The following is a 113,886-nucleotide window of genomic DNA, read 5'->3' as shown; positions in this document are numbered from 1 at the left end:
CTTGGCTGGTATCTGGATCGTCACGCTGGAGAGTGTTCGACCTCAGCAGACAAGGCGGAAGTGATGACGCTGACCGATCCCGCAAAGGTGGTGGAAGTGCTGCGCCGGATTTTCGCGGCGCGGACGACGGATGCGCCAGAGTTGAAATCGGCGTTCAGAAAGGTCGCCTGATGCGCGAAAGAGATGAAAAGGGTAGCATCCCGTCGGTCATACTGGATGCGATCAGCCAGCCGGTCATTATGGTTGGGCCTGACAATCACATCGTTTATGCCAATCTGGACGGCGAGCAGTTCTTCCGCTCGGGTTCGTCCATATTGGCGCGCAACCGGCTGGAAAGTTTTCTGCCGTTTGGCAGCCCGCTTCTGGCGCTTATCGATCAGGTTCGCGCTAGCCAGATGCCGGTCAATGAATATCGCGTCGATATTTCTTCGCCGCGTCTTGGTGCGGAACGCATTGTCGATCTCTATGTCGCGCCCGTTGTTGAAATGCAGGGTGCCGTGGTCATTCTTTTCAAGGAAAAGACCATGGCGGAAAAGATCGACCGCCAGATGACCCATCGCGGCGCTGCGCGTTCAGTGACCGGGTTGGCCTCGATGCTGGCGCATGAAATCAAGAACCCGCTATCGGGCATTCGCGGTGCGGCGCAGTTGCTTGAACAGGTGGTGGGCGACGAGGATCGCGCGCTGGCGCGACTCATTACCGATGAAACCGACCGTATCGTATCGCTCGTGGACCGGATGGAGGTTTTCTCTGACGAACGCCCCATCGAGCGCACAGCTGTGAATATTCACGCGGTTCTGGACCATGTAAAGGCCGTGGCCCGCAACGGGTTTGCGCGGCATATTCGCTTCTCGGAAGATTACGATCCCTCACTGCCGCCGGTTTTCGCCAATCGCGACCAGCTTGTGCAGGTGTTTCTCAATCTGGTGAAGAACGCCTCTGAGGCCATTGGCGACCGCGACCACGGAGAAATCCTTCTCTCGACGGCGTACCGTCCCGGTATCCGGCTTCAGGTGCCGGGCGCACGCGACCGCGTTGCGCTGCCGCTGGAATTCTGCGTGCACGACAATGGGCCCGGAGTGCCGCAGGATATGCTGCCGCATCTCTTCGATCCGTTTGTGACGACCAAAACCAACGGGTCCGGCCTTGGACTGGCACTAGTGGCGAAAATCATCGGCGATCACGGCGGCATTATCGAATGCGACAGCCATCCCTCGCGCACCACTTTCCGCATTCTCATGCCTGCCTGGAAAAGCTCGGATATTGCTTCGCCAGCGCGCAAACTCACGACTGATTATACCGGAGACGACGCATGATAGCAGGACGCCCGACGGGAACCGTATTGGTGGCGGATGACGATGCGGCGATCCGCACTGTGCTCAATCAGGCGCTTTCCCGGGCCGGTTACGATGTGCGGGTCACTTCGAACGCCGCTTCGCTTTGGCGTTGGGTGGCGGCAGGCGACGGCGATCTGGTGATTACCGATGTCATGATGCCGGACGAAAACGCCTTCGACCTTCTGCCGCGCATCAAGAAGATGCGGCCGGAATTGCCGATTGTGGTGATGAGCGCCCAGAACACCTTCATGACGGCCATTCGCGCCTCGGAAGCGGGCGCTTATGAATATCTGCCAAAACCGTTCGACCTGACGGAACTGATCAATATTGTCGGACGCGCGCTGTCTGAACCAAAACATAAGCCGGCTTCGGTGATGCACGACGAGCCGGGCGAGAACATGCCTCTTGTCGGCCGTTCGCCCGCCATGCAAGAAATCTACCGCGTTCTGGCGCGTATGATGCAGACGGACCTCACCATGATGGTCACGGGCGAATCCGGCACCGGCAAGGAGCTGGTCGCAAGCGCCTTGCATGAATATGGCCGTCGCCGCAAAGGACCATTCGTTGCTATCAATATGGCGGCGATCCCGCGTGATCTGATCGAGTCCGAACTGTTCGGCCACGAGAAGGGCGCTTTCACCGGCGCGCAGAATCGGTCCAGTGGTCGCTTCGAGCAGGCCAATGGCGGTACGCTTTTTCTTGATGAAATTGGCGATATGCCGATGGAAGCCCAAACGCGTCTGCTTCGCGTGTTGCAGCAGGGCGAATACATGACCGTCGGCGGGCGTACGCCGATCAAGACCGATGTGCGCATCGTGGCAGCGACCAACAAGGATTTGCGCCAGCTGATCGCGCAGGGTCTTTTCCGCGAGGATCTTTATTACCGGCTTAATGTGGTGCCGCTGCGGCTGCCGCCGTTGCGTGAGCGCAGCGAGGACGTGCCTGATCTTGTGCGCCATTTCTTCAAGCGCGCCGCCGAAGAGGGCTTGCCTGAAAAGCGCATTACCAATGCCGGTCTCGACATGATGCGACGCTATCCATGGCCGGGCAATGTGCGCGAACTGGAAAATCTGGTGCGCAGGCTAGCCGCGCTCTATCCGCAGGAAGAGATTTCGCCGGAAATCATCGAAACCGAGCTGAAGGCGGAAATGTCGAAGCCCGACAGCATTCCGGCAGTGGCAGGTGATGCGGAAAACATCACGATTTCGCAAGCCGTCGAGCAAAACATGCAGCGTTATTTCGCTTCGTTCGGTGCCGATCTGCCGCCGCCGGGGCTTTATCACCGTGTGCTGGCCGAACTCGAATATCCCCTGATTCTGGCTTGCCTGACGGCAACGCGCGGCAACCAAATCAAGGCGGCGGACCTGCTCGGTCTCAACCGCAATACGCTGCGCAAGAAAATCCGCGAACTCGGCGTAAATATCTATCGCGGCGGGAAGGGAAACTGAGCCCGTCCGCCTGATCTTCGAGCCGCTATCTCTTTGTAACGGTAGCGGTCTCAGAGCCAAATCTTACCAATCGGGATGAAGATCGATAAGATTTGGCCGTGAAATAGATTTAAAACGCGAATTTCTGTTTGGTTTTAATGCCGTGTTGGCTTTTTGATGGGCTTCTTTACCGGCTTTTTCACATGCCTTTTGGGGGATGGCTTTTTCGCTTTCGCCTTTTTCTCCGCTTTGACTTGATGAACCAAGCCCGAGGAGATGTGGCTTGGAGCAGCAAATGCAGCCGGCGCGGAAATAAAGGAAAGCGCGATTGCCGCAGCAAAGATTTTTCTCATAATCAGTATCCTCAATGTTTTCAGTAATTCAAATATATATCTATAGATTGTCCTGTTTACGGCTGATTTGTAAACGAACGTTGCTGATATGAATTTTTATGAATATTCTGATCGGTGATAAATAAACTATTTATTGCTTTGAAAAAGTGGCAAGCGTCTCAATCGTCTGATTGAGATGACATTAGAGATATCAGTCTGCGGCGGTTCTGAATTTTGAGGAAAGTGTAATCTTGTCATTGTGAACGGCGAGCGTTTTGCTCCAACCGTGAAAATATTGGTGCCCCCAGAGAGACTCGAACTCCCGACCCCCTGATTACAAATCAGGTGCTCTACCAACTGAGCTATAAGGGCACTTCACAATACAGTGTTGTATCGAACCGGTTTTGGTCGCAAATCGCTTCCGCATCGCGGTTAGCGCTCGATTAGCACAAATGACGCGTCTGTAAAACGAAAATTCATCGCATTGAGGTCATGGCAACAGGGTTTTTCATGTGCTAGCCAGTAGACCGCGATGAGGACATGGCAAACTTATCAGGGTTGAACTGGGGAGCGAGACGGTAGACATGACAGACAAATCACTCGCGCTTCATTTTCTGTCGTCCGGGAGTGAAGAATCACTCGCGGCGCAGAAAGAACTCGTGAAACGCTATGGCCACGTGGCAGGCGAAGACGCCGATATCATCGTTGCGCTCGGCGGCGATGGCACCATGCTGCAGGCGCTGCGTGATTTCATGAATACCGGTACGCCGATCTATGGGATGAATCGCGGGTCCGTCGGCTTCCTGATGAATGAGTTTAGCGTCGATAATCTGTGCGAGCGCATTCTCGCCGCACAGATGGAAACGATCCGCCCGCTGGTCATGATCGCGGAGACCGAAAATTCAGCGCCGGTCGAAGCGCTTGCAATCAACGAAGTTTCGCTGTTTCGCCAATCCTATCAGGCAGCCAAGGTTCGCATATCGATCGATGGCAAGGTGCGGCTGGAAGAGCTGGTCTGTGACGGTGTGATGGTTGCAACGCCTGCCGGTTCGACCGCCTATAATCTGTCGGCGCAGGGGCCAATCCTCCCTCTGGAAGCACCGCTTCTTGCGCTGACGCCGGTGAGTCCGTTCCGGCCACGTCGCTGGGGGGGCGCATTGCTGCCAAAGCATGTAACGGTGCGCATGGATCTGCTTGAAACGGAAAAGCGCCCGGTTAATGCGGTGGCTGACAATAACGAAGTCAAATCGGTAACGTCGGTTACGGTGCGCGAGGCGCCGAACAGCCAGGTAGCCATTTTGTTCGATAAGAACCATTCCTGGGACGAGCGGATTTTGACGGAACAGTTCCGGCATTGATCTGAAAAGTCTATAGATTTCGGGTAAGATTATGCGCAAGCAAAGATGAAAAACTTCCGTGTGTGACAATCCTCTAATGTCATCAATTTGATTTAATTCGATTAGAAACGGCGTTGATTGGCGTCGATTATCGTTTTGTGCAGAACTATCAAAGCAATTTGATATCGTATGATGGTATTTTGGTTGACTTTTGCACGCTGCGGACGTAGGCGATGCTGCAAGAAAACGCTAGATGCGTTGCAGACGCCTTTTCTGCTTTGGTCCTGCGCCCGATGACGCGGCTGCAATGACAGGATGGGCGGAACACGTTTCCGAACCAGAGAGCTGCGCCTCCATTGACGACATTTGCCGAACTCGGTCTTTCCCCGAAAGTGCTTGCTGCTGTAGAAGCGGCAGGATACACCGCGCCTACACCCATTCAGGCTGGCGCCATTCCGCCCGCGTTAGAGCGCAAGGATGTGCTTGGTATCGCCCAGACGGGGACGGGCAAGACGGCTTCTTTCGTTCTGCCGATGCTGACGCTCCTGGAAAAAGGCCGCGCTCGCGCACGTATGCCGCGCACGCTCATTCTGGAGCCGACGCGTGAACTCGCAGCGCAGGTTGAAGAAAACTTCGTCAAATATGGCGTCAATCATCGCCTGAACGTCGCCCTGCTGATCGGCGGCGTTTCGTTCGACGAACAGGAGCGCAAGCTGGAGCGCGGCGCGGACGTGCTGATTGCAACGCCGGGCCGTCTTCTCGATCATTTCGAACGCGGCAAGCTTTTGCTGACCGGCGTTGAAATTCTGGTCATCGATGAAGCAGACCGTATGCTCGACATGGGCTTCATCCCGGACATCGAACGCATCTGCAAGCTGATCCCGTTCACGCGCCAGACGCTGTTCTTCTCCGCGACCATGCCGCCGGAAATCACCAAGCTCACCGAGCAGTTCCTGCATTCGCCATCCCGGATCGAAGTGGCCAAGGCTTCGTCCACGGCCAAGACCGTGACGCAGCGTCTGGTCAAGTCCAGCAAGAAGGATTGGGACAAGCGCGCCGCATTGCGCGATCTTATCCGCGCCGAAGGCGACACGCTCAAGAATGCGATCATCTTCTGCAACCGCAAGAAGGATGTGTCGGAGCTGTTCCGTTCGCTGGTGCGTCACGAGTTCAACGCCGGTGCCTTGCATGGCGATATGGACCAGCGCGCCCGCATGACGATGCTGTCCAACTTCAAGGACGGCAAGCTGCAGCTGCTGGTCGCTTCCGATGTGGCCGCACGTGGTCTCGACATTCCTGACGTCAGCCACGTTTTCAACTTCGATGTGCCGATTCACTCGGAAGACTATGTCCACCGCATTGGCCGTACAGGCCGCGCTGGTCGCTCCGGCAAGGCGTTCACCATCGTGACGCCGTCGGACACGAAATACCTTGCCGCGATTGAAAACATGATTGGCGAGAAGATTGAATGGGTCGATGGCGATCTGTCCACGCTTGCGCCGTCCGACGAGGCTGATGATCAGCCGCGCAAGGGCCGGAATGCGCGTGGCAAGGGCAAGGACTCGCAGCGCGACAGCAAGGGCAAAGACAAGGGGCGGGACAAGAGCATGGATAAACCGAAGGAAAAGGTCGCTTCGATTGAAGCGCTCGATCCGGCGGAACAGCCGCAGCCCATTATCGAATCCCACGACCGCCGCGACGCGATCCGCGCTTCCAACGACGAACGTCGTGGCAGGCCGCAGCATGACCAGCATAAGCAGCGCCGTCGTGATCGCGATGATGATGGTCCGTCGCCGGTTGGTTTCGGCAACGATATCCCTGCTTTCATGCTCATTCCGACGGGCATGTAAGCAGACTGCAGTTTTGAGATTGTTATTCGGCCGTGAAGGAACGCTTCGCGGCCGATTTCTTTTGGGGTTTTGATTGACCGCTGCGCAGGGCGGCTTCATAGGCGAGGCGCGCCCACTCAGTCATGATTTCAGGGTCATCGAAGGCTTCGCCCGGCACGCTCCAATAAGGCATGCCGACCGGATCGCCGCCTTTGCGCCCTTCATAGGTCCACTGCACCGATCCGGCATCGATGAAACGCGGACTGGTCAATGCGTCGGCTTTGAAAAGGAGTTCGTCGCGAACCACAAGCGCGAAGATCAACCCCTGATGATAAATGCCCTTGCCGCCGAACATGCGGCGGATGCTGATCGGGCCGAAATCCTGCAGCAGATCGCGGAGGGTTTCGTCATCCATTGGGGAGATTCCTTCGGAAGACCAGCCGCTTAAATCAGATCAGGCGGCGCCTTGCATCTGGCGGAGGCTTTCTGCCGAGGCGGGCGTCAGCTCAACCGATTCACCGCAGCCGCAGGCAGAGGTCTGGTTCGGGTTGTTGAACACGAAACCGGTGCGCAGCGTCGTCACTTCAAAATCCATCTGGGTTCCGAGCAGGAAAAGCACGGCTTCCGGGGCGATAAAGACCTTGGCGCCATCTTTCTCGGCAACATCGTCACCGGCTTTCGCTTCATTGGCGACATCGATGGTATATTCCATGCCTGCGCAGCCACCTTTTTTCACACCGACACGAATACCCAGCGCGCCTTCACGCGACTCAACAATCTCGCGAACGCGATTTGCTGCGGCTTCGGTTAGCGTCATGACTGCGAAACGGCCCATGGTTCATCTCTTCCGGTGTTATGCAGTGGCTTCGAAAGTGTGGCTTCATGCGCGAGAATCAACCAATCTCGTATGAAACCCGCGAGTTTCAAACCTCGCTGCCACGTTTTCACTATAGTTAGTGTTGTAACATCATTACCGCAAGACACCAAATCGAGAGCGCAGGCCGGTTGCCCGGCTGGCGGGCTTTGGGAAAGAGGAGATGTGAATGTCGATCGATCGGATGAAATCTCTGAGACTGGCTGTTCTCGCGAGCGCGCTCGGCTTGTCTGTTGCTCTCCCGCAGGCCTATGCGCAGGAAGCGCCGAAACCTGCCGCGAAGGAAGCACAGAAGCCTGCGGCGAAGGAAAACGCCGAGCCGACAGCGCAGAAGAAGCCAGAGGCTGCGGAAACAAAGGCGCCCGTGGAAGAGACCAAGCCATCCGAACAGACGCAGGATGCCGCCAATGGCGTTACGGTCCCGGAATATCGCGACGACCGGTCTTCGCCGCAGGCGCTAATCGAATCTTACTATAATGCGATCAACCGCAAGGAATATACGCGGGCTTATGGGTATTACTCGGAAGAGGGGCGGGAGCCCGACTTCAAGACCTTTGTGAAGGGCTACGAGAACACCAAAAGCGTCAAGGTCGCTTTGCGCAAGACCGAGCCCGATCCGGGTGCAGGCCAGATCTATTGGAGCCAGCCGCTGGCCATCGAAGCCGAGAGCAATGATGGCAAGAAGGAAGTCTTCGGCGGCTGCTACACAATTCATCTTACCAATCCCGCCATGCAGGAAGAGCCGCCCTTCAAGCCGATTGAAATCATGACCGGCTCGCTGAGCAAATCGGAACTGGAGCTTGAAAAAAGCGTGCCGGAAGCCTGTGAAGCCCCATAATTCTTTGATCCCGGCAACGGAATAGAAAGGTGAAATAAGCCCCGATCGCTGATGACGTTTTCACGCTTGACCTTACCACGATGGCAAGGTGCATAAGGTATGCATAACAAGTGTGGAGCGTTACCCGTGATGAAATTGACTATTCCCAAGATGAAATGTGGCGGCTGTGCCGATAGCGTGACTGCCGCCCTGCGCAAGCTCGATGCTACGGCGCCGATTGAAATCGATCTCGAAACCAAAGAAGTCGAGTATGGCGGCGATGCGTCCAGAGATGCCGTGGTTTCCGCGCTGGCCGCAGCGGGTTATCCGGCTGCAAACGCTCAATAATGTGATTTTGCCAGCGCTTGCGCCGGGACAAGACAGGATGTAGGTGCCGGGAAGCCTCGCTTTCCGGCATTTTCTTTCCGCAAGGAAAGTGGGGCTGAAAAGGTTCGTTATGGTGAGTTCAAGTGCCGCAAATGCGGGTGTTTCGCAGCTGTTTCATTGACTGCACCAGCGATTTTTGCCACATCAACGGCAAATCTCGTTTATGGTGCACTCGCAGCGGGGTTTGAACCAACGCTGCGGAGTGCTTTGTGATATGAAACATCGCGTTAGGCGATAATGAAGGGTTGAGGGCTATGGCAGCCGATTTCCAGGATCTTCGCACAAAGATGGTCGACAATCAGATCCGTACGACGGACGTAACCGATCTGGCGGTTATCGATGCATTCCTGGCGGTACCGCGGGAAGCTTTCGTACCGACTGTGCGTCAGGCTGTTGCCTATATTGACGAAGACCAGCGGCTTGAGACCGAAGGTTCTGCACCACGCTATCTGATGGAGCCGTCGCCTTTCGCCAAGCTCGTTCAGCTCGCCGACGTGAACAAGAACGATGTCGTGCTGGATATCGGATGTGGCACTGGTTATTCCTCGGCGATCCTGTCGCATCTGGCCGGTTCGGTTATCGGACTGGAGAGTGATTCTGCACTTTCTGCGGCTGCGACCGCGCGTCTTGCCGAACTCGGCTATGACAATGTTGTGATTGTGTCGGGCGACCTGCATGCCGGCTATCCTTCGGAAGCACCTTACGATGTGATCATGATCGAGGGCGGCGTGGATTTCGTTCCGGACGCCTTGTTCCAGCAGCTTAAGGAAGGCGGACGCCTCGTCGCCGTCGAAGGCCGCGGAAATGCCTCGGTTGCCCGGATTTACGTTAAAGAAAATGGTGTTGCATCGGGACGCATTGCGTTCAACACTGCGGTGCGCCCACTTCCGGGATTCGAGCGGATTCCACAGTTCGAATTTTAATTTCGGGGATTGGTACAATTCTGCAACGCTGCGGAATTTCTTTGTGCATGCTCTGGGCAGGGCGATGGAAATAACCGATTTTAAAGGTTATTTAAGGTTGCCCGAACTGATTGGTTCGATTTACTGAAATTGGCTGTTCTTAAGATGAGGTACCCGGTGTTTAAAACATACAAAGGACTGGTCGCAGCGGCAGCATTGTTGGCCGGCACCGTTTTATCGGGGCAGTCCGCCTTATCTGAAACCCTGCCTGGTGCACTGGTCAAGGCTTATAAGAATAACGCCACGCTCAACTCGTCCCGCGCAGGTGTGCGCATTCAGGACGAGAACGTGGCGATCGCCAAGTCCAATTATCGCCCGCAGATTACCGGTACTTATGATGCAAGCCGCAGTCGTTCGCCGACGAGCGGTTACCGCACCAGTGGCACGGTCGGCATTCAGCTGAACCAGATGCTGTTCGACGGTTTCCAGACCAAGAATAATGTCGCCGCAGCAGAAACGCAGGTTTTTGCCCAGCGCGAAAATATGCGCAATGACGAGCAGAACACGCTCTATAGCGCTGTCGTCGCCTATATGGACGTTTATCAGAATCGCCAGATCGCCGTGCTTCGCGAGAAGAATCTGGCTGCGATGAACGAACAGGTGCGTGCAGCTCGCGCACGTCTGGATGTTGGTGAAGGCACGCGCACGGACGTTGCGCAGGCTGAAGCCAGCCGTTCGACAGCAGTTGCCGAACTGAATAGTGCCCGCGCCAATATCAAGTCGGCTGAAGCAACCTATATCCGTATCGTTGGTGCGCAGCCGGGCAAGCTGTCTGCTGCTGCGGCAGCGAAGAACCTGCCCAAGTCGCCGAGCGAGGCTTTCGCAATCGCGCAGGCAGGCCATCCCGGCATTCTTGCAACGCAATATGCGGTGAATGCCGCTGGCTACAACGTGAAGGCCAAGGAAGGCGCAATGCTGCCAACCGTTGGTCTGTCGGCTGGCGCCAGCCGTCTCGATACTTATGCCGGTTCGACGGTGGGTGACGGCAATTCCGCTTCGGTCGGTATTGGCGTGACCATTCCAATTTATACGGGTGGCCGCACCTCGGCGCAGATTCGCCAGTCCAAGGAACAGCTTGGTCAGGCGCGCATCGAAGTTGACGTTGTGCGCGATCAGGTTCGTGAAGCCATTGGTTCGGCATGGTCGCAGCTAGAAGCTGCCCGCGCTTCGGTCAAGGCAAATCGCGATGGTATCGCCGCCGCCCAGCTCGCGCTGGACGGTGTGGTCGAAGAACGCAAGGTTGGTCAGCGCACCACGCTCGACGTGTTGAACGCGCAGAACGATTTGACTGCTGCCGAAATCAGCCTGGTCCAGTCGGAGCATGATGTGGTTGTCGCCAGCTATGCGCTTCTCAACGCGACCGGCCGCATGACCTCGAAGCAGATGGGCCTTCAGGTGGCTGAATATAAGCCGGAAGAACATTACGAGGCCGTCAAGGACAAGTGGTTCGGCCTGCGCACGCCGGACGGTCGCTGATCAGCGAGAATTCAGATCAAACGGCGCCTTCGGGCGCCGTTTTTGTTTGATGATGATTCGCGAGCGGCGGCGATCAATTCTTAACAAAATGATAAAGCTGTGGGTTCAATTGGCTGGCTCTCTTGCGGGGATTCTCAAATCGTCGAACGTCCGGTACCCTTAATTCATTGATTCTCTGTCCTTTGCAGGACGCGGCTTGCGAAGCTGCGGAACGGTTTTCCGCGCCGGAACGGCTGCTCCAAACAGAGAAGGAGAACCTTGCGTCGCTCACACGCGCGCATTGCTCTATTCTGAAATAGGGAAGATGGACAGCTATGGCACAGACATCCAGCGCATCACGCGAACCGTCCATGGAAGAGATTCTCGCTTCCATCCGGCGCATTATTGAAGACAGCGATGTGAGCCGCCACCCTGTGTCCACCACGGCGAATTTTCCGTTGCGCGGCGAGGTGGCAGAGTTCCGTCGCCCAGTGCCTGCGCAGGAACAGCCCGCTGCAGAACCTCCGGTTTCCAGAGCGGCAGAAAAGCCGGTCATGATGCGCGATATTCTAAAAGATGAGCCGGTGTTGCGCGGCTCGATTGATGCGCCGGTCAAAGCCGCGCCCGCACCGGAACCGGAAATCGAAGAGGAAGAAGAGGACATTGTTCTCGACGCCCAGAACGATGACCGGCGCGCCGCCGAACTGTCCCCGAACGCGCCTGCCGCAACTGCTCCGGAAGCTGCAAAAGAGGATGTTTCGATAGAGGCGCTTGATCGCTCATTGGAAGATGGCATCGCCGAAGCCATCGACGAACTGCTTGAACCTGACCTTGAAGAGCCTGTCGAGGCAAGCGCTGCGCCCGTCGAGGAACCAGTTTCAGAAACGCCGGTTGCTACCGCTGCTACGACCGCACCCGAACCACTGGCAAAGGCGGCTACGGCTTCCCATATTCTGTCACAAGTGGCAGAACGTCAGGTGGCCGCCGCCTTCCAGGATTTGAGCCACGTCGTGCGGTCGGAACCGCGTCGTTCGTTTGATGATATCGCTGCAGAGATTCTTCGTCCGATGTTGCAGGATTGGCTGGACAACAATCTGCCCACCCTTGTGGAGCGGCTTGTTCGTGAAGAAATCGAACGGGTGGTGCGCGGCGACCGATAATCGACGTGTTGCCTGTCTAAAACGGCCTTTGAGTTCAAAAGCCCGTCTGTCTCGCAGGCGGGTTTTCACTTTTAAAGTGATTTATCACCCGTTTGTTGTTATTGAGCGCTCAATCCTTTCATTGCGCAAAAAGACCGGATAATTCCATGCTTGAGAAGACTTATGACGCCGCGGCCATAGAGCCGAAAATTGCCGAACGCTGGGAAGAAGCTGGGGCATTTAAAGCGGGAGCAGGAGCGAAGCCAGGAGCCGATCCTTTTGCCGTGGTCATTCCTCCGCCGAATGTCACCGGATCGCTGCATATGGGCCACGCGCTCAACAACACGATTCAGGACATTCTGGTTCGTTTTGAGCGCATGCGCGGCAAGAACGTGCTGTGGCAGCCGGGCATGGATCATGCCGGTATCGCCACCCAGATGGTTGTCGAGCGTCAGCTGGCCGAGAGGCAGGAGCCGAACCGCCATGTCATGGGCCGCGAGAAGTTCATCGAGCGTATCTGGCAGTGGAAATCAGAATCCGGCGGCATGATCTCCAATCAGCTGCGTCGGCTTGGCGCGTCGTGCGACTGGTCGCGCGAGCGCTTCACCATGGATGAGGGCCTGTCGCGCGCTGTTCTGGAAGTCTTCGTCACGCTTCACAAGCAGGGCTTGATCTATCGTGACAAGCGACTGGTCAATTGGGACCCGAAGCTGCTGACGGCGATTTCCGACATTGAAGTCGAATCCCGTGAGACGAAAGGGCATCTCTGGCACTTCCGCTATCCGCTGGAAAATGTGCCGTTCGATTCAGAAAATCCGCATACTTACATTGTTGTCGCGACGACCCGTCCGGAAACCATGCTGGGCGATACCGGCGTTGCGGTCAATCCGAAGGATGAGCGCTATCACGCTCTGGTCGGCAATGATGTCGTTCTGCCGCTCGTTGGCCGTCATATTCCGATTGTCGCTGATGATTACGCTGATCCGGAAGCTGGTTCCGGCGCGGTCAAGATCACGCCTGCGCATGATTTCAACGACTTCGAAGTCGGCAAGCGCAATGATCTGCGCGCGATCAATATTCTGACGCCGGCAGCGGCTGTCACGCTGAAAGACAATAACGACTTCCTCGAAGGCCTGCAGCTCACGCCGGAACTGAAGGCGCTGATCGCCGAGCTGGACGGACAGGATCGCTTTGCGGTGCGCAAGCGTATCGTTGAGTTGATGGACGAGCGCGGCTATTTGGAAAAGGTTGAGGATCACACCCATGCCGTTCCGCATGGTGATCGCGGCGGCGTGCCGATCGAGCCTTATCTGACCGACCAGTGGTATGTGAACGCAGCCGAAATGGCCAAGCCTGCCATGGCCGCTGTTCGCGACGGTCGCACCCAGATCGTGCCTAAAAACTGGGAAAAGACCTATTTCGACTGGATGGAGAACATTCAGCCGTGGTGCGTTTCGCGTCAGCTATGGTGGGGACACCAGATTCCGGCGTGGTATGGCCCGGATGGCGCCTGTTTCGTTGAAAAGAGCGAAGCCGAAGCCAAAGCGGCTGCGAAGGCGCATTATGGCGAAGACGTTGCTCTGGAACGCGACACCGACGTTCTGGACACCTGGTTCTCATCGGGCTTGTGGCCTTTTTCGACGCTGGGCTGGCCCGACAAGACGCCGGAACTCGCGACCTATTACCCGACCAGCGTTCTGGTGACCGGCTTCGACATTCTGTTCTTCTGGGTTGCCCGCATGATGATGATGGGCCTCCATTTCATGGAGGAAATCCCGTTCCATACGGTCTATCTGCACGCGCTCGTTCGTGACAAGCACGGCGCGAAGATGTCGAAATCCAAGGGCAATGTCATCGACCCGCTGGAATTGATGGACGAATATGGCGCCGATGCACTGCGTTTCACGCTGGCCATCATGGCCGCGCAGGGCCGCGACGTTAAGCTCGATCCGGCGCGTATCGCGGGCTACCGCAATTTCGGCACCAAGCTCTGGAATGCGACGCGTTTTGCGCAGATGAATGGCGTTGAGCTCAACGCGGATTTCCATCCGGAAAACGCAAGGCTTGCGGTCAATCGCTGGATTCTGACCGAACTGACAAAGGCCACGCGTTCCGTGACCGAGGGCATTGCCAATTACCGTTTCAATGAAGCGGCTGGTGCGGCCTATCGCTTTGTCTGGAACCAGTTCTGCGACTGGTATCTGGAATTGCTCAAGCCGATCTTCATGGGCGACGATGAAGTGGCAAAGGCCGAAGCGCAGGCTACGGCTGCTTACTGTCTGGATCAGATCTATAAGTTGCTGCATCCGTTCATGCCGTTCATGACGGAAGAACTGTGGACGCTGACGGCTGGTGAAGGCAAGAAGCGCGATACGGTTCTGGCACTGGCCGACTGGCCGGAGCTTTCCTTCGCGGATGAAGACGCGGCTGCCGATATCAACTGGCTGGTCGATCTCGTCACCGGTATCCGCTCGGTGCGCGCGGAAATGAACGTCCCGGCAGGTGCTGTGGCACCAGTCGTCGTTCTTGACGCCAACGCAACGTCGACGGAACGTTTTGAACGTCACGACGCTGCGATCAAGCGTCTGGCCCGTGTTGAAAGCGTGACCTTCGAAGCGCAGGCTCCGAAGGGGGCAGCGCAGATGCTGCTCGGTGAAGCGACGATCTGCATTCCGCTCGGCAAGCTGATCGATCTCAAGGCTGAAGCTGCACGTCTGGCCAAGGAAGCAGGCAAGATTGCCGCTGATATCGACCGGATCGAGAAGAAGTTGTCGAACGAGAAGTTCGTGGCCAATGCCAAGGAAGAGGTCGTTGAAGCCGAACGCGAGCGTTTGGTCGAGCTGAAGGAAGCCGCGGAGCGGGTTGCGACAGCTGAGTCACGTATCCGTGACGCAGGTTGATTTGACGCGTTCCGCAACGTAAGACTTTCACGAATCAACACCCGGCAGCGAAAACTGCCGGGTGTTTTTTGTGCGGTATGTCGCGGAAAAGTTGCGTTTCAAGGGGCTTTGGACCGCATCGAACCGGCGTTTCGATTGTTTTTTGAAAATGTTGCCCTTTCGCAACAAGGCCGAAATATGGCCGAAAAAGGGGCAATTTGGGCGAATTTCTGGTCTACATTTGTCGGAATGTTTCCACCAAATGGAGAAACGCCCCGTATTTTAAGCGTTTTGAAAGAAGCGACTTCGAAGCCGCTCATAGCCCGCGAATGATTGGATATTGCAGGTCGAATCCTTCCTGTTTTACGTTTGCGTCAACGTTAATGCCGGTTGCTATCTGGGAGGACATAATGAGCGGACGCGGCTTAAAAATTGGGGGAATTGCAGCGGTACTGCTTGGGAGTGCGGTTGTCGCTCATGCAGGTGGTTTTGAACGCAGCTCGCAGGATTTTGATATCCTGTTTGAGCAGGGAAACGCCGTTGATGCGTCGGGAACTTTCGTAGCCCCGCAACGCAAGCTCAAGAATATTCGTGGTTCTGCAATCAGCACGATGAGCGGTGGCGTCAATCCATTGACGGGCCGAGCCTTCGAAACGGAAGTTGACGAGGCGGAGAGCTACTGGGTGCCGAAGTTTTCGGCCAAGTTCGACCTGACGAGCGATCTGGCCTGTGCGGCGCAATATCGTCAGCCCTGGGGTATCAGCACCGATGTCGGCATCGATACGGTCCGTGCTTATACGGCGATAGAACAGAAAATTTCGTCGCATGACTACGGCGTCAACTGCTCCTACCGCTTTACTGCGGGTGAAAAGGGCTATTTCCGCATTCTCGGTGGTGTGAGCTATCAGGAACTCCGCGGCGAACAGACAAAAGCCATTCCGGGTATGCCGCGAGGAAACCCATATAACATCCCCGCCGGCCCAACCCGTATCGGATCGCTGGATGTTGACGATCAGGCTGTAGGCTGGCGTCTCGGTGCAGCTTATGAAATTCCAGAATATGCGGTGCGGGCAAGTGTCGTTTACCAGTCCAAGGTCAAATACGACCTTGAAGGTACGGTCGATAATCTGGTTCTCAATCCGATCACCGGAAGAGGCATGTCCCTAAATGTGGACAGCGAAGTTTCCACGCCGCAGTCGCTCGAGTTCAAATTCCAGACCGGCATCGCGCCCGACTGGCTTGCATTTGGTTCTGTGAAGTGGACCGATTGGTCGTCGCTCACATCGGTCGATTTTGCCACATCTGACAGCAAGGTTCTGCCGAGCGGTACTAAGGTCACCAGCCTGAACCTTTATTATCAGGACGGCTGGACCGTGAGCGGCGGTGTCGGTCACAAGTTCAATGACCAGTGGTCGGTTGCAGGAACGGTGACATGGGATCGCGGCACCAGCACGGGTCTCACATCGCAGACCGATATCTGGCTGTTCGGTCTCGGCACCAATTACAAGCCGAACGACCAGTTCGAAGTTCGTCTCGCCGGTGCTGCTGGCTGGCTGTCTTCGGGTGAAGTTGATGACACGGTCGTCAATGGCACGCGGAACCTGCTGGGTTCCAAGGGTGAATTCGGCAACGACTTCGTCGGCGGTCTCTCGCTGACGGCGAAGGTCAAGTTCTGATCCATCGGATCAAATATAACTCAAGGGCCGGAGCATCCTAACAATGTTCCGGCCCTTTATGTATCAGCCCGGCAGTTCCCGCTGCCGGGCTTTTTGCGTGATCGGTCCGGGGAAATTTTAATTCCAGAAGCGTCTAAAGTAATCGAACCGGCGGTTCGGTTTCGCAAGCACGCCATTGCGCATTCGCAGCAGGCGGAAACAGGCCAAAAACGGCGGTTTTAGCGGAATTTGATTTGGGATTTGTTGGAACTCTGTCGCTGAGCCAATTTGCTCGGGGGGCGCTTTGGCCGCACAATTAACTCGCTATTGGTTGGATATTGCAGCTCCGTTTCTTCCCGTTTTACGTTTGCGTCCTCGTTAATGCCACAGCTTCTTGGGGGGAGATTTATGGGCGGACGCGGCTTTCAAATCAGTTGTATCGCGGCAGTGCTGTTTGGGAGAGCGGTCGTCGCTCACGCCGGAGCTTTCGAGACGAGTTCGCAGGATTTCGATATTCTGTTCGAACAGGGAAACGCGGTCGATACGTCGGCGATTTATGTGGCTCCCCAGCGTCGATTGACGAAAATCGGTGGCTCGGTCGCCAGCGACACGAATGGCGGTATCAACCCGGCGACAGGCCGCCCGTTCGAAAAAGGTATCGAAGAGGCGAAGGGCCTTTGGGTGCCGAAGATTTCGGCCAAGTTCGATCTGACCAGCGATATTGCCTGTGCTGCGCAATACCGTCAGCCTTGGGGCATCGACACCGATGCGGGCATTGAAACGGTTCACTCTTACACCTCGATCGAACAGAAGATCACGTCGAACGATTACGGTGTGAACTGTGCCTATCGTTTTGATGCGGGCGCGATGGGCTATTTCCGTATTTTGGGTGGCGTCAGCTATCAGGAACTGCGCGGCCAGCAGACCAGAATGATCCCGCATTTTTCCCGCAATCCTGACGGCATTCCCGGAAGCCCGTTTCGCGCCGCTTCTCTGGATGCAGATGACCAGTCGTTTGGCTGGCGAATTGGCGCTGCCTATGAAATTCCTGAATATGCGATCCGTGCGAGCATCGTTTATCAATCTGCGGTCAAGTACGGCCTTGAAGGCACTGTTGATAATCTGATTTTGAACCCAATCACCGGGCGCGGCGAACCGATTGATGTGAGCAGTGACGTTGCAACACCTCAATCCGTCGAATTCAAATTTCAGACGGGTATAACGCCCGGTTGGCTGGCTTTTGGCTCGGTAGAATGGATGGACTGGTCAAGCGTGACGTCGGTTGATTTTGTTGCGGCTGACAGTGCGGTTCTCCCTATCGGCACCAGAGTTACCAGCCTGAACCTCTATTATCAGGATGGCTGGACTTTGAGGGGTGGTGTTGCTCACACGTTCGACAACCACTGGTCTCTCGACGGGACTTTGACCTGGGATCGCGGCACCAGCACGGGCCTCACCACGCAGACGGACCTCTGGTTGTTCAGCCTTGGCGCCGGTTACAAGCCAAGTGACCAAGTCGAGTTTCGTCTGGCGGGCGCTGCGGGTTGGCTGGTCTCAGGAAAGGTTGACACGACGCTTGCCGACGGTGAGCGCAGTCTGCTGGGTTCCGAGGGCGTACTCGACGATGATTTTGTCAGCGGGCTGTCGCTCACGGCGATGGTCAAATTCTGATTGAACGCGGCTAATATAAAAAAGCCCGGCGGGAATGCCGGGCTTTTCTCCTGAACTGAACTCAGTTGATGTTCACTTCTGCTCCAGACGCGCCAGCAGAGAAGACGTATCCCAGCGATTTCCGCCGATCTTCTGCACTTCTTTGTAGAATTGATCGACAAGCGCAGTGACGGGCAGAAGCGCGCCATTGCGGTCTGCTTCGTCAAGGCAGATGCCCAAATCCTTCCGCATCCAGTCGACGGCAAAGCCGAAATCATATTTGCCCTGGTTCATCGTGGCGGAGCGGTTTTCCATCTGCCACGAACCGGCAGCGCCCTTGGAAATCACCGCGATGAGCTTTTCGATATCGAGACCGGCCTTCTTGCCAAAATGAATGCCCTCGGCCAGTCCCTGAACGAGACCGGCGATGCAAATCTGGTTCACCATCTTGGCCAACTGTCCCGAACCGACAGGACCCATGAGACCGACAGACCGGGCATAGGCGTCGATGATTGGCTTGGCGCGCTCGAAAACCGGCTCGCTGGAACCGACCATCACGGTCAACACGCCGTTTTCCGCGCCAGCCTGACCGCCGGAAACCGGCGCATCGATGAAATGAACGCCAAGCTTCTGCGCTTCTTCCGAAAGCTCGCGTGCGACTTCGGCAGAGGCAGTCGTGTTGTCGATGAAAATCGCGTCTTTCTTCATTGTCGAGAAAGCGCCGTCCGGGCCGATTGTTACCGAACGCAGATCGTCATCATTGCCGACGCAGGCGAATACATAATCGGCATCGCGCACGGCTTCTGCGGGCGTGGCGGCGAAACTGCCGCCGAATTCCTTCGCCCATTTTTCCGCTTTTGCCGTCGTACGGTTATAAACCGTAACGTCGTGGCCACCCTTGTTCCTGAGGTGTCCTGCCATTGGATAGCCCATCACGCCCAGCCCGAGAAAGGCTACTTTTGCAGTCGTCGTCATTCGTTCATTCCTCTGGATAGTTTGTGGACCGTTTGATCAGGTGAGGGGTGTCATCACAGCCGAACGGTAGGCAGGGCGCTCTTTCAGGCGCTCATACCAGCTTTCGAGCTGCGGAAGCGAGGGGCGTTCGATGGGGAACTCGAACCATGCATAGGCATAGCAGCCAATCGGAATGTCGCCGATGCCAAACGCGTCTCCGGAGAACCACGGCGCTTGGCCGAGACCGTCATTGGCAATCTTCATGGAACGGGCAAGGCCGTCGAGACCGCGTTGCAGGATTGCCGGATCGCGCTTGTCTTCCGGCAGGCGGATCATATGCTTCATCACATTGCTGAAATCGCTGTAGAGCGTGTTGGACGCCCAATCCATCCATTTTTCCGCTTGCGCCCGCTTGGCCGGGTTTTCGATCCACAGGCTGTTTTTGCCATAGGTTGCAGCCAGATAACGCGTGATGACATTCGATTCCCAGAGCACGGTTTCTCCGTCTTCGACAAGCGGAATGAGGCCATTGGGATTGCGCGCGAGGAAGGCCGGGTCGTCCAGGCCGCCAAACTGGCCGCCCACGTCGATCTGTTCGTAATCAAGGCCAAGCTCCTGCGCGATCCAGAGCGCTTTCTTGACATTGGTGGAATTGGTGCGACCCCAGATTTTCAGCATGATATTGCCCATTGCTATGCTTGAGAAATTGTCTGTGCGCTGCGTGGCAGCGAAGACATATTGTTGATTAAACAGATAGCCCCCGGAAGCTGCAAGGCTGCCGAGGGCTAAATTTAAGGTCTATCTGGTAAATCAACGAACAAGATGCCGTGTCAGCTTCCGTTCGAGATAATCCAAGATGTGGCGCAGCGCTTCGACGATCAGCAGATAGATCACGGCTGCCCAGAGATAGGTCTGGAAATCGAAAGTGCGGGAATAGGCGCGGCGCGTTTCACCCATCAGGTCGAGAACCGTAATGATGGCCACAATGGCCGAGCCCTTGATCATCAGGATGATTTCATTGCCGTATGGACGCAGCGCAACGATCAGCGCCTGTGGAAGAATGACCTTCCAGAACGTCACGCGCTTGGAAATGCCCAGCGCCGCGGCACCTTCCCACTGGCCCATGGCAACGCTCTGGATCGCGCCGCGCAGGATTTCAGCCTGATAGGCAGCCGTATTGAGCGAGAAGGCCAGAATGGCGCAATTCCATGCATCACGGAAAAACACCCACAGACCGATGCTTTCTAGGAAAGGCCGGAAAGTGCCGAAGCCGTAATAGATCAGGAAGGTTTGCGCCAGAAGCGGCGTGCCGCGGAAGAAATACACATAGCCGAAGGCGATGGCTTTCAGCCAGCGATTGTTCGACATGCGTGCGGCTGCGATCGGGATCGACAATGCAGCGCCGACAAGGATCGACACCACGACCAGTTTCAGGGTGATCAGCAGGCCGGACCAGTAGCGCGGTCCATAAGTTTCGAAGAGATCGATGCGCCAGACATTGTAGAGATAGATGGCGAGCCCAGCGAAGAGCAAAGCCCATATGCCGACGAAGATGTGGCCTGCAATGCGAGCGCGGGTCCATTCGCGGACGACGGGCGGCGGCGCCATGACGGCAGCACTGGTTTGAGTGACGGCTTCGCTCATGATCATGCACCCCGCGAACGATTGCTGCCCGCATCAGCCCATTGGGCAATGCGGTTGATGAAATAGGACGAGATGATCGCGAGAGCGAGATAGAGCAGGCAGGCGACGCCGAAGAACAGAAACGGCTCCTTGGTCACGCGCGCTGCGATGGATGTCTGACGCATGATGTCGGACAATGTGATCACGGACACCAGCGACGTGTCCTTCAGCAGCACCAGCCACAGATTGGCAAGGCCGGGCAGGGCGATGCGGATCAATTGCGGCAGGATGACCTTGCGCATGGTTTGCCAGTGCGACAGGCCGACAGCGTAACCGCCTTCATATTGGCCACGCGGAATGGCACGGAAAGCGGACAGGAAGACTTCACTCGAATAGGACGAGAAGACGAAACCGAGCGCCACCATACCGGCGGCAAAGGCGTTGATCTCGACATTCGCATTGATGCCGAAGAGCGCCAGCAGTTTCTGTAGGCCGAGCGAAGCGCCGAAATACACCAGAAACAGGGTCAGCAGTTCTGGAAGGCCGCGGAAAATGGTCGTGTAGATATTCGAGGCCAGTCGGATCGATGGTTCGCTCGATTGCTTCCCCAAAGCAACCAGAAATCCGAGAACGAGGCCAACGGGCAGAGTGGCGATTGCCAGAGTGACAGTGACCAATAGCCCCCAGGCGATGCTCCTCGACCAACCTTCGGGGCCGAAACTCAATAAAGTGGCGTAATGTTCCATCGCCTTTTTTCTTTTTTCTGGGCGGATACCAAATCCGGCGGTCTCTGTTTCGAGCGCTTCTACCGAATGGTCTGCCATAAATGATGTGCGCCGGTTTGTGTGACACAAACCGGCGCAAACTTCTTCAAAGCAACTTAGTTTTCGGCGCCGTAGGCGTCAAACTCAAAGTACTTATCGTTGATTTCCTTGTACTTTCCGTTGGCGCGGATCGCCTTGATGGCCGCGTTGAACTTTTCAATCAGTTCCGGGCGGCCTTTCTTGAAGGCAACGCCCGCACCGGGACCGTGAATTTCAACAACCGGCGGGAAGGTGCCGACCATCTTGCAGCAGGCGCCATCCGGCGTCTTCAGCCATTCGCCCAGCGTTACGCTGTCGTCATTGGCGGCGTCGAGACGGCCATTGGCCAGATCGAGGCGGTATTCCTCGGCAGTCGGGTAGGCCTTGATCGTGCTGTCGGTAAAGGTCTTTTCCGAGTAGTTGGCATGGGTGGTGGAAACCTGAACGCCGATCGTCTTGCCAGCGAGATCTTCCTTGGTCACGCCCTTGATGTCGCTATCTTTCGGAGCGACGATGCCCGGAGGCGTGTTGTAATATTTGTTCGAGAAATCGACCTGCTTCTTGCGCTCGTCGGTGATCGACATGGAAGCGATGAAAGCGTCGAACTTGCCAGCCTGAAGGGCCGGAATTGCGCCATCCCATTCCTGAGTGACGAACGTGCACTGAGCCTTCATCTCATCGCAAAGTGCTTTCGCGATATCGACGTCAAATCCCGAAAGGGTGCCGTCCGGCTTGATGAAATTGAAGGGGGGGTAGGCGCCTTCGGTGGCGATGGTGAGCTTCAAGGGCTCTTGGGCATTTGCGGCGCCAATGGCCAATCCGCCTGCCATGGTTGCAATGGTTGCAACCGAAGCTGCTGCTACGATACGCTTCAATACGCGCATATTTAGTCCTCTCGTTTACTCAGGCTGGTTCCCTGATTATTGTTCTGGTTCAGCCATCTGTAGTGCAATTGCAATTTAAAATTGAGGATTACCGATTGATAGTCATTCCTCCTGTGGCTACCAATAGATGGTTCAACGGAGGCTGCGCAATATTTTTTCGCATCTTCGCCGCCGCCCTCCAATCTGAGCACGATATTCCCACCACTTTTCACCCGAAGGCAAGATGGGTTGCGTAATAATTTTGCGTATAATTATTGTGGAATTCACAGGCTATTCCGCCGAAAGACGTGGCAAAATAGTGAATGCTGACGTTTTGGCGGAAAGCGATAGGGAATTGCTCAAAGTGCCATTTCATTTTGGATGAAATCGGCGATTTCATCGACCATATTGATATCGAAGACCGGCAGGCTCAAGCCCGACTGTGGATGATCGGTTGCAATGGCGACGATGCTTGGATCGTTTTCGGCGAGCGGCGGGCCATCATGGCTGCCCGTTCGGCGAAGCTCGATTTTCTTGTGCGGCTCGCGCTTATAGCCCTCGACGAGAATCAAATCGCACGGCGCAAGCTTGTCCGCGATGTCTTGCAGGGCGATTTCCGGACCGTCGAGATTTTCATGCATGATGGCGAAGCGGCGCTCCGAAACGATGGCCACTTCTGCGGCACCTGCTTGACGATGCCGCCAGGAATCGGTGCCTTCGTGATCGATGTCGAAATTATGATGCGCGTGCTTGATCGTGGCGATGCGATAGCCACGTTCGGTCAGGCAGCGCACGAGCTTTTCGGTCAGTGTGGTCTTGCCGGAATTCTTCCAGCCCGTAATGCCGAAAAGCTTATGTGTCATTCCGTATCTCCGTTCAGTCTATGCAATCGCCGGGCTTCGACAAGGTCGTCGGGCCGGTTGATATTGAAGAAGGGATCATAGTTCTCCGCGCCATCCTTGGTCGCCAAGAGCGGAAAGTCCACCGTTTCAAATTCAACATCGCGTGCGAAAGCGAGAACACTGGCTTTCTCTGCGGTTGAAAGCCAGTCTTTCAGACGATCCGCCAGCTGCGTGCGCCACAGGCCAAAGATCGGGTGAATATGCCCGGCGGAGCTTGCAAGAACGATGTCCTTGCCGGTCGCTCGTTGACGTTCGAAAAGCCGCTCTCCCAGATCGGCAGGCAGAAACGGCGTGTCCGCCGCTGCGGTCAGCAGCCATGTCGAATTTTTTGCGTGGATGAGCGCCGTGAGGATGCCGGGCAGCGGACCGCCATGTGATGCGGAAATGTCCGCTACAACCGGTAGGCCGAGGCTGAACAGTCGGGAGGCGTCGCCATTGGCATTGATGAAAAGCGCGCTCACCTGCGGTTTCAGCCGTGCGGCGACTTCACCAATGACGGAACCGGCACCCAAAACCTGCAGGAATTTGTCACCGTCTATTCCGCCTTCGCGCATACGGCTCGATAATCCGCCCGCGATGATCGCACCGGCTACATCCTTGATGGTCATCATTTTGGTCCGAGGCCGGTTGGAATAGACGCCAGAGTGCTTTTGTTCTTCTCACGCTTCTTGAGCGCGTTTTCGCGATAGACCATGTAAATGCCGCTTCCGACGACCAGAACAGATCCAGCAATTGTATACGCATCCGGCGCTTCACCAAAGATTGCAATGCTCAAGCCTATCGCCCAGAGCAGGCTGGAATAGCGGAACGGGGACACGAAGGACACTTCGCCCTCACGCATGGCGAGAATGATAAAGTGATATCCGATCAGCAAAAGCACGGCTGCGCCCAGCAAGGTCGCGATGGAAAGAAGGCCGACAGGCTGCCAACCGCCCATGGGGACGGTCAATACGCCGCCGGTAACCGCAATCGCACCGGCGGTAAGCGTGGAAAGGTAGAATGTCGGCACATGGGCGGGCACACGGCGCGTTGCAATATCGCGCATGGCCGCGCAAGCGACACTCGCCAGCAAAATGCCAACGGCACCGAGGCTTGCCGCACCGGCTGAACCGGGGCGAATGATGATGATTACACCGACGAAGCCCACCAGAATGGAGACCCAGCGCCGCCAGCCAACTTTTTCCTTGAGAAAGATTGCAGCGCCCAGCGTGACGACCAAAGGTGTGGCCTGAAACACGGCGGAACAGAACGCCTGGGAAAGATGACCCAGCGAGACAATGTAAGTGATTGTCGCAACGACTTCGCCCAGCACGCGCAGGACCGTCATCCACTCCAGAGAAAGATTGCGCAGCGCGCCATGACGCCAGGCCAAAAAACCAATCATCGAAGTGGCAAAAAAACCGCGGATCAGCATGTACTGCCCGCTGTTCATTTCCGTGAGAAGGAATTTGGTTATGCTGTCCCCGATGGTGAAGGTGCCCATGGCGAGAAGCATATAAATACTTGCGCGGAAATTATCTGACTGCAGCACGGTATAGAATCCAGTTTAGAATCCAATACCTTGTTAAAGTTTATTGCGCGACAATTATTTGTGATTATTTTCGCCTAAAAGTATAGCGCGGGGATTAACCACCCGTCAGGCTCATGTGGCGCGCCACAGCTGGGCGGTTATGATCGCGATCAATGATGAAATCATGGCCCTTGGGTTTGCGCGAGATTGCCTCATCGATAGCCCGGCTCAAAAACGTATCGCTGTCGTTTTCCCGCAGCACCTTGCGCAGATCGGCATCGTCATTCTGGCCGAGGCACATATAAAGCATGCCTGTGCAGGTGAGGCGGACGCGGTTGCAGCTTTCGCAGAAATTATGCGTCAGAGGTGTGATGAAGCCGAGGCGACCGCCAGTTTCCTCGATCGTGACATAGCGGGCAGGGCCGCCCGTCCGGTACGGAATATCGGTCAGCGTGAACTGACGTGACAGATCATTACGCACCTGCGACAGCGGCAGATACTGATCGGTGCGGTCGAATTCGATTTCGCCCATCGGCATGGTTTCGATGAGCGTCAGGTCCATATCGCGACCATGAGCCCAGCGGATCAGCTCGGGGATTTCGAGCTCGTTGAAATCTTTGAGCGCCACGGCATTGATCTTCACACGAATACCGGCCTTCTGGGCGGCATCGATGCCTTCTAGCACACGTGCGAGATCACCCCAGCGGGTTATTTCGTGAAACTTGTCAGGGTTCAGCGTATCGAGCGAGACATTGATGCGCTTCATGCCGCAATCGGCCAGTTCATGGGCAAAGCGCGCAAGCTGCGAGCCGTTGGTGGTCAGCGTCAGTTCATCCAGCGCTCCGGATGCCAGATGGCGCGAAAGCCCGCGGATCAGATGCATGATGTTCTTGCGCACCAGCGGTTCGCCGCCGGTGAGCCGCAGCTTGCGCACGCCCTTGTCGATGAACACGGTGCAAAGCCGTTCCAGCTCTTCAAGCGTCAGCAGATCCTTCTTGGGAAGAAAGGTCATATGTTCCGCCATGCAATAGGTGCAGCGGAAGTCGCAACGATCCGTCACCGAAACACGCAGATAGCTGACCATCCGCCCGAAAGGATCGATCATCGGTCCGGTTGGAGAAACAAGGGGCTGTGCCTGCAAGGTTTTCATCTGTGAAGCCATTGTTTCCATGAGGTGCGACGCAGTATCGACCCGTTCTTATGAGATAAGGCTTCCGCCACGCATTGTCCAGTTTTGCGCGGCTGAAGCAGTTTCAATACCCTTGCGGTAATTTGACATGCGGCCTATCACAAGCAAGCTTCGACGATGACGGAGCAAGCTCAATATGGAGAAAAGTGATGAGCGACGTTTGGCCGACCGAACTGCGCGTTTCCAGCGACCGCAAATTGCTGACGGTGGCTTTCGACAACGGAGAGCGATTTGAACTAACAGCCGAGCTGTTGCGCGTGCTTTCTCCGTCGGCAGAAGTGCAGGGCCATTCTCCCGAACAACGCATTACGGTTGGCGGCAAGCGCAACGTCGAAATCATCAAGGTCGAGCCGGTCGGCAATTATGCGGTGCGCATAACCTTTGACGACATGCACGACACCGGCCTGTTTTCCTGGACCTATCTGCATAAGCTCGGCACCGATAAGGAGACGCTGTGGCAGACTTATCTCGACGAGCTGGCCGAAAAAGGGCTCAAGCGCGACCGCTAAGCGAGCTTAATCCTTTTCCAGCATATCCGCGATACGCCGCATCATGTTGCCCATCGCATTGCATTGCGCTGCGGTCGATTGCGCCATGACGCGGTCGATCAGATCGGTATAGACTAAAAGCGCTTCACCGAGCAGCTTTTCGCCGTCCGGCGTGAGAGTAAGGCGAATGATGCGTTTGTCTACCGGATCGCCGGTGCGCATTAGCAATCCCCGATTCTCCAGTTTCGGCAGCAACATCGTGATGTTCGAGCGTCCGACCAAAATCCGGCGCGCGAGATCGTGCTGCGATTCGCCGGGGTGGCGATAAATATTCATCAGCACATCGAGGTCGGCGATCTTGAGATCGAAGGGTGCCAGTCCCTGCGCCAGCGCGCGTTCAACCGCTTTGCCGGCTCTCGCAACCGCAATCCAGTTTTTAAAGCGCGGATTATCCCACGGCAGCTTTTGATTCTTGTCTTGCATTTTGTTCATTCTTGTACAATTATTTGTTCAGGATTGAACATGATTGAGGCCCCGTTATGGCGACGTTATCCCTACAGGTTACGCGATTCGGTCTGGGTGTGCTTGGGCGCATCGCACCGGAACGTGCCGGCCGCGCGGCATTCAGGATTTTCTGTCGCACACCGAGCCGTAAGCCCCAAACAAAAGCCTATGCGGAAAGGCTGCGTCAGACGAGCCGCGAGTTGCTCAAGGCAAAGCGGCTTGACCTGATTATCGATCGGGGCGTTGTCGCAACCTATCTTTTCGAGCCAGCAGGGATGGCTCGACAGAATGCCCGTACCTCGCTGGTAGTGCATGGCTGGGGTTCACGCAGCGCGGATATGATGGCCATTATCAGCGCGCTGGTCGCACGCGGCGAACGGGTTGTCGCTCTCGATCTGCCGGGGCATGGCGCTTCAGCGGGACGCGAACTGGATTTCATCCGGGCCATCGCGGCGGTGGATGCCGCGTGGCGTCAGTATGGGCCGTTCTACGCCATGGTCGGGCATTCCTTCGGCGGTGCGGTTGTCGTCAATGCAGCTGCGGGGCCGCTTGGTTGTTATCGTGAGCGGCGTCCCGCCAAGCTGGTCACGATTGCGTCACCGCATTCGATGGAGGGTGTTTTCGACGGATTCGGAAAGGTGCTTCGCCTGAACGCCGATGTGCGTCAGGCGATGAAGGACACGGTCCAGCAAATCGCCGCGCGCCCGATCCATGATTTCGATACCGATGCGCATCTGCGCCGATTGTTGATCCCGACGCTGGTTATTCACGCACGCGACGACAAGGAAGTGCCAGCGCGCTGTGCGGAAATGGCAGCGAAAGCGGGGCCGCATGTCCGTCTGCACTGGGCTGACGGTCTTGGCCACCGGCGGATCATCGCCAGCACGGATGTGGCCGACAAAATCGCGGATTACGTGAGCGGTCCAGTGCCCCTGCGCGCCGTGGCATAAGCGGCCCGTAACCAATCAGGCCGCGGTGAGCCTGTCCCACGCCGCCATCGCGCCATGCGCCGTGGCGACAAGACTTTCCACGCTGCCACCATCGCGCGCCAGGATGGACATACCGTTCTGTACCGTCGCGTAAAAGGTGGCGATAGCGTCCGTGTCGATGGTCGCGGGCAAGGAGCCTTCCTCGACACTGCGTTGAAGGCGGGCGCGCAGCACGTTGATATTCCCGTTGCGACGCGCCTTTAGTTCATTGCAGACATTCTGGCTGGACTGGGTGCGGTACAGCGCATCCAGCGCGATCAGGCATCCGCGCGGCTTGTCGGTGACCGAGAAAGTCTCGGCACTCACCAGCAAAAAGCGCTCGAATGCCTGCTTTACGTCCGATGTTTCTTCCAGTTGCGTCCAGATATCTGTGCCGACTTCGCTCGAATAGAGCGACAAGGCATGCATATAAAGCCCCTCCTTGCTGCCGAAGGCGGCATAGAGGCTCGGCGCATTGATGCCCATGGCGGCTGTCAGGTCTGACAGTGATGCGCCGTCAAAGCCCTTTTCCCAGAAAACATACATTGCTGCGCGCAATGCTTTTTCTCGGTCAAAGTTGCGAGGTCTTCCGCGTTCCGACACGGCTATCTCCTTTTTGTATTGATCGTTAAATAATCCACTTGACGTCATTCGACAAGCCTGACACCTTTTATGTATCAATCGTTACAGAAAGGATATTTCATGTCGGGAAAACCTTTGAATGGGAAGGTGGCCTTCGTAACCGGCGGCAGCCGCGGCATTGGTGCCGCGATTGCGCGACGGCTGGCCAAGGACGGTGCCATCGTCGCCATCACCTATGTGAGTTCCAGGGAAAAAGCCGAAGCGGTCGTGTCCGAGATTGCCGCCGAAGGCGGCCGGGCAGTCGCGTTCAAGGCGGATAATCGTCATGCGGATGAAATTGCCGCCGCGATTGCAGCGGCGGTCAAAGAGCTGGGACGGCTGGATATTCTGGTCAACAGCGCTGGCATCTGGCGCGCTGCTCCGCTGGGTGAGACGACGATTGCGGAATTCGATGAGGTGATGGCGGTCAATTTCCGAGCTGTTTTCGCCGCTGTTATAGCGGCTGCGCCGCATCTGGGCGAGGGCGGGCGTATCGTCACCATTGGCTCCAATCTGGCGGACCTTGTCGCATGGCCGGGGATCAGCCTCTATGCCGCCAGCAAGTCGGCGCTCATTGGTCTGACGAAGGGGCTTGCCCGCGATCTTGGCCCCAAGGGCGTTACGGTGAATGTCGTGCAGCCGGGGTCTACCAATACGGATATGAATCCTGCTGACGGCGATCACTCCGGTCCGCAGCTGGAGCGCATTGCGACCGGCAGCTATGGCTCGCCGGATGATATTGCAAGCTTGGTGGCATGGCTTGCCGGTCCAGAGTCGCGCTTCGTTACGGGTGCTACGCTAACTGCCGATGGCGGTGCGAATGCCTGATACAAAAAGGGCGGCTCTGGAAGCCGCCCTTATTCGTTTCGGAGATCAATCGGGCCAGATCAACCCAGGTTGAGTTCCTTGAAGAAATCATTGCCCTTGTCGTCGATGACGATGAAAGCTGGGAAATCTTCCACTTCGATGCGCCAGATGGCTTCCATGCCGAGTTCTGGATACTCGACCACTTCCACTTTCTTGATGCAGTCCTGCGCCAGACGGGCGGCGGGACCACCAATGGAGCCGAGATAGAAACCGCCATGGCTTCCGCAGGCTTCGCGCACCTGACGCGAACGGTTACCCTTGGCGAGCATCACCATGGAGCCGCCAAACGACTGGAACTGGTCGACATAGGAATCCATGCGCCCAGCCGTCGTCGGGCCGAACGAACCCGATGCATAACCAGCGGGAGTCTTGGCCGGACCGGCATAATAAATCGGGTGGTTCTTGAAATAATCCGGCATGGATTCGCCGTTTTCCAGCCGTTCGCGAATTTTCGCATGTGCCAGATCGCGGGCGACGATAATCGGGCCAGTCAGCGAAAGCTGTGTCTTGACGGGATGCTTGGACAGCTCCTTCAAGATTTCGGCCATCGGCTGGTTGAGGTCGATCTTCACCACATGCGAGGAGAGCTTTTCTTCGTCGATATCCGGCATGTATTGCGCGGGATTGGTCTCCAGCTGTTCCAGAAAGATGCCTTCCTTGGTGATCTTGCCTTTGGCCTGACGGTCTGCCGAGCAGGACACGCCGATACCGATCGGCAGCGATGCGCCATGGCGCGGCAGACGGATGACGCGCACGTCATGGCAGAAATATTTGCCGCCGAACTGCGCGCCGACGCCCAGTGACTGGGTCAGCTTGTGGATTTCGGCTTCCATTTCCAGATCGCGGAACGCATGGCCAGTTTCCGAACCCGCCGTCGGGAGGCTGTCGAGATAACGCGTCGAGGCGAGCTTGACCGTCTTGAGGTTCATCTCGGCTGACGTGCCGCCGATGACGATAGCGAGATGGTAAGGCGGGCAGGCCGCCGTGCCGAGGCTCAGGATCTTGTCCTTGAGGAAGTCGATCATCCGGTCATGGGTCAACAGCGAAGGCGTGCCCTGATAAAGGAACGTCTTGTTGGCTGAGCCGCCACCCTTTGCCACGAAGAGGAACTTGTAGGCGTCTTCGCCTTCTTCATAAATGTCGATCTGCGCAGGCAGGTTGTTCTTGGTGTTCTTCTCTTCGAACATCGACAGCGGCGCCAGCTGCGAATAACGCAGGTTCTTCTTGTTATAGGCGTCGAGCACGCCGCTGCCGAGCGCATCGGCATCGCCGCCTTCTGTCCAGACGCGACGGCCCTTCTTGCCCATGATGATCGCGGTGCCGGTATCCTGACACATCGGCAGGACGCCGCCTGCGGCGATATTCGCGTTTTTCAGAAGATCATAGGCGACGAAGCGATCATTGTCGGTCGCTTCCGGGTCTTCCATGATTTTGGCAAGCTGCTGCAAATGGCCGGGACGCAGCAGATGGTTGATGTCGGCAAATGCCGCCTCGGACAGAAGACGCAGACCTTCCGGGTCGACGGTCAGAATTTCCTGACCCTTGAACGTATCGACCGAAACATGGTCGGAGGTTAGTTTGCGGTAAGGGGTGGTGTCTTCGCCAAGAGGAAAGAGATCGGCGGCGCTTGCTTCTGCCATCGTGGTACCTCGCTTGCTTGCCTGCCGCACCGGCCAGAAATCGCGAGATCGCCAGCCTGCACGTATGTTGCTCAAAACCCGGATTACCGGGCAGCGTCCGGGGTTAATTCTGAGGGGCTTTTAGCGCGATGAGAGGCGGAATCCACTGCGGCACATTGCGCAATGAGGGGAATGGCGAGCGGCATCCCTTGCGGGACAGCTGTTGCGCGGATGCGCCTCCCTCAAAGTTTTGTGATTATTTTCGAGCAAGAAATTGAAAGAAGTGGCATTAGCGTTAAAACTTTCTATACGAGATTCATAAAATCTACGCGAAATGATTGAGACGGATTCGCCTTTCGGCGGACATGCTAACTTTGGCGGTTGAAATGCAGTTTTCTCGGCGCGCGCAGATGGATGCAAAGAAAAATCGCACCAGCGGGTCTTATATCCGCAATGCGATGGTACTGGCTCTTGCCGCATCGGCCTTGTTCCCGGTCACGCAGGCACAGGCAGCAAATTCACTTTTCGAGCTGTTTCAACAGCGCCGCCAACAGGCCGAGCAGCCCGTAGCACCGCTTCCACCCGCAGCGGCCGCGCCGCGCATAAAAGCAGCACCAGCTGCCGCCGCACCGGCAGCGCGCACGCGTATCGCTCCGCCCGCGCAGCGTGTGACGGTCAAGGGGCCGGAGATTTATGATTACAAGCCGGAAACGCTGATCAAGATCGATTTCAGCGCGCTCGATCTGCAGGTGACTGCGGCAACCTCTGCGCCAACTGTTGATCCACTGACATCCGGCATGTCGCCGATCCGTGTGGAAAAGGCGCCTGATACGACCGAAACGGCTGGCAACCGCGCTTTCGACGCCGCCATGGACTATCTGAAGTCGGTTGATGTGAAGGCTGAAAAGCCAATCGCTGAAGCGATTGTTTCCTATTATTCGACCAACCGTTCTTTCATGTGGTCTGCCGACGGCAAGGTGCTTGACCGCGCCAAGGCCGTAGCCGCTTTCTTCGCACGCGCTGGCGAAGACGGTCTCAATCCGGATGAATATGCAGTCACGATCCCTTCGGACAATTTCGATCCGTCGCAGAATGCGGAACGTCAGCAGAAGCTGGCAGAGTTTGAAGTTCGCATGTCGGCCCGGGCATTGCGCTATGCGATGGATGCAGGCGAGGGACGCGTGATCGCCGACCGCCTGAGCGGTTTCCACGACCTGCCGCGTGATCGCGTCGATCCCAAAACTGTGCTGGAAAGACTGGCCGGTGAAGCGGATGCATCCGCCTATTTGCACGGGTTCCAGCCGGATAATGCGCAATATGCGGCTTTGAAGCAGGCTTTGTCCCAGACAGATGCACCGACGGGCGAACCCATTCGCGTGTCGCTCGACGGCGTCATTCGTCCGGGCGACACGAGCGACCAGTTGAGCAAGGTGGTTGCCCTGATTACCAAACACGCGCCTGCTGATTATCTGGAAAAGCACCGCGATGTGTTGCAGGCCCATGCCGATACGAGCCTTTACGATCCGGAACTTGTTTCCGCGATCAAGGACTATCAGAAGCTTTCAGGCGGCGCGCCCGATGGGGTTATCGGACGAAACACGATTTCGGCGTTGCAGGGTGAGCAATCATCCGTCAAGCGCGACCGTATTCTCTATTCGATGGAACGTCTGCGCTGGCTGCCGCATGATTTCGGCACGCGCTATGTAATGGTCAACCAGCCCGCATACCGCGCTGAATATTTCGAAGGCGGCCAGGAAAAGCTGGGTATGAATGTGGTGATTGGCTCGCCGACCCATCAGACCTATTTCTTCTACAACAAGGTGCAAACCGTCGTCTTCAATCCGTCCTGGGGTGTGCCGCGTTCAATTATTCTGAACGAAATGCTGCCGAAGGTCATGCGCGACACGAGCTATCTCGACCGCAACGGCTATGAAGTCTATGTCGGCGGCAAGAAGGTTTCGGCGAGCGCCGTTAATTGGAGCGCGGTTGCTTCGGGAAAGGCGCATGTCGGTATTCGTCAGAAGCCGAGCCTCGACAATGCCTTGGGCGAACTGAAAATCCTGTTCCCGAACGAACATGATATCTACATGCATGATACGCCGGCAAAGTCCTATTTCGGCCGCGACATGCGTGCGCTGAGCCATGGCTGCATTCGTCTGGAACGCCCACGTGATATGGCTGCGGCAGTGCTCGGCAAGCCAGTCGGTGATTTGGAGAAATATTTCGGCAAGAACGAGCGCGGCATCAAGGTGCCGGAGCCGGTGCCGGTCTATATTTCCTATTTCACGGCATGGCCGGATGCGAATGGCCAGATTCGTTATTACAGTGACGTTTATGATCGCGACTCGGGCATGCAGAAGGCATCCGACAAGACGGTGGCTTCGCGTCTGGCAGCAATTTAATCGGCGTTACGCCGCTGGTATCTGTCAGAAGTAGGGATGTTTAATCCTTGGATATGGCGGCTATCGTTCGATAGTCGCTATTTTCGTTGGGTCTACCCGGACGGTTTTCGGTAGGGAAAATCATTTGGGAAATAAGTGTTGTCATGCTTGACTTTGCCCTGAGCGGGAACGTATATCCGCGTCACCTTGATTGAGCACATATGTGCCTCTAAGGGCGCGTAGCTCAGCGGTAGAGCACTCCCTTCACACGGGAGGGGTCACAGGTTCAATCCCTGTCGCGCCCACCATTTATTGCCACAAATCAAGCCCTAATGCCTCCGCAGCGTCCATCATGTGGTACGGGGCGCTTATTTTCTGCGTTCAGCCATGCCGAAATACGACAAGTGCCGTATATCATTTAATTGAAATCTAGCGTTTCGTGACACCGGATTGTGTGTCAACGCCCGCACGATCTCATCGTATTTTCGGCGTCAGCTGGCGGGGCCAGCAAAGGAGGAACGATGAAGACCATAGCTTTGTTAGCCGTTGGTGCATTCATGACCGCAGGCACTGCATTTGCAGCTGCACCGATCAACGGAAACATAGATACCCAGACAGTGAAGTCCGATAAATCGACCGCGACCATTGTTGCGAGCGGCAATAAAAAACCTACATTGAGCTTTGGTTCGGCGAATCGCGGAGGGAAAACATCATCTTTCGGCGGTTGAGGGATTTGCCCCGTTACGCGGGGCAAACTCTCATTACGTCTTCCTGGACGCGCCCACCATTTTCCAACCGCCCAAATGCATTGCGAAAATCGTTCAGTTGCCGTTCGGCATCGTCGCGCCTGCAACGCCGGTATTCGTCACGATATTCCTGTCGTCGTCATATTTGGCGATAAGCATGAGGGCGGTGAGGGCGACAATAATCGGCACGATAAGACACAGCACCCTGACCGCCATCAGAGCGGTATGCCGTGTTCTTATTAGCGCCCTTGTTCTCATGGCCGATACTATCGCACGGATACGCTTAATCCGCCATATTGAGCGACATTAACAATAAGCAATCTCTTACAAACGCAGGCGCTTCAGAATGCGTTCTAGCGTGCGCAACGCTGCCGGTTGAGGCGGACCTTGATCTTGTCGCCTTTGTCCGACGCGGTGGGCTTGGAAGAGACGATATGCGCGCGCACGGTGCAGGTGCCGGCGAGAACCTCGAAATTATTCGCCCGGATATACATAACCGTATTGATCGGGTTCTTCGGCAGTTCGCGAGAGACCGCGTCGATGACGGCCTTGACTTCGGCGGCGCGCTGCTTGGGAGAGGTCGAGGCCTCAACGGAATTGATTGCGGCGAAGCTGCTGGCCGACCATGCCGCGATGCAGATGAGAACAGCTTTCTTCATTGGCGTAGCCTCCGATTGAGCCCAATGGATAAAAGTGCGGGCCTTTGTGAGAAAGGTCCGCTGAATCGGTTATGGCCCCGAACCTATCACAGATCGGGGCCATAGCTGTCATTTGGTCAGCTTTTATTGAGCCGGGGCAGGCGTTGCGGGTGTCGCCGGGGTAGTCGTCTCACCGCTGGCCGGAGCCTCGCTTTCCTTGGCTGCGTTTGGATCGGCCACGCCATTGGTGAAGACCTTGGAGCGGTCGAAAGCAGGCGCTGCGGTCAACTGGTCCTTCGTTGCGCTGAGAACCAGCCAGGTGTTTCCGTCGCTACGGGTCGCGAGCTGCAAGACATCCGGGCTTACGGCCACGTCCTTCTCACCGACGCCAAGGAAGCCGCCGACGCCGATCACGGCTGCTACAACCGAACCATCAGCACTGACGATCAGGTCATTCAGCTTACCGATGGATTTTGCATCATTGGCATCGCTTTCATAAACGCTGCGGCCAATGAAGCTTGAGACGAGAACTTCGCCTTCCTTAGGCTCGACAAAGCCGATCTTGTTGTTGTCGGGCGAGGGTGCTGTGCCGAACATGTTCTTGGTGGAAACAGGCAGATCCTGTTGTGCGGGCGCATCCGTGCCGGGCGTTGTCGCGGTGGGAGCCGCCGTCTGCGCAAGGGCTGGAGCACCAATCAAGAGTGCACACGCTGCCGTCAGAAGTGTCGTTCTAAACATAACTGCTCTCCTTTCTGCATTGAGTGTTCATAGTCCTAACGGTTTGATTTCAGGATCGTTCCGACATTTTTTGCCTGTTTCATGAGGAAACCTGCGCCGGTCGTCGCCCGCATGCGATTTAGACCGGCGGAAAAATAGCAGGCACGCTGCTGCGAAACTCCGAGCAAGCCCGGAATTCTCAACCGTGCAGAGGTGTCGTGCTGGCTATCTGTTATTGTACGACCGGAGAGGCCGGGGTGGGCTCGGATGGCGTAGGCGCAACAACAGGCGCAGAAGGGGCAGGCCCGCAACGGTTGGCCCGCGTGTGGCGCACGCCTTTCGACAGGAATACGATTTCCACTGCGTCACCAATCGGCGTGATGGTCACGTTTTCACTGGCCTGCTGTTGGTCGTTTTCGCAAACCAGATTGAGCGTGAACGTTCCTTTGTAATTGTCGAGCTTCATGACGGTACACTGCATGTCGCGGCTGTCGAAGCGCTCCTGCGAAATTGTGAAGCGCTTGTCATTATTGCTGCACCAGGTGCCGAGGATAGGTGTCGGATCGACTGGCGGCTTCGGCGGATTGACGCTGGCTGAAGGCGACGTGCAGGATGCCAGCGCAGGAAGCGCCAATGCACAAGCAGCAACATTCAGTTTATGCGACATTTAAAACCCCTGCGCAGCAGAACATCGAACAGTCTCAGCTCTTGGATACCGGGAAAGTCGGGCGGGCTCAAGACGGGCGCATGCAGAACAGTGTTGCGTCCGTGCGTGAAGCGTAGCCTAAGAAAAAACCCCGCCGTGGCGGGGTTTCATTCATGAAAGCCATTGCTGTCGATTATACCAGTCATCAATTTCGGATTTGGCGCGGTCTTTCGCGACTCCGTACCGCTCCTGAATCTTACCCTCAAGCTGTTCGCGGCGACCGCTGATCTGGTCGAGATCATCGTCTGTCAGCTTGCCCCATTGTTCCTGGATCTTACCTTTGACCTGTTTCCAGTTGCCTTCAACACGATTCCAGTCCATCGGGATTTCCTCCGTTTTACATTGGGAACAGGTGACTAACGCACGAGCGGCAGGATTGTTCATCGTTTTGATGCCAAGGCGCGTGATGACCTGATGTGCGGGGAGGGGAATCAGACAGGAGAAACCCCGACGTTTGTGTTTGGTGCATAATGACGCCGGGGTGCGCTTCAACGCTAATGCAACGAAGCGCCTGGCGACATGATTGCATAAAGACGGCAGAAAAATGAACCCGTAGAGGTTGCACCGAAGAGTGGAGCGGGAGACGCGCAACAAGGGCAGCGTGGCGTCTCCCGTGTCAATTGCGTGCTAATTGGGGGCAACACGCAAATTAACAGACTGGTATGTCTTCCAGCCGGCGGATGCTTGGACCGCCACGAAACAATTTACCGTGGTCTGATTTCATCTCAATCGAAGTTTTGTAACGTTTGGTTGCTGGAAATTTCACGGTTTTTCCGCTGCGATAACCAATTATTATCGGTGTAAAAAATTCTTGAAGAATAAATTGAACGGCTTTTAAGATCATCACAGATGTTTGAAAAGTTCAATCTGTTCATTTTGAGTTCATGCGCTAGGTTTCATGATGCTTCCCATCAAGAGGAGTACACAGAATGAAGCTCTTTAGTGGACTTATTGCAGGTATTGTTGGTGTTGGCTTGTTGGTGGGAGTTGGCGCGGCTTCCGCCGCACCAGTGGCAAATCTCGCTAAGCCCGGCGTAACCTCCAATGTGGAACAGGTTCGCGATCATCGCGGCTACCATTCGCGTAAGCACTGGAAGAAGCGGCATTACCACAGAAGAGACCATTGGCGGTCTGATCGTCGCCATTACCGCGATCATCGCTGGCGGTCGCACCGTCACTACAAGCGCGATTACTATCGCGGGCATTACCGGCATCACAGCAGCCGGTGGAATGGTCCGGCCAGTTCCAATCGATAGAATCAGGGGCGCAGCAGCGCCCCTTTTTAGTTGGTCTGTTGTCGGATGGTAATTGACTGCAATCGCGTTTCACAGAAACATACCGCAAGATTGAGATTTGGATATTGCCCTGCTCGGGCAGGTTTGCCCTGAAAGAAAACGGTATTTCATGTCGAAGTTTTTGAAGCGATTTCTCACGTTTCTCGTCGGTTTGGTTGTTCTACTGTTAGTCGGCGCGGCATCATGGCTCGGTTTCAACCCGCCGGAGCTTTTGCGGGTGGGCACGGGTTATGCGGCCAAGATCGTGTGTTCCAATGTCTTTATCGCCAAACGAGACGCCGATGCGGTACTCGCAGACGATGTTCAGGCACCGGGAAACCCGCTGCTGAAATTCCTCAATGTGGCCGTTGATGATGACACTGACACCGTAACTGTCCGGATTTTCGGCTTTTTTGCCCCCAGCAAGGCTGTGTTTCTCCCCGGTCAGGGTTGCGCCAACGTTCAATCGACAGATAGCCGCAGCGTCGGCAGCGATGAAGCTGCACAAGCGTCATCGCAACCGCTGAACGTGGCGATCTCAGATAAGGTGCAGAGCGTTATCGAGGATAAGGAACTGGCAGGCGCCGGCATGCGGGCCATCGCGGTCATTCACAACGGTCAACTCATCGCCGAAACCTATGGCGAGGGCTTCAATGCCGACACGCCGCTGCTTGGTTGGTCGATGACAAAATCGGTCATGGCGACGCTCATTGGGATGCGCATTGGGGAAAACCGCATGGATCTGGCCAAAAGCGATCTTCTACCGGAATGGCAGAACGATGAGCGCGCCAGAATCACCATCGCCAATCTGATGGCGATGGAAAGCGGGCTGCGCTTCAACGAGAATTATGGCGCAGTGGCAGATGTCACCCGCATGCTGTTTCTGGAAAAGGACATGGCGGGATTTGCCGCTTCGCTGCCACTGGAAGCAGCACCTGGAACGAAATTCAACTATTCGAGCGGGACCGCGAATATTCTGTCGAGGCTGTTCATGAATAGTTTCGACAGCCGGAATGCGGCTTTGGTCTATCCGCGCATCGCCTTGTTCGAACCACTCGGCATGAGCAGCGCCCTATTGGAAACCGACGCGTCGGGCGTCTTTGCCGGGTCGTCCTATATGTACGCGACCGCGCGCGATTGGGCCCGTCTCGGAGCGTTTCTGGCAGAGGGCGGGAAGCTCGATGGAAGGCAGGTACTGCCAGCTGATTTCGTGGCGTTCATGCGCAAACCGTCAGCGGCCTCGGATGGCCGTTACGGTTCTGCGCAGGTCTGGTTGCAGTCCGGCGGTGCCAAAGCGGGCGAGGATGGCATTCCCGATGATGCTTTCTGGATGTCCGGCCATGACGGTCAAACCGTCATGATCGTACCGTCCTTGCATCTTTCTGTGGTGCGTCTGGGACTTACGCCATCCCGCTCCGGCTATAGCGTTCAGAACCTTGATGCGCAGATCATCGAAGCTCTTCGTTAGAACCTGGTTCAGCCACCACCAGCTTGCGGAAATCCTTGCCGCTTGGGTTCTGGAAAGCGCTCAAGCCGAATTCCGGCAGCACCGCGTAAAGGTGGTCGAAAATATCGGACTGTATCTGCTCGAATGAGGCCCAGACGGTGGTGTTGGTGAAGCAGTAGATTTCGAGTGGCAAGCCTGCCGGGGTTGGGTCCATCTGGCGCACCAGCAGCGTCATGCCTTTATGGATGCCGGGATGGTTGCGCAGATAGTTTTCCACATAGGCGCGGAAAGTGCCGATATTGGTGAAACGGCGCGTATTGACCGGGTTTTTGGCGCGGTCACCCAGCTTGTTGTTCCATTCGGCGATTTCCTTCGCCTTTTTTGGCAGATAGTCGGCCAGCCAGTCCACTGACGCCATTTTCGCGCGTTCGTCGTCGGTCAGGAAGCGGATTGAATTCTGGTCGATAAAGAGCGCGCGCTTGATGCGGCGGCCGCCCGATTCCTGCATGCCGCGATAGTTCTTCATCGGTTCGGTGATGAGCTTGCGGATCGGAATGGTGGTGATTGTTCTGTCGAAATTCTGCACCTTGACCGTATAAAGCGCGATTTCGGTCACATCGCCATTGGCGTCGAGATTTTTCATCTCGATCCAGTCGCCCACACGAACCATGTTGGAAGAGGCGATCTGCATACTGGCGACCAGTGAGAGCAATGTGTCCTGAAAAACGAGGATCAGCACCGCAGCCATGGCGCCGACACCGGACAGCAGAATAACCGGCGACTTGTCGAGCAGGGTTGCAATGATGAGGACGGCGGCGATGATATAGACGACCAGCTTGCCGACCTGAATATAGCCCTTCATGGGCCGATAACGGGCCTCTGGGCGGCGATGATAGAGCGTGTCGACTACACCCAACGCTGAATTCACAGCGAGAGCGAGCGTCAGAATGATGAAGGCGATCGCGACATTGCGAATGACGGTGATTGCCGTATCCGGCAACCCCGGTATCGCCAGAATGCCGGAAGAAATGATCAGGGCTGGAACGATATTGGCCAGACGGCTGATGACGCTGTGGCGTTTCAGTTCTTCATCCTGACCGAATGAAGTCTTCTGAACGAGCCGGTCGAGCAGCTTGAGCAGGATCGCCTTGATCAGAAAATTTGCGATGAATGCGGAGAGAAACAATCCGCCGAGTGCCGTGAGTGTCTCCGCCCACGGATATTTAACAAAGAATTCCGACAATAGATTTTCCCGAAACGAGTTTCCGTGCGTTTTGATGGACGCCGTTCAAAGACCGAAACAGTTTTGATGATTGTATCATCGAGATCTATTGCGAAATAATGCGGTGTGGCTCGTAAATCAACCGCAGAGAGTGTTTTTTAGCGGATGCCGATCCGGTTGAATTGTTCACAGATCGGAATTCCGTTGCGAATAGATACAGTATTTGACCTTCAAAGGGATGCGGTGATGCCGCCATCGACATAAAGCACATGGCCATTGACGAAAGAGGACGCGCCAGACGCAAGGAAAATGCAGGCGCCAACGAGTTCGTCAACCTTTCCCCAGCGGCCCGCAGGCGTGCGCTTTTCAAGCCAGCTTGAGAAAGCCGGGTCTGAAACGAGCGCGGCGTTGAGCGGCGTGTCGAAATATCCCGGAGCAATGGCGTTGCATTGCAAGCCATATCTCGCCCAGTCGGTGGCCATACCCTTGGTCAGATTGCCAACGGCACCTTTGGTCGCGGTATAAGGCGCGATGCCGGGCCTTGCGAGCGCGGTCTGAACGCTGGCAATGTTGATGATCTTGCCCGTTCCGCGCTTTATCATATGTCTGGCGACCGCCTGTCCGACATTGAACACGGTAGACACGTTGGCTTTCAGCAAGCGCTCAAAGGCATCGGCTGGAAAGTCTTCAAGCGGGGTGCGATGTTGCATGCCCGCATTGTTGACGAGAATGTCGATGGCGCCGACATCTGCTTCGAACCCGTCTATTGCCGCGCGGACGGTGTCGTGATCCGTCGCGTCGAAGGCCAGCATGTGCTTTACGCTGAGGCTGTCGGCAGCGACTTTCAACTTTGCCTCATCGCGACCGTTGAGGACGACGTCGGCACCGGCGGCGGCGAGACCTTTTGCCAGCGCATAGCCGATCCCCTGAGACGAGCCGGTCACAAGCGCGCGTTTGCCTGTCAGATCGAAGAGTTGGACGCTCATATCTTCTCCTGAAATTCTTTAGAGCGGTTCCGGTTAGTACGGAATCGAGGGGCCGTTCTATCTATTTGTTTTTACACATTATCCCACGCAAATCCGCTACGCACTTTTGCTGGAAATGCTCTAGCTGAATGCGATCTGGGTTTTCATCGACTTCGTTTTATCCGACGCAATGTCGAAGGCGCGCAGCGCATCGGAAAGGGGCAGCGTCTGCGTGATGAGGGGGTTGACGTCGATCAGCCCATCCTGCATGAGTTTGACCGCGATGGCGAATTCCTCGTGGAAGCGGAAGGAGCCGCGCAGATCGAGTTCTTTGGCTGTGATCGTCATGATCGGCAGGTTCATTTCGCCGCCCATGCCAAGCTGCACGATAACGCCGCGCGGCCTGATGGCATGTATGCCCGCCACAAGGGCGGATGCTGCACCGGAGCATTCGTACAAAATGTCGAATGAACCCTTGTTCTGAGCGTATTCCGCCAGACCATCCGGGTTCTCCGATAGGTTGACGGTGCGGTCCGCGCCGACCTTGCGGGCAAAATCAAGCGCTGGCCCGGAAATATCCGCTGCGACGATTTCAGCAGCGCCTGCGCGGCGGGCAGAGAGGATCGAAAGCGTGCCGATCGGGCCGCAACCTGTCACCAGCACGCGCTTGCCCAATATCTCGCCTGCACGGCGGGTGGCGTGCAGGGTGACCGAGAGCGGTTCTGCCATTGCTGCTTCACCGGCGCTGAGGCCGTCGGCTTTCACGCATTGGCTGGCTTTTGCGACAAGCCGTTCGCGGAACGCGCCTTGAATATGCGGGAAGGGCATAGCCGATCCGTAAAAGCGCATGTTGAAGCAATGATTGGGCAGCCCCTTGTGGCAATATTCGCAGTGGCCGCAGGGGCGGGACGGCGATATGGCGACCAGATCGCCAATGGCGAGCCCGGAAACCCCTTCGCCAAGTGCTGCAATATGGCCGGAAACCTCGTGTCCGAGGATCATCGGTTCCTTGACGCGCACGGTGCCGAAACCGCCGTGATTGTAATAATGCAGGTCCGAGCCGCATATGCCGCCAGCCGCGAGACGGATTTCAACCTCTCCCGGACCGGCCATCTCGAGCTCGCGCTCATCAATACGCAAGTCCTTTGCAGCGTGGATGACAATCGCTTTCATCGCGTCCTCACAGAACCGGATTGGGGATCAGTCGGCCCTGGAAATGAGCCGACAAATTATCGAAGATCATTTGTTTTCGAAACGGAATGTACGGCTTGTTTTCGCTCATCACAAATAGAAAGAGCGCCCCGAAGGGCGCTCTTTTATCTCAATAAAAATGCTCGCGGTTTCCCCCGTCGCTCGATCAGCTGCAGCCGCTCGTCGCGCCGCAGGTGTCGCACTTCAGGCAGGTGCCGTTACGCACCATGGTGAAGTTCTGGCACTCCGTGCAGCTGTCGCCGGTGTAACCCTGCATCATCGACTTGATGCGGCGGTCCGCTTCGAGCTTCTTTGCCGAGTTGGCGCTTTCAGCACGGGCCGAAGCAGCGTCGGCAGCAGCCTTGTCTGAGAACAGTTCCGTTGCAGCTGAGGTTTCCTGCTGCTGTACCGGAGCGGTCTGCTCTTCAAACTCACGCTTGAAAGCCGTTGCACCTTCCGTCACCAGACCGATGGTCGCCGGGCGACCAGCCGGGGTAGCACTCGACTTCAAAGTCGTGACATTCGAAGCCTGCGGCGCCGATGCAGTCGAACCCTTGGCTTCGCTGCCGCCCGGTGCCGTATTGGTCACCAGTGTCGGCTTGTAGCCGCGCGTCCAGCCGGTCGAGACCAGATTGGTCTTGCCTTCCTTGATGCCCTTGCCAAGCGCTGTGTTCGAGAAATCGCTCGTGTCAACATGGGCGAGATCGTTGCGGCCCAGATAGGACACGGCCAGTTCGCGGAACACATAGTCGATGATCGACGTTGCGGTCTTGATCGCGTCATTGCCGATGACGATGCCAGCCGGTTCGAACTTGGTGAAGGTGAATGCCTCCACATATTCTTCCAGCGGCACGCCATATTGCAGGCCGAGCGACACGGCGATGGCGAAGTTGTTCATCATCGCACGGAAAGCAGCGCCTTCCTTGTGCATATCGATGAAGATTTCGCCGAGGCGCCCGTCACCGAACTCGCCGGTGCGCAGATAGACCTTGTGTCCGCCGACGACGGCCTTCTGGGTATAGCCCTGACGACGGTTCGGAAGCTTTTCGCGCTCATGCACGATCTTCTCGATCACCTTCTCGACGATGCGCTCCGTCACCTGAACGGCACGAGCGGCTGCCGGTGCTTCGATCAGCGCTTCGACTGCATCATCTTCGTCTTCATCATCCGAGATCAGCGCTGCGTTGAGCGGCTGCGAGAGCTTGGAACCGTCGCGATAAAGCGCATTGGCCTTCAGAGCCAGCTTCCAGGACAGCATGTAAGCGTTCTTGCAGTCCTCGACGGTCGCGTCATTCGGCATGTTGATCGTTTTGGAGATCGCGCCCGAAATGAACGGCTGCGCGGCAGCCATCATGCGGATGTGGCTATCGACCGACAGATAGCGCTTGCCGATCTTGCCGCATGGATTGGCGCAATCGAAAACCGCGTAATGCTCTTCCTTGAGGAACGGTGCGCCTTCGAGGGTCATCGCGCCGCAAACGTGAATGTTGGCGGCTTCGATGTCCTTCTTGGAGAAACCGAGCGCTGGCAGCATTTCGAACGAGAAGTCGTTCAGCTGTTCGTCGGTGAGTTTCAGCACGTCCTTGCAGAAGTCTTCGCCAAGCGTCCACTTGTTGAAAGCGAACTTGATGTCGAAGGCGCTCTTGAGCGCTGCATTCAGGGCTTCGATCTTCTCATCGGTGAAGCCTTTGCCGCGCAGCGACGAAGGATTGACGCCCGGTGCCTGATTGATGTTGCCGTGACCGACAGCATAGGCTTCGATTTCGGCGATCTGGCTTTCCGAATAACCGAGCGTGCGGAGTGCTTCCGGCACGGCGCGGTTGATGATCTTGAAGTAGCCGCCACCGGCCAGCTTCTTGAACTTCACCAGTGCAAAGTCAGGCTCGATGCCGGTCGTGTCGCAGTCCATGACGAGGCCGATCGTGCCTGTTGGCGCGATAACGGTGGACTGGGCGTTGCGGTAGCCATGCTTTTCGCCAAGTTCCAGCGCCTTGTCCCAGGCCGCGCGGGCATGGGTGATCAGATCCTGATCCGGGCAGTCTTCGGCAATTAGCGCCACCGGGTTGACGGCGAGGCCTTCATAACCTTCCGTCTTGCCATGAGCGGCCAGACGATGGTTGCGCATGACACGCAGCATATGTTCGGCGTTTGGTTCGTAGCTTGGGAAGGTGCCCAGTTCCTTCGCCATTTCAGCGGAGGTTGCATAGGCAATACCGGTCATGATCGCGGTCAGCGCACCGCAGATGGCGCGGCCTTCATCGGAGTCATAAGGAATACCGGAGGTCATCAGCAGGCCGCCAATATTGGCATAGCCGAGGCCGAGCGTGCGGTATTCGTAGGAGAGGCGGGCAATTTCCTTGGACGGGAACTGCGCCATCATCACCGAGATTTCGAGAACGATGGTCCACAGGCGGGCCGTGTGCTCGTAAGCTGCAATGTCGAACGAACCGTCCTTGTTGCGATAGGTGAGCAGGTTGATCGACGCCAGATTACAGGCCGTATCGTCAAGGAACATATATTCCGAGCACGGATTGGAGGCGCGGATCGGACCTGCGACCGGGCAGGTGTGCCAGTCGTTCATGGTGGTGTTGTAGTGCAGACCCGGATCAGCGGACGCCCATGCGGCATAACCGATCTTTTCCCAAAGATCGCGCGCCTTGAGCGTCTTCATGACCTTGCCGTCCTTGCGTGCGGTCAGGTTCCAGTCGCTGTCGTTTTCGACGGCGCGCAGGAATTCATCCTTCAGCGAGACGGAGTTGTTCGAGTTCTGGCCTGAAACGGTGAGATAGGCTTCCGAGTCCCAGTCCGTGTCGTAGGTCTTGAACTGAATGTCCGTATAGCCCTGACGCGCGAACTGGATCACGCGCTTGACGTAGTTTTCCGGCACCTGGTTCTTCTTCGCGGCCTTGATTTCGCGCTTCAGGGCAGGGTTCTTCGACGGATCGAAGCAATCGTCATTATCTGCTTCGCAGTTGACGCAGGCTTTCATGATTGCAGCCAGATGCTGCTTGACGATCTTGGAACCGGTGACGAGCGAAGCAACCTTCTGCTCTTCCTTCACCTTCCAGTCGATATATTCCTCGATATCCGGATGGTCGATGTCGACAACGACCATCTTTGCAGCGCGGCGCGTGGTGCCGCCCGACTTGATGGCGCCCGCAGCGCGGTCACCGATCTTGAGGAAGCTCATCAGGCCCGACGACTTGCCGCCGCCGGAAAGCTTTTCGCCTTCGCCACGCAGATGGCTGAAGTTGGAGCCTGTGCCGGAGCCATATTTGAACAGGCGCGCTTCACGCACCCACAGATCCATGATGCCGCCTTCATTGACCAGATCGTCAGCGACGGACTGGATGAAGCAGGCATGCGGCTGCGGGTGTTCATAGGATGACTTGGATTTGGTCAGCTTGCCGGTCTGCCAGTCGACATAGAAATGGCCCTGGCCGGGGCCGTCAATGCCATAAGCCCAATGCAGGCCGGTGTTGAACCATTGCGGGCTGTTCGGCGCGACGCGTTGTGTGGCGAGCATATAGGCAAGCTCATCGCGGAAGGCGAGAGCGTCTTCTTCCGAACCGAAATAGCCGCCCTTCCAGCCCCAATAGGTCCAGGTGCCAGCGAGACGGTCGAAAACCTGACAGGCATCCATTTCGGAGCCATAACGCTCGTTCTGCGGCAGCGACGCCAGCGCATCCTCATCGGCGACCGAGCGCCACAGCCACGACGGAACGTCGTTTTCTTCGACTTTCTTCAATTGGGCAGGCACGCCAGCCTTGCGGAAATATTTCTGCGCAAGGATATCGGCCGCAACCTGACTGAACTGAGCCGGTACATTTATGTTTTCCAGGCGGAATACGATGGATCCATCGGGATTCTTGATCTCGCTGGTCGCAGTCCGAAACGCGATGTCCGCATAGGCCGACTGATTCTCTTTCGTGAAACGGCGTTCGATCTTCATCTTTTCCATCCAAACGTTCTATATATAGTAGCCCCAAGGGTGAGTTTCCACCATGGCCTGCCACGTGCTGTCTGTACCGCGTCTCTGTTTCGAAAGCCCAACTGCGGGGAAGGGCTTCTTGGTGAGGACACCGGCAGATATCCGGGGCCCCAAAATCCTGCTTCTGCCGTATCCGGCGCGCAACAAAACACCCCAAGGCAGTCGAAACCATCCTCGTCAGGGCATTGCAAACCAACAAATCAGCAGATCGAAAAATACTCTATCTTGTAAGAAGCATGAGCGCAAATACTAAATCTAGTGTTAACGCTCTTTCGTCATGTGGCTGCATCTGCTTCTCCAAAGGCGGTCCGACCCGGAATTCGGGCACGACGAAGTCCGGAGCGACAACTACGCTGAATAAGCGCAACGCCCGTTCCAGAACTTGACTAACCTGAAAGAAAGACCGGCTATTCAGACGCCCGGCCACGCCACTTACGCAACGATAAGTTCATAAAAAACGACTCGGCTGCGAGCGTCAAGCATTGGTTTGTTGTAAGGCGTCTAACGCTAGATATTGTGCGTCAGTCGCTGGGGGCGAATGTGGATAACGGGGAGAAGAGAAGCTTTTGTGAACGAAGCCGGCTAAAACGCTTTTACCTCTTTTTAACCAAATATGGAGGGCAATTATTTTGCAAAAACAGCAGGATCAAGCCGCTTGCTAATGCAAGCTTTGAGCAAAATGCCTCTTCCGGCCCCGCCATTCACGCTGCAATTGCCGAAAAATGCCGCCGTTGGACGCTCGCGATTTTCACCGTCAGCGTGATGCCCACGGGGATCATACGGCCCTATGGCTGGAATAGCCGCAGGAAACGCCGCATCAAAGCCGAATGACGATGGATAAAAAGCGTTGAGGGGGAAACGACGCTGCTATTCGGCGGCGACGACCATACCCGAATCACCGAAACGGAGAAGAATCTGCTTCAACTCTGTCTCTTCGACGCGCCGGGCGGCTTCGTGCGGGCAAACCCATTCGCAGATGCGCTGATCCCGTTCCGGCCAGCTTTTTTCCTGGCCGGTGAAACGGACGGCGTAAACGGCCACCGAAAACTGGTTGATCCGCTCGGGCGGCATATCCATCTTGCAGTAATTATAGCTGCCAATGGGTTCCGGGGAGACATCGCCGCGTATGCCTGCTTCTTCGAAGGCTTCGCGCAAGGCTGTTTCCGCAAGCGTGCGACCGACTTGCGGCCAACCTTTGGGGATGATCCAGCGGCCCGTGCCACGGCTTGTGATAACGAGAACCTGAAGGGCATCCATTTCGCGGCGGTAGACAAGGGCTGCAACCTGCTGCAAACGGCCAGAAGGCGTAAGAATACGCTTTTCCGTTGCGATAAGTTGTTTGGCTGCCGTCTTCACTGCTGGTTTCCCTCTTTTCCTTAAAATGGAACGATTCGCCAAAATAACAACTGATCAAATACGCAACAGTTCTTACAAAGGGGAAAAAAGCCCTTTATTTTAAAGCTACTATTAAAATACAGGAGAGGCGTATCGTTTTCGAACGCCGAACCTGAGCGCGATCAGCGTCATTTCATGTGCTTTCTATAGCACGTGAATACGGCAAAAATATCATTTTTTTGTTTTCGCTTTTTTTCGTTTTCGCACATCCTTGAAAACTTTCGTGGTTTTTTGAGAAATCCCTCCATTCTGAATGGTCTTGGGGCGATAACAGTGACGGACAATAAAAAATGCCAGCCGGTAAGGCTGGCATTTAGAATTTACTATCGGGCGTTAGAGCGCGTTTCAATCTGATTGGATCAGATCGGCACTCTAACAGTTTGTCATAACGCGCCTTATGTCCGAAATCCGTTTCACACTTTTCGGGACGCGCGCTAAGCGAAAACTATCCGCGCTTGTCGCCTGCAATCGGTTCCAGATAGGTGTAGCCCATATCCCACGGGAAATAGATCCAAGTGTCCTGCGATACCTCGGTCACGAATGTATCGACCAGCGGACGGCCTTTCGGCTTGGCATAAACCGTTGCAAAATGCGCCTTCGGCATCATCTCGCGCACGATTGCGGCCGTCTTGCCGGTATCGGTGAGGTCGTCGACGACGATCACGCCTTCACCGCCATTTTCCAGAAGCTGGTCGCCGATACCCTTCAGAATTTGCATTTCGCCCTGCGACGTGTAGTCGTGATAGGAGGCAATGCAGACGGTTTCAATCAGGCGGATGCCGAGTTCACGGCAGATAATGGCCGCAGGCACCAGACCGCCGCGCGTAATGGCGACGATCGCACGCCAATCGTGCCCCATGCCGGAAATGCGCCAGGCAAGCGCGCGGGCATCGCGGTGGAACTGATCCCAGGATACGGGAAAGGCTTTATCGGGCAAGGACATCGAAACGCTCCATCGAACAGTCCGTGGGCTGTGGCCACAGACTGGCTAAACCAAAAATGCGCGATGACCACCGTCAAGCGCGCTGAACTGTGTAGACCTTCGCTTTCGCCATCTGCGCCCACCATAATAGGGGCTGCAATACTATGAAAAGGTTTCTTCAACCCGGCACAGTCAGCGCCGGGTAGTGCTGATAACCGCAAAAACACCGATCTTGCAAGTCTGTTATGGCTTGAAGGCGTTCATTGCCACCAATTGGGGATAATTGCCCGCTCTGAATGAGCGGACATGTCACCGAGAAAACAGTGTCAGGACGGGGAGGTCATTCAGCATGGATCGCGTCACTCCACCGAAAACAAGCTCGCGCAGGCGCGAATGGCTATAGGCGCCCATGACGAGCAGATCGGCACGTTCCGCAACGATGTGCTCCCGCAGCGCATCCTGCGCATAGCGCCCATGCGAGGCGAGCGGCGTCACGTTGACCTCAATGCCATGGCGGGCGATGGATTCGGCCAATTCGGTTCCGGCGAGCGCTTCGTCCTCGCCCTCGGCTTCCGGCGGATCGACCCAGACGATTTCCGTCCGTCCAGCCTGTTTCATCAAGGGCAGCGCATCGAAAGCGGCGCGCGCGGCCTCTCTTTTGCCGTTGAAGGCAACGACGATCCGGTCAAGGGACAATTGCGGCAAGACGGGTGCGTAGGGCACGAGCAGCACAGGGCAGCTCGCATTGAAGACAATCGTGTCGGCGGTTTCGTCATTGGTAGCCGGATCATCGGGGTCCGGCTGGCCCGCGACCAGCAATTCCGCGCCGAGACAGGAGGTCAACACGCCATCAGCGGCGGTGCCGGTTTCCGAGCGGGTGATACGAAATTCGAAATGCGCATCCTGACGGCGCATTTCTTCTTCAAAGACGTGTTTCAGCCGCTCGGAGAGTTCCTTGTGCTGCTTGTCGTGCAGCTCGAACATGCCTGGATCGATAAAGCCGTTGGGATCGGCATAGACGATGGGAGAGGGGATGGAATAGAGGCCGATGACATGAAGGTCGGGCACTTTTCGCATCAAAAGCGCGACGGCGGACAGAACCCGCTTCAGTTCAGCCTCGCTCCGGGAATAGGCAACCACCGTTTTGTAGGTCATGACCGATCTCCTTCCAGCTGTGTTTCCATTTTAGCATAGAAAGCAACGCGTTGCGTAGGCAAAAGGTTGCAAGGCATAAAGAGTTGTCAGCTTGCGCCAGAAGCCACCAGCCCGGCAATCATGGCTTCAATTTCGACAACTGCCGCATCAATCTTTTGCGGATCGCTGCCGCGCACCACGAGTTCGGTGCTGAAGCGCCCGCCTTCGAATTTCGGATAGGAACCGATGATCGTATCAGGGTTCTGCTTCTGGATTTCGGCCAGTGGCGCGCCGATGACGCCTTCGCCGAACGGGCAATGCACCGCGCGCGACAACAGCTTGCGCCCGGTCCGCAGCGTAGGGAGAACATTGTCGAGCATGGCCTGAAACACGGACGGCACGCCCGCCATCACATAAACATTGCCGATATGAAAGCCCGGTGCAGCAGAAACCGGATTGTCGATATGTTCCGAACCCTCTGGCATGCGGGCCATGCGCTTGCGGGAATCGGTGAATTCCAGACCCCGCCGCGCATAATTGTCGCCGAGAAGCTTCATGGCTTTTTCATCATAGATGCAGGGCACGCCAAAGGCTTTCGATACAGCGTCGGCGGTGATGTCGTCATGGGTGGGGCCGATGCCGCCAGACGTAAAGACATAATCATAGTTCGAACGCAGGGCATTGAGGGCGGCAACGATGGCGTCTTCCTCGTCCGGCACGATCCGCACTTCCTTGAGGTCAATGCCCGCAGCCGTCAGCAGATCGGCGAGATGCCCGATATTCTTATCCTTGGTGCGCCCGGAAAGAAGTTCGTCGCCAATGGCGAGCATTGCAGCCCTGACGGCCTGCTGCGAAGTGTCGGTCATACCCAGACTCCATTTCAATCTGGCGACAGTTAAGCCTCAGCCGCACCCAGCCGCAACCGGTTTTCGCAAAAGGCAAAATGTTCCTCCCTTGGTCCACCTTTCCAAAATGAAAATGCTCTCTAGTTGAGTGAATGCGGAAAAGGGGTTCCGTAAAATCGAAAACGGAGACGTCAGATGGTAAAGGTTCTGGTGCTGTACTATTCGTCCTATGGACATATGGAGCAGATGGCCAAGGCTGCGGCAGAAGGTGCGCGCGAAGGCGGCGCAGAGGTCACGATCAAGCGGGTGCCCGAACTGGTGCCGCTCGAAGTCGCCAAGGCCTCGCATTACAAGGTCGATCAGGACGCACCCATCGCATCGCCGAACGATCTGGTCGAATATGACGCCATTATATTGGGCACGGCGACCCGCTATGGCATGATGGCCTCGCAGATGAAGAATTTTCTCGATCAGACCGGTGGTCTGTGGGCAAAGGGCGCGCTGCTCAACAAGGTTGGCTCGGTGATGGTTTCAACGGCGACGCAACATGGCGGCGCGGAACTCGCGCTGATTTCGGCGCAGTGGCAGTTGCAGCATCATGGCATGATCATCGTGCCGCTTTCCTATGCCTATCAGGGGCAGATGGGCAATGATGTCGTGCGCGGCGGGGCGCCCTATGGCATGACGACGACGGCAGATGGCGACGGCTCGCGCCAACCATCCGAACAGGAACTGGAAGGCGCGCGTTTTCAGGGCAAGCGTGTTGCAGAAATCACCGCCAAGCTGCACGGCTGAGATATCTGATTAAAACAAAAGCCGCCGAGAAAACACGGCGGCTTTTGCGTATGAAAAATTGTGGTGCGGTCGGCGGGACTTGAACCCGCAAGCCTAAAAGGCGACGGATTTTAAGTCCGTTGCGTATACCAATTTCGCCACGACCGCAGCGACTGGATTTCTATGTCATGATTTGCGCGATGATTTCAAGACAGAAAGCTTGTCAGCAATAACAGCGAATTTCCGAATATCTGCATGTTCTAAAATAGAAAAGAGACGCCATCGCTTTAATTATTGCAGTTGCATCCAAGCTTATAGCTTCATCCTTGTTTGCATGGGCAAACCCGTATAGCGATAAGCCCTATCGAGTAGGAATGAAGAAAGTTTAAGTATGACCGCCTTCGTCAAATCCGTGGCTCAGGCCGAAAAGGCAATGCGTGCGCTTTTCCCCGAGACACAATTGCAGCTCAACGATTATCTCTCCCGCAAATATGGTGCGGAGATTTGGTTGAAGCGCGAAGATCTGACGCCGGTGCGCTCCTACAAGATTCGTGGCGCTTTCAATTTCATTTCCAAGGCAGTGAAAACGACTGATGAGAACGCGGTGTTCGTCTGCGCTTCGGCAGGCAATCACGCGCAGGGTTTCGCTTTCGTTTGCCGCCATTTCGGTCGCAAGGGTGTTGTTTTCATGCCGGTGACCACGCCGCAGCAGAAAATCGACAAGACCCGCGCTTTCGGTGCTGAATTCATTGAAATCAAGCTGGTCGGCGATATTTTCGACGTTTGTTATGCCGCTTCGCAGGAATTTGCGGCCAGCAACAACGGTGTCATGGTGCCGCCATTCGACCATCCGGGTATCGTGGAAGGACAGGCAACCGTCGCTTTGGAAATCGAAAGGCAGCTACCGGAGGGCAAAAAGCCCGATCTGGTTCTGCTGCCGGTGGGCGGCGGCGGGCTTTCCGGTGGCGTGACGCAGTATATTTCCGATCTCGGCTGGAAAACCGCGTTTCGCTTTGTCGAACCGAAGGGCGCCGCAAGCCTGAAAGGCAGCCTTGAGGCCGGCAAGCGCATCAAGCTTGCCCATGTCGATAATTTTGTTGACGGGGCGGCGGTTGCCGAGATCGGCAAAGAAAACTTCAAGCTTCTCAAAGGCTTCGACGCAAAGTCTGTCATAACGGTTCCGGAAAACCGTCTCTGCGCGACCATCATTGAAATGCTCAATATTGAGGGCGTGGTGCTGGAGCCAGCGGGCGCTTTGGGCATAGACGCGCTGAAGGATTTCAAGAAAAGCGAAATCAAGGGCAAGCGCATCGTGATTGTCGTTTCGGGCGGGAATTTTGATTTCGAACGCCTGCCGGATGTGCGCGAAAGGGCGCTTCGCTTTGAAGGTTTGAAGAAATACTTCATTTTCCGCTTCCCGCAGCGTCCGGGCGCATTGCGCTCGTTCCTCGATCTGCTGGGGCCGGAAGATGATATTGCCCGCTTCGAATATCTGAAGAAATCGGCGCGCAATTTCGGCTCGGTGCTGATCGGCATCGAAACGAAGGATGCCGCGAATTTCAAGCTCCTGGAAAAGAAATTCGGTGAAGCCGGTTGGGCTTATCAGGACATTACGGATAATCAGGTTCTAGCTGATTTCATCATTTGAACCGGAGCTAAGCGTCTGAATCAAAAAGGCGACAGGCCATGGCGAAAATGGTGATTTCGAGAACCGGAGCGCAGCGTACTTGAACGTACGTGAGCACCGGAAGCGCAGAAATTGCCATTTGCAGACCGGCATGATGGCTTTTGGATCAGACGCGAAAACGAAATCATTTGCTTTTTTGCTCAAACCACCCCATATGGGCGGCAGGCGCATGGGCCGACGTTAGTTGTCGGCTTTCCCGGCATTGGACTTGTTGCGTCACACCTTTGTCTTCCGGAATGGTCTGGAAACGGAGGGGACCTGAGATTTGCTCGGGCACGGCTGCGCAAGTCGCCAGGGGTTTTCCCGGCGTCCCGTCGTTATCATAAAAACAGATTTGGCTCGGGCAAGTTGCGCTTTCCCGGCATTGAAAGCGGATCGCAGATGTGCGGTGCCGCCGAAAGAGATTGAATTGACAAATGAAAATACGAGCGGCTTTGCCGCTCTTGGCGTCACCGGCGTTTTGCTTAAAGGTGTCGAAGCTGCTGGCATGACCGAACCGAAGCCGATCCAGACGCAGGCCATCCCGCCGCAGCTGGAAGGCAAGGACATTCTCGGCATTGCGCAGACCGGCTCGGGCAAGACCGCGGCTTTCAGCCTGCCGATCCTGCAAAAGATCATCGGTCTGGGCGATAAGCGCCGCCCGAAGACGGCGCGTGCGCTTGTCCTCGCACCGACCCGCGAGCTGGCCGTCCAGATTGAACAGACGATCCGCAATGTTTCCAAGAGTGCGCATATCTCGACTGCGCTCGTGCTCGGTGGCGTATCGAAGCTGACGCAGATCAAGCGTATCGCGCCCGGCATTGACGTGCTGATCGCAACGCCGGGCCGTCTGACGGATCTGATGCGCGAAGGTCTGGTTGACCTTTCGCAGACCCGCTGGCTGGTGCTCGATGAAGCCGATCGCATGCTCGATATGGGCTTCATCAACGATGTGAAGCGTATTGCCAAGGCAACTCATGCCGACCGCCAGACCGCGCTTTTTTCGGCAACCATGCCGAAGGAAATCGCGGCGCTTGCGGGTAGCCTGCTTCGTGATCCGGTTCGTGTGGAAGTTGCGCCGCAGGGCACGACGGCTGCCGAAATCACCCAGGTTGTGCATCCTGTGCCGACCAAGGAAAAGCGCCGTCTTCTGTCGGCTCTGCTGGCCGACAAGAACATGCGCTCGGTCATCGTCTTCACCCGCACCAAGCATGGTGCGGATGCGGTTGTGCGCCACCTTGAGCGCGACAAGTTCGACGTTGCGGCCATTCACGGCAACAAGTCGCAGAATGCCCGCCAGCGCGCGCTGAACGGTTTCCGCGATGGCACATTACGCATTCTGGTTGCGACCGACATCGCCGCGCGCGGTATTGATGTTCCCGGCATCAGCCATGTCGTCAACTACGACCTTCCTGACGAGCCGGAAACTTACGTGCATCGTATCGGTCGCACCGGGCGCAATGGCGCAAGCGGCGCTTCGATCACCCTGTACGATCAGGCGACCGAGGATTCGAAGCTGCGTGCAGTAGAACGTGTGACCCGCACCAAGCTTCCGATCAAGGAGGCTCCGGTCAAGCTTGCTCCGGCGCCAACGGCAGCGCCGCGCATTTCGATTGTGGGCGAAGACAAACCGCAGAAGACGCAGCACCGCAAGGGCCCGTCGCCGCAGCAGCATCGTCGCCCAGCGCAGAAGCCGGGCGAACATCGTGGGGGCAACCACGCTTCCGCAGGTGGTCATGCCAATGCGACTGGCGAAGCTGCACCGAAGGCAAAGCGCCCATTCCGCCGCAAGCGCCGCACAGGCAATGGCGGCGGTGGTCAGCGCGCTGCGTAACCGTCTTTCGGAACATCTTTTACAAAAGCCGCCCATTTCGGGCGGCTTTTTCTTTTGGGATGGCCTTTTGTGGATTGAGTTTGCCAGTTGGTGTGGAAAATTATTCCATCCTTCCTTGAAGGGCAGGGCAGTTCCTCATACTTTCCGGGCAAACAATTCGGCCCAAGATGAAGGATGGAAGCTATGCTCCAATCGGTTCTAGACGCAATCGGTAACACGCCATTGATTCGTCTCAAGAAGGCTTCCGAAATCACCGGTTGCGAGATTTACGGCAAGGCTGAATTCCTCAATCCGGGACAGTCGGTCAAGGACCGCGCGGCGCTTTACATTATCCGTGACGCCGAAAAGCGCGGCCTGCTTCGCCCCGGCGGTGTCATTGTTGAGGGCACGGCAGGCAATACCGGCATTGGCCTGACGCTCGTTGCCAAGGCGCTCGGCTATCGCACGGTCATCGTCATTCCGGAAACGCAGAGCCAGGAAAAGAAGGATGCGCTGCGTCTGCTCGGAGCGGAACTCATCGAAGTTCCGGCAGCGCCTTATCGCAATCCCAACAATTATGTACGACTGTCGGGGCGGCTGGCCGAACAGCTCGCCAAAACCGAACCGAATGGCGCGATCTGGGCCAACCAGTTCGATAATCCAATCAATCGTCAGGCGCATATCGAGACCACTGCGCCGGAGATCTGGCGCGATACCAATGGCAAGGTCGACGGTTTCGTGGCGGCGGTCGGATCGGGCGGTACGCTTGTCGGGACGGCCTTTGGTTTGAAGGAACACAATCGCGACATCAAGATCGCGCTCGCCGATCCTTATGGCGCGGCACTTTACTCCTATTACACGACCGGCGAATTGAAAGCCGAGGGCGATTCGATCACCGAAGGCATCGGGCAGGGGCGTATCACGGCCAATCTGGAAGGGTTCACACCTGATTTCTCCTATCGCGTTGCGGATGCCGACGCGCTCGACGTTGTGTTCGATCTCGTGGAGAATGAGGGGCTTTGCCTTGGCGGTTCTTCTGGCATCAACATCGCCGGTGCGATCCGGCTTGCAAAAGATCTCGGTCCGGGCCACACAATTGTGACGGTGCTTTGCGACTATGGTAATCGTTACCAGTCGAAAATGTTCAATCCATCCTTCCTGCGCGGCAAGAACCTGCCGGTGCCGGGCTGGCTGGAAACGAAAACCGAGATAGACATACCGTTCGAGGAATAAAACAATGGCCTATGAGACCGATGCGCTTTTCCGTGAAGATTCCTATCTTTCAACGGCGGAGGGCAAGGTTCTCGCCATTACCGACACCGGCGGCATTATTCTCGACCAGACGAATTTCTATGCGACCTCCGGCGGACAGCCGGGGGATATCGGCTTTTTCGAGCGCGCCGATGGATCGCGGATCGAGATTACCGCGACCGTTACCGGCGAAAACAAGAATGAAATCGTCCACGTGCCCGGCGAAGGTCAGGCCGTGCCGACAGTCGGTGAAACACTCGTCCTGCATATCGACTGGCCGCGCCGCTATAAGCTGATGCGCATGCACACTGCCTGCCATCTGTTGTCAGTCGCCTGTCCGTTTCCGATCACCGGTGCTGCGGTGGGCGAGGATGAAAGCCGTGTCGATTTCGATCTGCCCGATCCGACCTACACGAAGGAATTCGTGACCGAAAAGATCATGGAACTGGTCAAGGCCAACGATCCGGTTTCGATCAACTGGATCAGCGATGAAGAATTTCTCGCCAATCCTGATATTGTGAAATCGAAGAATGTCCGCCCGCCTGTCGGGCTCGGACGCATCCGGCTTGTCGCCATTGGTGAAAATGGCGCGGTGGATTCCCAGCCATGCGGCGGCACCCATGTGTCCGAAACGCAGGAAGTGGGCGAAATCCATATCGGCAAGATCGAGAAAAAGGGCAAGGAAAACCGCCGTTTTCGTATCCGCTTCGGTGCTTTGCCGGACGCGTGAGCATACAGGAGTTTTGACTATGGCTGAGAAAAGCGCATTTGTCGTTTCACGTGACTGGTTGAAGGAGCGGCTGGAAAAGCCGGGCATCGCCATTGTGGATGCATCCTGGTATCTGCCTGCGGCGGGACGCAATGGCCTTGAAGAGTATCATGGGGCGCATATTCCGGGCGCAGTGTTCTTCGATCAGGACGTGATCGCCGACAAGGATTCTGGCCTGCCGCACACTTTGCCATCGCCCGAACTCTTCGCGCAGCATGTCGGCGCCATGGGCATCATGGCAGATGAAACCGTGGTGGTCTATGATGGGCCCGGCATGTTTGCGGCACCGCGTGTCTGGTGGATGTTCCGCATCATGGGCGTTAAAAACGTCTTCGTTCTCGATGGCGGTTTCGATGGCTGGAAGGCAGCAGGATATCCCGTGACCGACGAACCGACGAAGATTGCGGCGACGCTGTTCACGCCTGCTTTCGATCCGGCTGGCGTCGTCGATTTTGCCGAAATGCGGGAACTCGTCGATGAACGCCGTACTCAGATTGCCGATGCGCGCGCTGCCGGACGTTTTACCGGTCGCGACGCCGAACCGCGCGCGGGCATGCGCTCCGGTCATATGCCGGGCGCACGTAATGTTCCAGTCGGTACGCTGTCGGAGAACGGCGAGCTGAAGGATCTGGATAGTCTGCGCGCAATTTTCGACAAGGCTGGCGTCGATCTCACCAAGCCTGTCGTCACAAGCTGCGGCTCTGGTGTCACGGCGGCGGTCATCATGCTGGCGCTGGCCTCGCTCGGCCATAAGGATAACCGGCTTTATGACGGTTCCTGGAGCGAATGGGGTAGCAGGCAGGATACCCCGGTAGTGACGGGCGAAGCCGACTGATCATGGTCGAAAAGCTGAAAGCCCGCATTACGCATCTGGAAATGCAGTCGCGACCGGCGATTTCCGTGCCGGTTCCCTCTGGTTTGCGGCTCGCCATCATGCGGGCGAGCGGCATGCCGGTGCATTTCTATCGCTATCTTTACGAGCAGGTGGGGCGGCAGCATCACTGGATGATGCGCCGCGTGCAGAGCGATGCGGAAGTGGCCGACATTATCCACGCCGATACGAGTGAAATTCACGTGCTTTATGCCGATGGCAATCCAGCCGGTTTTGTGGAACTCGATCTGACAGCCATGCCGGAAACGGCAGAAATCCTCTATTTTGGCCTGATGCCCGAATTTCAGGGGCGGGGGCTTGGCAAGTTCTTTCTCAGTGAAGCAATCTCGGCGGCCTGGGCGCACGGGCCGCAGAAAATTGCGATCCATACCAATACGCTCGACAGCCCGCGCGCTTTGCAGCTCTATCAGAAGATGGGTTTTGTTCCGGTCGGCTGGTCGGAGGAAGAAGTTATCCCTTGGGTTGAATAGCTCACCGAATATCAGCTGCGCGCTATTTCGCGACCACTGTTGATAGAGACAACTGAAGCGCTCGCCAGTCGAGCGCTTTCTTCATCCAGCACCACGCAATTGCGTCCGCGTTGCTTGGCCATATACAGGCAGCGGTCGGCGCGGCTCATCACTTGCGAATTGGTTTCGGTTTTTGGAGCGGAAGCCACGCCGATGCTGATCGTCAGCGGATAGACCTGATATTCGGTCGAGTGAAAGGGCGTACCTTCCACTTCCGTGCGGATGCGCTGCGCTACGCGCACGCCGGTTTCGCTGCTGGCGCCCGGCAGGAAGACGCAGAATTCCTCGCCGCCGATGCGCCCGACCAGATCGCCTTTACGCGTCACGTTTTGCAGGGCAAAAGCAATCAGCTTTAAAGCACGGTCGCCGGCGCTGTGGCCGAACGTATCGTTGATGGCTTTGAAGTGGTCGGCATCGATCACCATCAGTACACCTGTTTCAATACGCGACCGGCTGACTTTCATGGCGTCGAAAAGCGCTTCGCGATTGAGCAATCCCGTCATGTGATCGACGCGCGCGCGCGCCTGCAATTCAACATGCGCTCTCTCAAGCTGGGTATAGGCGTCTTTCAGCCTGTTATGCTGCCGGAAAATATAAGCGAGTGACGGAAAAGCCGTGGCAAAGGGAATTCCAGAGCTGAGCGCCAGCGCCACAATCCCAGGTCTTTCACCAGACAGGGCGGCAGCAGTCCAGGTCAGCGTGACAGAAAACAGCACGACAGAAAGGGTTATCACTCCTGCTTTCCATAAAGCTGCCTTCATTTCCTTACTCCCCGTCCCCGGATCAGGATTATCTGTTTGCCACTCGAAACCTTACGTTAAGGGAGCAATTGATTGAACGGCTTATAAGAGCAACTGCTCGTAAGGAAAAGATACCAAAAAGCCCGGATGCAACTTTTCCAAGAAGCGTACCCCGAAAGACACAATTTAAGGTTTTAGTTGTCCTCGTGCGGGTAAGCAAAAAGACAACAAGAGCGGGGGAGGTATCGGGATTTTCGAAGGATATATTCGCTTTGAAATGGCTAACATAAGCAAGGGACGGAAACAACCGCCCGGAGCAGTTTCAGCGAAAGTTGAATCACCGTAATCCCTATAATCTTTGGCTTTTGCGCACATTTTATCCGAAACAGCTTCGTGCTTTTCGAACCATGCTCAAGCGACGAAGACGAGCCTTCCGAGGCGTACAGATGGCAAGGACGCTTCGAAAAAACTCGTCTTATCCGGGCAGTGCATAACGTTTGGAGATTTCCGGTTGTGAACCGGTAAGGCGGTGGTCGTCAGAAGACAGCGAGGTATTTCAGCAGCGAGATGATGCCGATGATGATCACGATAACTTGAGCGATCTGTTTCACCTTCGCATCCAGTGGCAGCATGTTGATGAGATAAAGCACGAGGAAGATAACAAGAATTGTTATCAGAAGGCCGATGAGGATGGACATAGCTGTTCTGACCCTTACTGGAACGGCGCATTGTTCTTACCGTCTGACCGCCGCTCCTCCAGAACGTCAGACTGAACGTTAAGCGAAAAGGCTGGTGCAAGAGCCCAAGTCCTTTCGCAGCATTCTCGTCTCCCGTTGGAAAACGATATGCCGGATAACGTTTCGACGTAGAGAAAGTTCCGCTGGAACTGCGAGCGGGAAGGGCGAAGGGTGGCTGGATTTGAACTACCGCCACCCGCAGAAGAATATTATCCCTGCTTCATGGTGCCGCTTTCGCGACGGCGTGTGTGCCAGCTGAAAGCTTCTTCCAGAAGGTGTGGCGTGTGGCCGCCACGCGCGCAGGCGCGCTCGAAATAATCATTGAGCTGGTCGCGATAATCCGGATGCGCGCAATTGTGGATGATCACACGGGCGCGCTCACGCGGGGCGAGGCCGCGCAAATCGGCGAGCCCCTGTTCGGTCACCAGAATATCGACGTCATGTTCGGTGTGGTCCACATGGGTGACCATCGGAACGATAGACGAAATGGCGCCATTTTTGGCTTCGGACTTGCTGACGAAGATCGAGATATAAGCATTGCGCGCAAAATCACCCGAGCCGCCAATACCGTTCATCATATGTGTGCCATCGACATGGGTGGAATTCACATTGCCATAAATATCGAACTCAAGCGCGGTGTTGATGCCGATAATGCCGAGGCGGCGAATGACTTCCGGGTGGTTGCTGATTTCCTGCGGGCGCAGGATCAGCTTGTCGCGATAGCGGTCGATATTGTTAAAGACGCGCTCGCCGACGGCGGGGCTGAGCGTGATCGATGCACCGGAGGCGTAGTCCAGCTTTCCAGCATCGAAAAGCTCGAAGGTGCTGTCCTGCAGCACTTCGCTATACATACGCAGATTGTGGAAAGGGCTATCGGCAAAACCGTTGAGCACAGCGTTTGCAATGGTGCCAATGCCGGCCTGAAGCGGGTTCAGTGTCAGATCGAGACGGCCATGCTCCACTTCCTGCTTAAGAAAATTGATCAGGTGGGTGGCAATGGCAACGGTTTCGCTGTCGGCAGGTTCGACCGTCGAGGCGCTGTCGTTTTCCTGCGTAATGACGATACCGGCAATTTTCTCGACCGGAATCGGAATATAGGGCAGGCCGACGCGGCTGTCGCAGGCCGTGACCGGGATGGGGTCGCGGGTAGGGCGCTTCGTCGGAATATAGATGTCGTGCAGGCCCTCAAGCGCCATAGGCTGATTGAGATTGACCTCGACGATCACCTTCTCGGCCAGGATGGCAAAGCTTGCCGAATTGCCGACCGACGTGGTCGGAATGATGCCACCGCTTTCGGTGATCGCCAGCGCCTCGACAACAGCATAATCGATCGGGCCGATCTGGTTGGAACGCAGCTGCTCGACCGTCTCCGACAGATGCTGGTCGATGAACATGACCTCACCGCGATTGATCGCGGAACGCAGGGTACGGTCGACCTGAAACGGCATACGGCGCGCAAGCACATGGGCTTCGGTCAGGATCTTGTCGACGTCATGTCCAAGCGAAGCGCCGGTAATCAGCGTGATCTGAAAAGGATCGGTTGCCGCACGCGCGGCCATGGCAACCGGAACTGCCTTGGCGTCACCGGCGCGGGTAAAGCCGCTCATGCCGACGATCATGCCATCCTTAATGAGGCTGGCCGCCTGCTCAGGCGTGATGATCTTTTCTCGTAGCGAAGCGTTTCGAATACGTGCTTCCAACATCTATAACTCTACCTTCTATCCCATCCAGCCAGCGGGCCGGGAATGCCCGTTTAATATGCGTCAAGACCCACAAATGCCGGTCAGGAACGCGAGCGCTGGAACCCATGTCGGGTCATACAACATGTACACCACGAATACATGCTGCTTTGGTCTTAGACCGTTCCAGGCTCCATACACTTTTCAGTCATTCTCATGATGCGCGCAGTGAGGAAATGATTTTAATCAACCGCCGATTTTGTCAATCACAGATGAGATGAAACGCCTGATCAGTCACGCCTTAAGCGTCGGGCCGGTCACGTTTTTTGTGTTTGTTATCTTAATATAATTAGATATTACTTATATTGATTCAATAAATAAAACAAATATATTTGCAATGTAAATTTCAATGCATCATATTAAATTGATAACGGGGCGGGGGATATGATTATATTATTATTCTATAATTTATATTATCGACTAATATCCATTCTTTTTTTCGTTTTGTTTCTGTTGACGATTTGCGCAACTGCTAATGCGCAGGGGCCGACACAAGCCCCAAAGCCTGTGCAAGTTGGCGTTTATGTCAGCGAACCTTTCGTCAACAATGAGGGCAATAGTTACTCCGGCATGGCGATCGATATCTGGCAAAACGTCGCTGCACGCCTGAATATTGCATCGCATTATGTGGAATTTCAAAACTACGGCGCGTTGATGAGGGCCGTTTCCGAGGGCGAAGTCGATGCAGCCGTTACCAATCTGACCATCACCGAAAGCCGGGCTGAGGTCGCCGATTTTACCTATCCATGGTTTGATGCCGGTCTGCGTATCATGGTGCATACCCAGGCCGGAACCGGCTGGGATGATCTTGTCGGACGCCTCGGCCGCGCTGGCCATCTGACCACCTATGTCTGGATTTTGGGCATCCTTCTTGCAGCGACGGTGCTTCTGACGCTGTTCGACAGGCGTTTTGATGAAAGTTTTCCGAAACGGTGGCGGGAAGGGCTGGCGGAGAGTTTCCATCATGTGGTTTCGATTGCCACTTCCGGCAAAACCTCACGCAAAAATCTGTTCGGTTGGATTGGACGTATCTGGCAAACCTTCTGGATGGTTTTCGGCATCGCCATTATCGCCTATGTCACATCATCGATCACCAGCGTGATGACCGTGGCGCATATCGACAACAGGATATCGAACCTGAACGACCTGCAGAGAAAATCCGTTGGTGTGCGAACTGGCAGCGTTGCAGAACAGTTTCTGAAATCCCGCTCCATCGCCACCGTTACGTTCGATCATTTGCCGGAAGCCGTTACCGCGCTCGTCAATGACGAGATAGCGGCAATCGTCGCAGACGGTCCCGTGCTGGAATATTATATGCATCAGCATACCGATCAGCCGCTCGATCTTGTCGGCGGTGCATTCAGCCCGGACAAATACGGATTTGCATTTCCGCGTCACAGCGAACTCGTCCAACCAGCCAGCGTAGCCATCATCAGCCTGCATGAAAGCGAGGAGATCGCAAAGCTGAGGGCCAAATATCTCGGCGCGGCGAAGTGAGTGAGGGTACGAGCACTGATGGATTCTCGCGTTTCGAATTGAACGATATGCCGTTGGTGTCAGGCCCATATCGCAGGTCAGATCGGTATGGCCATCGTAGGTCAGTCGCACTTCAAGCTAGAACCCACCCCTGTTATATATTTCGATCACATAAGATAGATTATGGAACAATCATGTTCATGAAACGGCGATGTGAAAGCACGTCCAGCTCCACGACTATTCGATGAACCAGACAATTACGCCAACCGTCATCAAGCGATCTAGCGTGGTTCAGTTCAACCACGCTGGATCGAAATGTCAGCGACGTCGCGCGACGTAAAGATGTCCGGGAACCGGCGATCCTTGTTCGCTACGCACGGTGATGTTTTCACAGCGGATGCAGTCCATGCCGTGCGCATCCAGCATTGCTGTCACGTATGATTTTGCATGCGCGAAACGCTGATAATCGCCGACCATAAACGCCCGGCCCGCAAAGCGCGTATCGTCCTGCGTTTCACTGGAGAAGCCAAAATAGCCGTCCGGCTCCAGTTGCGTCGCCACGCCTGCAAAGAACCGATCCAGTTCGCCCATATAAGGCAGCACGTCGGTTGCCACGATGAGGTCCCAATTGTCCTCGGCGGTGGTTTCCAGAAAGCGTACCGCTTCGCCGACGAAAAGCGCGTCGTAATCACCTTTTTCAAAAGCGACTTCGATCATGTTTTCAGAAATGTCCACACCGGTCTTGTGCGTCGCCATGTCGTCGAGCGCATCGGCGGAAAGGCCCGTACCGCAGCCAAGATCGAGCATACGGTCACGATGAAACTCGTCATCGATCTCCAGCAATATTTCGCGCAATTGCAGCGGCACGTCGTAACCAAGCTGGTCCACGAGAATTGTGTCGAACATTTCCGCATGCTGGTCGAACAGCGTTGCCACATAAGCATCGGGAGCTTTCAGCGGAACAGCGCCGCGTCCCATGCTGGCAAGCCGCACAGTCGCGCCGCCATGATCGTCGGGATCAATGGCCAGAACTTCTTCATAGGCCTTAGCAGCGCCGTCGAAATCGCCAGCCTTTTCAAGCGCAAGCGCACGATCATAGGCTTCCGCCAGAGCGTCCTCATCGAAGGATTTGTCGTCGGTCTGCGCCATTGTCGTAATGCCTTTTCAAAGTCTGATGGTCGTGCAGCTTATTTATGATCGGCCAGTTTTCGCGCAATCACCGCGCAAGCCATAAGCTGTATCTGATGAAACAGCATCAATGGTAGCACAATACTGCCGACATTGGCGCTCGCGAAAATGGCACTAGCCATCGGCGCACCACTGGCAAGGCTTTTCTTGGAGCCGCAAAACAGGATGGTTATGCAATCAGCGCGATTGAAACCCAGTCGCTTGCTGCCGTACCAGGTAATCAACAGGACGGCAATCAGCAGCACGATGTTGACACCGACCATCATCACCAGATCGTCCCAGGAGACCGATTTCCAAAGGCCTTCCACGATGGCTTCGCTGAAAGCCAGATAGACGACCATCAGGATCGAACCGCGATCCACGAAGCTGAGCGGCTTGCTGTTGCGCCGCATGAAATTGCCGATCCAGGGCTGCAGGATTTGACCCAGAACGAAGGGCAGCAGCAATTGCAGCAGAATAGATTCAAACGCATCGAGAGAGATGCCGCCTCCTCCGCTTTGCACAGCAAAAAGCAAGCCCACCAGCAGTGGCGTCAGAAACATGCCGAAAATATTCGACGCAGAAGCCGAGACAATCGCCGCGGACACATTGCCACCCGCCATCGATGTGAATGCGATGGATGACTGGACCGTCGAAGGCAGAACGCAGATGTAGAGAATGCCGGTATAGAAGGCCGATTGTGCGAGGCCCGGAATAACCCATCCCGCTGTGAGGCCCAGAATCGGAAACAGCACGAAAGTGGACAGGAAGACCACGAGATGCAGCTTCCAGTGGGTGATGCCTGAAATAACGGCTTCGCGCGACAACCGCGCTCCATGCAGGAAGAAAAGAAGACCGACGGCCACTTTTGTCGCCATGCCGAACCATTCGGCAAACTCGCCCTGTACCGGGAGCACCGATGCCAGCAGAATTGTGGCGATCAACATTGTGGTGAATTTATCCGGCAGGAAGCGCATTCTTTCGTCCAATCTTGTTCGGCGCGCCTTTTAGGAAATTGGGCGCCGTTTCGTATCCATGAAACAGGGATATTCAGGGACATAAGCCCATTTTGCGGGGCCTGTTTATTAAACGCATCGGGCCTGTTTTCAACCATTGGTGGATCGAAAACAGACCTGTCTGCTTCACTTTTCCGGGATTTACTTGCGATGAGCGCGTGACGCCGATCTATTCATAACCATTGGGATTTTTTGCCTGCCAGTTCCACATGTCCTGACACATCTCGCGCAAGTTCTTTTCAGCCGACCAGTCGAGGAAATCATTGGCAAAAGTTGGATCGGCGTAGCATTCGGCAACGTCGCCCGGACGACGCGGTGCGATTTCGTAATTGATCTGGCGGTTGGAGACATGCTCGAACGCCTTGACGACATCAAGGACGCTGTAGCCCTGCCCTGTGCCGAGATTGACGGCGAAGCATTTCGGCTCGTCCAGCTTTTTCAGAGCCTTGAGGTGTCCAGCGGCCAGATCGACCACGTGGATGTAATCGCGGACGCCCGTGCCATCCGGTGTCGCATAGTCATTGCCCCAGATGTTGAGCTTTTCCCGGCGTCCAGTTGCAACCTGGGCGATGATCGGCATCAGATTGTTCGGAATGCCTTTCGGGTCTTCGCCAATCAGGCCGCTTTCATGCGCGCCGACGGGATTGAAGTAACGCAGAATGGCGATCCTCCAGCTGTTGTCGCTGTTATAGAGATCGCGCAGCATTTCTTCGATGATCAGCTTGGTACGGCCATAGGGATTGGTCGCGGAAAGCTGCTGGTCTTCGGTGATCGGCAGCTTTTGCGGATCGCCATAGACGGTGGCGGAGGATGAGAAGACCAGCGTTTTGACGCCAGTGGCCTCCATCGCCTGCAACAGCCGCAGCGTGCCCAGCACATTGCAGTCATAATAATGCAGCGGCTTCTCACTTGATTCTCCGACAGCCTTCAGGCCCGCAAAATGGATCACCGCCGTACATTTGTGACGGGTGATGATCTGCTCCAGAAGCGCGCGATCGCGAATGTCGCCCGGCTCGCGAATGGGCGCGCGACCGGTAATTTTTTCGATCCGGTGAAGGGCTTCCGGGTTACTGTTGTCGAAATTGTCGACCACGACCACTTCATGGCCTGCCTCGATCAGCTGAACGCAGGTATGAGAGCCGATATAGCCGGCGCCGCCAGTCACAAGAATTGTCATTGATCAAGTATCCACTTGTTGAACATGCCGCCCCGATGTGCGATCCCGAGCTGACTATGCAAAATCGGCAACGGACTTCAACCCGTTCCAGATGATTCTTTGGGAGCAACTGGCAATGGTATTAACGAAGTTCGATGGAGCGCAGATGACCCCTTCCCGCAATATCGACCGCCTGCTTGAAATTATGGCCGCCCTTCGAAATCCGGAAACCGGCTGCCCCTGGGATGTGGAGCAGAACTTTCGCTCGATCATGCCATATACGCTGGAAGAAGCCTATGAGGTTCTCGACGCCATTGAGCGCAACGATATGGACGATCTGCGCGAGGAACTGGGCGATCTTCTGCTGCAAGTGGTTTTCCATGCGCGGATGGCTGAAGAGCAAGGCAGCTTCGATTTCGGCAATGTGGTGGAGGCGATCACCCATAAGATGATCCGCCGCCACCCGCATGTCTTTGGCGATGCGGAAGCCCGAAGCGCCGGTATGGCCAAGGGGTCGTGGAACCGGATCAAGGCGGAAGAGAAGGCGGAGCGTGCGGAACGCCGCGCCAATCTCGGGCTTGAGACGAGCGAGAGCAACGGTTTTCTTGACGATATACCGAACGCCTTCCCTGCCCTCGTCCGCGCTTTGAAATTGCAGCAGAAAGCAGCAAAAGTTGGCTTTGACTGGTCTGAGGCGGCACCGATTCTCGACAAGATTTCGGAAGAAACCGCCGAGCTGAAGGAAGCGATGGCCGCACAGGATAAAGCCAATATCGCGGAAGAATATGGCGACCTGCTCTTCGCCATGGTCAATCTGGGCCGTCACCTTGAGATTGACGCAGAAACGGCGCTGATTTCTGCCAATGAGAAGTTCAAGCGGCGCTTCCATTTCATCGAAAAGACGCTGGATGAGGCAGGAAACAGTCTCGATTCAGCAAGCCTTGAGGAAATGGAAGATATCTGGACCGAAGCCAAGAAAAAGGGGCTTTAACAAGCCCCTCTTACTGATCTTTCCATTTCGGCCGGAACATCTGATAGACGCTCTCCGTCGTGGCGTAATCCATATAACCAAGCCGAGTTACCGGTTTTACCTTGGCGATATCGACAAGGCCGTCGGTCAGAATGCTTTCATCGATATGAACGCCGACGACTTCCCCGATGACCATATAGTTATTGGTCGGCTGGCCTTCCTTGTCCTGCAATCGCCGGATGTCCACGGCGACACATTCCAGTGACGCGTAGGCTTCCTTGACACGCGGAGCGGCAATGATTTTCGACGATGCGCGGGTCAATCCGGCATAGTCGAACTCGCTGACACCACGCGGTGCGTCGACGGATGACGCATTCATATGCGTCTTGAGATGGTCGCTCACCAGATTGGCCGTGAACTCGCCCGTTTCCTCGATAAACGTCACGCTGTCCTTGATGCCACTGGACGAAAACATCACCATCGGTGGCGTGTCGCAGATCGCGTTAAAGAACGAGTATGGAGCGAGATTGACTGCTCCGTCCTTCGAACAGGTGCCGATCCAGCCGATCGGACGCGGCGCGACAATTGCCTTGAAGGGATTATGGGGCAGCGGATGCCCCTCTTTCGGCTCATAAAACATCGATATTTCCTTGTGTTAGGAAATGATTTTAAGGCGATAACTTATCCCGCCCACGGGCCGGAATAGTCGGAAACGATCCTGTCCATATCAGCGCGGGGGCGCTCTGGCATCTTGTTTTCGGCTGTACCAATATGAACGAAACCAGCCACGCGTTCATTCGGCGCGAGACCGAGAAACGCGCGGGACGGCGCGTCATTTGAATACCAGTTGGTGATCCAGTTGGTGGCATAGCCGAGCGCATTGGCAGCAATGCAGAGGTTCATCGCAACGGCGCCAGCTGACAGAAACTGCTCCCATTCCGGAATGCGCTCATGTCCCACTGGGGACGATATAATGCCGATCACCAGCGGCGCGCGCGAGAATCGGGTCAATTCCTGCTCCTTGCGGCCTTCCGGCAGTGGGCCTTCGCGCTCTTCGGCGCGCTTGACCAGCAACTCCCCTACGCGTTTGCGAGCATCGCCGCGGTACAAAATGAAGCGCCAGGGCGTGAGGCGGCCATGATCGGGAACGCGGGCCGCGACCTTGAGCAGTTCGGCCAGTTCGTCACCTTCCGGTGCGGGAGCGCCGATTGCGGAAATCGGCGTGGAACTACGCTGAGCTAGAAAATCGAACACCGGATGCGCCACGGGAAACCTCACGACTGGAACTTGCTAAAACCTGAACTGCCACTCCGGTTTAGAGAGGGCCGCCTCTTCTCGCCCGTCACAGGGGCGGTGTAAAGTCAAAACTCTGGCAAACCGCAGCACAGCGATGGTTAAAAAATGCCGGTGGCAGAAACGATTTGGCCTTGAATTCGACACCGGCATGGGATCAAAAAAGCTATGTCGGTTTTCAAACTTCTGCCTTGCGTTCAAATATCCCGATACTTTCGCGGCAAATGGGTTGCTGTCGCACTGCTATCCGCGATTCCGGGTGTACCCGCATGGGCGCAGGGTCTCGATCCTGCTGCCGAGGCAGGCAGTGGATTGAACCTGCCTGAACCGCCGCTCGATCTGCCAACGCTCAGCCCCTATGCGTCACCGACGAGCCCGGAAAACAATCCCTTGATGAAAACCAGTGAACTGGATCTCAAGGCACGCCTTGTGGATGATGGCAGCGACATACCAACGGGTTTGGTCTGGCGCGTTTTCTCTCCCAATGTCGGGCCAGACGGACAATTGCCGCTGATCGCCAGTGCACAGGGCGGAAGCGCTGTCTTCAATCTGCCGGAGGGAAATTACCTCGTTCACGTGGCCTATGGGCGCGCTGGCGCAACCAAGCGCATTACGCTTGGTGGCAACGCCCGGCAGGAACTCATGATGCTCGATGCGGGCGGGATGAAGCTGAGCGCGGTTTTGCCCGACAAGAGCAAGATCAACAATGATCTGCTGCGGTTCTCGATCTATGCGGACGAAGACAATAGTGATCGTTCTCTGATCGTTCCCGATGTGAAGCCCAATGCGATCATCAGGCTCAATAGCGGCACCTACCACGTCGTTTCCAATTATGGTTCGGCCAATGCGATCATCCGTGCCGATATTCGTGTCGAAGCAGGCAAACTCACCGAAGCCACGGTCGAGCATCGTGCTGCGGAAATGACACTCAAGCTCGTGCGCGAACGGGGCGGTGAAGCGCTGGCCGACACGTCGTGGTCCGTTCTCAACGCCTCGGGCGATGTGGTGCGCGAAAGTGTGGGCGCCTATTCCTCGCTGGTTCTGATCGAAGGCGATTATGTCGCCGTCGCAAAGAACAAAGACCGCATCTATCAACGGGATTTCAAGGTTACGTCCGGAAAAAATGAGGAAGTCGAAGTCATTGCCAACAAGGAATCTGAGGCATCTGACGACAGCCTCGACTGAGATTCTAAATTCCGCTGAGATAAAAAAGACCGCGCTAAGGCGCGGTCTTTTTGTTTGGAGCGAGGCGTTTGTTATTTGCCGCCATTCTTGAGACGGATCAAATCCGGCGGGGTGGCCTCTTCGGTAAGACGGGCAATAGCCTCAACAAGCGTCATCGATTCCTGATCACGAGAGCCGAGGCGGCGCATATTAACCGTCTGTTCTTCCGCTTCACGCTTGCCGCAAACGAGAATGACCGGAACCTTCTGGAGCGAATGTTCGCGAACCTTGTAGTTGATCTTCTCGTTGCGCAGATCGGTGACGACCTGCAAACCGGCAGCCTTCAGCTTGGCGGCTGTTTCGACCGCATAATCATCCGCATCCGAAGTGATCGTCGTCACCACGACCTGAACCGGCGCGAACCAGAGCGGCATGTGACCGGAGAAGTTCTCGATCAGAATGCCCAGGAAACGCTCCATCGAACCGCAGATGGCGCGATGGATCATGACCGGCTGGCGCTTGTCGGATTCCTTGTCGATGTAGAACGCTCCAAAACGTTCCGGCAGGTTGAAATCGACCTGCGTGGTGCCGCACTGCCATTCACGGCCAATGGCGTCTTTCAGCGTATACTCGAACTTCGGTCCGTAGAAGGCACCCTCGCCCGGCAGAATGCCGGTCTTGATGTCGTCTGACTGCTGTTCGATTTCTTCCAGAACCTTCATCATCACGCTTTCAGCGCGATCCCAAAGTTCGTCCGAACCGACGCGCTTTTCAGGGCGGGTCGAGAGCTTGATGGTGATCCCTTCGAAGCCGAAATCCTTATAAACCGACAAAATGAGATCGTTGATGCGCAGGCATTCCGCCGCCATCTGCTCTTCGGTGCAGAAGATGTGCGCGTCGTCCTGCGTGAAGCCGCGTACGCGCATCAGGCCGTGCAGAGCGCCGGACGGCTCGTAACGATGGACGTTGCCGAACTCGGCAAGCTTGATCGGCAGATCGCGATAGGATTTCAGGCCGTGCTTGAAAATCTGCACGTGACCTGGGCAGTTCATCGGCTTCAATGCAAAGACGCGGTCGTCGTCGGTATCGTCACCGGCAACCGTCACCTTGAACATGTTGTCGCGATACCAGCCCCAGTGACCGGAGGTTTCCCAGAGCGACTTGTCCAGCACCTGCGGCGCGTTGACCTCCTGATAGCCGTGGCTGTCGAGGCGACGGCGCATATAGCTCACCAGATTCTGGAACATTTTCCAGCCCTTGGCATGCCAGAACACAACGCCCGGACCTTCTTCCTGAAAATGGAACAGATCCATTTCGCGGCCAAGACGACGGTGATCGCGCTTTTCGGCCTCTTCAAGCATATGCAGGTAGGCCTGAAGGTCGTTGTCGTTTGCGAAAGCGGTGCCGTAGATGCGGGTGAGCATCGGATTGTTGGAATCACCGCGCCAGTAAGCACCGGCAACCTTCATCAGCTTGAAGGAATTGCCGATCTGGCCGGTGGAAGCCATATGCGGACCACGGCAAAGATCGAACCAGTCGCCCTGGTAATAGATTTTGAGGTCCTGACCTTCCGGAATCGCATCGACGAGTTCGACCTTATAGGCTTCGCCCTTGTCGGCAAAAACCTGCCTGGCCTTGTCGCGCGACCAGATTTCCTTGGTGAACGGCTTGTTGCGCTGAATGATCTCGCGCATCTTCTTTTCGATCACCGGAAGGTCGTCCGGGGTAAACGGTTCATTGCGCGCAAAGTCGTAATAGAAGCCGTTTTCGATGACGGGGCCAATCGTAACCTGAGTGCCGGGGAAAAGCTCCTGAACGGCTTCCGCCAGAACGTGTGCCGTGTCGTGGCGGATCAGTTCGAGCGCGCGCGGATCTTCGCGGGTCAGAATCTCGATCTTGCCGGAAGCGCCAAGCGGATCGGAAAGATCGCGCACGGTGCCGTCGACGGCATAGGCCACCGCCTTTTTTGCGAGAGATTTGGAGATTGATTCCGCGAGTGCAGCGCCGGTGGTCGACGCATCATAGTCCCGTACGGAACCATCGGGGAATTGCATGGAAACGGTATTCGACATTCTATTCGTCCTTATCCAGTCCCGCCAACGATTGCGGGTGGTTCATGATCATGCGTGCTTGTATCGTGAGGCTTCTAATATTTTTTGTCCGGCCAGTAAAGCACGGCATCCCGACAGGGCTATTTGTCGGGATTTATAAGCCAATTTGTAAATGGGATGTCAGCCCTTGATAGGCAAGCAGTCGATATTCTGCTTTTTCAACTTGGCGCAGGCCTTTTCGGCGGAAGCGGAATCCTTGAAGCCGCCAAACCAGACGCGATAGACCTTGCGGCGCTTGCCGTCCGGCGAAATCTCGCCCTTCAGCCCATGAGCGACCTGATCCACCGCGGGACGGAACTTTTCCTGAAGTTCGTTGGCTCCGGCACGCGTGGGTGTTGCGGCAAGCTGAATGCGCCACGCCGCGCCTGCCGATGCGACGAGATAACCGCCGTCACCCTGTTCGATCTGGGAATCGTCGATCAGGTCTGCAACCGAATCTCTTTTCGGAGCTGCTTTTTGCGCTGGCGCAAAAGCGACCGGCTTTGCCATAGCCACAGCCGTGCCCTCGCCGCTGGCATTGCCATAGCGGGTCAGAAGCTTGGCCATCTGGCCGTCCCGCTCGCCTGCCGACCCGGCGCCCAGAACAACGCCGACAAGATGCTTGCCATCAATGATCGCAGACGAAACAAGATTGTAGCCGGATACATTCGTATAGCCCGTCTTGATTCCATCGACGCCGCCATAACGGTACATCAGATTGTTGTGGCCGTTATAAACCCGGCCGCGATAGGTGAAGGAGCGCTGGGAAAACAGCGCATATTGTTCCGGGAAATCACGGCGCAGCGCCATGCCAAGCACCGCCATGTCGCGTGCTGTGGTGAGCTGCGTCATATTGGCGGTCAGTCCTGACGGATTGACGAAGAAAGTGCTCTTCATGCCGATCTGGCGTGCGCGCTGTGTCATCAGACGCCCGAAGGCCGCTTCGGACCCGCCGATATATTCGCCCATCACAGTGGCAGCATCATTGGCCGAGATGATGATCATTGCATTGACGGTGTCGCGCACTGAAATGGTTTGCTCCGGCTTGAGCCAGAGCTTCATGCGGACTTTCGCAGCGGCATTTTTGGAGACGGGCATCTCGTCTTCCCAATGGAGACGACCCGTCTTCAGCGCTTCGAATGTGATGTAGAGCGTCATCATCTTGGCGAGCGAGGCCGGTGCGCGCTGGAGATTCGCGTCGTCCTGACCGAGTATTCGGTTGCTATCAGCGTCGAACACGACCCACGACGGCTTTGCCAATGCTGTAGAGGCACACAGAACGGTGGCTCCAAACGCTACGGAAGCAACGAAACGTGCGAAACGGGACGGCGATGTTAGCATGATGGCTCGCGGATATGGAATTGCTAGCTGGATGTGCAGGCAAATTGCGGCCTGAAAAAGACCATAACGATGCCTCAATTCTTATTCCCTAAGAAACATTGATATCGTTAATGAATTCTAAGCATCGCGTAAAAACATGGGTATTTAGTCGTGAGGAGCCGAACAGCGCCAGTAGCGCCAGGGCAAATACCATTTGAGGTCGTCCGCCAGTTCGCGCGGCACCGGATCGAAGCCATGGGTGCCAAACGGGCCACAGCGCATGACCCGAAAAAGCCCCATCCAGCCGCCGCTCCACAGGCCGTGGCGGGCGATTGCCTCATAGGCATATTCGGAACAGGTCGGCATATGGCGGCAGGAATTGCCGATCAGCGACGACAGCGTCAGCTGATAGAATCGAACGAAAGCCGTGCCGAACACCCTCCCCGGCGTTTTGCGCCAGCCATCGGTGAAGTTGCGGCTGTATCGCTTTGCTTGAGGCGGCGTATCAGTCGTGTGGTCTTTACCACAGGAACACATGGCGTCAGGCGGCCTTGGCATTGTCTTCGATCTGGCGAATGCAATCGACAACAGCATCGAAGGTCAGAAGCGTCGATGCATGGCGGGCCTTGTATTCGCGCACCGGCTCGAAATATTTGAGGTCTTCGAATCGCCCTTCCGGAGCCGGGGCGTTTTCCTTGAGCATGGCATACATCGCATCGCGGACGGCTTTCAGTTCTTCGGCGGTCGCGCCAATGATATTGCGCGCCAGGACCGACGAGGACGCCTGCCCCAGCGCACAGGCCTTCACCTCATGCGCAAAATCGGTGACCACACCATTGGCCATCTTGAGGTAGACGGTGACCGTCGAGCCGCACAGTTTGGAATGCATGGTTGCGACGGCATCCGGCTCGGCCAACCGACCGATACGCTCCATATTGCCCGCAAATTCCAGAATGCGCTTGTTGTAAATGTCGTCGATCATATGCGTGAGCCTTCCGCCCGGTATGCTGGCTATGCAGCCTCATGTTCTTACATGGTGCCAGCAGTCAGGAACTTCAAATCCGTAGATAGCGCCAGATTCAGCTGATTTCGAATCCTGCCCCTGCCGCTTTTCATTGCGCCGAAATGATACGAATTTCACAATGGTGACACCAGCCTGAGAAAAAACAAAAAAATGTTTTTCGACGGCAGTTTGAAGTTGCAATTTACTCCCTATATATTAGGCAAGTAATGCCTGCACTTTGGATGGTGTCAGGACGTTGGACTTAAAACTATTGTTGAACGTTCTGATAGTGTGTTTTAGAGCATGATAACGTATAAAAAAGCCTTTGTGCTTTCAGGTATCATGTTTTAGCACAACGCCGTGGTGGCGGCATGAAAACCTGTCCGGTGGGCCTAAACCGCCGGATCAATACATCGCCCGCTCGCAAAGCGTATCGTTGTATTGTCCGTTTAACTCGTCTCCTCCCCGAAGGAGACTACTGGAGAATACTGATGGACGCGCGCATCCTCAAAGAAGATGACGAATCCGGCCTGCCTTCGAAGAAGCAGGCAAATGTAACCCCGTTGCACGGCACGCCAACGCAGGCCGACGCGGAAGCGGCAGTCCGCACGCTTTTGCTGTGGGCTGGCGATAATCCGGACCGCGAAGGCCTTCTGGAAACGCCAAAGCGTGTTGCCAAAGCCTATAAGGAGCTTTTTTCCGGTTATGCGGAAAGCCCCGAAGAAGTGCTTGGCACCGTGTTCGAAGAAGTCGCCGGTTATAACGATATGGTGCTGGTGAAGGACATTTCCTTCTTCTCGCATTGCGAACACCATATGGTTCCGATCATCGGCAAGGCGCATGTCGCCTATCTGCCCGACCACAAGGTTGTCGGCCTGTCGAAGATCGCCCGCGTGGTCGATATTTTCGCGCATCGCCTGCAGACGCAGGAAAGCATCACCGCCCAGATCGCCGACAGCATTCAGACCATTCTGAAGCCACGCGGCGTTGCCGTGATGATCGAGGCCGAGCATATGTGCATGGCCATGCGCGGTATCCGCAAGCAGGGTTCGACCACCATCACCACCACCTTCACCGGAGAGATGAAGACCAAGGTGGATGAACAGGTGCGCTTCATGACCCTCTCGCGCAGCAAATAATGCACTGTCCCGAAAGGTTTCGGCTTTTCGGGCATGCATGACCGACGTTGTTCAAATATTTCGAGGCACGTGGTAAAAAGCCCGTGCCTCTTATCCGTTTCAGGCGAGACAATGACGACCTTCCCTGCCCAGCCTTCCGATAAAAAGACGATAGAAGAAGGTGCGGTATTCATGCCGCGCTTCGACGCTTCCGGCCTCATCACGGCTGTCGTCACCGATGAACGGGACGGCGTGCTTTTGATGGTGGCTCATATGAATGCGGAAGCGCTGCGCCTGACGCTGGAAACGGGCATCGCGCATTACTGGTCACGCTCGCGCAACACACTTTGGAAAAAGGGTGAAACGTCCGGTAATCTGCAAAGCGTCATCGAATTGCGCACCGATTGCGATCAGGACGCCTTGTGGCTGAAGGTTCGGGTCGCTGGTGACGGTCCTACTTGCCACACCGGACGCCGGTCCTGCTTCTACCGGCAGGTGGTTACCGAGAACGGTGAAACGATGCTGGAAATGGAAGCCGACGGCGCTTGCGATCACGATCATTGATCGTTTTCAATTCGATGTGATGACGCGAATAGGTCTCGCGTCATCAATTTGCAGCATTTATTCTTTGGATACCAAGTTTCGCTAGTCTGAACGAAACGATGAGGTGTCCGTGGTGATGCTTAACTGGGGGGTAAGGCGCAGGACTGTCAGTGTAGACGTCGAAGCACCTGCTCAGGAAGTCATTGAGAAGCCTGAAATCAAGCGTGAGCCGCGCAAGATTGCGCTGGCGCTTGGCGGCGGTGCTGCACGCGGCTGGTCGCATATCGGTGTGCTGCGCGCGCTGGACGAGGCCAATATCAAAATCGAAATGATTGCCGGCACATCCATCGGCGCGCTTGTCGGGGGCTGTTATCTGGCGGGCAAGCTGGACGAGCTGGAAGAATTCGCCCGCAGCCTGACCCGACGCCGCATGTTCAATCTCCTCGACATTACCTTTCGCGGCAGCGGTCTTTTCGGCGGCATGAAGCTCGATGGACGCCTTCGTGAACATCTCGATGGCCTGCGGATAGAAGAGCTTACACGGCCCTTTGTGGCGGTCTGCACGGAGTTGCGTACCGGCCATGAGATATGGCTGTCGTCGGGGCCGCTTGTGGATGCCATGCGGGCTTCCTATGCCCTGCCCGGCGTGTTTGAACCCGTGCGCTGGGACGAGCGCGTGCTTGTCGACGGTGCGCTTGTCAATCCTGTGCCGGTTTCCGTTTGCCGCGCCTATGAGCAGCGGCTCGTTCTGGCGGTCAACCTTCATTACGATCAGTATGGCCGCGCAGCGGTCATCAAACACGCGCAGATGCGTCAGGAGAGTCTGCCCGGCGCGATCCATGGTGAAAAGGAAGCGCGTCTGGGAATCACCGGCGTGATGATGGACGCCTTCAACATCATTCAGGACCGCATTTCCCGTGCGCGTATGGCGGGCGATCCACCAGACCTTTCGCTGATGCCTGTGGTTGGCCAGATTGGCCTTGCAGATTTTCACCGCGCTTCCGAGGCGATTGATGCCGGATATGTCGAAACGATCAAGCGTCTGGAGGATATCCGGCGTCTTCAGGGCATAGCGGGCTGATTTTTCAGTTTTTCACGAATCTTCTGGAGCGAGGATTCGCGATTCTTCGGACTTGCTGATCGTGTCAGCTGTTTTTGCGCTCCCAAGACGGGTTCTGTGAAGTTTTTCTGAAAAAATATCATCCGAGGGAAGCCTTTGAAAAAGCCCGCAAAATAAGGGTTCCCGGTATTGGTGATGGTGAACGCGACGCGGTTTTTCACATTCTTTTCGAAAAAGATTGGCTGATGATGCAGATGGGGCTTGTGCACCCCAAGGTGATTTGCTAAATGCCCACTCGCCGGAGCAATTCGGCTTCTACCACGGGCGGTCGTGGCGGAATTGGTAGACGCGCAGCGTTGAGGTCGCTGTGGGGCAACCCGTGGAAGTTCGAGTCTTCTCGACCGCACCATTCTCTTTATAGAGAGTTGAAATCGTTAGATTTTAAGCAAACGCCCTTTCGGGCGTTTTTGTTTTTCCGGCTTCACAAAGTGCTTCTCCAGCGCAAAGAAAACCCCGCCGGAGCGGGGTTGATCACTTCATTTCCGATCCAGTTCAGACCGGACTATTTCGCTATGCTCCCCAAGATTGGGTGAGCGATGGTCGGTTTTCAATTCTGCATCGGAGAAGCGGATCGGCGTACGCAATCCGGGCACGCCCTGCGGATCGATCTTCATCCCGCGTGCGATGAATTGCGGATCGGCGAAGACATCGGCGACCGAATTGATCGGCCCTGCCGGAACGCCGATCTTTTCCAGACGCGCCAGAAGGTCGTCGCGCTTCCATTGCCGCGTGCGTTCTTCCAGCCGTTCTGTCAGCGCCGTCCGGTTCGCAACGCGAGCAGCATTGGTGGCAAAGCGCTCGTCGCTCGCAAGTTCTGCAAGGTCCAAGAGACCGACCAGCCGGCCAAACTGGCCGTCATTGCCACAAGCGATGATGAAATAGCCATCGGAAACCGGCAGTGTCTGATATGGCGCGATATTGGGATGTGCGTTGCCCATGCGCTTCGGGGATACGCCGGAAGCCAGATAGTTCATGGCCTGATTGGCGAGGACTGCTGACATGCAGTCGAACAGCGCCATATCGATGTGCTGCCCCTTGCCCGTGCGCTGGCGCATGATCAGCGCCGACTGGATGGCAATCACGCTATAAAGGCCGGTGAAAATGTCCGCAAAGGCCACGCCGATCTTCTGCGGCTCGCGATCCGGCTCGCCGGTCAGGTCCATGATTCCGCCCATGCCCTGGATCATGAAGTCATAGCCTGCCCGTTCGGCATAAGGGCCATCATGTCCGAATCCGGTGATGGAGCAGTAGATAAGGCGCGGATTGACGGCCTTGAGGCTCTCATAATCAAGGCCGTATTTATCGAGGCCGCCGAGCTTGAAATTCTCGATGACAATATCCGCATCAGCCACAAGGCGGCGCACCAGATCCTGCCCTTCTTCCGAGCGGAAATCCGCTGTAATCGAGCGTTTGCCGCGATTACAGGCATGGAAATAGGCAGCCGACTTCTCGCCTTCGACTTCAATGAAGGGAGGCCCCCATTTGCGCGTATCGTCGCCTTCCGGGCTTTCGACCTTGATAACGTCCGCTCCCAGATCGGAAAGCGTCTGACCGACCCACGGGCCCGCCAGTATACGGGCCAGTTCAACCACCTTCAAACCGTCAAGCGGTGTGTTCTGCATTTCGGATACCTCGAAAAAGTAGAAAAGCCCGCCCGCGAGAAGCGAGCGGGCCTTGGGAGGATAGTGCGGGCGTTTACGATCAGAAGAAAGCCTGAATGCCGGTCTGCGCGCGTCCGAGGATCAGCGCGTGAACGTCATGCGTGCCTTCATAGGTATTCACGGTTTCGAGGTTTTGCGCGTGGCGCATGACGTGGTACTCGATCTGGATACCGTTGCCGCCATGCATGTCGCGTGCCTGACGGGCGATATCGAGTGCCTTACCGCAATTGTTGCGCTTGACGATGGAGATCATTTCCGGCGCCATTTTGCCTTCGTCGAACAGACGACCGACGCGCAGCGATGCCTGAAGGCCGAGCGTGATTTCGGTCTGCATGTCGGCGAGCTTCTTCTGGTAAAGCTGCGTACCAGCCAGCGGCTTGTCGAACTGCTTGCGATCGAGGCCGTATTGACGCGCGCGGAACCAGCAATCTTCGGCGGCGCCCAGAACGCCCCACGAAATGCCGTAGCGCGCACGGTTGAGGCAGCCGAACGGACCCTTGAGGCCCGATACGTTTGGCAACAGGGCGTCTTCCGAGACTTCCACACCGTCCATGACGATTTCGCCGGTGATCGAAGCGCGCAGCGAAAGCTTGCCACCGATCTTCGGGGCGGAAAGCCCCTTCATGCCCTTTTCGAGCACGAAGCCGCGAATGGCATTGTCATGGGCTGCCGACTTCGCCCACACCACGAACACGTCCGCGATTGGCGAATTCGAAATCCACATCTTTGAGCCGGTCAGGCGATAGCCGCCGTCGATCTTTTCAGCGCGGGTCTTCATGCCTGCAGGGTCGGAACCGGCATCCGGTTCGGTCAGACCGAAGCAGCCGATCAACTCGCCGGAGACGAGACCCGGCAGATATTTCTTGCGCTGTTCGTCAGAGCCATAGGCGTAGATCGGATACATGACGAGCGAGGACTGTACGCTCATCATCGAACGATAACCGGAATCAACGCGCTCGACTTCGCGCGCTACGAGGCCATAGGCAACATAACCGGCATTGGCCGCGCCATATTCTTCCGGCAGCGTCACGCCGAGAAGGCCAGACTGGCCCATGAGGCGGAACAGTTCCGGGTCGGTGGTTTCGTCGAGATAGGCCTTTTCCACACGCGGCAGCAAAACGTCGCTCGCGAATGCCTTCGCGGAGTCGCGGATCATGCGCTCGTCTTCGGTCAGCTGTTCGTCGAGCAGAAAGGGATCTTCCCAGTTAAAGGCCGTACGCGACATTAGAAATTCTCCTCATTTCAGAATTGACCGGACTATGAACCGCAGGGTGTCAGGCTGCAAACGATGTTTACTCATCGATCTATTCCATTTAGTAATAGATCATGACGACACTCTCGCGACGGCTCCTTCCCTCCACCAGTGCGCTTGCGGCGTTTGACGCTGTTGCGCGGCTTGCAAGCTTTTCTGCGGCTGCAGAAGAACTCGCGCTGACACAAGGCGCGGTCAGCCGTCAGATCGCGACGCTCGAAGAACAGCTTGGCACAGCACTTTTCGACCGCACCAGCCGCCACGTCGTGCTGTCGGATGCGGGACGCGCTTATTTTAATGCCGTTGCGCCTGCCCTTTCGGTTATTCGGGCCGCTTCGCTTCAGGTCATGTCGCAGATGCGTGGCAAGACATTGAACCTCGCTTTTCTGCCCACATTCGGCACGCGCTGGCTCATTCCGCGTATTCCGCGCTTTGTGGCACAATTTCCGGATATTATTCTGAATTTCGCGACCCGTATCGGCCAGTTCGACTTTGACCGTGAAGGTCTGGACGCGGCCATTCACATCGGCCAGCCGGATTGGCCGAATGCCGATTGCGTGTTTTTGATGGATGAAACGGTTGCGCCGGTTTGCAGCCCGGCTTTTTTGAAGGAGAACCCGGTGTCAGCGCCCACCGATCTTCTTCGGCTGCCCTTGTTCAACATGGCTTCGCGACCTGGAGCGTGGGATCACTGGTTCCGCAGCCTTGATATCACCGTGCCAGCGCCGGGCGGCATGCGGTTTGAACAGTTTTCCAATGTGTCGCAGGCTTGCATCGCGGGGCTCGGCGTTGCCCTCATGCCGCTTTTTCTGATCCGCTCGGAAATCGACAGCGGGCAGCTTGTGGTGGCCTACCCGCACACGGTCAAAAGCCCCAGCAGCTATTATTTCGTCACACCGAAGGCGCGCGCAAACACGCCTGCAGTCAATGCGTTTCGCGATTGGCTTCTGGGTGAAGTCAATCGCGAATTCGATCCTCACGCAATCGAGTTGCTGACAATCTCATAGGAGCGCAGGCGCTTCTTGTGATCGTGGATCATGCCGGTGATCATCAACTCATCAGCGCCGGTGCTTTCGGCAAAGGCCTGAATGCCCTTTGCCACCGTTTCAGGCCCGCCGACCACGCGGCAGGACAGCATCTGGCGAACAAGCGCTTGCGCTGGCGGGTCGAGTTGCTCCATATAGCCTTCTACCGGGGCGGGAAGCTTACCCGGACGACCGCTTCGCAAGTTCACGAAAGCCTGCAATTGCGAGGTGAAGAGATAATGCGCCTCTTCGTCTGTATCGGCGGCGATGACATTGAGGCCGAGCATGACGTAAGGCTTCTGCATATATTCCGATGGCTCGAAACGCTCGCGATAAAGCGCGATGGCGCGTTCCATCTCCGCTGGTGCAAAATGCGATGCAAAAGCGTATGGCAGGCCCAGCATGGCCGCAAGCTGCGCGCCGAACAGGCTTGAACCTAGAATCCAGACCGGAACCTCAAGCCCCTCGCCCGGAACGGCGCGGACGCGCTGGGCGGGTTCCGCCGGTTTGAAATAATTGAGCAGTTCAACCACGTCCTGCGGGAATGCGCTGGCATCGCCATCGAGATTGCGCCGCAAAGCGTGCGCCGTGATCTGGTCGGTTCCGGGCGCACGGCCAAGTCCGAGATCGATGCGGCCAGGAAAGAGCGACGCCAGCGTGCCGAACTGCTCGGCAATCACCAGCGGCGAATGGTTCGGCAGCATGATGCCACCCGCGCCGACGCGAATCGTCGAAGTGCCATTCGCGACATAGCCGATCACGACCGATGTGGCGGCACTGGCAATGCCGGGCATATTGTGATGCTCGGCCAGCCAATAGCGATGAAAGCCAAGTTTCTCCGCGTGCTGTGCAAGCTCAAGCGTGTTGCGCAGAGACTGTCCGGCATCGCTGTTATCGGGAACGGGCGAAAGATCGAGTACGGATAAAGGTATCATGCTGGCTCATATGGGCTTGAATACTGCAGTTACAACTGCCGCAAAGAAATAGGGCACCCTAGAAATAGGGCGCCCTATACTTAATTCAAAGCAACTAAGAGTGATCGAGCAATCTTAATGTAGTTGTGCCGGGGCTGAATCATGCCCCTCTTCCGGCGAAGCCACATACTCGCCTTCCACATCCTTCTTCGCGATGAAGGTGTAGAACATTGGCACCACGAACAGCGTAAACATCGTACCGATCACGATACCGGTGAAAATCACCAGACCCATCGAATAACGGGCTGCGGCACCGGCGCCGGTTGCAATGATCAGCGGAACGACGCCAAGCGCCATGGCCGCGGTGGTCATCAGGATCGGGCGCAGACGGGTTTCAGCGGCGGCGACGATTGCATCGCGACGCGAAAGCCCGTGCAGGCGGCGCTGCTGATTGGCGAATTCCACCATCAGAATGCCGTGTTTGGTTATCAGCCCGACAAGGGTGATGAGACCAACCTGCGTGTAGATGTTCAGCGTGCCGAGACCGATATTGAGCGGCACGATAGCGCCGAAGATCGAAAGCGGCACCGACATCATGATGATGAACGGATCGCGGAAGCTTTCGAACTGCGCAGCCAGAACCAGATAGATCACGATAACGGCGAGGCCGAAGGCGATCAGAATGGTGTTGCCCTGCTCCACTTCCAGACGCGACTGACCGGAATAATCCAGGAAGAAGCCTTCCGGCATCTTCGCCTTGGTCAGATCCACAAGCGTTTGCAGGCCCTGGCCCGTGGTGACGCCCGGCAGAGGCAGCGCCGAAATCGTCGCCGAATTGAGCTGGTTGAACTGCTCGATTGCGGCAGGCGATGCGTTCTGCGTGATCGTGATGACTGATGATAGCGGGATCATTGAACCCGAAACGCTGCGGACATAAAATTCACCAAGCTTTTCGGGGTTCGAACGATAGGCATCAGGCACCTGCGTGATGATGTCATAGCTGTTCGAATCGCGGTCGAACTTGGCAATCGACGCACCACCAGTCAGTAGGCCGAGCGTTGCACCGATATCACTGACCTGCACGCCAAGCGTTGCCGCGCGGTCACGGTCGATGGTGATCGTCGTTTCCGGCGCGTTGAAGGACAGCGAGTTCTGCACGATGATGAACTGTCCCGAAGCTTGCGCTTCGTTCTTGATCTCTTCGGCCAGTTCGAAAACCGTGTCCGCCGGGCCCGTAGACTGCAACGCAATCGAGATCGGCAAACCGCCTCCTGTGCCCGGAAGCGATGGTGGAGCGAAGACGAAAGCCTGCACGCCGGCAACTTTGGTCAGACGGTTGGTGAGGTCTTCCTGAATTTGCTTCTGCGAACGAGTACGGTCGTTCCAGTCGCTTAGCACCCAGAGTGCGATTCCAGAGGTGGTGCCGCCATCCATGCCGACGATCTGGAAGCGGGTCTTCTGCTCAGGCAGATCCTTCGTCAGCGCATCGATCTGTTCGGCGTAGAGGTTCGTATAGGCCGAAGTCGCATATTGCGGCGCCTGGAACATCGAGAACAGCGCGCCCGAATCTTCTTCAGGAGCCAGTTCGCTCGATGTGTTCATGAACAGAAAGCCTGTCAGGCCCATCAGCGCTACGACGATCATCAGCGTAATGCCGCGATAGTTCAGCGAGTTGGAGACCCGGCGATGATACCATTTCTCGACACGCGAGAAGGTGCGGTCGATGAACTTCTGAAACCGCGTTTCGCTGCCATGCTTGAGCATGCGCGAGCACATCATCGGAGAGATGGTCAAGGCCGCCACACCGGAGATGATAACGGCACCCGCCAGCGTGAAGGCGAATTCGCGGAACAGCGCGCCGGTCAGACCGCCGGTGAAACCGAGCGGAGCAAACACGGCCGCCAGCGTGATCGTCATGGCGATGATCGAGCCGGTGATTTCCTTCATACCTTTGAAGGCGGCATCCATAGGACGCAGGCCCTCTTCGATGTGGCGGTGAATATTCTCCAGAACGACGATGGCATCATCGACCACGAGGCCGATAGCCAGAACCATGGCCAGCAGCGAGAGAAGATTGATCGAGAAACCAAGCGCGAACAGGAAGAAGCACACACCGATCAGCGAGATCGGAATGGTCACAATCGGAATCAGAACCGAACGGAACGAACCAAGGAAGACGATGATGACCAGAATAACAATGGCCACAGCTTCGCCGATGGTCGTGAACACTTCCTTGATCGACGAACTGATCTGTTCGGTCGCGTCATAGACCAGAACCAGAGACATGCCTTCCGGCAGCGAGTTCTGGATCGAGGGCAGTTCCTTGTTGACGGCAGCCGCCATGTCGATCGGGTTTGCCGCTGGTGTCGGATAAACGCCAAGGAACGTACCAGCCGAGCCGTTGAACGACACGATGGTGTCCGTGCTTTGGGCGGCCAGTTCCACCTTCGCCACATCGCGCAGGCGCACGACTTCATCACCCGAAGTCTTGATCGGCATTGCGCCGAAGGCTTCCGGTGTTTGCAGCGTGGATTTGAGCGTGATCGCCGACGCGACATATTCGTTTTTGGTCGTGCCGGGGGCCGACAGGAAGTTCGACGCATTGATTGCGGCCAGCACTTCCGGTGCTGTGATCTGACGCGCCGCCAGCTGGATCGGATCAAGCCAGACGCGCATCGAGTAGACCTGACCACCGAGGATTTCAGCCTTGGCGACGCCCTGAATGGTAGACATGCGCGGCTGGATGACGCGTTCCAGATATTCGGTGATCTGTTCGCTGGTCATGTTCGGGTTCTGCGCAGCCAGATACATGGTTGCGAAGCTCTGGCCCGTCCCCTTGACGATGATCGGATCATCGGATTCGTCCGGCAGATCGCCGCGAACCTGATTGACCTTGGCGATAACTTCCGTCAGCGCGGCATCCGGATTGGCGCCAAGCTTCATCTGCACCGTCACCGTGCTCGACGATGGGCGGCTGGACGAGGTCACATAGTCAATGTTTTCGGTCGTCGCGACCGATTCAGCGATAGGCGCGGTGATGAAGCCCTGGATGAGTTCAGCGCTGGCACCGGCATAGTTGGTGGTGATGGTGATGACCGTTTCGTCAACCTTCGGATATTCGCGCACCGAAAGCTGCGCGATACCCTGAAGGCCGAGGAGAATGATCATGAGGGCGACCACTGTTGCAAGAACGGGTCGCCGAATGAAAATATCTGAAAAACTCATCGGTTCGCCTATTTCTTGTCAGCCGGATTGGCCGGGTTAACCGCGTTGTCGATGTTCACCGGAACGCCGGGCGAAAGTCTGTTCTGGCCAGCGGTGATGACGATGTCGCCTGCCTTGAGGCCGCTGGTGATTTCCACCACGCCATTGTAGCGACGGCCAAGCTTGACGAAGACCTGCTGCGCGACCAGCTTTTCGCCTTCTGCGGGCTTTGCATCGGCAGCAGGTGTCTTGGCCTCTTCGGCTGGCTTTGCTGCTTCCGCATTGGCCTTACCCTCTTCGGCCTTCTTTTCCGGGCGAACGGCATAGACATAATCGCCATAAAGGCTCGACACGATCGAAGTCTGCGCAATGGCGAACACATTGCTTTCTTCAGGCAGTTCAACGCGCACCTGCACGAACTGACCAGGCGTCAGCTTGTGATCCGGGTTCTTGACTTCGGCGCGCACAGAAACAAGGCGTGTGGTCGGGTCGATCTTCGGATCGATACCGACAATCGTGCCGGTGAAGTCGAGGTTTTCAGCCGTGGAGCCGACCTTGACGGTCTGGCCGAGCTTGATGGAGGCCAGCGACTGTTCCGGCACAGTGAAATCGATGCGCATCATGTTGGTGTCCTGCAAGGTGGCAATCACCGTGCCGGGCGTCAGATACTGACCGATATCGACCTTGGCGATACCGATAACGCCGGAAAACGGTGCCTTCACCGTCTTCTGCGCCAGCGTTGCGCGCATCTTTTCGACCGCTGCTTCAGCGGCGTTGGCGACCGATGCCGTCGTATCGACGTTAGAAACGGCACCGACGCCGCGTGTCCGCAGCGTATCGGCGCGCTTCAGATTCTGCTGGGCAAGAACGGCCTGCGCCTCGGCGGCGACAAGATCAGCCTTCTGGATGCTGTCTTCCAGCTGCAGCAGCACATCGCCCTGCTTCACGTCCTGATTGGAGGTGAAGTTAATCTTCTGCACGATACCGTCGAGCTGAACCGTCAGGTCAACGCCGTTCAGCGCATGAGCCGTACCGATGGCTTCAACACCCGGCTGCCATGTACCCGGCTCAACCGTGATGGTCGAAACCGTCTGGGCTGGCTGCTGCATAGTGGCGAAAAAGTCCTTGATGGCCTTCGATCTGAACAGATTGAAGCCGACAAGCCCCCCGACGACGATCACCAGGAACACGATTGCCAGAATTAGGCGCTTTATCATTGCGGTTGTACTCCGGGGTGGCGCCCTGAACGCTGTTAAGAAGCGTCGAGGGGGGACGTTGAGCGCATCCCTTGGCCATCACACAAAGGTCGCGCGTATTTTACTTGAATTAGCGGAGCGAATAACTGTACCGTCTGGACGGTATTGTCAACTCATGAACTGTCAGGAGACCCGGCGAAGTTGTTAGCTAAAAAGAAGGTCTCTTCGCGTGATCGTATTTTACGCGCGGCAGTTGAGCTAGCCCGGGAAGTGGGGCCGGCTCACATTTCACTTGACGCCGTTGCCGCCCGAGCCGGGCTGTCGAAAGGCGGATTGCTTTATTCTTTTCCGACCAAGGCAAAGCTGCTCGAGGGCGTTGTCGAAGAATATATGAAAGAACATGAGCGCGCGATGGAGGTTCAGGAAACGCTCCAGTCCGGCGATAAAAACCGCGTTGCGCGGGCTTTTCTCGATGTTTATCGTGTTCAGGCCGACGATGAACCGCCCGCTTGTGGCGTTCTTGCAGCACTTGCCGAAGATCCGGGTTTCATGGTGCCCGTTCGCCAGTATCACCGGACATTTCTCGACCGCATGATCAAAGACACGACCGACCCCGATACGGCGCTGATCGTCTATCTGGCCGTGGCCGGGCTTGAGTGTTCCAAATTGATGGAATGCGAGATTTTAAGCGATGAGGAACAGCGCGCCGTTCTCTGTCGTTTGGAAAACATGCTGACAGAAAACTGACAGTATTTAAGAAAAAAGGGCGCTGAGCGCCCTTTTATTTAACAGTCTGCGAATCACAGAGCCGGAATGTCTCCCCGCTCCCACCCCGCGGTGGTTTCAGAGGCAAAATCGTTGAATCGCCCTTCGGCAATCGCTGCGCGGATGCCTTTCATCAGATACTGGTAATAGGCCAGATTGTTCCAGGTCAGCAGCATGGCGCCCAGTGCCTCACCGGACTTCACCAGATGATGCAGATAGGCGCGGCTGTAGTCGCGCGACGCCGGGCAATCGGATTCCGGATCGAGCGGACGGTGATCGTCAGCATGGCGCGCATTGCGCAGATTGACCTTGCCGAAACGCGTGAAGGCCAGACCGTGACGCCCTGCGCGGGTTGGCATGACGCAGTCGAACATGTCGATGCCGCGCGCGACAGATTTCAAAATATCGTCCGGCGTGCCGACGCCCATCAGATAGCGCGGCTTTTCAGCGGGCAGGATCGGACAGACGACTTCCAGCATGTCCAGCATGACGTTCTGCGGTTCGCCGACAGCAAGGCCACCCACCGAATAGCCCTTGAGGTCCATGGCTTTCAGCGCTTCGGCTGAACGCTCGCGCAGACGGGCATTGTCGCCGCCCTGCACAATGCCGAACATGGCCTTGTCCGGCTGGTCGCCAAAGGCCACCTTGCAACGCTCGGCCCAGCGAAGCGACAGTTCCATCGCGCGCTCGGTGTTCTTTTCCGGCGATGGCAACGCCACGCATTCATCGAGCTGCATCTGGATATCACTATCCAGCAGGCCCTGAATTTCGATGGAACGCTCCGGCGTCATTTCATAGGCTTTGCCGTCGATATGCGAGCGGAAGGTCACGCCCTTCTCATCAAGCTTGCGCAATTGTGCCAGCGACATGACCTGAAAACCACCGGAATCGGTCAGGATCGGGCCTTTCCAGCCGCCGAATTCGTGCAATCCGCCAAGGCGGGCAACACGCTCTGCGCCGGGGCGCAGCATGAGATGATAGGTATTGCCGAGGATGATATCCGCGCCAAGGTCCTTCACCTGGTCCATATACATGGCCTTGACTGTTCCGGCTGTGCCGACCGGCATGAAGGCAGGCGTGCGCACCACGCCGCGTGGCATGGAAATTTCACCCTGACGGGCCGCGCCGTCGCGGGCGAGGACTTTGAATTCAAAATTTTCGCTGGTCATGGCCGTTGTCTATTATGTCAAGCGCGTTCAAGCAAGCTGCCGTCGCCGTAGGAATAAAAGCGATAGCCGGTTTCAATGGCGCGTTCATAGGCAGCGCGCATGGTGTCGAGGCCGCTGAAGGCGGAAACCAGCATGAACAGCGTCGAACGCGGTAAGTGGAAATTGGTCATCAGCATGTCGACTGCGCGGAATTTATAGCCGGGCGTGATGAAGATGTCGGTCGGGCCGGACCAAGGACGAATGAGACCATCCTCGCCCGCAGCACTTTCAATGAGCCGGAGCGACGTCGTGCCGACACAAACCACGCGGCCACCGCGCTCATGCACGGCGTTCAGCGCATCCGCAGTCTTCTGCGAGACATAGCCGATCTCGGAATGCATTTTGTGGTCGGTGGTGTCGTCGGCCTTGACGGGCAGGAAAGTCCCCGCCCCGACATGCAGCGTCACGAAATGCTCTTCAATGCCCTTGGCCTTGATCTTTTCCAGAAGGTCGGGCGTGAAATGGAGCCCGGCGGTCGGGGCTGCGACAGCGCCTTCCTCACGGGCATAAACGGTTTGATAATCGCTGCGGTCGCGGTCGTCTTCCGCGCGCTTCGAAGCGATATACGGTGGAAGCGGGATATGTCCGACAGCAGCGATTGCTTCATCCAGCATCGCGCTGGACAGATCGAACACGAGAAGCGCCTCGCCCGCCTCGCCTTTCTCGGCAACGGTTGCGTCGAGGGTGCCAAGAAAGCAGCTTGAACCGGAATGACCGAAGCGGATGCGGTCGCCTTCCTTAACGCGCTTGGCCGGGCGCAGAAACGCCGCCCAGCGATCTGGTCCCATCCGCATATGCAAGGTTGCGCTGACTTGGCTGATATTGCCGTCGCGTTCGCGCATACCTTCAAGTTGCGCCGGTATCACCTTGGTATCATTGAAAACAAGCGCATCGCCCGGCTGCAGCAGATCGGGCAGATCATAGACGTGACGATCCTCGAAGGGCTTGCCCGGAACAACACGCAAAAGCCTAGCATGGTCGCGCGGCTCCGCTGGGCGCAGGGCAATACGCTCTTCCGGTAGATCGAAATCGAAAAGATCAACACGCATGATAGACCTCGTACATAGCTGCGGCCCCGGTATGAACCGGAGCCGCAATTTTCATTGGAAATAGTCGATCAGGCGTCGGCTGCGATGCGGGCAGACACGATCTTGTCCGGGTCGGTGACCGGCTCGCCGCGCTTGATCTTGTCGACATTGTCCATGCCTTCAATGACCTGACCCCATACGGTGTACTGGCGGTCCAGCCAGGGAGCATCGGTAAAGCAGATGAAGAACTGCGAGTTGGCAGAATTCGGGTTCTGGCTGCGTGCCATCGAAGCCGTGCCGCGCTTGTGCTGGGTGTTGGAGAACTCAGCCTTCAGGTCCGGCTTGTCCGAACCGCCCATGCCAGCGCGCGAGCCGTTGAAATGTTCGCCGCCCGACTTGCCGAACTTCACGTCGCCGGTCTGCGCCATGAAGCCATCAATGACACGGTGGAACACGACGCCATCATAAGCGCCTTCACGCGCCAGTTCCTTGATGCGTTCGACATGGCCCGGAGCCAGGTCGGGATAGAGTTCGAGCACGACATTGCCCTTGGTGGTTTCCAGAACGAGCGTGTTTTCGGGGTCTTTGTAAGCCATTGGGCCTCTCCTGTTTCAATGCGTTCGATAAGACGCGTTGTATTGGATATTTATTTCTGAATGGTCGCCTTGACGATCTTGTCCGGGTTTTCGACGGACCCATTATCGGATTCGCTGCCCTTCTTTATCTTGTCCACGGCTTCCATGCCGCTGACAACTTTGCCGACAACCGTATACTGGCCATTCAGGAAAGCACCGTCGTCGAACATGATGAAGAACTGCGAATTGGCGGAATTCGGGCTCTGGCTGCGGGCCATGCCGACCGTGCCGCGCACGAAAGGTTCTTTCGAGAATTCAGCCTTGATATCAGGCAGTTTGGAGCCGCCGGTGCCCACACGCGACGCGTCGAAGCCCTTGTTCATATTGCCGAATTCGACATCTCCGGTCTGGGCCATGAAGCCCGGAATGACACGATGGAAGGCAACGCCGTCATAGGCGCCTTCACTTGCCAGCTTCTCGATCTGGGCCACATGCTTCGGCGCGAGGTCGGGACGCAGCTGGATTGCGACATCACCGTCCTTGAGCTTCAGAACGAGCGTGTCCGCCGCATTGGCGACGGAGGCCATCACGCCTTGAGACAGTGTAAAAATCGCGGCAGCGGCAAGCGCCGAACGGATAAATTTCATGATCGGAAAACTCCCAAACCTCAGGATTTGAATTTTGCTTCAAGGGCAGCGGCCACAACAGCCGGTACGAAAGGCCTGATATCGCCGCCCATGGACGCAATCTGGCGAACCAATGTGGCGGTAATCGTGCGCACGGCAGGATCGGCCGGCAGGAAAACGGTCTGCAATTCCGGCGCCATAGTGCCGTTCATGCCCGCCATCTGCATTTCGTAATCGAGATCGGTGCCGTCGCGCAGGCCGCGCACCATCAGCTGCGCCTTATGCTTGCGCGCCGAGTCGATCACCAATCCATCAAAGGAGATAACGGAAACGCGCGCTCCATCACCGCCAAGAACAGCTTTCGCGCTCTGGCCGATCAGTTCCACGCGTTCCTCAAAACTGAACAGCGGCTTCTTACCGGGATGCACGCCAATGGCGACAATAACCTCATCGGCAAGGCGCAAAGCACCTTTCAGGACATCCATATGGCCGTTTGTCACCGGGTCGAAGGAGCCCGCATAGATCGCGATTGTCATTTCTTCCAGCTAGCCTTTTCTGACAGGATTTTCAACAAGAACCAGAACGATAAGAAAATAGAAACCAAGAAACCAATTGAACGCGATGTGAACGATGATTTCACGGCAAGTTCACAACCGATTTACCAGAATAGGCGCAAGTTTGGTGCAACCTTTTCGTTTCTGAAGCGTATGTATGTCGAAAGGATATGACGATGATGATCTTTCTTCTGGCATTATCCATGATGGTCGCAATGGCCGCATCGGCAATCATATTGCTCCTTGAGGAGAACGAAGCCAAACGCCAACGCGTGCGTCAGGTGGCCTTCGACCTAAACAGCATGCGCAACATGCGCTCACGGTAATTCGTATCTTCCTGGCTTGAACACTCGCCTTTCGGCTTGAGATTGAGCATCCAGAAGAAGAACACATCACCGGCGGTATTCCCGAAACAAATCAACTATCTGTCGTAATGACGCAACCTGATTAGAAGATCGCCAATTCCTCCAGTCTTGGCATCTGAAAAAGGCCGATGGTTTTGCCATCGGCCTTTTTCATTGCGCTTACTCCAACCGGGGCATCAAGCTCGGCTAGTTTGCTTATTCTTCGCTGGCTGCGGGTGCTTCGCCTCCGGGCGCGGATTCGCCACCCTCAACGTCACCATTGCCGTTTTCCTCATCGCTATCCGTTTCGGAAATACGCTCGACGGAAACAACCTTTTCACCGTCAGCCGTGTTGAAGATCGTAACACCCTTGGTCGAACGGCCCGCGAGACGGATACCGTCGACAGGCACGCGGATCAGCTGGCCACCATCGGAGACGAGCAGGATCTGGTCACTTGCTTCGACCGGGAATAGCGAAACGAGCTTGCCGATTTCGTCGGTCTTCGACGTGTCGGTGGCACGGATGCCCTTGCCGCCACGGCCCGAAACACGGAACTCGTAAGACGATGAACGTTTGCCGTAGCCATATTCGCTGACCGTCAGCACGGTTTGTTCGCGCGCCTTCAGTTCCTGATACCGCTCTTCGGAAAGTTCGGCGTCGGTACCGACTTCTTCACCAACAACGACGATATCGTCGGCATCGTCCGCGCCTTGCGCCCGGCGTTCGGCAATCGAACGCTTGAGATAGGCGGAACGCTGCGAGGCATCGGCTTCGACATGGTGCAGGATCGCCATGGAGATGACCTTGTCGCCATCCGCCAGATTAATGCCGCGCACGCCGATCGAGTTGCGGCCTGCGAAGACGCGCACATCGGTAACCGGGAAGCGGATACACTGGCCGCCGGCGCAGGTCAGAAGCACGTCGTCGAATTCCGTACAGGTATCGACGGAGAGGATTTCATCCCCGTCATCCTCGAGCTTCATCGCGATCTTGCCGTTGCGGTTGACCTGAACGAAGTCCGACAGCTTGTTACGGCGAACCGTACCGCGCGTGGTCGAGAACATGACGTCCAGATTTGCCCAGGAATCTTCATCCTCCGGCAACGGCATGATGGTCGTGATGCGCTCGCCCTGCTGCAACGGCAGCATGTTGATGAGAGCCTTGCCGCGCGATTGCGGTGTGCCGACCGGCAGGCGCCAGACCTTTTCCTTGTAGACAATGCCACGCGAGGAGAAGAACAGAACCGGCGTATGCGTATTGGCGACAAACAGGCGGGTGACGAAATCTTCGTCCTTCGTCGCCATGCCGGAACGGCCCTTGCCACCGCGGCGCTGTGCGCGATAGGTCGTCAGCGGAACGCGCTTGATATAGCCCGCATGGCTGACGGTGACGACCATGTCTTCGCGAGCGATCAGGTCTTCGTCGTCCATTTCCGCGCCGCCGAAACCGATTTCGGTGCGGCGTGGCGTGCCGAACTCATCACGAACGGCAATCATCTCGTCCTTGACGATGGTCATGACGCGCAAACGCGACGAAAGGATATCCAGATAATCGCGGATTTCCTCGCCGATCTTGTTCAGTTCGTCCGCCACTTCGTCACGTCCGAGCGCGGTCAGGCGCTGCAGACGCAGTTCGAGAATGGCGCGGGCCTGTTCTTCGGAGAGGTTATAGGTGTTGTCGTCATTGATGCGGTGACGCGGATCGTCGATCAGGCGGATCAGCGGTGCAACGTCGGCGGCAGGCCAGCGGCGTTCCATCAACTGTTCACGCGCAGTCGTTGGATCAGGCGCACGGCGGATCAGTGCGATCACTTCATCGATATTGGCAACCGCAATCGCCAGACCCACCAACACATGCGCACGGTCACGTGCCTTGTTGAGCAGGAATTTCGTGCGGCGGGTGACGACTTCCTCGCGGAAGGCCACGAAGGCGCGCAGCATGTCGAGCAGCGTCAGCTGTTCAGGCTTGCCGCCATTCAGCGCCACCATGTTGCAGCCGAACGAGGTCTGCAACGGCGTGTAGCGATAGAGCTGGTTCAGCACGACATCGGCAACCGCGTCGCGCTTCAGCTCGACCACGACGCGATAGCCTTCACGGTCGGATTCGTCGCGCAGATCGGAAATGCCTTCGATGCGCTTGTCGCGCACCAGTTCGGCCATTTTCTCGATCATCGAGGCCTTATTCACCTGATACGGAATCTCGGTGATGATAATGGCTTCGCGGTCGCCGCGCATTGGCTCGATTGCCGCGCGTCCACGCATGATCACCGAACCGCGCCCGGTCGTGTAGGCGGAATTGATGCCCGCACGTCCAAGAATGATGCCTCCGGTCGGGAAATCGGGACCCGGAATGATCTCCATGATTTCTTCCAGCGGGATGGCTGGATTTTCAATCAACGCGATGCAGCCATCGATGACTTCGGCAAGGTTATGCGGCGGAATATTGGTCGCCATACCGACCGCAATACCGCCCGAACCGTTGACGAGGAGGTTCGGGAAACGCGCTGGCATAACCACCGGCTCCCGCTCGCGACCGTCGTAATTGTCCTGGAAATTGACCGTATCCTTGTCGATGTCCGACAGAAGGGCTTCGGTGAGTTTTTCCAGACGGCATTCGGTATAACGCATCGCCGCCGGGGGATCGCCGTCGATGGAACCGAAATTGCCCTGCCCGTCGACAAGGGGATCGCGCATGGAGAAATCCTGCGCCATACGCACGAGGGCATCGTAGATCGATGCATCGCCATGCGGGTGATATTTACCCATGACCTCACCGACCACACCCGCCGATTTACGGTAGGGGCGGTTATAGGCGAGATTCATCTCGTTCATGGCGTGAAGGATACGACGATGCACTGGCTTCAGGCCGTCGCGCACGTCGGGCAGAGCACGGCTCACGATAACGCTCATGGCGTAGTCGAGATATGAGCGCTGCATTTCCTCGATAATGGAAATCGGCTCAATACCGCTCGGGCCGCCATTCATATCGTCGGAACCGGGTGGAGGGGTTTGATCTGACACTATTCAGATATCTTTCTCAACAGAATCGATAAAGTCTCTTTATAAAGGAAAGCAGCGCAAAACGCCAATTTCGAGACCATTTCCGGCGGCTAAATCGTTTTTGTAAATCAATGACTTATAAGATATTCACATAAACATGGCGCAAGCTTGTTGCTCGATCCGGCACTTTGCATCGACCAATGCGGCTTGATCGTCTAGAATTCAATCGTGACAGACCAATGAGAGGGCGACAGTAGCATGGGGTTCTACGATACCGTATTCAGCGCCTTCGTCACCCTTCTTGTCACGATCGATCCGCCGGGCCTGGCGCCGCTGTTTCTGGCGTTGACGCCGGGCATGGATCGTCACCATCGCGGTCAGGTCGCGCTTCGCGCTTCCATCATCGGATTCATCGTCATGGCGCTCTTTGCCGTGGCAGGCGTGCAGATCCTCGGCATGTTCGGTATTTCCATCGGGGCTTTCCGCGTCGCCGGTGGTCTGCTGCTGTTCTGGATCGCGTTTGAAATGATTTTCGAGAAGCGAACCGAGCGCAAAGAAAAGAGTGCCGAAGTCGCGATCACCAAGGATCATATCCGCAATATTGCCGCCTTCCCGCTCGCAATACCGCTTATCGCCGGTCCCGGCGCGATCTCGGCCATCGTGCTGACGTCGAACTCATTCCATGGCTTCGGGCCGCGTATCGCCCTTCTGGGGGTGATATTCGTCTGCCTGCTCATCACTTATGTCGTGCTTCTGCTCGCAGAACGCGTCGACCGGTTCCTTGGCGAAACCGGTCGATCCATTCTTACCCGCTTGCTGGGTGTCATTCTGGCGGCACTCGCCGTTCAGTTCGTCGCCGATGGTATCAAGACGCTCATAGCCGGTTAAGAGCATTTCCAGCAAAAGTGCGAAGCGGTTTTGCGTCAGATAATGCGTATGAATGAATGTATAGAGCGGTTTCTAATAACCGCTCTATACCGATTTCTGTGCCTTCTTGCCGATCATGGCATGACGCAGCTTGGACGAGAACCAGTCGATAACCGCAACAGCAATCAGGATCATGATGATCAGGAACGAAACGTCCTGAAGGTTCAAAACCTTGATCTGTTCGGCCAGATGCGCGCCGATGCCGCCTGCCCCGACAATACCGATGATCGTTGCCGAGCGCGTGTTGGACTCGAAGAAGTACAGCACCTGACTGCCGATCAGCGGCAGAACCTGCGGCAACACGCCGAAGCGATAGCCGTGCAGGCGGTTGCCTCCCGACGACAGCACGCCTTCAACCGGCTTCTTGTCCGCGCCTTCAATGGCTTCCGAAAACAGCTTGCCGAAAGCGCCAAAGTCGGAACAGGCGATAGCCAGAATACCGGCGAAAGGTCCAAGCCCCACCACTGACACCCAGATCAGCGCCCAGATCAGCGTATCGACGCCACGGATGGTATCGAGAAAGCGACGTATGCCGAAATGCAGGAAGATGTTCGGGATGATGTTCTTCGCCGCCAGAAACCCGAACGGAAAGGCCAGTATGGCGGCCAAAAGCGTGCCCAGATAGGCAATGGCCAGCGTTTCCAGCATTGACCACAGATATAGGCTGAAACGGCCATTGGATGCCGGTGGCAGCATCATCAAGGCGAAATCGCCGAGACGACCGAAGCCGTTCAGGATACGCAGCAGCGAAAAATCCAGCCAGTAGAAGGCAAACCACAACGAGGCGATGATGAGCACGCCTGCAATCGTCAGATTGCGCCATGTGCGCGCATTGCCGAACAGTTCCGCATATTCCGCGCGCAATTCCTTTTCGTGGGCATGGGCTTCGCGGGAGAGGCTTTGCGCAATGTCTGTCATGATAAGCTCCCCTTTAACCGATGCGGCCCAGAAGCGCGTGACGCACACGCTGGGTGATGAGATCGATCACGACTATCGTGACGATAATCAGCAACAGGATGGCGCTGACATCGCTGTAATAAAATTGCCGGATGGAAGTGAGCAGTTCCTGACCGATACCGCCTGCACCGACAAAGCCCATGACGGAAGCGCCGCGCACATTGATTTCAAAGCGCAGCAACCCGTAGGAGGCGAAATTGGCGGCGACCTGTGGCAGTACGGCAAAGCGGATGACCTGAAGGCCGGAGCCGCCGGAAGCACGGATACCTTCCACCGGCCGCATGTCGATATTTTCGACCACTTCCGAAAAGAGTTTGCCGAGCGCGCCCGTCGTGTGAAGCATCAGAGCCAGCACACCGGCCATTGGTCCCAGACCGAAAGCGATAACGAATAGCAAGGCGAACACGATTTCAGGCACGGTCCGCAGCAGTTCTAGTCCACGACGAACGATGAAACGCACCGTCGAGTTCGGGGCCATATTGGAGGACGCTGCGAAGGAAGCCGCAAAAGCGATAACCGCGCCGATCAGCGTGGCGAGATAGGCGATCAACAACGTCTCGAAGAGCATCTTGAGCCAGCCGCCGATATTCCAGTACCACGCGGCCATGTCGCCCCAAAAATTGGCGATGGTCAGGTCTGGCAGAATGCGCCCGAGATAACTTGTAAAGCGAAAGAGATTTTCAACCAGTGTGCCCGGCCGAACGTCGGCAACAACAGAGGCAGCTATGGCGATAACAACAAGGCCGACGAGGAAACCGATGCCATAAAGGCGTCGTTTCCCGACTTCCCTGCGATACTCGGCGAGCAGACCCTTGGAGCCGCTGCCGTCGAGAGTGGATATCGTCATGCGAGATTCCCTAACAAAAATGCCCGAAGCTTTTGCGGCTTCGGGCATTTCGATTGTTCTTCGGATCAGGACTTGCGTGCCTTGTCGTTGAACTTCAGCATCTCGATGATCGGCTCATAATCCTTGGTTTCGGTCGCCACGAATTCCTGGTCCTTGCCATCGGAAAGGGCGTCAAATCCGGCTTTGTCCTTCTTTGGCATGTCGAGGAAAGCCTGCTTGATGTCAGCCTTCAGCTGGTCAGGCAGCGTGCTGAGCACGGCAAACGGACCTTCCGGCAGGAAGTCCGACTTGAAGATGATGCGGAAATCGTCCTTCGTCAGCGCCTTGCCGTCTGCGTCTTTGAGAACGCCGCGGCTGATCATGCGGGTCAGGTTGGAGTCGTTTTCCGAATTCCAGGAATTGGCGGCAGCGTCAGCGGTGCCCTGAGCGAGAGCCAGAACGGCGTTTTCGTGGCTGCCGGCAAAAAAGTTCTTACCGAAGAAGGTATCGACGCTATAGCCTTCGCGGTTGAGGAAGTAGCGCGGCGCATTGTTGCCAGAGGTGGAGTTCGGATCGACAAGCGCGATGCTCTTGCCCTTCAGGTCGTCCATTTTCTGGTATGGGCTGTTGGCGCGAACATAAACGACCGAATAATAGCCGTTGACGCCGGTGTCGTGACGCTGGTTGACGAGCGGCGTGGTTTCAACACCGGTCATGACGGCGCGTGCATAGGAAGCCGGGCCATAGAAAGCGATCTGGATATTGCCGGCGCGCTGGCCTTCGATGACGGCGGCATAGTCGTTGGCAACGCGCAGCGTGACCTTGGTGCCGAGTTCCTTGCCGAGATAGGCCGTCAGAGCGGCATAACGGTCGCTGGTGGTCGAAGCGTTTTCAGACGGGATGACGCCCAGAACCAGTTCCGGATATTCCTTGCTCCAGTCAGCAGCCTGAGCATGAAAGGTCATCGTGGCGGTGAGCGCAACGGCCGCCAGAAAAGTTCTACGGTTAAGCATAAGTCTCTCCTGTTAATCGTGAGTTTGGAGCGAGTTTTTTCCGCAGCTTTATTCGCTCAGGCGGAAATCTGGCGCAGTGCGGCTTCAGCCGACTGCGGAACCGGTACAGGCATTGCGTCAACCGTGTCGTCACTATCGACAACGTCGGCTGCTTCCATGCCGTAAAGATCGCGCGATGCCATATCAGTCAGCATCGACGGCGTGCCGCGGAACACGACCTTGCCAGCGGACATGCCGACGAGGCGGTCGCAATAGCTGCGCGCGATATCAAGTGAATGCAGATTGCAGAGAACGGTGATGCCGTATTCGCGATTGATACGACGCAACGCATCCATGACGCTGCGCGTATTGCGCGGATCGAGCGAAGCAATCGGTTCATCGGCAAGAATGATGCGCGGCTGCTGAACGAGTGCACGCGCAATCGCCACGCGCTGCTGCTGGCCGCCGGAAAGCTCATCGGCGCGGTGCGCGGCCAGATGGGCGATATCGAACTGCTGCAAGGCAGACAATGCGATCAGGCGCTCTTCATCGCTCCAGATGCGCAGAAGCGACTTTGGCGTCGAGACATAGTTAAGACGCCCCATAAGCACATTGGTCAGAACATCGAGACGGTCGACCAGATTGAAATGCTGAAAAATCATCGCGCATTGTGCGCGCCAGTCGCGAAGCCCGGAGCCTTTCAGGCCGGTAACATCGCGCCCCTCCCAATGAATGGTCCCTTCCGACGGTTCGACGAGGCGGTTGATCATACGCAACAGCGTCGATTTACCCGCGCCCGAACGTCCGATAATTCCCACAAACGTGCCGGGCTCGATCTCGAGGTCAACCCCCGAAACCGCCACCTTGTCATTATAGCGGCGCGTTACGTTTTTCAGTTGAAGCATGAATTCATCTCCATTCATGCTCACTCTGAATTGCTTCCATGACATTGCAATGAAAGCATCGTGACGTTTGTGTAAATTTACACGCTACTATAGGTTTATTAGTTAAGCCTTTGTTTTAGCGTACATTTCTGTCAGATGACGAATAAATGCCTCTGTGGATTCACCAACATCGCCGGAATTGTCTATTATGACAACATCGCCAGCCCCGTCATTGAAGTTCACTTCGCGCGAAAGGCGCAAGGCGATCTCGTCTTTGCTTTCGCGGCCACGGCTTGCCAGCCGTTCGGCGAGGACTTCCGCGCGTGCCGTAATGACCACCACCGAACGCGACGGATAAAGCCTGCGCATGTCGTCCAGAACGCGGCGCGAGACATTGGCAATCACCACAGTTCCGCCATCGATCAGCGTATCAAGCGACTTCGGAAGACCGTAGTTCAAACCATGGGCGCGCCAATGAAGCGCAAAGGCGCCCTCGCCCGCGACTTTCGCAAAAGCCGCTTCATCTAGACTGTCGTGGTCTTCGGTTCCCGGCATTTGAGGGCGCGTGACGATGCGGCGTACAAAATGAAAGCGCGCATCGCCTGCAAGGGCCATACGCGCGCCATCCATGATCGTGTCCTTGCCGGCCCCGCTGGGGCCGACGACAGCAACGAAACAGCCTTTCGGCCGGATATTTTCCATACGCATCAGAGCACCCGCTCGCCTTCCCGCCAGACAGTGCGCACCACCGGTATCGCACTTCTGGTGCGTGCTCGTACCAGATCGGCGCGCTTGCCGACAGCAATTTCGCCCCGGTCGTCCATGCGCATTGCATCGGCGGGGTTCTTGCTGACAAGGCGGATGGCTTCAGGAAGCCCAATCGGGCGCTCGCCGGAAGCAAGGCCGAAAGCCGACTGGATGAGGCTGAACGGAATATAGTCCGACGACAGAATATCGAGACTGCCATTATCCACCAGATCGCGGGCGGCGATATTGCCCGAATGCGAGCCGCCACGCACGATATTCGGCGCGCCCATCAGGATCGACAGGCCCGCGCCCTTGGAGGCCGAAGCCGCTTCCAGCGTGGTCGGGAACTCCGCAATACGAACGCCGTGATCAAGCGATTCCCCCACATGGGCGCTGGTGGCGTCGTCATGGCTTGCCAAAACTATACCGCGTGCCCCCGACATATCGGCAATCGCCCGTCGATGCTTGGCCGAATAGGCGTCGGAGTCTGCCATGCGCTGTTCGCAATGCAAACGAAACTCTTCGTCGTTGAGTTTCAGCTTGCGCATGTAATAGGTGCGATAGGTTTCGATCTCTGCGAACTGACGCTGCCCCGGCGCATGATCCATCAGCGAAGCAAGCTTCACCCGATCATCGTTTTCAAAAAGCGCAAAGCCTTCAAGGCAGTCGGCTGCGGAAACCTCGCAGCGCAGATGCAGGAAATGGTCGGCGCGCAGACGGTTTTCGCGCACGCCGCTTTCAATTGCATCGGCCAGCAGGCGCATATCCTTGCCAACGAAGTCGCGATCATAATCGGAACCGACCCGCATCGCATCAAAGACAGTGGTGATGCCCGATGCGGCAACCTGCGCGTCGTGGGCCTGAACGGCGGCATCCACGTTCCAACGCACCTTGGGACGCGGTGCATAATGCGATTCCAACTGGTCGGTATGGAGTTCAATCAGGCCGGGAATGACGTAATCACCATCCATATCCTCGCCGCCATTTACATTGCCCTGATCGATGGCGGCGATCTTGCCGTCGCGTATCAGGATGGAGCCGGAAACGACCTCGTCGGCGAGCACGATGCGCGCATTTTTGAGAACGATTTCATTCGCCATGAGAAAGCTCTTTCATGACCGCCTCGGTATTGGCGGCAGTTTCATATTTCGAGAGAAAAGTTTCGATATCGAGCGCGCGGAAATCATCGAGCGCGTCGTGCAGGCGTTCATGGCTCCAGTCCCACCAGCCCAGCCGGTCGAGACGATTGCCGGTCGCGGCGTCAAAGCGCTCGCGTATGAGACGCGCCGGGACACCGCCCACAATCGTGTAAGGCGCAACATCTTTGCTGACGACCGCACCGGCACCGATCACTGCGCCATTGCCCACGGTAACGCCCGGCAGGATGGTCGATCCGTGACCGAGCCATGTGTCATGGCCGATCTTAACTGCATTGCCGCGACGCCAGTCGAAAAACTCGGTTTCATTCTCCGCATCCGGCCAGTAATCGCCAGCGCGATAGGTGAAGTGATGCAAAGTTGGACGCCAGGTCGGATGATTGGTGGCATTGATGCGCACATGGCTTGCAATGTTGGAGAATTTACCGATCTCCGCGCACCAGATTTCGCAATCGATGCCGAGATAGGAGTAGTCATCCAGCACAGTTTCCGACAGACGGCTGCGCGCGCCGACTTCCGTGTAACGGCCAAGCTTGCTGCCGGTGACATCTGCCGTTTCGTGAACCAGAGGTTCAACCGATAGCTTGGTCATGCCGCCGCCCTCGGCGAAAAGGCGGTAACGTCGATGATGCGGTCGGCCACTTCCTCGCGTACATCCTCGTCGTGAAAAATGCCGAGCATTGCAACACCTTCTTCCTTTTTGGTCTTGATCAGATCCACCACGACCGCGCGGTTCTTCGCATCAAGCGAAGCTGTCGGTTCGTCCAGCAGCAACACCGGATGATCGGTGATGAAACCGCGAGCGATGTTGACGCGCTGCTGCTCGCCGCCGGAAAAGGTTGCAGGCGGCAGCGCCCAGAGGCGTTCCGGCAGGTTGAGCTTGGCCAGCAATTCCCGCGCGCGGTCCAGCGCCATGTCGTGGTCGGCACCACGAGCGATCAGAGGTTCGGCCACGACATCGATAGCCGCCACTCGGGGCAGTGCGCGCAAAAACTGGCTGACATAGCCAATCGTGTCACGACGAACGCCAAGCACTTCGCGGGGATCAGCCGTGGCCAGATCGACCGCGCGATCCGCATGACGGATCAGAATGGAGCCCCCATTCACCGCATAATTGCCGTAGACCATTTTCAGGATCGAGCTTTTGCCGGCACCCGATGGACCGCCCAGCACGGCGCATTCACCGGCATTGAGTTCAAAATTCACGCCCTGCACGACCGGCAGTTCAACGCCGCCCTGCAAATGCATGGTGAAGGTCTTGGTAACGCCGGATACCACCAGGGGCGGCGTGGATTGCGAAGCGGATGTTTGCAACAGAGACATTTCTCACCTCACGCATGAAGTTCCGTCAGTTTGGAAAAAACACGCGATAAATATCTGTTTTAATTGATCTATACCTGTAAGATCGATGATACGAGCAACTGCGTATAAGGCGCTTGCGGGTCGTCCAGCACGCGATCCGTCAAACCTTGTTCGACGATGTGACCGTCTTTCATGACCATGATCCGGTGCGACAGAAGCCGCGCTACTGCCAGATCATGCGTGACTATGACGACCGAAAGCCCCAGATCGTTGACGAGCCCGCGCAACAGATCGAGCAGGCGCGCCTGCACCGAAACGTCGAGACCACCGGTCGGCTCGTCCATGAACACCAGTCGCGGCGCGGTGACGAGATTGCGGGCAATCTGCAAACGCTGGCGCATACCGCCGGAAAAAGCGCGCGGCTGATCGTCAATGCGGTCGGCGGCGATTTCAACCCGTCCCAGCCATTGCGTGGCGGTGGAGCGGATATTGCCATAATGGCGCTCACCCACCGCCATCAGGCGCTCGCCGACATTGGCGCCAGCCGAAACCGTCATGCGCAGTCCGTCAGCCGGGTTTTGATGCACAAAACCCCAGTCAGTGCGCATCAGAAAACGGCGCTCGGCCTCGCCGATCTTGTAGAGATCGCGGAATGCGCCATCGCGCATCCGATATTCAACGGTGCCAGACGTCGGTTCCAGCCGGGTTGCAAGGCTGTTGAGCAGCGTCGTCTTGCCCGAGCCGGATTCTCCGACGATGGCCAGAACTTCGCCAGGCCAGAGATTGAAGGAGATATCCTCGCAGCCACGGCGGCTGCCGTAGAACTTCGACAGGTTGTTTACTCTCAGCAGAGGTTCGTCGTTCATTCTGCGGCCTCCTTATTGGCAGCCAGATGACCAAAATGGCCCTTTGCCTGACGGTCTTCGCAATAATCGGTATCCGAGCACACGAACATCGAGCCGCCGCGATCATCGAGCACAACTTCATCCAGATAGACGCCCTTCGCGCCACACAGCGCACAAGGTTCCTTGAACTTCTGCACTTCAAACGGATGATCCTCGAAATCGAGGCTTACGACCTGCGTGTATGGCGGAACTGCGTAGATGCGTTTTTCGCGGCCTGCGCCGAACAGCTGCAAGGCGGGCGACATATGCATTTTCGGATTGTCGAATTTCGGCGTCGGCGATGGTGCCATCACGTAGCGACCTTCGATCATCACGGGATAATCATAGGTCTTGGCGATCTGGCCGTGACGCGCAATGTCCTCGTAGAGCTTCACGTGCATGAGGCCATATTCGGCGAGCGCATGCATCTTGCGCGTTTCCGTCTCGCGGGGTTCCAGAAAGCGCAGCGGTTCCGGGATCGGCACCTGATAGACGATCACCTGCCCTTCGGTCAGCGGATATTCCGGAATGCGGTGGCGCGTCTGGATGATCGTCGCCTCGCCGGTGCTGGTGGTCACGGCCACATTGGCGGTCTTCTGGAAGAACGCGCGGATCGAAACGGCATTGGTCGTGTCGTCCGCACCCTGATCGATAACTTTCAGCACATCGTCCGGCCCAAGAATGGCAGCCGTCACCTGCACGCCACCCGTGCCCCAGCCATAGGGCATCGGCATTTCGCGGCTCGCAAAAGGTACCTGATAGCCGGGCACCGCTATGGCCTTCAATATGGCGCGGCGGATCATGCGCTTGGTCTGCTCGTCCAGATAGGCGAAATTGTAATTGGCCAGATCGCTCATTCTGCGGCCTCCTTCACTGGAGATTCTGCTTGATTTTGCGTCTTCTCATATTCAGCACGCATGCTGCGGATGAGTTCGAGCTCAGCCTGGAAATCGACGTAATGCGGCAGTTTCAGATGCTCGACGAAGCCGGTCGACTGCACATTGTCGGAGTGCGAAATGACGAATTCCTCATCCTGTGCGGGCGCGGTCACGTCGGTATCGAATTCACGAACCCGCAAGGCGCGGTCGCAGAGCGACATAGACATGGCCTTGCGTTCGCTCTGGCCAAACACCAGACCATAGCCACGCGTGAATTGCGGCGGCTGCTTTGCGGAGCCCTTGAACTGGTTCACCATTTGGCACTCGGTCAATTGCACCCGGCCAAGCGAGACGGCAAAGCCCAACTCCGGCACATCGAACTCGACCTCCACTTCGCCGATGCGAATTTCGCCGACAAAGGGGTGGGTGTTGCCGTAGCCGCGCTGGGTCGAATAACCGAGCGCGAGAAGAAAACCTTCATCGCCGCGCGCCAGCGCCTGCAAGCGCAGATCGCGTTCCATCGGGAATGTCCATGGCTCGCGTGTCAGATCGCCGGGCTCATGACCTTCCGGCAGGGAGCCATCATCCTCGATCATGCCGTTCGCGCCGAGAATATCGGTGACGCGGGGCGTCTCTTCCTTCTCGGTTTCGCGTGCTTCCGGCTCTGGCACAGCAACGTCTCCCGCCAGATCCGGATCGAGAAGACGGTGGGTGTAGTCGAAGGTCGGGCCGAGCAACTGGCCGCCCGGAAGATCCTTATAGGTCGCGGAAATGCGGCGCTCGATCAGCATCTGCCCGGTTTCCATTGGGCGGGAATAGCCAAAGCGCGGCAATGTGGTGCGATAAGCACGCACGAGGAAAATGGCCTCGATCAGATCGCCACGCGACTGACGCACGGCGAGCGCGGCCAGCTCACGATCATAGAGCGAACCTTCCGCCATCACGCGATCAACGGCCAGCGCAAGCTGCTCGACAATCTGATCCAGACGCAGTGCAGGCACTGCACGATCACCCCGGCGGCGATCATCGAGAAGTCGGTGGGCGTTACGAATGGCTGTTTCGCCACCCTTTACGGCAACATACATGTTCAGCCCTCCAGTCCGGTGATGCGCGTGGTGCGCGGAAATGCGATGACCGCGCCGTCGCAGACCAGAACCAGATCGACGCCAAGCGGATATTGCGCGCCGTTGTCTCGCCATTGCGTAACGAAGTCCTGCGGAAGTCCGTCGATGTGAATTTCCTGCTCACCGTTAATGCCCGGCCCCTTCAGAACAAGGCCCTGCCCGCTCTCAAACGACTTGACCGCCAGAACCACCGTTGTCGAACGGTCCGGAAACTCCGGCTGCCCTTGCGAGAATTCAGCCAAGGGCGGCAACAGCGAAGCATCGGTAACCAATGCGAATTGCGCAGAAGCGGAAGATTCAACCTGCGGCGCGCCGGTTTGAAATGTCAGCCAGGCTGTAGCGTCTGCATCGGCTGCAATGGCGCGGTCGCACCAGACGGTGGCATCATGGTCGAGCAAGGTGGCGGCTATGACGCCCAGTTCCGGCTTCAATGGCTGGGGCGGCGTGGCACCCCGGGTCAGAGCGTAGACGCGGCCCGGATTGGCCATCGCATGCATGACGGCATGAAATGCCGATTGGGCATCCGTGACCGGATTTGCCAAACCACCTTCGAAGGCCGGAGACGAATGGGGTGAAGAATGCAGCATCAATTGTCTCCCCGAACCATGGTGAAGAAATCAACTTTGGTGGCAGCAGCTTCGCTGCGCAGTTTTGTGTCGGCCTGTTCCAGCCGGTTGCGCAAGACGTCGAGGACCTGACGCTCCACCGCTTCACGGCGCGCTTCGTCGGTCCAGAGCGCATCAAACAAAGCGGCCAGTCGTGCCTTTTCCTGATCGCGACCGAGAGCATAGGAATGCCCGACGGAACCATCGGTCAGACGCACAGTCGCGCGCGTCACCGTCGCCTCGCCGACATTGAAAGGCGCACCGCCGCCGCCGATACGGCCGCGCAGCATTACCAGTCCTGTTTCCGGACCACGGAGAATTTCGAAATCAGGCTTGTCCGACCAATTCTGCCAGAAAGCTTTCAGCTCTTCGCCGCTTGCCTGCGCAAGCGTTGCCATGCTGGCCTGTCGTGCAGCCTGCACCGCGTCAAGCGCCTTGCTGTTGCCGGACTTGTCGTTACTGGCCGAGGCGTGCATCCCACCGGCGGCAGTGCCATTGCCTGCCTTGGGCTCTGTCGTTTGCATGAGCTTTTCCGCCCTGTTCAATTCCATTGACTTGCTTTGCACATTTGTCTATTTATCTAGACAACCATACAATAACAAAATTATTACTCCCTGCCAATGACAGGACGATGACAGTTGATGACAAAGACCAGACGAATTGAAAGAAATAGCGGCGTGGCGATTTGGCGGCAGATTGCCGATGAGATACGCGGCGACATCATGGCCGGGAAACTTCAGTCCGGCGCACGCATGCCTGCCGAAATGGAACTTGCGGATCGCTTCGGCGTCAACCGCCATACGGTGCGCAGCGCCATTGCCGCGTTGACGCAAGAAGGCGTACTTCGTGCCGAACAGGGTCGCGGCACATTCGTCGCCAATGCAAAGCGTTTGACCTACCAGATCGGGCCACGCACCCGCATTTCACAGTCACTGGGCACGCAGGCTAGCGAAGTCAAAGGCATATTGCTCAGCAGCGGCGCCGAAGTCGCGACCGCCGAAATAGCCGAAGCCCTGGGCATCGCCGCCGGAAGCGAAGTCACGCGGCTTGAGACGGCGCATAGTGCCGATGGACGCCCTGTATCACGCGCAACGCATTGGGTGGATGCGGCGCGCTTTCCCGATTTTGTTGCTGACTATGCTGAAAATGGGTCTATTACCTGGGCGCTCAGGAAAGCTGGTATCGAGGATTATTTCCGCAAATCGACAACCATATCTGCCCAGCACGCTGATTCAGATGACCTGAAACATCTGAAGCTCTCGCCCGGTGCTATCGTGCTGATGGCACGCGCCATCAATGTCGATACGAACGGTCAGCCTCTTCAATATTCTCTGACGCGGTTTTCTGCGGATCGCATGGAGTTTTCGATCGATACATATTGAGTCCATAAATTCAGTAATTTCGTTTTTAATCAGTTAGATAACATAAACTCATAAGGTTCTGATTTAATAAACCTTAAGACCAAAATAAAACGGGCGCCTAAAGCGCCCGTTAGATTCATCAAAATGGAATTTCGTCGTCGAGATCGCGGGAGAACCCACCGCCGCCGCCCGAAGAAGACGGGCCGGACGAACCGAAATCGCCACCACCGCCGGAATAATCCGACATCTGGTTACGTCCACCACCGCTGCCGCGATCAAAAGAACGGCCCTGATCGCCGCCTTCACCACGGCTATCGAGCATCTGAAGCTCACCACGGAACTTCTGTAGCACAACTTCCGTCGAATAACGGTCGTTGCCGTTCTGATCCTGCCACTTGCGGGTCTGGAGCGCGCCTTCGATATAAACCTTGGCACCCTTCTTCAGATATTGCTCTGCGACCTTGGCAAGGTTTTCGTTGAAAATAACAACGCTATGCCATTCGGTGCGGTCCTTGCGCTCGCCGGACTGGCGATCACGCCAGCTTTCCGAGGTCGCAATACGCAGATTGGCAACCACATCGCCTGAATTCAGACGACGAATTTCCGGATCGGCACCGAGATTGCCGACCAGAATGACCTTGTTGACGCTACCAGCCATCGAAAACCTACTCCGGGTCTCATGCGCGCCTCGCCGGATCTGAAATCCTCACGAGAGCGCTTCCTCAAGAAGGATCAGGCGCATGAATTGCGCCATCACCTGAAACTCAATTACCCACCTTACAGGACTGGCGCGCATCACGCTCAATTTCCCAGGCGGCGAATGGTCAATGTCCACAGAGTTTATGTTCTTGTTTTGTTCAAAATGCAAGTGCTTGTGGCATCAAATCGACAAAACATCCCTCATTTCTAACGAGGTCCAGTGACTAACGAGGAGAATGCCTGACCCGCCGCATAGCGACAGCCGAAGATACAACAAAGCGCGTCACAGTCAGACAATGAAAAGCCCCGCCGCTCACTGTTTCTTTGGCGCGCGGGGCTTGGGGTTTGAGCAATGCTCATATGTCGGCATTAATTCGTCGACAAAATCTTTCGGAACTCGAAGGCACGCGGCCAATCGTTTTCCGCGCATATATAGATTTTCGGCAATCGAACTTCTCACCAACGATGCATTATTCCATGCGAAAGAACGCATCCGCGACCAAGATCGATTGTGCTTTCATCTGTGTGAAAGCTAGGCAGTGTAGTCAGGTGGACTCATGCTCCTTTACCTCCCTACCGGATTTCCCGCCTCCTGCGAACCTCTTGCCGATATCGCGTCATCCCTCCGCAATACCTCTTCGCATCAGCGAGTAAGAGAAGTGTGCTCCTGTCAGGAGTGACAGTCAACGCTCTTGCGTTCACATTTCGTATCGCCTATCAGAAGCTTGGTTGTTCGATATTTGTTCCGGTGCTACAAGAGCGCAAATTAGGATAACCAAGCCCCTTCTTCTTTGGAGGGCTTCGCCCCATATTATGGGATTGGCGCGACGGTTCATCGCCGGGGCCAATCTATCCATGGCATCACGAAGCAGGCAGGACGCGGAATGAGCGATCAGAAATTCATTTCCATACGTGGCGCGCGCGAGCACAATCTTAAAAATGTCGATCTTGATTTGCCGCGCGACAAGCTGATCGTCATGACGGGCCTTTCCGGTTCGGGCAAGTCGTCGCTTGCCTTCGACACGATTTATGCGGAAGGCCAGCGTCGTTACGTGGAAAGCCTCTCGGCTTATGCGCGCCAGTTTCTGGAAATGATGCAGAAGCCGGATGTGGACCAGATCGATGGTCTGTCGCCCGCCATTTCCATCGAACAGAAGACGACGAGCCGTAATCCGCGCTCGACGGTCGGTACTGTCACCGAAATCTACGACTATATGCGCCTTCTTTTCGCGCGTGTGGGCGTGCCTTATTCGCCAGCGACCGGCCTTCCCATTGAAAGCCAGACCGTCAGCCAGATGGTTGATCGTGTCATTGCGCTCGAAGAAGGCACGCGTCTTTACATTCTGGCGCCGATCGTGCGCGGGCGTAAGGGCGAATATAAGAAGGAACTGGCAGAGCTTCAGAAGAAGGGCTTCCAGCGCGTCAAGGTGGACGGCACTTTCTACGAGATTGCGGATGTTCCGGCGCTCGATAAGAAATATAAGCACGATATCGATGTGGTGGTAGACCGCGTCGTCGTACGCCCTGACCTCACCTCGCGCCTTGCCGACAGTCTCGAAACTTGCCTCAAGCTCGCCGACGGTCTGGCCGTCGCGGAATTCGCCGACAAGCCGCTTCCGCCCGAAGAAACGACGGAAGGCGGCGCAGCCAACAAATCGGCCAACGAGACCCACGAGCGCATTCTGTTCTCGGAGAAATTCGCCTGTCCGGTTTCCGGTTTCACCATTCCGGAAATCGAGCCGCGCCTGTTCTCGTTCAACAATCCCTTTGGCGCCTGCCCGACCTGTGACGGACTCGGCACGCAGCAAGCCATTGACCCGAACCTGATTGTTCCCGATGAAAGCGCGGCGCTGAAAGATGGTGCGATTGCACCGTGGGCGCGGTCGTCGTCACCTTATTACAATCAGACGCTGGAAGCGCTGGGCAAGGCCTATGGCTTCAAGATCGGCACCCGTTGGTCTGATCTTTCCAAGGAAGCGCAACGCGCCATTCTTCATGGCGCGGACGGCAAGGAAATCACCTTTCAGTATGACGACGGCCTGCGGTCCTATCAGACCACAAAGCCCTTCGAAGGCGTGATTCCGAACCTGGAGCGCCGGTGGAAGGAAACTGATTCTGCATGGTCGCGTGAAGAGATCGAGCGCTTCATGTCTTCGACGCCCTGCCCGGCTTGCAATGGCTATCGTCTGAAGCCGGAAGCGTTGGCCGTGAAAATCGGCATGAAGCATATCGGCGAAATCACCGAAATGTCGATCCGCAAGGCAGATGCCTGGTTCCGCGACGTCGATGGCAGCTTTAATGAAAAGCAGCGGGAAATTGCAGCGCGCATCCTCAAGGAAATCCGTGAACGCCTGCAATTCCTCAATGATGTCGGCCTCGATTATCTGACACTGGCGCGCAATTCCGGCACGCTTTCCGGTGGTGAAAGCCAGCGTATCCGCCTCGCTTCCCAGATCGGCTCTGGCCTGACTGGCGTTCTCTACGTGCTGGACGAGCCGTCCATCGGCCTGCATCAGCGCGACAATTCCCGCCTGTTGGACACGCTTCGTCATCTGCGCGATCTTGGCAATACGGTCATCGTGGTGGAGCATGATGAAGATGCGATCCTGACCGCCGATTATGTGGTCGATATTGGTCCCGCGGCTGGCGTCCATGGCGGCAAGGTGATTGCACAGGGCACGCCGAAGGACGTCATGTCCAATACCAATTCGCTGACCGGCAAATATCTCTCGGGCGTTATGGAAGTCGCTGTTCCGGCGGAACGCCGCAAGATTTCCAAGACCAAGCGTATCCGCGTCGTCGGTGCACGCGGCAACAATCTGAAAAATGTCTCGGCAGATATTCCGCTCGGTACTTTCACCGCTGTAACCGGCGTTTCAGGTGGCGGCAAGTCCACCTTCCTGATCGAAACACTGTTCAAGGCCGCTTCGCGCCGCATCATGGGTTCCCGCGAGCATCCGGCGGAGCATGACCGCATCGAAGGGCTGGAGTTCCTCGACAAGGTGATCGATATCGACCAGTCGCCGATTGGACGCACGCCGCGTTCCAACCCCGCGACCTATACCGGCGCCTTCACGCCGATCCGCGACTGGTTCGCGGGCCTGCCGGAAGCCAAGGCGCGCGGTTATCAGCCGGGTCGCTTCTCCTTCAACGTAAAGGGCGGACGCTGCGAGGCCTGTCAGGGCGACGGCGTTATCAAGATTGAAATGCACTTCCTGCCGGATGTGTATGTGACTTGTGACGTCTGCCACGGCAAGCGTTACAATCGCGAAACGCTGGAAGTGCTGTTCAAGGGCAAGTCCATCGCCGATGTGCTGGATATGACTGTCGAGGAAGGCGCGGAGTTCTTCTCCGCCGTTCCTGCTGTGCGCGACAAGCTGGAAACGCTGGTCAAGGTTGGCCTCGGCTATATCAAGGTCGGGCAGCAGGCAACAACGCTTTCCGGCGGCGAAGCGCAACGTGTCAAGCTTGCCAAGGAATTATCGCGCCGTGCAACCGGACGCACGCTTTATATTCTCGATGAGCCCACCACCGGCCTGCATTTCCACGACGTAGCAAAGCTGCTCGAAGTACTGCATGAATTGGTCGAACAGGGCAATACGGTCGTGGTGATCGAGCACAATCTCGAAGTCATCAAGACTGCCGACTGGGTGATCGACCTCGGCCCTGAAGGCGGTGACGGCGGCGGCGAGATCGTTGCTGTGGGCCGTCCAGAAGACATCGTGAAGGAAAAGCGCTCCTATACCGGCCATTTCCTCAAGGAACTGCTGGAACGACGCCCCAAGCGAAACTCGGAAGCTGCGGAGTAAGCGTACCTCGACGGTTGAAAATGCAAAAGCCGGGTCTAGCGCCCGGCTTTTTTCGCGATGAGCGGAAAATCAGCGGCGGCGTAGTATCTAAACGAAAAAAGCCCGGACAAGCCGGGCCTTCTCGACAGCCGCTCACGTTTAAACCGCAGCGACCGAAATCTTGCCTTCACACATAATGCTTCGAAAAGCCTGTCGGCTTTCCGAGATCATGCATTAGCCGTTGACGGCATCCTTCAGGCCCTTGCCGGCCGAGAACTTCGGCACGTTGCGAGCCGGAATAGCAACTTCCTTGCCGGTCGACGGATTGCGGCCGGTCGAAGCTGCACGGTGCGAAACGGAGAAAACGCCGAAGCCTGGCAGGCGGACTTCTTCACCAGCCTTCAGTGCGCCGGTGACAGCAGCGAGCACAGCGTCAACAGCCGTACCGGCATCAGCCTTCGTCAAACCGCCCTTTTCCGCGACTGCGGCAACCAATTCGTTCTTGTTCATTGGCATTTCCTTTCTTTACCTACCGGAACGGATAACGTGACCGGATTGGGCGGAGTTTATTCGAAACGCTCGCCAAACCAAGCCTGTCAATGGCAAAAAAGCCCGGTTTTCTGGGGTTAAACACAGAAATGCCGGGCTTTTGGCCCGGCATTTCGTTTGTTGGTCGTCTTACCGACTGTCAATGTGCTGTTGTGGCGCCTGCTTCATCGTCAACCGAAGGCACCTTTGCAGGTGTTTCAGGCTCGGTCCACTCAATCGGTTCGGGCTGACGCACGAGCGCGTGCTTCAGAACTTCACCGACGCGAGACACCGGAACGATCTCAAGATTGTTCTTCACATTGTCCGGAATATCCGCCAGATCCTTGGCGTTTTCTTCCGGGATCAGAACCTTCTTGATGCCGCCGCGCAGAGCCGCAAGGAGCTTTTCCTTCAGGCCACCGATCGGCAGAACCCGACCGCGCAGCGTCACTTCGCCGGTCATCGCGATGTCCTTGCGAACCGGTATGCCGGTCAGCACGGAAACGATGGTCGTGACCATGGCGATACCTGCGGACGGACCGTCTTTCGGCGTCGCACCTTCCGGCACGTGGACGTGAATGTCGCGCTTGTCGAACAATGGAGGCTCGATGCCGAAATCAACTGCTCGGCTGCGGACATAGGATGCAGCAGCGGAAATCGATTCCTTCATCACGTCACGCAGGTTACCCGTGACGGTCATGCGACCCTTGCCGGGCATCATGACGCCTTCGATGGTCAGCAACTCGCCGCCAACTTCCGTCCAGGCCAAGCCGGTAACGACACCGACCTGATCTTCGCCGTCGATCTGACCGAAGCGGAAACGCTCCACACCCAGATAGTCGGAGAGGTTCTTGTCGGTGATCTTCACCGACTTCTTCTTCGACTTCAGGATTTCGGTGACGGCCTTACGGGCGAGTGTCATCATCTCGCGCTCAAGGCTACGTACACCGGCTTCCCGTGTGTAAAGACGGATCACATTGCGCAATGCATCGTCCGTGAGCGAGAACTCCTTCGGCTGCAAAGCATGGTCCTTGATGGCCTTGGGCAGCAGGTGCCGCTTGGCGATTTCCAGCTTTTCATCCTCGGTGTAACCGGCGATACGGATGATCTCCATACGATCCAGCAACGGACCGGGGATGTTCAGCGTATTGGCGGTCGTCACGAACATGACGTTGGACAGGTCATACTCAACCTCAAGGTAATGGTCCATGAAGGTTGCGTTCTGTTCCGGGTCCAGCACCTCGAGCATTGCAGACGACGGATCACCACGGAAATCCTGGCCCATCTTGTCGATTTCATCGAGCAGGAAGAGCGGGTTGGACTTCTTCGCCTTTTTCATCGACTGGATGACCTTGCCAGGCATCGAGCCGATATAGGTGCGGCGGTGACCACGGATTTCAGCTTCGTCCCGCACGCCGCCAAGCGACATACGGACATATTCGCGGCCCGTCGCCTTGGCGATCGAGCGTGCAAGCGAGGTCTTGCCGACGCCGGGAGGTCCGACGAGGCAGATGATCGGGCCCTTGATCTTGGTCGAACGAGCCTGCACCGCCAGATACTCGACGATGCGTTCCTTGACCTTGTCGAGACCGAAGTGATCATTGTTGAGCACTTCTTCCGCAAAGTTCAGGTCCTGCTTGACCTTCGACTTCTTGCCCCACGGAATGGAGAGCAGCCAGTCGAGATAGTTGCGCACAACCGTCGCTTCCGCAGACATCGGGCTCATGGTGCGCAGCTTCTTCAGCTCTGCCTGGGCCTTTTCGCGTGCTTCCTTCGAAAGCTTGGTCTTGTTGATGCGTTCTTCCAGTTCAGCCGCTTCATCGCGACCGTCCTCGCCATCACCAAGCTCCTTCTGGATCGCCTTCATCTGCTCATTGAGATAATATTCGCGCTGCGTCTTCTCCATCTGGCGCTTGACGCGCGAGCGGATGCGCTTCTCAACCTGCAGAACCGAGATTTCGGCTTCCATGAAGGCAAGAGCCTT

Annotated in this window: 109 protein-coding genes, 4 tRNA genes and 1 pseudogene (2 of these 114 running past the window's edge); 44 read left to right on the top strand and 70 right to left on the bottom strand. The window is 56.5% G+C overall.

Annotation, left to right across the window (positions count from 1 at the left end; genetic code table 11):
• The 3 genes in view from dusB to ntrC are tightly spaced (each overlapping or abutting the next) and all read left to right on the top strand, a layout consistent with a single transcriptional unit that may run on beyond the window.
• On the top strand, positions 1–171 hold the 3' portion of the coding sequence (gene dusB / locus D8666_RS02765) for a tRNA dihydrouridine synthase DusB (RefSeq protein ID WP_181376095.1). The gene continues 849 nt to the left of window position 1, outside the view; 171 of the gene's 1,020 nt are visible here — the last part of the coding sequence; its start codon lies off the left edge, out of view; it ends in the stop codon at positions 169–171.
• The gene (locus D8666_RS02760; protein ID WP_121536234.1) at positions 171–1,316 is read left to right on the top strand and encodes a two-component system sensor histidine kinase NtrB; all 1,146 of its coding nucleotides are present in this window, start codon (positions 171–173) and stop codon (positions 1,314–1,316) included. Before dusB ends, D8666_RS02760 begins: the two co-directional genes overlap by 1 nt.
• On the top strand, positions 1,313–2,785 hold the full coding sequence (gene ntrC, locus D8666_RS02755; protein WP_109369136.1) for a nitrogen regulation protein NR(I): 1,473 nt from the start codon (positions 1,313–1,315) through the stop codon (positions 2,783–2,785). Before D8666_RS02760 ends, ntrC begins: the two co-directional genes overlap by 4 nt.
• A 134-nt stretch (positions 2,786–2,919) precedes the next feature.
• Here ntrC and D8666_RS02750 read toward each other — a convergent pair whose 3' ends face one another.
• Together D8666_RS02750 and D8666_RS02745 are read right to left on the bottom strand one after the other, a co-directional pair.
• Positions 2,920–3,117, bottom strand: coding sequence for a hypothetical protein (locus tag D8666_RS02750; RefSeq protein WP_109369135.1), 198 nt, complete (start codon positions 3,115–3,117; stop codon positions 2,920–2,922).
• A 275-nt stretch (positions 3,118–3,392) separates the two neighbouring features.
• Positions 3,393–3,468 (bottom strand) — tRNA-Thr (locus D8666_RS02745).
• Positions 3,469–3,680: 212 nt separating this feature from the next.
• Between D8666_RS02745 and D8666_RS02740 the strand changes: the two genes are divergently transcribed.
• Together D8666_RS02740 and D8666_RS02735 are read left to right on the top strand one after the other, a co-directional pair.
• Positions 3,681–4,454, top strand: coding sequence for an NAD kinase (locus D8666_RS02740; protein ID WP_109369134.1), 774 nt, complete (start codon positions 3,681–3,683; stop codon positions 4,452–4,454).
• A gap of 335 nt (positions 4,455–4,789) precedes the next feature.
• Positions 4,790–6,283: a DEAD/DEAH box helicase gene (locus tag D8666_RS02735; protein WP_121536232.1), complete on the top strand. Its 1,494-nt coding sequence runs from the start codon at positions 4,790–4,792 to the stop codon at positions 6,281–6,283.
• Between the two features lie 22 nt (positions 6,284–6,305).
• On the opposite strand, the gene D8666_RS02730 is transcribed toward D8666_RS02735, so the two are convergent.
• Both D8666_RS02730 and sufA read right to left on the bottom strand, forming a co-directional pair.
• Positions 6,306–6,677 (bottom strand): TfoX/Sxy family protein, encoded by a 372-nt coding sequence (locus D8666_RS02730; RefSeq protein WP_121536230.1) that lies wholly within the window; start codon positions 6,675–6,677, stop codon positions 6,306–6,308.
• A gap of 39 nt (positions 6,678–6,716) precedes the next feature.
• Positions 6,717–7,097 carry a Fe-S cluster assembly scaffold SufA gene (sufA, locus tag D8666_RS02725; protein ID WP_109369131.1) on the bottom strand — a complete coding sequence of 127 codons (381 nt, stop codon included), beginning with the start codon at positions 7,095–7,097 and terminating at the stop codon, positions 6,717–6,719.
• Between the two features lie 208 nt (positions 7,098–7,305).
• Between sufA and D8666_RS02720 the strand changes: the two genes are divergently transcribed.
• The 9 genes from D8666_RS02720 to D8666_RS02675 all read left to right on the top strand — a co-directional run bounded on the left by D8666_RS02720 (position 7,306) and on the right by D8666_RS02675 (position 18,101).
• Positions 7,306–7,974, top strand: coding sequence for a hypothetical protein (locus D8666_RS02720; protein WP_109369130.1), 669 nt, complete (start codon positions 7,306–7,308; stop codon positions 7,972–7,974).
• Between the two features lie 126 nt (positions 7,975–8,100).
• Positions 8,101–8,301, top strand: coding sequence for a heavy-metal-associated domain-containing protein (locus tag D8666_RS02715; protein WP_109369129.1), 201 nt, complete (start codon positions 8,101–8,103; stop codon positions 8,299–8,301).
• Positions 8,302–8,594: 293 nt separating this feature from the next.
• The gene (locus D8666_RS02710) at positions 8,595–9,263 is read left to right on the top strand and encodes a protein-L-isoaspartate O-methyltransferase family protein (RefSeq protein ID WP_109369128.1); all 669 of its coding nucleotides are present in this window, start codon (positions 8,595–8,597) and stop codon (positions 9,261–9,263) included.
• Between the two features lie 144 nt (positions 9,264–9,407).
• On the top strand, positions 9,408–10,778 hold the full coding sequence (locus tag D8666_RS02705) for a TolC family outer membrane protein (protein WP_109369127.1): 1,371 nt from the start codon (positions 9,408–9,410) through the stop codon (positions 10,776–10,778).
• Between the two features lie 314 nt (positions 10,779–11,092).
• Entirely contained in the window at positions 11,093–11,917 is an 825-nt protein-coding gene (locus D8666_RS02700) for a PopZ family protein (RefSeq protein ID WP_109369126.1), read from the top strand.
• A gap of 146 nt (positions 11,918–12,063) precedes the next feature.
• The gene (locus D8666_RS02690) at positions 12,064–14,796 is read left to right on the top strand and encodes a valine--tRNA ligase (protein ID WP_109369124.1); all 2,733 of its coding nucleotides are present in this window, start codon (positions 12,064–12,066) and stop codon (positions 14,794–14,796) included.
• Positions 14,797–14,904: 108 nt separating this feature from the next.
• Positions 14,905–15,108: a hypothetical protein gene (locus D8666_RS02685; RefSeq protein WP_109369123.1), complete on the top strand. Its 204-nt coding sequence runs from the start codon at positions 14,905–14,907 to the stop codon at positions 15,106–15,108.
• 350 nt (positions 15,109–15,458) lie between these two features.
• Positions 15,459–16,451 carry an OmpP1/FadL family transporter gene (locus D8666_RS02680; RefSeq protein WP_235858883.1) on the top strand — a complete coding sequence of 331 codons (993 nt, stop codon included), beginning with the start codon at positions 15,459–15,461 and terminating at the stop codon, positions 16,449–16,451.
• 360 nt (positions 16,452–16,811) lie between these two features.
• Positions 16,812–18,101 (top strand): OmpP1/FadL family transporter, encoded by a 1,290-nt coding sequence (locus D8666_RS02675; RefSeq protein ID WP_328589782.1) that lies wholly within the window; start codon positions 16,812–16,814, stop codon positions 18,099–18,101.
• 72 nt (positions 18,102–18,173) lie between these two features.
• Here D8666_RS02675 and D8666_RS02670 read toward each other — a convergent pair whose 3' ends face one another.
• The 9 genes from D8666_RS02670 to moaA form a co-directional block, all read right to left on the bottom strand.
• Positions 18,174–19,055 carry an NAD(P)-dependent oxidoreductase gene (locus tag D8666_RS02670; RefSeq protein ID WP_109369120.1) on the bottom strand — a complete coding sequence of 294 codons (882 nt, stop codon included), beginning with the start codon at positions 19,053–19,055 and terminating at the stop codon, positions 18,174–18,176.
• Between the two features lie 36 nt (positions 19,056–19,091).
• Complete coding sequence (locus D8666_RS02665; RefSeq protein ID WP_109370243.1) at positions 19,092–19,712, bottom strand: glutathione S-transferase family protein; 621 nt, start codon at positions 19,710–19,712, stop codon at positions 19,092–19,094.
• Between the two features lie 132 nt (positions 19,713–19,844).
• Positions 19,845–20,678: an ABC transporter permease gene (locus D8666_RS02660; RefSeq protein WP_121536320.1), complete on the bottom strand. Its 834-nt coding sequence runs from the start codon at positions 20,676–20,678 to the stop codon at positions 19,845–19,847.
• A gap of 2 nt (positions 20,679–20,680) precedes the next feature.
• Complete coding sequence (locus D8666_RS02655; RefSeq protein ID WP_109370241.1) at positions 20,681–21,403, bottom strand: ABC transporter permease; 723 nt, start codon at positions 21,401–21,403, stop codon at positions 20,681–20,683.
• Between the two features lie 134 nt (positions 21,404–21,537).
• On the bottom strand, positions 21,538–22,344 hold the full coding sequence (locus tag D8666_RS02650) for an ABC transporter substrate-binding protein (protein ID WP_109369119.1): 807 nt from the start codon (positions 22,342–22,344) through the stop codon (positions 21,538–21,540).
• A 338-nt stretch (positions 22,345–22,682) separates the two neighbouring features.
• A complete protein-coding gene (gene mobB, locus D8666_RS02645; protein WP_109369118.1) occupies positions 22,683–23,186 on the bottom strand; it encodes a molybdopterin-guanine dinucleotide biosynthesis protein B in 504 nt (167 codons plus the stop codon).
• Positions 23,183–23,836 carry a molybdenum cofactor guanylyltransferase MobA gene (mobA, locus tag D8666_RS02640; RefSeq protein ID WP_371830785.1) on the bottom strand — a complete coding sequence of 218 codons (654 nt, stop codon included), beginning with the start codon at positions 23,834–23,836 and terminating at the stop codon, positions 23,183–23,185. Before mobA ends, mobB begins: the two co-directional genes overlap by 4 nt.
• Complete coding sequence (locus D8666_RS02635) at positions 23,833–24,720, bottom strand: DMT family transporter (RefSeq protein WP_109369116.1); 888 nt, start codon at positions 24,718–24,720, stop codon at positions 23,833–23,835. The genes mobA and D8666_RS02635 overlap by 4 nt, the downstream gene beginning before the upstream one ends.
• Positions 24,721–24,850: 130 nt before the next feature.
• Positions 24,851–25,885 carry a GTP 3',8-cyclase MoaA gene (moaA, locus tag D8666_RS02630; protein WP_109370240.1) on the bottom strand — a complete coding sequence of 345 codons (1,035 nt, stop codon included), beginning with the start codon at positions 25,883–25,885 and terminating at the stop codon, positions 24,851–24,853.
• Between the two features lie 188 nt (positions 25,886–26,073).
• Here moaA and D8666_RS02625 point away from each other — a divergent pair, with 188 nt between their 5' ends.
• Positions 26,074–26,433, top strand: a complete 360-nt coding sequence (locus D8666_RS02625) for a gamma-butyrobetaine hydroxylase family protein (RefSeq protein ID WP_109369115.1) — start codon at positions 26,074–26,076, stop codon at positions 26,431–26,433.
• A 6-nt stretch (positions 26,434–26,439) separates the two neighbouring features.
• Here the strand turns inward: D8666_RS02625 and D8666_RS02620 are convergent, their stop codons facing one another.
• A complete protein-coding gene (locus D8666_RS02620) occupies positions 26,440–26,904 on the bottom strand; it encodes a MarR family winged helix-turn-helix transcriptional regulator (protein ID WP_121536226.1) in 465 nt (154 codons plus the stop codon).
• Between the two features lie 47 nt (positions 26,905–26,951).
• Between D8666_RS02620 and D8666_RS02615 the strand changes: the two genes are divergently transcribed.
• Positions 26,952–27,866, top strand: coding sequence for an alpha/beta fold hydrolase (locus tag D8666_RS02615; RefSeq protein ID WP_121536224.1), 915 nt, complete (start codon positions 26,952–26,954; stop codon positions 27,864–27,866).
• A 15-nt stretch (positions 27,867–27,881) separates the two neighbouring features.
• Here the strand turns inward: D8666_RS02615 and D8666_RS02610 are convergent, their stop codons facing one another.
• Positions 27,882–28,487, bottom strand: coding sequence for a TetR/AcrR family transcriptional regulator (locus tag D8666_RS02610; protein ID WP_109369112.1), 606 nt, complete (start codon positions 28,485–28,487; stop codon positions 27,882–27,884).
• A gap of 99 nt (positions 28,488–28,586) precedes the next feature.
• Between D8666_RS02610 and D8666_RS02605 the strand changes: the two genes are divergently transcribed.
• Positions 28,587–29,333 (top strand): SDR family oxidoreductase, encoded by a 747-nt coding sequence (locus tag D8666_RS02605; protein WP_121536222.1) that lies wholly within the window; start codon positions 28,587–28,589, stop codon positions 29,331–29,333.
• 59 nt (positions 29,334–29,392) lie between these two features.
• Here the strand turns inward: D8666_RS02605 and D8666_RS02600 are convergent, their stop codons facing one another.
• Positions 29,393–31,012: a fumarate hydratase gene (locus D8666_RS02600; RefSeq protein ID WP_109369110.1), complete on the bottom strand. Its 1,620-nt coding sequence runs from the start codon at positions 31,010–31,012 to the stop codon at positions 29,393–29,395.
• Between the two features lie 389 nt (positions 31,013–31,401).
• Between D8666_RS02600 and D8666_RS02595 the strand changes: the two genes are divergently transcribed.
• From D8666_RS02595 to D8666_RS02585, 3 genes are all read left to right on the top strand, one after another.
• Positions 31,402–33,393, top strand: a complete 1,992-nt coding sequence (locus D8666_RS02595; RefSeq protein ID WP_371830784.1) for a L,D-transpeptidase family protein — start codon at positions 31,402–31,404, stop codon at positions 33,391–33,393.
• A 212-nt stretch (positions 33,394–33,605) separates the two neighbouring features.
• Positions 33,606–33,680: transfer RNA gene (locus D8666_RS02590), tRNA-Val, on the top strand.
• A gap of 213 nt (positions 33,681–33,893) precedes the next feature.
• Positions 33,894–34,100, top strand: coding sequence for a hypothetical protein (locus D8666_RS02585; RefSeq protein ID WP_109369109.1), 207 nt, complete (start codon positions 33,894–33,896; stop codon positions 34,098–34,100).
• A 93-nt stretch (positions 34,101–34,193) separates the two neighbouring features.
• Here the strand turns inward: D8666_RS02585 and D8666_RS24120 are convergent, their stop codons facing one another.
• The 5 genes from D8666_RS24120 to D8666_RS02565 all read right to left on the bottom strand — a co-directional run bounded on the left by D8666_RS24120 (position 34,194) and on the right by D8666_RS02565 (position 36,500).
• Complete coding sequence (locus tag D8666_RS24120) at positions 34,194–34,334, bottom strand: hypothetical protein (RefSeq protein ID WP_167836033.1); 141 nt, start codon at positions 34,332–34,334, stop codon at positions 34,194–34,196.
• A gap of 137 nt (positions 34,335–34,471) precedes the next feature.
• Complete coding sequence (locus tag D8666_RS02580; protein WP_121536220.1) at positions 34,472–34,777, bottom strand: hypothetical protein; 306 nt, start codon at positions 34,775–34,777, stop codon at positions 34,472–34,474.
• A gap of 123 nt (positions 34,778–34,900) precedes the next feature.
• Complete coding sequence (locus D8666_RS02575; protein ID WP_109369107.1) at positions 34,901–35,494, bottom strand: PRC-barrel domain-containing protein; 594 nt, start codon at positions 35,492–35,494, stop codon at positions 34,901–34,903.
• A gap of 211 nt (positions 35,495–35,705) precedes the next feature.
• Positions 35,706–36,140, bottom strand: a complete 435-nt coding sequence (locus D8666_RS02570) for a hypothetical protein (protein WP_180917971.1) — start codon at positions 36,138–36,140, stop codon at positions 35,706–35,708.
• 150 nt (positions 36,141–36,290) lie between these two features.
• Positions 36,291–36,500, bottom strand: a complete 210-nt coding sequence (locus D8666_RS02565) for a CsbD family protein (RefSeq protein WP_109369106.1) — start codon at positions 36,498–36,500, stop codon at positions 36,291–36,293.
• A gap of 723 nt (positions 36,501–37,223) precedes the next feature.
• Here D8666_RS02565 and D8666_RS24115 point away from each other — a divergent pair.
• Together D8666_RS24115 and D8666_RS02555 are read left to right on the top strand one after the other, a co-directional pair.
• The gene (locus D8666_RS24115; RefSeq protein ID WP_167836032.1) at positions 37,224–37,487 is read left to right on the top strand and encodes a hypothetical protein; all 264 of its coding nucleotides are present in this window, start codon (positions 37,224–37,226) and stop codon (positions 37,485–37,487) included.
• 96 nt (positions 37,488–37,583) lie between these two features.
• Entirely contained in the window at positions 37,584–38,921 is a 1,338-nt protein-coding gene (locus tag D8666_RS02555; protein ID WP_167836031.1) for a serine hydrolase domain-containing protein, read from the top strand.
• On the opposite strand, the gene D8666_RS02550 is transcribed toward D8666_RS02555, so the two are convergent.
• From D8666_RS02550 to D8666_RS02535, 4 genes are all read right to left on the bottom strand, one after another.
• Positions 38,902–40,143 (bottom strand): mechanosensitive ion channel family protein, encoded by a 1,242-nt coding sequence (locus tag D8666_RS02550; RefSeq protein WP_109369104.1) that lies wholly within the window; start codon positions 40,141–40,143, stop codon positions 38,902–38,904. The genes D8666_RS02555 and D8666_RS02550 overlap by 20 nt on opposite strands.
• Before the next feature lie 209 nt (positions 40,144–40,352).
• A complete protein-coding gene (locus tag D8666_RS02545) occupies positions 40,353–41,108 on the bottom strand; it encodes an SDR family oxidoreductase (protein WP_109369103.1) in 756 nt (251 codons plus the stop codon).
• 120 nt (positions 41,109–41,228) lie between these two features.
• On the bottom strand, positions 41,229–42,260 hold the full coding sequence (locus D8666_RS02540) for an L-idonate 5-dehydrogenase (protein ID WP_109369102.1): 1,032 nt from the start codon (positions 42,258–42,260) through the stop codon (positions 41,229–41,231).
• A 184-nt stretch (positions 42,261–42,444) separates the two neighbouring features.
• The gene (locus D8666_RS02535; protein WP_121536316.1) at positions 42,445–46,230 is read right to left on the bottom strand and encodes a vitamin B12-dependent ribonucleotide reductase; all 3,786 of its coding nucleotides are present in this window, start codon (positions 46,228–46,230) and stop codon (positions 42,445–42,447) included.
• 579 nt (positions 46,231–46,809) lie between these two features.
• Between D8666_RS02535 and D8666_RS23935 the strand changes: the two genes are divergently transcribed.
• Complete coding sequence (locus D8666_RS23935) at positions 46,810–47,100, top strand: hypothetical protein (RefSeq protein ID WP_147437984.1); 291 nt, start codon at positions 46,810–46,812, stop codon at positions 47,098–47,100.
• A 36-nt stretch (positions 47,101–47,136) separates the two neighbouring features.
• Here D8666_RS23935 and D8666_RS02530 read toward each other — a convergent pair whose 3' ends face one another.
• From D8666_RS02530 to D8666_RS02515, 4 genes are all read right to left on the bottom strand, one after another.
• Complete coding sequence (locus D8666_RS02530; RefSeq protein ID WP_109369101.1) at positions 47,137–47,625, bottom strand: NUDIX hydrolase; 489 nt, start codon at positions 47,623–47,625, stop codon at positions 47,137–47,139.
• 484 nt (positions 47,626–48,109) lie between these two features.
• A complete protein-coding gene (gpt, locus tag D8666_RS02525) occupies positions 48,110–48,607 on the bottom strand; it encodes a xanthine phosphoribosyltransferase (RefSeq protein WP_109369100.1) in 498 nt (165 codons plus the stop codon).
• A gap of 288 nt (positions 48,608–48,895) precedes the next feature.
• A complete protein-coding gene (locus tag D8666_RS02520) occupies positions 48,896–49,741 on the bottom strand; it encodes a universal stress protein (RefSeq protein WP_109369099.1) in 846 nt (281 codons plus the stop codon).
• 86 nt (positions 49,742–49,827) lie between these two features.
• The gene (locus D8666_RS02515; RefSeq protein WP_109369098.1) at positions 49,828–50,586 is read right to left on the bottom strand and encodes a competence/damage-inducible protein A; all 759 of its coding nucleotides are present in this window, start codon (positions 50,584–50,586) and stop codon (positions 49,828–49,830) included.
• Positions 50,587–50,760: 174 nt separating this feature from the next.
• Here D8666_RS02515 and wrbA point away from each other — a divergent pair, with 174 nt between their 5' ends.
• Entirely contained in the window at positions 50,761–51,360 is a 600-nt protein-coding gene (gene wrbA, locus D8666_RS02510; protein ID WP_109369097.1) for an NAD(P)H:quinone oxidoreductase type IV, read from the top strand.
• Positions 51,361–51,421: 61 nt separating this feature from the next.
• Here the strand turns inward: wrbA and D8666_RS02505 are convergent.
• A tRNA-Leu gene (locus tag D8666_RS02505) sits at positions 51,422–51,507 on the bottom strand.
• 223 nt (positions 51,508–51,730) lie between these two features.
• Here D8666_RS02505 and ilvA point away from each other — a divergent pair.
• From ilvA to D8666_RS02475, 6 genes are all read left to right on the top strand, one after another.
• Positions 51,731–52,987: a threonine ammonia-lyase IlvA gene (gene ilvA / locus D8666_RS02500; protein ID WP_109369096.1), complete on the top strand. Its 1,257-nt coding sequence runs from the start codon at positions 51,731–51,733 to the stop codon at positions 52,985–52,987.
• 448 nt (positions 52,988–53,435) lie between these two features.
• Positions 53,436–54,839, top strand: a complete 1,404-nt coding sequence (locus tag D8666_RS02495) for a DEAD/DEAH box helicase (protein WP_371830783.1) — start codon at positions 53,436–53,438, stop codon at positions 54,837–54,839.
• A 183-nt stretch (positions 54,840–55,022) separates the two neighbouring features.
• Entirely contained in the window at positions 55,023–56,051 is a 1,029-nt protein-coding gene (locus tag D8666_RS02490; protein ID WP_109370236.1) for a cysteine synthase A, read from the top strand.
• 4 nt (positions 56,052–56,055) lie between these two features.
• On the top strand, positions 56,056–56,799 hold the full coding sequence (locus D8666_RS02485) for an alanyl-tRNA editing protein (protein WP_109369094.1): 744 nt from the start codon (positions 56,056–56,058) through the stop codon (positions 56,797–56,799).
• Positions 56,800–56,818: 19 nt separating this feature from the next.
• On the top strand, positions 56,819–57,673 hold the full coding sequence (sseA, locus tag D8666_RS02480) for a 3-mercaptopyruvate sulfurtransferase (RefSeq protein WP_109369093.1): 855 nt from the start codon (positions 56,819–56,821) through the stop codon (positions 57,671–57,673).
• 2 nt (positions 57,674–57,675) lie between these two features.
• Positions 57,676–58,200 carry a GNAT family N-acetyltransferase gene (locus D8666_RS02475; RefSeq protein WP_121536218.1) on the top strand — a complete coding sequence of 175 codons (525 nt, stop codon included), beginning with the start codon at positions 57,676–57,678 and terminating at the stop codon, positions 58,198–58,200.
• Positions 58,201–58,211: 11 nt separating this feature from the next.
• On the opposite strand, the gene D8666_RS02470 is transcribed toward D8666_RS02475, so the two are convergent.
• The 3 genes from D8666_RS02470 to scpC form a co-directional block, all read right to left on the bottom strand.
• Positions 58,212–59,000: a GGDEF domain-containing protein gene (locus D8666_RS02470; protein ID WP_109369091.1), complete on the bottom strand. Its 789-nt coding sequence runs from the start codon at positions 58,998–59,000 to the stop codon at positions 58,212–58,214.
• 515 nt (positions 59,001–59,515) lie between these two features.
• Positions 59,516–59,677, bottom strand: coding sequence for a Thivi_2564 family membrane protein (locus tag D8666_RS24110; protein WP_167836030.1), 162 nt, complete (start codon positions 59,675–59,677; stop codon positions 59,516–59,518).
• A 248-nt stretch (positions 59,678–59,925) separates the two neighbouring features.
• Positions 59,926–61,419 carry a succinyl-CoA:acetate CoA-transferase ScpC gene (gene scpC, locus D8666_RS02465; RefSeq protein ID WP_109369090.1) on the bottom strand — a complete coding sequence of 498 codons (1,494 nt, stop codon included), beginning with the start codon at positions 61,417–61,419 and terminating at the stop codon, positions 59,926–59,928.
• Positions 61,420–61,962: 543 nt separating this feature from the next.
• Here scpC and D8666_RS02460 point away from each other — a divergent pair.
• Complete coding sequence (locus tag D8666_RS02460) at positions 61,963–62,952, top strand: transporter substrate-binding domain-containing protein (protein WP_235858873.1); 990 nt, start codon at positions 61,963–61,965, stop codon at positions 62,950–62,952.
• Between the two features lie 297 nt (positions 62,953–63,249).
• On the opposite strand, the gene D8666_RS02455 is transcribed toward D8666_RS02460, so the two are convergent.
• The 3 genes from D8666_RS02455 to galE form a co-directional block, all read right to left on the bottom strand.
• The gene (locus D8666_RS02455) at positions 63,250–64,080 is read right to left on the bottom strand and encodes a class I SAM-dependent methyltransferase (RefSeq protein WP_109369088.1); all 831 of its coding nucleotides are present in this window, start codon (positions 64,078–64,080) and stop codon (positions 63,250–63,252) included.
• 38 nt (positions 64,081–64,118) lie between these two features.
• Positions 64,119–65,075: a bile acid:sodium symporter family protein gene (locus tag D8666_RS02450; RefSeq protein WP_121536214.1), complete on the bottom strand. Its 957-nt coding sequence runs from the start codon at positions 65,073–65,075 to the stop codon at positions 64,119–64,121.
• A gap of 208 nt (positions 65,076–65,283) precedes the next feature.
• A complete protein-coding gene (gene galE, locus D8666_RS02445) occupies positions 65,284–66,291 on the bottom strand; it encodes a UDP-glucose 4-epimerase GalE (protein WP_121536212.1) in 1,008 nt (335 codons plus the stop codon).
• A gap of 145 nt (positions 66,292–66,436) precedes the next feature.
• Here galE and mazG point away from each other — a divergent pair, with 145 nt between their 5' ends.
• Positions 66,437–67,261, top strand: a complete 825-nt coding sequence (gene mazG, locus D8666_RS02435) for a nucleoside triphosphate pyrophosphohydrolase (RefSeq protein ID WP_121536314.1) — start codon at positions 66,437–66,439, stop codon at positions 67,259–67,261.
• Between the two features lie 10 nt (positions 67,262–67,271).
• On the opposite strand, the gene D8666_RS02430 is transcribed toward mazG, so the two are convergent.
• Positions 67,272–67,880 (bottom strand): flavin reductase family protein, encoded by a 609-nt coding sequence (locus tag D8666_RS02430; RefSeq protein WP_121536210.1) that lies wholly within the window; start codon positions 67,878–67,880, stop codon positions 67,272–67,274.
• Positions 67,881–67,921: 41 nt separating this feature from the next.
• A complete protein-coding gene (locus D8666_RS02425; RefSeq protein ID WP_121536208.1) occupies positions 67,922–68,506 on the bottom strand; it encodes a nitroreductase family protein in 585 nt (194 codons plus the stop codon).
• A gap of 195 nt (positions 68,507–68,701) precedes the next feature.
• Here D8666_RS02425 and D8666_RS02420 point away from each other — a divergent pair, with 195 nt between their 5' ends.
• Positions 68,702–69,718 carry an RgsD C-terminal domain-containing protein gene (locus D8666_RS02420; protein WP_235858872.1) on the top strand — a complete coding sequence of 339 codons (1,017 nt, stop codon included), beginning with the start codon at positions 68,702–68,704 and terminating at the stop codon, positions 69,716–69,718.
• Positions 69,719–69,789: 71 nt separating this feature from the next.
• On the opposite strand, the gene thrS is transcribed toward D8666_RS02420, so the two are convergent.
• From thrS to D8666_RS02400, 4 genes are all read right to left on the bottom strand, one after another.
• Positions 69,790–71,769 carry a threonine--tRNA ligase gene (gene thrS / locus D8666_RS02415; RefSeq protein ID WP_121536206.1) on the bottom strand — a complete coding sequence of 660 codons (1,980 nt, stop codon included), beginning with the start codon at positions 71,767–71,769 and terminating at the stop codon, positions 69,790–69,792.
• A gap of 159 nt (positions 71,770–71,928) precedes the next feature.
• Positions 71,929–73,128, bottom strand: coding sequence for a D-alanyl-D-alanine carboxypeptidase (locus D8666_RS02410; protein ID WP_121536310.1), 1,200 nt, complete (start codon positions 73,126–73,128; stop codon positions 71,929–71,931).
• A 144-nt stretch (positions 73,129–73,272) separates the two neighbouring features.
• A complete protein-coding gene (yidD, locus tag D8666_RS02405; protein ID WP_121536204.1) occupies positions 73,273–73,644 on the bottom strand; it encodes a membrane protein insertion efficiency factor YidD in 372 nt (123 codons plus the stop codon).
• A gap of 4 nt (positions 73,645–73,648) precedes the next feature.
• Positions 73,649–74,089 (bottom strand): iron-sulfur cluster assembly scaffold protein, encoded by a 441-nt coding sequence (locus tag D8666_RS02400; RefSeq protein ID WP_121536202.1) that lies wholly within the window; start codon positions 74,087–74,089, stop codon positions 73,649–73,651.
• A 512-nt stretch (positions 74,090–74,601) separates the two neighbouring features.
• Between D8666_RS02400 and folE the strand changes: the two genes are divergently transcribed.
• From folE to D8666_RS02385, 3 genes are all read left to right on the top strand, one after another.
• On the top strand, positions 74,602–75,249 hold the full coding sequence (gene folE / locus D8666_RS02395; RefSeq protein ID WP_109369080.1) for a GTP cyclohydrolase I FolE: 648 nt from the start codon (positions 74,602–74,604) through the stop codon (positions 75,247–75,249).
• 111 nt (positions 75,250–75,360) lie between these two features.
• Positions 75,361–75,792, top strand: a complete 432-nt coding sequence (gene hisI, locus D8666_RS02390; RefSeq protein ID WP_121536200.1) for a phosphoribosyl-AMP cyclohydrolase — start codon at positions 75,361–75,363, stop codon at positions 75,790–75,792.
• Between the two features lie 112 nt (positions 75,793–75,904).
• The gene (locus tag D8666_RS02385) at positions 75,905–76,852 is read left to right on the top strand and encodes a patatin-like phospholipase family protein (protein ID WP_371830782.1); all 948 of its coding nucleotides are present in this window, start codon (positions 75,905–75,907) and stop codon (positions 76,850–76,852) included.
• Here the strand turns inward: D8666_RS02385 and D8666_RS24325 are convergent.
• A complete protein-coding gene (locus D8666_RS24325; RefSeq protein WP_209445954.1) occupies positions 76,834–77,052 on the bottom strand; it encodes a hypothetical protein in 219 nt (72 codons plus the stop codon). The genes D8666_RS02385 and D8666_RS24325 overlap by 19 nt on opposite strands.
• A gap of 103 nt (positions 77,053–77,155) precedes the next feature.
• Here D8666_RS24325 and D8666_RS02375 point away from each other — a divergent pair.
• Positions 77,156–77,240: transfer RNA gene (locus D8666_RS02375), tRNA-Leu, on the top strand.
• A 127-nt stretch (positions 77,241–77,367) separates the two neighbouring features.
• On the opposite strand, the gene D8666_RS02370 is transcribed toward D8666_RS02375, so the two are convergent.
• Both D8666_RS02370 and D8666_RS02365 read right to left on the bottom strand, forming a co-directional pair.
• A complete protein-coding gene (locus D8666_RS02370; protein WP_121536194.1) occupies positions 77,368–78,513 on the bottom strand; it encodes a CaiB/BaiF CoA transferase family protein in 1,146 nt (381 codons plus the stop codon).
• 79 nt (positions 78,514–78,592) lie between these two features.
• Positions 78,593–79,777: an acyl-CoA dehydrogenase gene (locus D8666_RS02365; RefSeq protein WP_078338624.1), complete on the bottom strand. Its 1,185-nt coding sequence runs from the start codon at positions 79,775–79,777 to the stop codon at positions 78,593–78,595.
• Between the two features lie 101 nt (positions 79,778–79,878).
• Between D8666_RS02365 and D8666_RS02360 the strand changes: the two genes are divergently transcribed.
• The gene (locus D8666_RS02360) at positions 79,879–80,811 is read left to right on the top strand and encodes a LysR family transcriptional regulator (protein WP_121536192.1); all 933 of its coding nucleotides are present in this window, start codon (positions 79,879–79,881) and stop codon (positions 80,809–80,811) included.
• Here D8666_RS02360 and D8666_RS02355 read toward each other — a convergent pair.
• The 3 genes from D8666_RS02355 to D8666_RS02345 form a co-directional block, all read right to left on the bottom strand.
• Positions 80,781–81,764, bottom strand: coding sequence for an LLM class flavin-dependent oxidoreductase (locus D8666_RS02355; protein WP_121536190.1), 984 nt, complete (start codon positions 81,762–81,764; stop codon positions 80,781–80,783). The genes D8666_RS02360 and D8666_RS02355 overlap by 31 nt on opposite strands.
• A 114-nt stretch (positions 81,765–81,878) precedes the next feature.
• A complete protein-coding gene (locus D8666_RS02350) occupies positions 81,879–84,968 on the bottom strand; it encodes an efflux RND transporter permease subunit (protein WP_121536188.1) in 3,090 nt (1,029 codons plus the stop codon).
• 8 nt (positions 84,969–84,976) lie between these two features.
• Positions 84,977–86,164: an efflux RND transporter periplasmic adaptor subunit gene (locus tag D8666_RS02345; protein WP_109368980.1), complete on the bottom strand. Its 1,188-nt coding sequence runs from the start codon at positions 86,162–86,164 to the stop codon at positions 84,977–84,979.
• A 180-nt stretch (positions 86,165–86,344) separates the two neighbouring features.
• On the opposite strand from D8666_RS02345, the gene D8666_RS02340 reads away from it, so the two are divergent.
• Complete coding sequence (locus D8666_RS02340) at positions 86,345–86,890, top strand: TetR/AcrR family transcriptional regulator (RefSeq protein WP_121536186.1); 546 nt, start codon at positions 86,345–86,347, stop codon at positions 86,888–86,890.
• Between the two features lie 53 nt (positions 86,891–86,943).
• Here the strand turns inward: D8666_RS02340 and tgt are convergent, their stop codons facing one another.
• The 5 genes from tgt to coaD form a co-directional block, all read right to left on the bottom strand.
• Entirely contained in the window at positions 86,944–88,077 is a 1,134-nt protein-coding gene (tgt, locus tag D8666_RS02335) for a tRNA guanosine(34) transglycosylase Tgt (protein ID WP_121536184.1), read from the bottom strand.
• 17 nt (positions 88,078–88,094) lie between these two features.
• The gene (gene queA / locus D8666_RS02330; RefSeq protein ID WP_121536182.1) at positions 88,095–89,165 is read right to left on the bottom strand and encodes a tRNA preQ1(34) S-adenosylmethionine ribosyltransferase-isomerase QueA; all 1,071 of its coding nucleotides are present in this window, start codon (positions 89,163–89,165) and stop codon (positions 88,095–88,097) included.
• Positions 89,166–89,233: 68 nt separating this feature from the next.
• Positions 89,234–89,740 (bottom strand): peptidylprolyl isomerase, encoded by a 507-nt coding sequence (locus tag D8666_RS02325; protein ID WP_109368976.1) that lies wholly within the window; start codon positions 89,738–89,740, stop codon positions 89,234–89,236.
• 50 nt (positions 89,741–89,790) lie between these two features.
• A complete protein-coding gene (locus D8666_RS02320) occupies positions 89,791–90,366 on the bottom strand; it encodes a peptidylprolyl isomerase (RefSeq protein WP_121536180.1) in 576 nt (191 codons plus the stop codon).
• A gap of 20 nt (positions 90,367–90,386) precedes the next feature.
• Positions 90,387–90,881 (bottom strand): pantetheine-phosphate adenylyltransferase, encoded by a 495-nt coding sequence (gene coaD, locus D8666_RS02315; RefSeq protein ID WP_109368974.1) that lies wholly within the window; start codon positions 90,879–90,881, stop codon positions 90,387–90,389.
• A 194-nt stretch (positions 90,882–91,075) separates the two neighbouring features.
• Here coaD and D8666_RS24105 point away from each other — a divergent pair, with 194 nt between their 5' ends.
• The gene (locus tag D8666_RS24105; protein WP_167836029.1) at positions 91,076–91,225 is read left to right on the top strand and encodes a hypothetical protein; all 150 of its coding nucleotides are present in this window, start codon (positions 91,076–91,078) and stop codon (positions 91,223–91,225) included.
• Between the two features lie 234 nt (positions 91,226–91,459).
• On the opposite strand, the gene gyrA is transcribed toward D8666_RS24105, so the two are convergent.
• Positions 91,460–94,228, bottom strand: coding sequence for a DNA gyrase subunit A (gene gyrA, locus D8666_RS02305; protein ID WP_121536176.1), 2,769 nt, complete (start codon positions 94,226–94,228; stop codon positions 91,460–91,462).
• Positions 94,229–94,501: 273 nt separating this feature from the next.
• Here gyrA and D8666_RS02300 point away from each other — a divergent pair, with 273 nt between their 5' ends.
• Entirely contained in the window at positions 94,502–95,131 is a 630-nt protein-coding gene (locus D8666_RS02300; protein WP_121536175.1) for a MarC family protein, read from the top strand.
• A gap of 84 nt (positions 95,132–95,215) precedes the next feature.
• On the opposite strand, the gene phnE (D8666_RS02295) is transcribed toward D8666_RS02300, so the two are convergent.
• The 13 genes from phnE (D8666_RS02295) to phnG form a co-directional block, all read right to left on the bottom strand.
• Positions 95,216–96,088: a phosphonate ABC transporter, permease protein PhnE gene (gene phnE / locus D8666_RS02295; protein WP_121536174.1), complete on the bottom strand. Its 873-nt coding sequence runs from the start codon at positions 96,086–96,088 to the stop codon at positions 95,216–95,218.
• Between the two features lie 13 nt (positions 96,089–96,101).
• A complete protein-coding gene (gene phnE / locus D8666_RS02290) occupies positions 96,102–96,974 on the bottom strand; it encodes a phosphonate ABC transporter, permease protein PhnE (protein ID WP_121536173.1) in 873 nt (290 codons plus the stop codon).
• 65 nt (positions 96,975–97,039) lie between these two features.
• Complete coding sequence (gene phnD, locus D8666_RS02285; RefSeq protein WP_109368970.1) at positions 97,040–97,966, bottom strand: phosphonate ABC transporter substrate-binding protein; 927 nt, start codon at positions 97,964–97,966, stop codon at positions 97,040–97,042.
• Between the two features lie 56 nt (positions 97,967–98,022).
• A complete protein-coding gene (phnC, locus tag D8666_RS02280; RefSeq protein ID WP_109370227.1) occupies positions 98,023–98,850 on the bottom strand; it encodes a phosphonate ABC transporter ATP-binding protein in 828 nt (275 codons plus the stop codon).
• 102 nt (positions 98,851–98,952) lie between these two features.
• The gene (gene phnN, locus D8666_RS02275) at positions 98,953–99,531 is read right to left on the bottom strand and encodes a phosphonate metabolism protein/1,5-bisphosphokinase (PRPP-forming) PhnN (RefSeq protein WP_121536308.1); all 579 of its coding nucleotides are present in this window, start codon (positions 99,529–99,531) and stop codon (positions 98,953–98,955) included.
• 5 nt (positions 99,532–99,536) lie between these two features.
• A complete protein-coding gene (locus tag D8666_RS02270; protein WP_121536172.1) occupies positions 99,537–100,676 on the bottom strand; it encodes an alpha-D-ribose 1-methylphosphonate 5-triphosphate diphosphatase in 1,140 nt (379 codons plus the stop codon).
• A complete protein-coding gene (locus tag D8666_RS02265; protein ID WP_121536171.1) occupies positions 100,666–101,325 on the bottom strand; it encodes a DapH/DapD/GlmU-related protein in 660 nt (219 codons plus the stop codon). The genes D8666_RS02270 and D8666_RS02265 overlap by 11 nt, the downstream gene beginning before the upstream one ends.
• Complete coding sequence (gene phnL, locus D8666_RS02260; RefSeq protein WP_121536169.1) at positions 101,322–102,056, bottom strand: phosphonate C-P lyase system protein PhnL; 735 nt, start codon at positions 102,054–102,056, stop codon at positions 101,322–101,324. The genes D8666_RS02265 and phnL overlap by 4 nt, the downstream gene beginning before the upstream one ends.
• Before the next feature lie 68 nt (positions 102,057–102,124).
• Positions 102,125–102,901, bottom strand: a complete 777-nt coding sequence (gene phnK / locus D8666_RS02255; protein WP_121536167.1) for a phosphonate C-P lyase system protein PhnK — start codon at positions 102,899–102,901, stop codon at positions 102,125–102,127.
• Positions 102,898–103,776 (bottom strand): alpha-D-ribose 1-methylphosphonate 5-phosphate C-P-lyase PhnJ, encoded by an 879-nt coding sequence (locus D8666_RS02250; protein WP_121536165.1) that lies wholly within the window; start codon positions 103,774–103,776, stop codon positions 102,898–102,900. The genes phnK and D8666_RS02250 overlap by 4 nt, the downstream gene beginning before the upstream one ends.
• On the bottom strand, positions 103,773–104,882 hold the full coding sequence (locus tag D8666_RS02245; protein ID WP_121536163.1) for a carbon-phosphorus lyase complex subunit: 1,110 nt from the start codon (positions 104,880–104,882) through the stop codon (positions 103,773–103,775). Before D8666_RS02245 ends, D8666_RS02250 begins: the two co-directional genes overlap by 4 nt.
• 2 nt (positions 104,883–104,884) lie before the next feature.
• A complete protein-coding gene (gene phnH / locus D8666_RS02240; RefSeq protein ID WP_121536161.1) occupies positions 104,885–105,508 on the bottom strand; it encodes a phosphonate C-P lyase system protein PhnH in 624 nt (207 codons plus the stop codon).
• On the bottom strand, positions 105,508–106,002 hold the full coding sequence (gene phnG / locus D8666_RS02235; RefSeq protein WP_109370225.1) for a phosphonate C-P lyase system protein PhnG: 495 nt from the start codon (positions 106,000–106,002) through the stop codon (positions 105,508–105,510). Before phnG ends, phnH begins: the two co-directional genes overlap by 1 nt.
• A 162-nt stretch (positions 106,003–106,164) precedes the next feature.
• On the opposite strand from phnG, the gene phnF reads away from it, so the two are divergent.
• A complete protein-coding gene (gene phnF, locus D8666_RS02230) occupies positions 106,165–106,908 on the top strand; it encodes a phosphonate metabolism transcriptional regulator PhnF (protein ID WP_171317852.1) in 744 nt (247 codons plus the stop codon).
• Between the two features lie 118 nt (positions 106,909–107,026).
• Here the strand turns inward: phnF and ssb are convergent, their stop codons facing one another.
• Positions 107,027–107,545, bottom strand: a complete 519-nt coding sequence (gene ssb, locus D8666_RS02225; protein WP_121536157.1) for a single-stranded DNA-binding protein — start codon at positions 107,543–107,545, stop codon at positions 107,027–107,029.
• A 590-nt stretch (positions 107,546–108,135) separates the two neighbouring features.
• On the opposite strand from ssb, the pseudogene D8666_RS02220 reads away from it, so the two are divergent.
• A pseudogene (locus D8666_RS02220) lies at positions 108,136–108,361 on the top strand (hypothetical protein).
• 109 nt (positions 108,362–108,470) lie between these two features.
• Positions 108,471–111,395, top strand: a complete 2,925-nt coding sequence (uvrA, locus tag D8666_RS02215; RefSeq protein WP_121536155.1) for an excinuclease ABC subunit UvrA — start codon at positions 108,471–108,473, stop codon at positions 111,393–111,395.
• 213 nt (positions 111,396–111,608) lie between these two features.
• Here uvrA and D8666_RS02210 read toward each other — a convergent pair whose 3' ends face one another.
• Both D8666_RS02210 and lon read right to left on the bottom strand, forming a co-directional pair.
• Positions 111,609–111,884, bottom strand: coding sequence for an HU family DNA-binding protein (locus tag D8666_RS02210; protein ID WP_006470422.1), 276 nt, complete (start codon positions 111,882–111,884; stop codon positions 111,609–111,611).
• A 178-nt stretch (positions 111,885–112,062) separates the two neighbouring features.
• Positions 112,063–113,886, bottom strand: partial view of an endopeptidase La gene (gene lon, locus D8666_RS02205; protein WP_121536153.1) — the 3' portion only. The gene runs 615 nt beyond the window's last position; 1,824 of the gene's 2,439 nt are visible here — the last part of the coding sequence; its start codon lies off the right edge, out of view — the gene reads right to left on this strand; it ends in the stop codon at positions 112,063–112,065.

It is taken from the genome of Ochrobactrum soli (assembly GCF_003664555.1).
GTDB lineage: Bacteria > Pseudomonadota > Alphaproteobacteria > Rhizobiales > Rhizobiaceae > Brucella > Brucella teleogrylli.
The sequence above is the reverse complement of the archived record's forward strand: the minus strand, read 5'-3'. Positions and strand labels throughout refer to the sequence as shown.

Excerpts from the sequence above, each read along its gene's own strand:
- D8666_RS02760 (WP_121536234.1), top strand. The coding sequence starts at position 171 with ATGCGCGAAAGAGATGAAAAGGGTAGCATCCCGTCGGTCATACTGGAT.
- ntrC (WP_109369136.1), top strand. The coding sequence starts at position 1,313 with ATGATAGCAGGACGCCCGACGGGAACCGTATTGGTGGCGGATGACGAT.
- D8666_RS02750 (WP_109369135.1), bottom strand. The coding sequence starts at position 3,117 with ATGAGAAAAATCTTTGCTGCGGCAATCGCGCTTTCCTTTATTTCCGCG.
- D8666_RS02740 (WP_109369134.1), top strand. The coding sequence starts at position 3,681 with ATGACAGACAAATCACTCGCGCTTCATTTTCTGTCGTCCGGGAGTGAA.
- D8666_RS02730 (WP_121536230.1), bottom strand. The coding sequence starts at position 6,677 with ATGGATGACGAAACCCTCCGCGATCTGCTGCAGGATTTCGGCCCGATC.
- sufA (WP_109369131.1), bottom strand. The coding sequence starts at position 7,097 with ATGGGCCGTTTCGCAGTCATGACGCTAACCGAAGCCGCAGCAAATCGC.
- D8666_RS02720 (WP_109369130.1), top strand. The coding sequence starts at position 7,306 with ATGTCGATCGATCGGATGAAATCTCTGAGACTGGCTGTTCTCGCGAGC.
- D8666_RS02710 (WP_109369128.1), top strand. The coding sequence starts at position 8,595 with ATGGCAGCCGATTTCCAGGATCTTCGCACAAAGATGGTCGACAATCAG.
- D8666_RS02705 (WP_109369127.1), top strand. The coding sequence starts at position 9,408 with ATGAGGTACCCGGTGTTTAAAACATACAAAGGACTGGTCGCAGCGGCA.
- D8666_RS02700 (WP_109369126.1), top strand. The coding sequence starts at position 11,093 with ATGGCACAGACATCCAGCGCATCACGCGAACCGTCCATGGAAGAGATT.
- D8666_RS02690 (WP_109369124.1), top strand. The coding sequence starts at position 12,064 with ATGCTTGAGAAGACTTATGACGCCGCGGCCATAGAGCCGAAAATTGCC.
- D8666_RS02675 (WP_328589782.1), top strand. The coding sequence starts at position 16,812 with ATGCCACAGCTTCTTGGGGGGAGATTTATGGGCGGACGCGGCTTTCAA.
- D8666_RS02670 (WP_109369120.1), bottom strand. The coding sequence starts at position 19,055 with ATGACGACGACTGCAAAAGTAGCCTTTCTCGGGCTGGGCGTGATGGGC.
- D8666_RS02665 (WP_109370243.1), bottom strand. The coding sequence starts at position 19,712 with ATGCTGAAAATCTGGGGTCGCACCAATTCCACCAATGTCAAGAAAGCG.
- D8666_RS02660 (WP_121536320.1), bottom strand. The coding sequence starts at position 20,678 with ATGAGCGAAGCCGTCACTCAAACCAGTGCTGCCGTCATGGCGCCGCCG.
- D8666_RS02655 (WP_109370241.1), bottom strand. The coding sequence starts at position 21,403 with ATGGAACATTACGCCACTTTATTGAGTTTCGGCCCCGAAGGTTGGTCG.
- D8666_RS02650 (WP_109369119.1), bottom strand. The coding sequence starts at position 22,344 with ATGCGCGTATTGAAGCGTATCGTAGCAGCAGCTTCGGTTGCAACCATT.
- mobB (WP_109369118.1), bottom strand. The coding sequence starts at position 23,186 with ATGACACATAAGCTTTTCGGCATTACGGGCTGGAAGAATTCCGGCAAG.
- mobA (WP_371830785.1), bottom strand. The coding sequence starts at position 23,836 with ATGATGACCATCAAGGATGTAGCCGGTGCGATCATCGCGGGCGGATTA.
- D8666_RS02635 (WP_109369116.1), bottom strand. The coding sequence starts at position 24,720 with ATGCTTCTCGCCATGGGCACCTTCACCATCGGGGACAGCATAACCAAA.
- moaA (WP_109370240.1), bottom strand. The coding sequence starts at position 25,885 with ATGAAAACCTTGCAGGCACAGCCCCTTGTTTCTCCAACCGGACCGATG.
- D8666_RS02625 (WP_109369115.1), top strand. The coding sequence starts at position 26,074 with ATGAGCGACGTTTGGCCGACCGAACTGCGCGTTTCCAGCGACCGCAAA.
- D8666_RS02620 (WP_121536226.1), bottom strand. The coding sequence starts at position 26,904 with ATGAACAAAATGCAAGACAAGAATCAAAAGCTGCCGTGGGATAATCCG.
- D8666_RS02615 (WP_121536224.1), top strand. The coding sequence starts at position 26,952 with ATGGCGACGTTATCCCTACAGGTTACGCGATTCGGTCTGGGTGTGCTT.
- D8666_RS02605 (WP_121536222.1), top strand. The coding sequence starts at position 28,587 with ATGTCGGGAAAACCTTTGAATGGGAAGGTGGCCTTCGTAACCGGCGGC.
- D8666_RS02600 (WP_109369110.1), bottom strand. The coding sequence starts at position 31,012 with ATGGCAGAAGCAAGCGCCGCCGATCTCTTTCCTCTTGGCGAAGACACC.
- D8666_RS02595 (WP_371830784.1), top strand. The coding sequence starts at position 31,402 with ATGGATGCAAAGAAAAATCGCACCAGCGGGTCTTATATCCGCAATGCG.
- D8666_RS02585 (WP_109369109.1), top strand. The coding sequence starts at position 33,894 with ATGAAGACCATAGCTTTGTTAGCCGTTGGTGCATTCATGACCGCAGGC.
- D8666_RS24120 (WP_167836033.1), bottom strand. The coding sequence starts at position 34,334 with ATGGCGGTCAGGGTGCTGTGTCTTATCGTGCCGATTATTGTCGCCCTC.
- D8666_RS02580 (WP_121536220.1), bottom strand. The coding sequence starts at position 34,777 with ATGAAGAAAGCTGTTCTCATCTGCATCGCGGCATGGTCGGCCAGCAGC.
- D8666_RS02575 (WP_109369107.1), bottom strand. The coding sequence starts at position 35,494 with ATGTTTAGAACGACACTTCTGACGGCAGCGTGTGCACTCTTGATTGGT.
- D8666_RS02570 (WP_180917971.1), bottom strand. The coding sequence starts at position 36,140 with ATGTCGCATAAACTGAATGTTGCTGCTTGTGCATTGGCGCTTCCTGCG.
- D8666_RS02565 (WP_109369106.1), bottom strand. The coding sequence starts at position 36,500 with ATGGACTGGAATCGTGTTGAAGGCAACTGGAAACAGGTCAAAGGTAAG.
- D8666_RS24115 (WP_167836032.1), top strand. The coding sequence starts at position 37,224 with ATGTGGAACAGGTTCGCGATCATCGCGGCTACCATTCGCGTAAGCACT.
- D8666_RS02555 (WP_167836031.1), top strand. The coding sequence starts at position 37,584 with ATGTCGAAGTTTTTGAAGCGATTTCTCACGTTTCTCGTCGGTTTGGTT.
- D8666_RS02545 (WP_109369103.1), bottom strand. The coding sequence starts at position 41,108 with ATGAGCGTCCAACTCTTCGATCTGACAGGCAAACGCGCGCTTGTGACC.
- D8666_RS02540 (WP_109369102.1), bottom strand. The coding sequence starts at position 42,260 with ATGAAAGCGATTGTCATCCACGCTGCAAAGGACTTGCGTATTGATGAG.
- D8666_RS02535 (WP_121536316.1), bottom strand. The coding sequence starts at position 46,230 with ATGAAGATCGAACGCCGTTTCACGAAAGAGAATCAGTCGGCCTATGCG.
- gpt (WP_109369100.1), bottom strand. The coding sequence starts at position 48,607 with ATGTCCTTGCCCGATAAAGCCTTTCCCGTATCCTGGGATCAGTTCCAC.
- D8666_RS02520 (WP_109369099.1), bottom strand. The coding sequence starts at position 49,741 with ATGACCTACAAAACGGTGGTTGCCTATTCCCGGAGCGAGGCTGAACTG.
- D8666_RS02515 (WP_109369098.1), bottom strand. The coding sequence starts at position 50,586 with ATGACCGACACTTCGCAGCAGGCCGTCAGGGCTGCAATGCTCGCCATT.
- wrbA (WP_109369097.1), top strand. The coding sequence starts at position 50,761 with ATGGTAAAGGTTCTGGTGCTGTACTATTCGTCCTATGGACATATGGAG.
- ilvA (WP_109369096.1), top strand. The coding sequence starts at position 51,731 with ATGACCGCCTTCGTCAAATCCGTGGCTCAGGCCGAAAAGGCAATGCGT.
- D8666_RS02490 (WP_109370236.1), top strand. The coding sequence starts at position 55,023 with ATGCTCCAATCGGTTCTAGACGCAATCGGTAACACGCCATTGATTCGT.
- D8666_RS02485 (WP_109369094.1), top strand. The coding sequence starts at position 56,056 with ATGGCCTATGAGACCGATGCGCTTTTCCGTGAAGATTCCTATCTTTCA.
- sseA (WP_109369093.1), top strand. The coding sequence starts at position 56,819 with ATGGCTGAGAAAAGCGCATTTGTCGTTTCACGTGACTGGTTGAAGGAG.
- D8666_RS02475 (WP_121536218.1), top strand. The coding sequence starts at position 57,676 with ATGGTCGAAAAGCTGAAAGCCCGCATTACGCATCTGGAAATGCAGTCG.
- D8666_RS02470 (WP_109369091.1), bottom strand. The coding sequence starts at position 59,000 with ATGAAGGCAGCTTTATGGAAAGCAGGAGTGATAACCCTTTCTGTCGTG.
- D8666_RS24110 (WP_167836030.1), bottom strand. The coding sequence starts at position 59,677 with ATGTCCATCCTCATCGGCCTTCTGATAACAATTCTTGTTATCTTCCTC.
- scpC (WP_109369090.1), bottom strand. The coding sequence starts at position 61,419 with ATGTTGGAAGCACGTATTCGAAACGCTTCGCTACGAGAAAAGATCATC.
- D8666_RS02455 (WP_109369088.1), bottom strand. The coding sequence starts at position 64,080 with ATGGCGCAGACCGACGACAAATCCTTCGATGAGGACGCTCTGGCGGAA.
- D8666_RS02450 (WP_121536214.1), bottom strand. The coding sequence starts at position 65,075 with ATGCGCTTCCTGCCGGATAAATTCACCACAATGTTGATCGCCACAATT.
- galE (WP_121536212.1), bottom strand. The coding sequence starts at position 66,291 with ATGACAATTCTTGTGACTGGCGGCGCCGGCTATATCGGCTCTCATACC.
- mazG (WP_121536314.1), top strand. The coding sequence starts at position 66,437 with ATGACCCCTTCCCGCAATATCGACCGCCTGCTTGAAATTATGGCCGCC.
- D8666_RS02430 (WP_121536210.1), bottom strand. The coding sequence starts at position 67,880 with ATGTTTTATGAGCCGAAAGAGGGGCATCCGCTGCCCCATAATCCCTTC.
- D8666_RS02420 (WP_235858872.1), top strand. The coding sequence starts at position 68,702 with ATGTCGGTTTTCAAACTTCTGCCTTGCGTTCAAATATCCCGATACTTT.
- thrS (WP_121536206.1), bottom strand. The coding sequence starts at position 71,769 with ATGTCGAATACCGTTTCCATGCAATTCCCCGATGGTTCCGTACGGGAC.
- D8666_RS02410 (WP_121536310.1), bottom strand. The coding sequence starts at position 73,128 with ATGCTAACATCGCCGTCCCGTTTCGCACGTTTCGTTGCTTCCGTAGCG.
- yidD (WP_121536204.1), bottom strand. The coding sequence starts at position 73,644 with ATGTGTTCCTGTGGTAAAGACCACACGACTGATACGCCGCCTCAAGCA.
- D8666_RS02400 (WP_121536202.1), bottom strand. The coding sequence starts at position 74,089 with ATGATCGACGACATTTACAACAAGCGCATTCTGGAATTTGCGGGCAAT.
- folE (WP_109369080.1), top strand. The coding sequence starts at position 74,602 with ATGGACGCGCGCATCCTCAAAGAAGATGACGAATCCGGCCTGCCTTCG.
- hisI (WP_121536200.1), top strand. The coding sequence starts at position 75,361 with ATGACGACCTTCCCTGCCCAGCCTTCCGATAAAAAGACGATAGAAGAA.
- D8666_RS02370 (WP_121536194.1), bottom strand. The coding sequence starts at position 78,513 with ATGCAGAACACACCGCTTGACGGTTTGAAGGTGGTTGAACTGGCCCGT.
- D8666_RS02365 (WP_078338624.1), bottom strand. The coding sequence starts at position 79,777 with ATGTCGCGTACGGCCTTTAACTGGGAAGATCCCTTTCTGCTCGACGAA.
- D8666_RS02360 (WP_121536192.1), top strand. The coding sequence starts at position 79,879 with ATGACGACACTCTCGCGACGGCTCCTTCCCTCCACCAGTGCGCTTGCG.
- D8666_RS02355 (WP_121536190.1), bottom strand. The coding sequence starts at position 81,764 with ATGATACCTTTATCCGTACTCGATCTTTCGCCCGTTCCCGATAACAGC.
- D8666_RS02350 (WP_121536188.1), bottom strand. The coding sequence starts at position 84,968 with ATGAGTTTTTCAGATATTTTCATTCGGCGACCCGTTCTTGCAACAGTG.
- D8666_RS02345 (WP_109368980.1), bottom strand. The coding sequence starts at position 86,164 with ATGATAAAGCGCCTAATTCTGGCAATCGTGTTCCTGGTGATCGTCGTC.
- tgt (WP_121536184.1), bottom strand. The coding sequence starts at position 88,077 with ATGACCAGCGAAAATTTTGAATTCAAAGTCCTCGCCCGCGACGGCGCG.
- queA (WP_121536182.1), bottom strand. The coding sequence starts at position 89,165 with ATGCGTGTTGATCTTTTCGATTTCGATCTACCGGAAGAGCGTATTGCC.
- D8666_RS02325 (WP_109368976.1), bottom strand. The coding sequence starts at position 89,740 with ATGGCTTACAAAGACCCCGAAAACACGCTCGTTCTGGAAACCACCAAG.
- D8666_RS02320 (WP_121536180.1), bottom strand. The coding sequence starts at position 90,366 with ATGAAATTTATCCGTTCGGCGCTTGCCGCTGCCGCGATTTTTACACTG.
- coaD (WP_109368974.1), bottom strand. The coding sequence starts at position 90,881 with ATGACAATCGCGATCTATGCGGGCTCCTTCGACCCGGTGACAAACGGC.
- D8666_RS24105 (WP_167836029.1), top strand. The coding sequence starts at position 91,076 with ATGATGATCTTTCTTCTGGCATTATCCATGATGGTCGCAATGGCCGCA.
- gyrA (WP_121536176.1), bottom strand. The coding sequence starts at position 94,228 with ATGAATGGCGGCCCGAGCGGTATTGAGCCGATTTCCATTATCGAGGAA.
- D8666_RS02300 (WP_121536175.1), top strand. The coding sequence starts at position 94,502 with ATGGGGTTCTACGATACCGTATTCAGCGCCTTCGTCACCCTTCTTGTC.
- phnE (WP_121536174.1), bottom strand. The coding sequence starts at position 96,088 with ATGACAGACATTGCGCAAAGCCTCTCCCGCGAAGCCCATGCCCACGAA.
- phnE (WP_121536173.1), bottom strand. The coding sequence starts at position 96,974 with ATGACGATATCCACTCTCGACGGCAGCGGCTCCAAGGGTCTGCTCGCC.
- phnD (WP_109368970.1), bottom strand. The coding sequence starts at position 97,966 with ATGCTTAACCGTAGAACTTTTCTGGCGGCCGTTGCGCTCACCGCCACG.
- phnC (WP_109370227.1), bottom strand. The coding sequence starts at position 98,850 with ATGCTTCAACTGAAAAACGTAACGCGCCGCTATAATGACAAGGTGGCG.
- phnN (WP_121536308.1), bottom strand. The coding sequence starts at position 99,531 with ATGGAAAATATCCGGCCGAAAGGCTGTTTCGTTGCTGTCGTCGGCCCC.
- D8666_RS02270 (WP_121536172.1), bottom strand. The coding sequence starts at position 100,676 with ATGGCGAATGAAATCGTTCTCAAAAATGCGCGCATCGTGCTCGCCGAC.
- D8666_RS02265 (WP_121536171.1), bottom strand. The coding sequence starts at position 101,325 with ATGACCAAGCTATCGGTTGAACCTCTGGTTCACGAAACGGCAGATGTC.
- phnL (WP_121536169.1), bottom strand. The coding sequence starts at position 102,056 with ATGTCTCTGTTGCAAACATCCGCTTCGCAATCCACGCCGCCCCTGGTG.
- phnK (WP_121536167.1), bottom strand. The coding sequence starts at position 102,901 with ATGAACGACGAACCTCTGCTGAGAGTAAACAACCTGTCGAAGTTCTAC.
- D8666_RS02250 (WP_121536165.1), bottom strand. The coding sequence starts at position 103,776 with ATGAGCGATCTGGCCAATTACAATTTCGCCTATCTGGACGAGCAGACC.
- D8666_RS02245 (WP_121536163.1), bottom strand. The coding sequence starts at position 104,882 with ATGTATGTTGCCGTAAAGGGTGGCGAAACAGCCATTCGTAACGCCCAC.
- phnH (WP_121536161.1), bottom strand. The coding sequence starts at position 105,508 with ATGCTGCATTCTTCACCCCATTCGTCTCCGGCCTTCGAAGGTGGTTTG.
- phnG (WP_109370225.1), bottom strand. The coding sequence starts at position 106,002 with ATGCACGCCTCGGCCAGTAACGACAAGTCCGGCAACAGCAAGGCGCTT.
- ssb (WP_121536157.1), bottom strand. The coding sequence starts at position 107,545 with ATGGCTGGTAGCGTCAACAAGGTCATTCTGGTCGGCAATCTCGGTGCC.
- uvrA (WP_121536155.1), top strand. The coding sequence starts at position 108,471 with ATGAGCGATCAGAAATTCATTTCCATACGTGGCGCGCGCGAGCACAAT.
- D8666_RS02210 (WP_006470422.1), bottom strand. The coding sequence starts at position 111,884 with ATGAACAAGAACGAATTGGTTGCCGCAGTCGCGGAAAAGGGCGGTTTG.